This is a genomic window from Pectobacterium araliae (assembly GCF_037076465.1).
In the GTDB taxonomy this organism is placed as follows: Bacteria; Pseudomonadota; Gammaproteobacteria; order Enterobacterales; family Enterobacteriaceae; genus Pectobacterium; species Pectobacterium araliae.
Map to the genome: position 1 here is coordinate 519,045 of NZ_AP028908.1, position 115,343 is coordinate 634,387.

Sequence of the window (115,343 nt, forward strand, 5' to 3'; positions counted from 1 at the left end):
AGCGCGGGCTGACGTTCTGCTATGAACTGCTGTTCGATGGTGATGCTCAGTCGGATAACGCGTATCTGTGCGGGCTTATCAATATACCGGAAGCGTCCCCGGAAACGGTAAAAATAACAGAGAAAGATAACTACGACTCCGCCCGGTCGGGGGGAAATGAAAAGCGGTCGGCTTCTGGTCGGGGTGCGGTCGGCGGTCGGTCGGATAAGGCTATCACCACTAAAGCCAGTGCTGGAAAGGGTTCTGTGCCATCCGGTCGGGTTAACGGCAAAAGCACTGTTCCGGCAACACACGGTAAGCCCATCGTACCGTAGTTCCCTTCCCCCTCTCACGCAGGACGCGCCGCCATGACCAAACCCAATCCATCCAGCCCGAAAACCCCTTACCTTAGCCGCCAGACGCAGACGTTACGCCAGCACACCGGGCATTACCTTGACCGCCTGAACGCCGCAGGCTACAGCGCCCGCACGCAGGAGAGCTACCGGGAGCGGCTGCTGCCGTTCGTGGCGTGGTGTGAGGACAGAGGGTTGCAGTATGCGCCACAGGTGAGTCTTGCGGTGCTGGAAGGGTATCAGCGCTGGCTGCGGGGTTATCGCAAGGCAGACGGTCACCCGTTAACGGCAGGCAGTCAGTTAAACCGTCTGACGGGTATCCGTATGCTGTTCCGCTGGCTGCTGAAGCGGCACGTTATCCTGTATAACCCGGCAGAAATGTTGACGTTACCGAAGGAAGAGAAACGGCTTCCGGCGCAGGTGCTGAGCGTGGAGGAAACGGGAGGCGTGTTGCAGTCGGTGGAGAGCGGGACGGTTCTCGGGCTGCGTAACCGGGTGATACTGGAAGTGTTGTGGAGCAGCGGCGTTCGCCGGGCGGAAGCAGTGAGCCTGATGCTGAATGATATCGACCTGAGCCGGGGCGTGATGGTGGTGCGTCAGGGCAAGGGGAATAAAGACCGGGTGGTGCCGCTGGGAGAGCGGGCATGTAAGTGGCTGGTACGCTACCTGAATCATGCGCGGCCAGAACTGGCGAAACGCTATGACAGCGGGCACCTGTTTATCAGCCACCGGGGAAAAGGACTGGCGCGGGTGACACTGACGCAGATGGCAGGGAAAGCTATCCGTGAAACGGGACACCTGGATAAACCGGGGGCGTGCCATGTGTTCCGGCACTCGATGGCCACGCAGATGCTGGAGAACGGCGCAGACACGCGGCACATACAAGCCATCTTAGGCCATGAGAAGCTGGAGACGACGCAAATCTACACGCGGGTCGCCATCGGTCACTTGCAGAAGGTGCATGAACAGACGCACCCGACAGAGCGGAAACAGAAAGCCCGGCGTAAACCGGACAGCACCAAAAAGTAGCTCGTTCCCTTCAACATCGCGGTACGGTGCAGGGCAAACGCTGCGCCGTCCGTGGCGCACCGCTTGCCTTATGTGGCTAAGGCGCTCCGGCGGTAAATGTCGCCCGGCCAGCGCCAGCCAACGGCGTTCTCTGCACTCAACGTTGCTGGCCGAACGTCATTCAACATAATGTGGCATTACGCGAAAGCCGCTGAACGCGGCCAACGCGTAACACACATTATATCTGCGCCGGTCAGGGTAAGGGCGCACTGCGGTCTTCCTCGGCAAAGGCGTGCGGCTGACCGCCGGGGTTCGGCTCTCTGGCGCGGTGTGGCGCACAGCTCGCCAGCTCGCTCTGCTGCGAACATCAGCATCCTTCCCTGGCTCTGACGGTGTGGCCGCCTTCCCTGGCGGCGCTGGCATCGGTGCCAACCTTCAGCAAACATCAACGTCAACATCAACGCCAAAGCGGAAGCCGTTCCTTCGTCACGGCGCTTAACGGCTTAATGCCCGCCCGGCTGCGTCTGGCTACGCGGGGTCGCAGTCACAGGCTCCTTGCTCCTTCCCCGCTCGCCAGCTTCCGCATCCCGCCCCGGTGTGGCGTGGTCATGCAAACCCGCCGCTCTCTCCGGCACCGTGCAACAGAGCGTCGCAGGCCGACGCTTGCGGACTCTTTGCTGCCCGCACCCGCAGAACCCGCACGGCTTCCCCAACCGAGTTGCGGAAGCCGTGCGGGTTGAGGTGGTAAACCCCGAAAGACAAAACGACTAATGGCAGCGGCTGTCGCCGCTGCTATGATGTGGCTTAGGCAGACAGGGAAGTCACAGCATGGCGGTAGCGTGTCCGGGGGTAAAAGTGCGTGTCGGGGTGTTCGGGTTACGGGCGTGTTAATGTGGCCGAAAACGCTTCCTGAAAAGCCTGCCACTTCAACAGGTTAAGTGCGCTAAAAAGTACGACGAACCTCTGGTAATCCCTATGACCCGATAGGGCTACTTGGTGGGGAGAGTAACTACGGGTATGTTCAGAATCCGGTCTGTTGGATCGACCCATTCGGGTTGGCTGGGTGTTCCAAAGAGTTAGCACAAAGAAAAGCACAGGAACTTCGTGATAGTGCTACATCAAATACACAAAGAAGTAAGTTACCCAGAGCAACATCGGCGGTAGTCGATAAGGCTACAGGTAAAGTCTATTTTGGATTCAGTGGGCGACCTCTTCCTAATTCTATTCACCCCCATTTGGCAGAAAGAATGCCTAAATAGCTTTGCATATTACCGCTCCACTTTGGTCAGTCCGTGCTGATTACCCGGAAACGGTGAGGCGGCCTTCATAAACTGAGTAACACGGTTGAGTAATTGCCACATATACCGACATTGATGATTACGCGTTACCGTTTCATGTAACGACAACCATAGCCGCTCTATCGGGTTTAGCCACGGAGAATAGATTGGCAAAAACAGTATCCTGAACTTTTTATTACCTGCTAACCATCGTTCGACCTTGCGGCTTTTGTGAATGATATAATTGTCAACCACCAACGTTATCGTTCTGGCCCGCCGATATGTTCGTTTCAATATTACTAACAGATTGATAAATAAGTCAGAGTTCTTACTGCTGCCGCTGACATAATGGACTTGTCCTGTCCCTGCATGCAGCGCGCCCGCCAGGTAATGTTTTTGATTTATCCCCGGCGTGGCGATGCGTTTTTGCTGTCCTTTTAGACACCAGTCCGAGCCAATTTTCGGGTTTAAATCGATATCGACTTCATCTTGATAAAACACCGGATTATCAACCGAGTTTTGCACCAGAGCTTGCTCGATGGCTGTCCGTTTTTCCTCATATTGAGGGTCTTTTATCTTCAGTGTCGGCGCGGCTCTGCGCCAGACAAGGCCAGCCTGTCGCAGGTAGCGGTGCAATGTGACGGGATGAAGCGAGATATCAAAAAGCCGATTAACGACAAGCGCCAAAAGTTCGGTACTCCAGCGGGAGCGCAGCCAGCCGAAATCCTGTGGTGAACGCTGCACAAGAAGCGGCAGAATGCGCAAGATATCATCAACCGGCCACTGTGGCTCACGACCGGGCTTGAGACTTTTTAATCCATTAACACCATATAAAGTAAACAAATTAATCCACCGACCTACCGAGGAACGAGCCGCACACAATATTCTGGCGACCTCAGTAACGGTCATTCCTTGATGCAACATGAGCATCGCCATCAGTCGGCGAGCGTGGTTTTTATCATGAGTTTGTTGAGCTTCTCTTTTCATAAGACGTCGTTCTTCATCAGGGATAAATGCTATGATCGGCATAACTCAGTCCGGTTAGTGATGTGGGATATTTGGCGATTGATCAGATCGCTTAAATCGGACTGAGTTCCCTTCGAGTGATGTGATGGACGTCCCTCCTCAACATAATCCTGCCACACTTATGTTGAGCCGTCCCATTTATAGAGGAACAACATCATGAACACGATAAAAGTCGTCGGTATCGATCTGGCTAAATCCGTTTTTCAGCTTTGTGTCTGGATGAATGATGGGACCGTTGCCTGGAATCGAAAAGTTTCTCGCAGCAAGCTGTTAGATACTGTTCGTCAATTCCCGCCGGATACACTTATCGCAATGGAAGCTTGTGCAACCTCGCATTACTGGGGGCGGACTTTCCAATCCATGGGATACGCCATCCGGCTCATTCCAACCCAACATGTAAAGGCGTTAACTCGTCATCAGAAAAATGATGCCAATGATGCTCTAGCAATATGTGAGACGGCATTTCGTCCGGGGATTCACTTTGTTGCTGTAAAAACTCTTGAGCAGCAAGATATCAAAGCGCTGCGTTGTGCCCGTCAGTTGATGGTCGAACAGCGCACCGCCGCCGCCAATCAAATTCGTGCTCTGGCCGCTGAGCAGGGCTTCGAGTTCCCGGTTGGGATACACACTTTGCAACAGCGATTACCCGATTTGATTGAAGATGCGGAAAAGCCTGTGTCTCCGGTATTACGCCATTTGCTTTCCACTTTATTGGAAAACATCCACACACTGAATGAATATATTCGTTCAACAGAATATGAAATCGCAGCATTGTGTCAACAGCAACCCCGGTATCGAGCACTGATGACTATACCGGGTGTTGGCCCGCTCATCGCCGCCGCTTTTTTAAGTGAGGTTGATGCAGAACAATTTGCTAACGGAAGACAACTTTCCGCCTGGTGTGGTCTGGTTCCCCGGCAACATAGTTCCGGCGGGAAACACATCCTCACTTCGATGACTAAAAATGGTAACTGCGACCTTCGGACACTCATCATTCATGGAGCCAGAGCGGTCATGCGCTGTGCCCAAAAGCGGGATGACCGTCTTGGAAGATGGCTTAATCATGTCACTGAGCGACGGGGAAAAATGAAAGCCACCGTGGCGCTGGCAAATAAGTTAACACGTATTGTCTGGCGGTTGCTGTCTGAACCGGTTGATTTCAATATGGATAAGGCATTTGCGATGAAGTAATGATTTAGTTCGGCACAAAGTAAAAGATTTCCTGAGTTTGCAGGCACTGATGAGAAAACGGTAAACCAACCCTGTAATAACCTGAAGTAGATCCAGGTAGAAAATACCGGTCAAGTGATAAGGAAACAGGGTGCGGATGACATCATGGCGCGGGAAAATTTTCCCAAAAAGACGCCGGATATATGACAGCAAACCGTATCACGTCAGTACTTGTACGCCACGGGACGTCCATATATGATCTACTATTTTGCAAAGCTATTTAGTCCTAGCTTAGAAAGATGGCCTGTTCAAAATTGTGCAGAATTCAAAGGTGTGAATCAGGCTTTGCTGGATGGAGCGAGGTTAGAAAATTTGGAGGTTCATACAGTGAAAACTATATCAGGCGAAGCATTCCCAATGTGTTCTAATTGTCAAACTACCATATTTGGTACGATAGTTACGAGTGGGTAATTATATGAATAAATTAGTTGACCTAGCGGCAAAATATGGCGAAATAAAAAGACAGGATACTAACTTGGCTAAGTGCTTGGCAAGCATAGGAAATTTTGGCCATTCTGTTTCAGATGGATTGATTTCGTTTTTACAGGAATATAACGGTTTTCAAGGATATCACTCTGCTTACAAAGATAATAATAGGTCTAGTAAGTTTTTCTATATAGACCCCGAAAAAGCTATCTTGGAACTATACAAGGAACAAGTTGAAAATTATGAAAAAATAACAGAATGTCCTTTAGTTCCTATTGGTGAATGTGATAACGGATACATTATCCTCATGTATGGTGATGATGTTATATACGGTGTTTTTGATGAATACATATATAAATATGGGAAGGACATTGAATCTTGTTTTGATGTTCTAATTAATGGTAAGGAAGCTATCGAAATTAATTAAAAATAACGCCGGAAGCGGTCCCAACGATCCTTCCGGCTTTATTTTACCTGCTGTTTAGTACAACGATCAGACATTAATCTCCGTCTCGATCACTATCCTTCCCCGTTCCACCGTAACGGTAATCGGCATCCCCGTCATAAAACCCGACTCTTCCAGCCAGCGGCCTTTAAGGTTAGTCGCCGACGGCGGGTTGAGTGGTGGAATTTGCCTATCTGGACAACAGCGGACTGGTCAGTACCTTTACCGACGGCAGCGGCCACCAGTGGCACTACCAGTATGACGACCATGAGCGGCTTGTCGGGATTACCGACCCGCTCGCGCGCCACTGGGCGTGGCAGTACGACAGCACCGGTAATCCCCTGAGCCTGACCGGGCCGGACAACAGCGAAGTGCGTTTTGCCTGGAACCGTTACGGCCTGCTGACTGAAGTCAGCGACCAGAACGGTCAGGTACAGGCCAGCCTGTTTTATGACCACCGGCAGCGCCTGATGAGTGCCACGGATGCAGAATCCCGCACTCAGCAACTGCGCTACGACCCGCAGGACCGACTCACAAGCTGGACGCGCCCGGACGGTTCAACCTACCGCCTCGGTTATCGCCGTGCAAGCTGGAAGCTACCGGAGCAACTGCTGCGCCCGGATGACAAGCAAGAGCAGCGCCAGTACGACAAACATAACAACCTGCTGAACTACACCGACGGTAACGGCGCAGTATGGGCACAAACCTATGGCGCGTTCGACCTGCTGACCTCACGCACCGATGCGGCAGGCCGCAGCTGGCAGTATGAGTACGACAAAGAAAGCCAGCAGCTTGTCTGCGTTACGGCACCGGACGGCAACCGCTGGCAGTGGTGGCTGGATGCAGACGGACGTGTCATACGTGAACGTGACATGGCGGGGACGGAAACCCACTATGGTTACGATGAAGACGGTCACTGCATCAGCCTGCGCAACGGCGAAGGAGAAACCCGCCACTTTCTGTACGACGGGCGTGGACTGCTGATTAAGGAAACCGCGCCGGACGACACCCTGCACTACCGCTATGACGCGGCAGGTCGGCTGACTGAAGTCACGTCCGCCACCAGTCATATCCAGTTGGCGTATGACGAGCGCGACCGTGTGGTAGAGGAGTACAACAGCGGTTCGGTCATCCGACGCCACTATCAGGACGCATCGCACACCGTTACCCGCAGCCTGCACTGGGACGGTGAAGAGGACAGTGCGGCACTGACCAGCACCTTCCGCTATAGCGCGACGGGTGAACTGCGCCAGGTACAGTTGCCGGATGGCGCGGAGTTAACGCTGGCTCATGATGCCGCCGGACGTGAATCTACCCGCCACAGCAATGGCGGTTTTACACAGCAGCGTGAATACGACGCCATGGGCTGGCTGACGCGGGAAATGAGTGGCCAGTCGGTGGACGGTCGCCTGCACCCCACCCAGACGCGGGAATACCTCTACGACGGTGCAGGCAACCTGACCGGCACCCGACGCAACCGCGAGGCGGCAGGCTATCAGCTCGATGCCAGCGGACGGGTGCTGTCAGTACTGAGTGGCGGCGCAGGACGTGGCGTCAATACCGAAGAGCAGTATCGCTACACCCGTAACGGGCTGCCGCAGGACACGACAAGGCTGACCGACTGGCAGGCCGGACGCCTGACGCAGCAGGACAGCACCCACTACCAGTACGACAAGGCCGGGCGGCTGATACGCAAACAGGTGGTGCAGCCGGGCTATCGGCCACAGGTGTGGCACTACCGCTGGGACAGCCGTAACCAGCTTAGAGTCGTGGACACGCCGACCGGAGAGCGTTGGTTCTACCGCTATGACCCGTTCGGACGACGTATCGGCAAACGCTGTGAGCAGACCCATGAAGACATCCGCTACCTGTGGGACGGCGACCAGATAGCCGAAGTGCGGCACTACCGCGACAACCAGCTTATCAGCCGCCGTCACTGGGTACATAACGGCTGGGAGCTGCTGGTACAACAGCGGCAAAATACAGACGGCAGTTGGGAAACGGACTTTGTCACCAGCGGCCATAATGGTGAACCGCAGGCCATTTTTAATCCGCAAGGCGAACTGCGCTGGCAGGCTCCCCGCACCAACTTATGGGGGAAGCGTTATACCGATAATATTGAAAGTCTCGATCCGAGACTGGCCTTTGCCGGGCAATACCGTGACAGCGAAAGCGGGCTATGTTATAACCGTTTTCGCTATTATGATCCGAGTGGTGGATGCTATGTCTCGCCTGACCCGATAGGGATAGCGGGCGGGGATAATAATTATGCTTACGCGCCTAATCCTATTAGTTGGGTTGATCCATTGGGGTTGGCTGGGTGCTCTGTACTTGATGATATTATAAAAGACGCAAATAAAGTGGCTTCACCGGGTGGTGGAATTACATCAAAACAGGCTCAAATATTGCGGAATAATCTTCCAGTCATTCAGAGGCGTACTGTTTTCCAAAACCAAATGGCTAGAAAAGAGTTTGTAAAAAGCCAAGATTATTTAATGAGACAATGGGAAGCTAATATGGGAGTGTCGTGGCCGAAAGGAGCTACACCACATCATATAATTCCGTTGGAGAGTGGAGGGGCAAATAAATGGTGGAATTTAATGCCAACAAATGGAACATTGCCGAACCATTCACTTCCCGGAATACCCGGCCCTCATGCTGCTGGGGGAACGCTTCGCACAACGATTCAACAAGGGCGCAAAGCTTTACCCCCTGGAACGATAACCGATTTAAGGCTGCCATATGGTTGATATAACTGAAGAGATAAAAAAAATAGAAGCTGCTAGCTTTTTCTCTCTCATGGGAATTAACAACCTCCATGAAGGAGATGTGATATTCATTGAAAATGTAAGAAAAGTATTTATTGAGCCATCAGATGCTGATTTTAAAGGGTTCTATAAAAAAACCGAGTGGCTTCCTACTTCACCCACTCAAGATGATCCATTTTATAAGAAACAAGCTAATCCAAAAGATCTTATTGAATTACGTAAAGAGATAAATAAACGTATAATATCCGCAACAAGAGAGCTTAATAAAATTGATTTTATCTCCCCCCCTCATGATTTTAGTGTTGCAGCAAGAAATGCAATTTGTTTTGCTTTTAGGCAACTGATTACAGAGAGGTATTTTTCTCTTGGTAACAGGTGGGAAAGGATTACTGATATTTATTACTCAGGCCATTGGCCTGTAGGTTTTGCAAAAGAAAGATATATAGTTATTTAAACAATAAGCCGGAAGCGATCCCAACGATCCTTCCGGCTATTTTTTACCTGCTGTTTAGTTCAACGATCAGACATTAATCTCCGTCTCAATCACTATCCTTCCGCGCTCCACCGTCACGGTGATCGGCATCCCGGTCATAAACCCCGACTCCTCCAGCCAGCGGCCTTTAAGGTTAATCGCCGATGGCGGGTTGGGCTTGCCGTTTTGCGGGGCGTATCCCACAGTGTAGTAACGTGCTGTTTTTTCCACCGCACTCACCGGCACTTTCAGCTACAACGCGGCGGGTGAACTGCGTCAGATACTGTCACCAGACGGTGTGGAGCTGACGCTGACTCACGATGTCGCTCGTCACAGAAGCGCGAATACTGAAGAACAATACCGCTACACCCGCAGTGGCCTGCCGCAGGATGCCACCCGCCTGACCGACTGGCAGGCCGGACGCCTGACGCAGCAGGACAGCACCCACTACCAGTACGACAAGGCCGGGCGGCTGATACGTAAACAGGTAGTACAGCCGGGCTACCGGCCGCAGGTGTGGCATTACCGCTGGGATAGCCGTAACCAGCTAAGGGTTGTTGATACCCCAACGGGAGAGCGCTGGTACTACCGCTACGACCCGTTCGGACGGCGCATCGGCAAGCGCTGTGAGCAAACGCAGGACGAACTCCGCTACCTGTGGGACGGCGACCAGATTGCCGAAGTGCGGCACTACCGCGACAACCAGCTTATCAGCCGCCGCCACTGGGTGCATAACGGCTGGGAGCTGCTGGTACAACAACGCCAGAATACGGACGGTAGCTGGGAAACGGACTTTGTCACCAGCGGCCATAACGGCGAACCGCAGGCCATTTTTAATCCGGAAGGCGAACTTCGCTGGCAGGCTCCGCGTGCCAACTTATGGGGCCAGCGCTATACCGATAATATTGAAAGTCTTGATCCGGGACTGGCGTTTGCCGGGCAATACCGTGACGCTGAAAGCGGCTTGTGCTATAACAGATTTCGGTACTATGACCCGACGGGTGGATGCTACGTCTCGCCTGACCCGATTAGTGTTTTGGGTGGTGATAATAACTATGGATATGTATATAACCCGATGGGTTGGGTTGACCCATTTGGGTTGGCAGCATGCGGGGCTGGGTCTGGAGGAAAAGGTCTCGGTGGGCATCAGGCTGTCGATCGTGCTGCTGGTGAGTTGAATGCGGCAACGCAAAGAGCGGCTCGTCTTCTTGATCGTGGTGGGCATATGAATACTGCATGGGGAAAAATTCACCAGAAATGGGCTAATAATACCCATGTGCCTCAGTGGCTTAAGAACGTATCACGAGGAAATGCTATTCAGCAAATGACAGACAAGTTAACTGTGGATAATAGATATCTTAAAGATATTGTCCGAAATAGGACAGGGGAATGGTGGGGAAGTTTGCGGCCTGATTATCATTTAGAACTTCCGGGTGGAAAGGTTGCAGTGTTTGATATAACAACGCCAGGTCAGGCTCCTAAGATATCAAAATATAACGTTAAAGGCGTGACGGACTGGCTGATTAATATTTTATATTAAGTGAGGGTGTATGACAGGAAAGTTGAAAAAAGAGCTCATTAATCGATGGTCTAATGAGTTGAGTTTTGAAATAAATCGTAATCTAAAAAAAGAAGATTGGAGAGATAAGAATGTAGAAAATTCAAAATGGGGAACTCAACCCTTTGGGTTGACGGATGAGGGGAAAGTGGATTTTAGAGGGTTTTCTTTTAGGGAGCCTATTCGCTATCATTTAATAAAGGATGTTGATTTTTCATATTCAAAAAGCATAAGTGGAAATAAAGACGAGTATGGTCCATCGCGAGGAGTTACGGGATTTATTGATTCTATTTTTGATAGTTGTAAATTTGTTGGTTCGGTCTTGCCTGCAAATTTATCTGAGCGTTTTAGTTATTGTGACTTTAGTTGTGTGGTGTTTAATTCAACTAGAATGAATTCAGATTTTAATTTTTGTATTTTTGTTTCTTGTAAGATGAAGGATGTAGTGATTAGAGGGAAAAGATTTTTGGGTTGTGATTTTTCTAAGGCTGATTTGTCTAAATCTAATTTTTATTCTTGTTGTTTTGAAGATTGTGTTTTTGATGATGCAAAGCTAAATGGCTGTAATATATCGGGAAGTACGTTTGTCAGCACTAGACCATCTGATGCCCAAATAGCAAGCTGCTCCGTGGCAGATAAAATAAAGTTTCAGTAAATAATGATAACGTATTTTAGGGTTGGTTCTCTACTGCAAAAAATTAGCATAAAAAGCATATATATAAGGACAAGGTATGTCACTGTCTAACCCGGATGATTGGAAAACTGTCTTGTCTGTATTGGCGCTTGTGCTATCGATTGTGTCATTTATGTTCACACGAAGAAGCTGGCTTCAGTCAAATCGCCCGATAGTATCAGCATCAGTCGAAACCCATGCCGGTGGCAATGAATCAATTGCCTACAACTTAGTGCTAAGTAACACTGGAAATCGACCTGCTATAAATGTTCGCATTCGCGTTAAAGAAGTTGAGATTGACGCGTGTATATCCGAATAGGTTAAAAATCATAAAAATACGAATTCTATATATTCTGACGTGATGAGGTGTTTCTCGGATGACGGCGAGATTCCATTGCTGTTGAACGGAAAAAGTATGGTTAATTCGTTTGGTTATACCTGCGCTGATAAACAAAAATTTTGGCTCTATGGAGTCAGTCTGCCTGTAGAAATCAAATATTGTGATTTGGATGGACGAAAGTATAAGTCAAAACAAACAATTAGAATTAAAGACTCGGAAGGTTTTGCTGGCGGAATTTGGCAGTCATCAGCTAATTAATATTCAAAACTTGATCAAGCTCACTCCATGCTTGCTGCTTTCCGCAGTGAGAATTGTTTTTTGTGCCATCTGTAATCTGTCTGAAATACAGGTTATGCTATTTGCAATAAATTTACCCCACTATTCCAGTTTGTCTCTGAGGTATGGATTGTAGATGGCTTTTATGTTCGTAAGGCTGTTAATTATTAAGTGTCAAAATAATAATGACGATGTTGGTTGTTTTTCAATTTTTGGTGAGTGACTTTTATTGATGGAAAGTGTTCCTGTGTTTCATGGGCGGCGATGCTTAGAGGTTTGCAAGTAAAATACAATCAATTCGCTCGGGTGGATAAATTATTTTATAAACGTAAAGGAATAAAAAATACGGCAAGGAGGTGGTGATGTCTGACAGCAAAGGATTGCCGAAGGGGGAACAGCGGAGTAAAAGCGGTGAAAAGTCGGGGCAGATATCCCGGCTTGATCTGGCATTGACGCTGGCTGCCCAGAACTCTGAGGCTGATTTATGTGACTGGCTTGTGTCCATGGTGGAGTCTTACTTGCAGCCCCAGGGAGCGATACTGGGGTTAGCTGATAACAGCGGCAGGCAACTCTTGTGCCAAGGCTCGGTGGCAGATGAACCCATTGTGATGGCACTTGATGTGGATGATTTCAGCCACCCATTGGCCTATGCCCTGCATGAGAACAAGGCACATGTCTGGCCATCGTTGAATGGTGGTGCGGGTATTGAGCATCTGGCCTTTCAGCAGATGCTGTCGGAGCTGGGATCAGCGTGTGGGCTGTATGCCATACCGGTGTTATCGGATAGCGGCACTGTGCTGGGAACACTGGCGCTGCTGGATACACCAGAACGGTTACAGCAATGGCACGATGGTGGGGAATGCAAAAAGCTGGTTCAGATATTCTGCAACCAGATGGTACTTTTGCGCCAGCGCTCGGGAGGGCAGCATGAGCAGTCAATGCTCAGTGCGTCTATCAAACGCGCTCGGGATGAGGCGTGTCAGCAGGCTCTGATAAAACGCATACAGGATGTGTTGATCGGTCAGTCGTCATATATGAGGGCGCTGCAACAGAAGATCGGGCAAGCGGCTGGGCATTCTTTGTCAGTATTGATTCTGGGTGAAACGGGTACAGGCAAGGATGTGGTAGCCCGCCTGCTGCACCAATGCTCCGTCAGGGGCGATAGGCCTTTTGTGGCGATTAACTGTGCCGCGATCCCCGATAATCTGATCGAAAGCGAGTTGTTCGGCTACCAGAAAGGGGCGTTTTCTGATGCCCTGAGCGACAAGGTTGGCTTGGTGGCGCAGGCTCATGGCGGCACGCTGTTTCTGGATGAGGTCGGGGATATGCCGCTTGCCATGCAGGCCAAGTTACTGAGGGTGTTGGAGACCCGGTGTTTTCGTCCTCTTGGCGCAGCGCAGGAAGTGCATTCGGATTTCCGGCTGATTGCCGCCACACATCATTCGTTGAAAAAGCGCATAGCAGATGGTGCATTCCGCCAGGATCTCTACCACCGGTTGTGCCAGTGCGCATTGGATGTAGCGCCGCTGCGCGAACGTACAGAGGATATCCCGCTGTTGTGCCGCTACTTTATCGCGCAGTGCTGTGAACGGGAGCAGAAAGCAGCGGTGACGCCGGAGCCGTCATTTCTGCGTCAGTTAATGCAGTACGCCTTTCCTGGCAACGTGCGGGAACTGCGCAACCTGCTGGAGGTTGCTTGCGCTCACACCTTATCCGGTCAGCAGGTCACCATGCAGGCACTGCCACCCGAGGCGCAGAAACGACTGGCAAGTGAACGGATGCAGGGAGAGGATTTTCAGCACATAGCGGATTTGCGTCTCGCAGTGCGTGTACAGGAGGCCGCTATCTTGCAAGCGAGGCTACGGCAGTTCGGTGGCGACCGTCAGGCGGCCGCAGACAGTCTGAATATACCCAAGCGTACGTTTAATCGTAAATGTCTCAGGTAGGGGATCAGGTATTGACGGTATTGTGCCAATGCGTTTTGAGAACGGGGAACATGTGTAGCGTGGTGCCGGATTGCATAATTAAGCTGGCTTGTTCTCCAGAAGCGTTAAGTATGGATTATTGGGTGGTTGCTCCGCGAAGACGCTTGACGGCTCTGTGAGTAGGTAACCGTGCAACCGCCGGGTCTTTCTTGGCCCTGTCACCTGACATGTCCAGATGTTCAATCCGCTGGGCTGTTTGCGATGCACCTGGTGCTTTTCGAAGCGCTTTTGAATCCATTGCCAGTCCTGTAAACCCTCTTGTTTTGCCATGGTGGCAATTGTTGGGTGCTCCTGCGCATAGCGTTGAAAAATCCCTGGACTGACAAGATAGACCGTGTCGTCCACGGTATGCACCATTGCTTTGGCGTCGTTGATGATGAGCTTGCGTGATTGAACACCTTCCCTCAGCCAGACCATGAAGTGTTCGCTCGAAAGCGGTTTGACAGGCACTGGCTGTGATGATGTATCCGAGGCCTGTGGCGACATGGACTCATCCGTGTCACCAGGTGGCGAGGATGCGGGTTGTGCAGGGCTTGACGCACTGGAAGACGGTGCAGTGTTGGGCGCTTCGGCTGGCATCAGCATTGCGAGCATGTCTTCCATGACATCGTGTGGCGTTGCGGGTGACGGTGCTGTTGCAAGAACGGGTATGGGGTGAGTGGGAGAGGTCGATACGGCTGGTTCAGGTGCGGGAGGCATCGCGTCGCTGCTATCGGGAGAACTGGTGTCGATCATTACCGTTCCTGTGAAGGGGTCTGGTCGCTCGGATGCTTCCCAAATCAGCGCCGGAGAGAGCTTCAACAGCGTGAAGCTGTGTGACCAGCCGGATGCACTGCTGATGGTGGCTTTCCAGATGGCCTTGCCGTCCGGAGTTGGCTGCAGCACGCCATGCTCCTGCAACACGTTGAACACAGCCGTGTTATTGGATGGAATGCCTTCGATTCCCTGTGACAGCAGATGGGCACGCAGTTTGTCAGAGACGGTCTTGCTGACCAGCCAAAGCGTATCCTCGGTCAGCCAGCCATCCGAAGCCTGGGGTTGGTTGATTTTCAGTTCCTCCTTGAGCAGGTAACGCAACCCGTCGAGTAGCTTGCGCTGTAGCGCCTGCTTGGGGGCCGTCAGGACTACGCGGTTGGGATTTCCGCCCAGCTCCTGAGCCACCGAAGCGCGATCGGCCTGGATGACGAGCTCTCCCAGCATGCCGGCGTGTTCGTATTGACCTGCAAGCACATACAGCAGCGAAGTCCAGAGGGCAGGGTAGCTGCTGAGCCAGTCGAGGATGTTGTTATCGAGTATTTGCCGGTAGAGCAAGCCTGTGGCAGCGCCGTGCAGGCGGTATTCACGGTCATCTCGGTAGCGAAAGTGGTAGGGGTGTTTCAGCGGCCCATGCCAGGGGTGCCAGAGGCTGCCATCCTCGTGCTCGATGTGCAAATCAACGGCAACCTTGCCGATGTCGTGGAGCAGGGCAGCATAAGCGATGGCCGCAGTCCAGGCTTCTGATTGAGCGGCTTGATCTTCCGGAGGTGCGCCTGCTGGTAATCCTCCCATTTTTAACGGAGGTCATAAGTAGAGTTTACGCAGCACGTAATATATGCTGCTTTGGTGTATATCCACCCAGTGCCATATTGGGCCTTTCATGATTATAAAACCACTGCCATTCCGTTGCATACTGCTGTAATTCATCCAGTGAGGAAAATATATATTGCCCCAACCAGTCATAGCGCACTGTCCGATTATAACGCTCAATATAAGCGTTCTGTTGCGGTTTCCTCGGCTGAATAAAATTCAGTTCAATGTCATTATTTTTAGCCCATTTACCCAACTGACCACTCGTATATTCCGGGCCGTTGTCACAGCGGATCGAGGCTGGCTTCCCACGCCATTCAATCAGGCGCTCCAGTGTTTGCTTTACCCGGGCCGCCGGTAACGAGAAGTCCACTTCTATTGCCAGTGCCTCCCGGTTAAAATCGTCAATGATGTTCAATAACCGGATTGAGCGGCCATCCGATAATTGGTCATGCATAAAATCCATCGACCCGCTTTCATTACTTTGCTCCGGTACCCTCAACGGTTCAGGCTCCTCCCGTTTCAGCCTTTTCTTCGGCTTAATGCGCATGTTCAGCGAAAGCTCACAGTAAATCCGGTAGACCCTTTTATGGTTCCAGCCGAAGCCCTTCACATTGCGAAGATACAGATAGCACAGACCAAAACCCCAGTTTCGCTGGTTGTCGGTAATAGACAATAACCACTCTGCAATCTGCTGATTTTCCTCATCAAATTTCGGCGTATAGCGGTAACAACTTTCACTGACTGAAAATATCCGACAGGCAAAACGAATACTGATATGCCTGTTTTCCACGGCTGCTTTTGCCATCTGCCGACGCTGAGATGGCTTTACCCCTTTTTTTGCATGGCTTCCTGAATGATTTCAGCCTTAAGCCGTTCTTCCGCATACATCTTTTTGAGGCGACGGTTTTCGTCTTCCAGTTCTTTCAGACGGGTCATGAGGGACACATCCATCCCACCGAACTTAGCCCGCCACTTGTAAAAACTGGCGCTGCTGATGCCATGCTCCCGACACAGTTCAGGCACAGGTGTTCCGGCCTCGGCTTGCTTAAGGATGGTGATGATCTGACTGTCGGTAAAACGTGATTTTTTCATAAGAATCTCCTGCGTTTAGATTACGAGAAAATTCTACTTATGAATACTCTGCTTTTTCGGGGGGATTACCACCTCATTCAGCAAGCTTTTTCCTTCACCGATACCGTTACCCTGTTGCTGAGTTATAACCTTGTTCGGTACCAGATGATCAAGATGGTAGTCAGCCTTCATTGCAGGCATGGAACAAATGGCGAAGCGGGGTCTCGCGCAGACGCTGGCATGCGGCGGTGAGTACGCTGGGTGCGAGATTCTGATAGCCTTCATCAGTCTGAAGAACGAAATCGATATCGTGTTCAGATATAAAAAATCCAGGGTCAGGAAACTGACTTTGGATTGTCTCTTACTGGCAGGATCTTTCAAGTAACTCTTAAACGATTGGGATTAGGCATCAGTAACGGTTTATTCAGTGGCAATGCGATGCAGAAGGGATTGCGGGTTGATGATCCGCGGGTCACAAACGGGGATGACCCGGATGTTTTTTATCCAGGCCATCCCATGATGCAGATTATTTTTTCTGTGTGATGACGTCGGCAAGCGTTTTTATTTGCTCAGTAATCAACGCCACGATTTTCTCGTCGTGCAGATTACCCTGCTCATCAAAACCGCCAGCATACGCATTCGAAAACACTTCCGGCCTGTTGAGCGGATGAATGTTCAGGAAGACGCAGGTTTGGCGCAGATGGTATTGTGCACGGGACGTGCCCATGCCACCGCCGGCCCCCATCAGCGCGGCAGGTTTATCGTTCAGAACATTGGTATCGGGCAGGCGGGAAAGCCAGTCGAGAATGTTCTTGAGCGCCGGCGCCACAGAGTAGTTATATTCCGTACAGGCGAACACGAAGCCGTCTGCGTTTTGCGCCTGGCGAGCGATGCGTTGTACCGATTCTGGGATCTCGGTGAGGTCGGCGTTATAAAAAGGCACATCCAGCAGATCGGCGATTTCCAGTGATACACCCGCTGGCAGGACGGATTGAGCCGTGCGCAGCAGTCCACGGTTGGTCGATGCTTTCCGCAGGCTACCTGCAATACCTAATAGCTTAATCGAACTCATTACAGTGTCCTCAAAATTCAGCGTCAATATCGACGATAGAAATCAATTTGTGGTTCACAAATTCTTTGATCCCTAAACCGGTAAGTTCACGCCCGTAACCTGAACGACGAACGCCGCCGAATGGCAGATCGGCTTTCACCCGAGTCGGATGGTTGATGTAGACCATCCCCGTTGAAATCCGTTTTGCCACTTCCGCACCGTGTGCAGGGTTGCGAGTAAACACGGAACCACCAAGGCCAAAAGGAGAATCGTTGGCAATGTTGATCGCATCATCTTCATCTTTGGCGCGAAACAGCATAGAAACCGGACCGAAAAACTCCATGTGGTAGGCGGGATTATCCGGCGTCACATCCGTCAGAATCGTTGGCTGAACGAAAGCACCTTGTTGGGGTACGATCGGACCGACTTCCAACGCAATGGCACCGTGAGAAACGGCTAACTGGATTTTTTGTTTTACTTCATCGGCCGCTTCCTGTGAAGAGAGCGGGGCAAGCGTAGTGTTTTTGTCAAACGGGTCGCCTGCGCGTAGCGCCGCAACGCCCTGTGTATAGCGATCGAAAAATTCGTCGTAAACGTCGTCAACGATGATCATCCGTTTGGAGGAAACGCAGACCTGACCACCGTTCCAGTGGCGACCAAACACGGCCCATTTCGCTGTTTTTTCCAGGTCCGCATCAGCCAGAACAACAAACGCATCAGCACCACCGAGTTCCAGCGTTGATTTCTTCAGCGCTTTTGCGGCCTGTTGCGCCACCGTTGCGCCAGCGCCTTCGGAACCTGTTAATGCGACGCCCTGGACGCGCGGATCGTTCAGAATTATTTCGATGTGCTTGCGGGTGGCATACAGATTGGTGAAAGCCCCATCCGGTAATCCCGCATCTTTCATTAGCCGCTCGAAACGGGCGGCGCTTTGCGGCACGTTTGACGCGTGTTTCAGGAGGATGGTATTACCTGCGGAAAGCTGTGGTGCGATAATGCGGGCGATCTGGTAATACGGGAAATTCCAAGGCTCGATAGCCAGCAACACACCCAATGGTTCATGAACAATCTGTGCTGTCGCTTCTTGCGGATTGGCAACAGGGAGCGTCTCAGGTGCCAGTAAACGTTCTGCATTGTGAACATAATATTCGAAGATTTGCGCAGACAATTCGATTTCTGCATGCGCTTCGCCAATCAGTTTCCCCATTTCCAACGTCAGTAAATGCGCGAATTCATCCTTCTGCTGGCGCAGCAGGTCAGCAGCTTTTTGCAAAATGGCGGCGCGTGTTGAAAAAGAGGTGTTTTTCCAGCCAAGAAAAGCGTTGTGTGCTTTCGTGATGGCGTCAGTAACGAACGCGTCAGTAGCGTCAGGGAACGTTTTGATGACTTCGCCCGTATACGGGTTAGTTGTTGCATATCCCACTGTAAACCTCCTGAGGATCAGATGTTCAAAAGTATGATGCTCACATAAATTTCGGCTATCGCCCTGCCTGTAATAATAGAGTAGGGTGGCCGACGGTTGACGCTTTCTCGATGTCGTACTGCACAAGGATTCGTATAACAGCGTCATCGAGTTATAATACGCTTAGTAAAAAACAATACAATATTAACCGCAATACGGTACAGATGGTGAAGTAGCGATGAAAAAGACACAAGGCATTCAGGTTATTTCGAGAGCAATTAAAATATTACGCTTGCTGAGCGAGCGAGGCACCAGCCTGGGAGAATTAGCGCGTATGACCGATCTGCCCCGTTCGACGGTACAGCGCATTGTCGATACGTTGGCGGCGGAAAATCTGGTGGAAACCGGAGGATGTGGCGTTCGGCTTGGCTGGGGGCTTAACGAACTCGCGAAGAATGCCTATTCCGATGTGGTGGCGCAGTTACGCCATCCTCTCGAAATATTGTTTGAGAAAACACGGGAAACGGTCGATATTTCAACCTATCATGGCCGTGAAGTGATCTTTTTGGATCGGATTGTCAGCGATCAGGCCGTGCGGGTGGTGCCGATATACGATCGGCCAAAACCGATCTATGCCATGGCGAATGGAAAAGCGATGCTGTCACTACTGACGGATGAGCAGATTGTATCCATACTGAACGGCCAGATGCCCGCGTTAACCCGAAACACAGTAACCGACATTCCGACATTGCTCAAACAGATTGCCGAGGTGCGCGCTACGGGACTTTCGCTTGATATTGAAGAGCATGAGGAAGGTATCTGCGCGGTAGGTATTCCTCTTGTGATACCGGGACAATCGGCGCATGCCATTTCCGTGGTACTCCCCTCTTATCGTTTTAACGACAGGCTGCCCGAGATTAAAAATGCGTTATTGATGATGCAGAAAGCCTGTACGACGATTCTACAGCCGAAAACGGTTCTGGGGCGGGATGTGGGCATCAGGAATGAATAAGTGGGTCGCTGTCGTTTCCCAAATAATCCCCTCTTTTACGTCCCTATTCATGCAATTGGTAACTCTACGCAAAAGCATAATAGTGTTGATAACATTATTATCGTAGGTATTTGTCACTGTGTAAGCGAACGGCGAACTCGTATTGTTAACGATACTCCGCTATCACATCTTAACCTCGGTCAAGGCAACAAATCTGAAGTGAAATATGACAATACGGTATTCTCGCAGTGAACGGCAGTAGCATCTAGACGCCTGGCAACAGAGTGGCATGTCTAAAAAACACTATTGTCGGCTGCATGACCTGAACCCGGCCACCTTTTATTACTGGCTCAAACACTCTCAATATGATGCCACCGTTACCATGCCCTCCGCCTTTATTCCTGCACGTCTGGTTGCGCGACGTACTGACCCGCTTACCCACTTGGCCGAACAGCCGAGTCAACGCGCTGCTATTTATTCGTATCGACAAAAGGATTTTCCATGTCTGCCCGTTCTCCATCGTTAAGGTTTTATTTGGTTATTGGCCTGCTTCAGGGGCTTTTATTTGTCACCGCGCGGGAGATGAAAGAAGGCATTTTTCAGACGCTGTTGATAATGATGGCGACGGTCGGCGGAATCAGCCTGCAATGGCTGGAACGTACACTTTTTTTGAAAAAAACGTGGTTATTGGTCAGTGTGCTGACCGTGCTGATGACCGCGATCAGTGGCTGGACTCTCTATGACAGTGGGCGATTCCTGCTGCCTGGTTCTTGGGTGCTGTGCAGCATCCTGCTCGGTTATATCAGCTGTACGTTTATTGGCTGTTGGTCAACCTGCGAAGGGCGGTGGCCGTCCTATGACGCACTCTGTAAACATGCCTGGATCAATGTTTTTACTGTGCTAGTAGCATGGCTATTAGTTCTGGTGGTTGTGTTACTGCTCGTCTTGTGTGGCATGCTGTTTAACATGTTGGGATTCCCACAGGTCAACAACGTATTCAGCCACTATCGGTTTTATATGCTGCTCTTGCCGATAGTGTTTTCTATTGGTATTTACATCGGAATGACCAAAGAAGCGGTGGTTGGACTACTGCGGGGGATTTTACTATCGGCGTGTCGTTTCCTGCTGCCGTTTAGTGCACTGATCACGGTGGTTTTCATCTTGACGCTGCCTTTTAGTGGCCTGGAACCAATATGGAATACCGGTCGTTCTACCGTCATTCTGCTATGCCTGATGGGCGTGAACCTCTTTTTGATTAACTGCGCCGCTCAAGATGATAACGAAGGGCGTGTTTATCCGACGGTGTTACGCGGACTGGTCAGCGCTAGCGTACTGTGTCTGCCCGTTTTGATCGCATTGGCGGGCTACTCCAGCTGGCTGCGTATCGAACAATATGGACTGACACCTTTCCGTTTTCAGTCGCTCTTTGTCGTAGCGATCGCCATGCTTTACAGTCTGGCAATGCTATGGGCTGTCATCCGACGCTCTGGCATCTGGTTAGGCCATTTACGCGCGAGCAATCCGCTACTCGCGGCGGTCACCTGCATTCTGATGATATTGCTGCATACGCCGCTGCTCAGCCCAGAAGCCTTTAGTGCGAGAAACCAGATTCAGCGCCTGCTGAGCGGGAAAACGCCAATCGATAAGTTTGATCTGTGGGCGCTGCGTGATGAATTAGGCGCCGCAGGTCAGCGACAGTTTACCTGGCTGGTTGAAGAATTGAAGCAAGACCGAATTCTTGATGCGGCGGGGCGTCAGGCGCTGCGCGATCGGTTAGAGGGACGTCCCGCAAAAGTCCTCCCTGTTCAGGTTGAATGGGTGGGGCCGTTTGAAGACGGGGTCGAAGACATGCTACAGGGTGATAATTTTGGTAATCGCTGTAGAGAAATGGCTTGTCTGCTCTTTGCCATTGATTTGACTGGTGATGGTCATAATGAAGTGCTCATTTTCTCCCGAGTCGGTTGGGGGGGCGGTGGGAAAATTCTCGCCCGTGATGAAAAGGGGCAGTGGCAAATTGCGGCCAGTCTCTTTAGCTCATTTGACAAAGAACAACTGATCGCACTGATTAAGGACGGCAACGTTGAAGCCGTTATGCCACGCTTCAAGACGCTCAGAATCGGCGGTGAGGATATGGAGGTCAGGTATCCCTGATTTCACGTTAAGTTAGGTATTACTTATCGATTCAATAAAGACAACGAATTGGTGATAACGATCACGTTTCTGTACCTTAGCCACATGCAAAAACACATGAGGATAACGTGATGTCAGTAATTAATACCCAAGTTAAACCATTCAAAAACATGGCTTTCAAAGACGGTCAATTCGTTGAAGTGACGGAGAAGAACATCGAAGGCAAATGGAGCGTGTTCTTCTTCTATCCGGCTGACTTTACGTTTGTCTGCCCGACTGAACTGGGTGATGTCGCTGACTATTACGACGAATTCCAAGAGCGTGGCGTGGAAATCTACTCTGTTTCCACTGACACCCACTTCACACACAAAGCATGGCACAGCAGTTCTGAAACCATTGCTAAAATCAAATACACCATGATCGGTGACCCAACGGGTCAGTTGACGCGTAATTTTGAAAATATGCGTGAAGCAGAAGGTCTGGCCGACCGTGGTACGTTCATCGTTGACCCACAGGGCATCATTCAGGCGTTAGAGATCACGGCTGAAGGTATTGGTCGTGATGCTTCTGACCTGCTGCGCAAAGTCAAAGCTGCTCAATACGTTGCATCTCACCCTGGCGAAGTCTGCCCAGCTAAATGGAAAGAAGGCGAAGCCACACTGGCTCCATCTCTGGATCTGGTTGGCAAAATCTAAGCTGACACCACGAAAAATATGGCTGTTTTGTCGGGTGCGATGCACCCGATTTTTCTGGTCAGCACCCCGCACCATTTTGCCTTTGTACCTATTTACCTCATTAAGGACGACCGATGCTCGACAATACGATGAAAGTCCAGTTGAAAGCCTATCTGGAAAAATTAACCAAACCTGTTGAGTTAATTGCGACTCTGGATGATTCCGCTAAATCTGTGGAAGTCAGAACCTTGCTGGCCGATATTGCTGAGTTGTCCAATCAGGTCAGCTTTATTGAAGATAATAGTCTGTCGGTCCGTAAGCCTTCGTTCCTGATTACTAACCCCGGTTCCCAAAGCGGCCCACGTTTTGCCGGTGCACCGATGGGACACGAATTCACTTCCCTGATCCTGGCGTTATTGCAGGTGGGCGGCCACCCGTCGAAAGAAGCGAAAGAATTACTCGATCAAATCCGCAATCTTGACGGTTCGTTCCACTTTGAAACCTATTACTCGTTGTCCTGCCATAACTGCCCGGACGTGGTGCAGGCGCTGAATTTAATGGCGGTATTGAATCCGAAGATCACCCATACCGCGATAGACGGCGGCGTGTTTCAGGATGAGATCCAAAACCGTAACGTCATGGGCGTTCCCACCGTTTTCCTGAACGGTGAACATTTCAGCCAGGGGCGGACAAGCCTTGCTGAGATTGTGACTAAAATTGATACTGGCGCAGGCGCTAAACAGGTTGAGCAACTGAACCAGCGTGATGTCTATGAGGTGTTAATCATCGGTAGCGGCCCAGCAGGGGCGGCCGCGGCGGTCTATTCAGCGCGTAAAGGCATCCGTACTGGTTTGGTCGGTGAACGCTTTGGCGGTCAGGTGCTGGATACCGTTGATATCGAGAACTACATTTCCGTGCCGAAAACGGAAGGTGCCAAACTGGCGACTGCGCTGAAGAGCCATGTTGATGACTACGATGTTGATGTGATCGATGCGCAAAGTGCAGAAGCCTTAATTCCTGGCGGAGAGCCAGGTAAACCGCATCAGGTGATTACCGTATCCGGCGCTACGCTCAAAGCGCGTAGCGTGATTATTGCGACTGGCGCACGTTGGAGAAACATGAATGTGCCCGGTGAAGATCAGTACCGGACGCGCGGTGTAACATACTGCCCGCACTGTGATGGTCCGCTGTTCAAAGGCAAGCACGTTGCGGTAATTGGCGGCGGAAACTCTGGTGTAGAAGCGGCTATCGATCTGGCTGGTGTGGTAAAACATGTCACGCTGCTTGAGTTTGCTCCAGAACTGAAAGCAGATTCAGTATTGCAGGAGAAGGTACGCAGCTTGCCGAATGTCGACATCATTCTGAATGCGCAAACCACAGAAGTGAAAGGTGATGGGCAGAAGGTGACGGGGCTGAGCTACAAAGATCGTGTTACCGATACGGTGCGTGATTTAACTCTGGAAGGGATCTTCGTGCAGATTGGTCTGTTGCCTAACACCCACTGGTTAGAGGGCACGGTCGCCAGAAACCGCATTGGTGAAATTGAGATCGATGCTAAGTGTGAAACCAGTGTGAAAGGCGTCTTTGCCGCTGGTGACTGTACGACAGTACCGTACAAGCAGATCATTATCGCGACGGGTGAAGGCGCAAAAGCGTCCTTGAGCGCCTTTGATTACTTGATCAGAACGCGTGCGTAATATCTGCCTGTGGGAGAGGGGAACCTTAACCTCCTTCCTATACTCTGACGACAATCTTAACGTTTTGCTCGGCGATGTCTCATAAAAGAGGCATTGCCGTCATTTCGATCGTAAAAATTAGATCTCAGCCCTTGCCAAGGGACAATAAGGAATTCATAATGCTGGCCGCTCTGTGTTGTGGCCTGTTTTTTGTTGTGTTTACCGCATCGTATTTAGAGCGCTAGCGTTACTTCAATTCACATCGTTTTTATCAGTTAATACAAAAAATCATATTCTTCTTAACAGACTTATCCACAGACTGTTTGTTGGTTATTTATTAATCTCGCTATATTTTTGATAAAACACAATAGAGTATCCTATTGATATTTATTCATAAAATTTACTTATAAAACGCTATAACTATCGCTTGTACTTTTTGTGACAGTTGATTGACAACGATTTTTTTTATTTATCCACAGCGCATACGGCAAACTGATGGCAACGGTTTTAGCCGCTCATGCATCGCGCGGTAATCCTTTCTCCACTGCACGGATGAGTCGTTTTTTCTGTGTGGATTGGACGTCAATTTCCGATGATGCACGGCGTGCTAGCTGCTGCTGAATCGCCCAGTGAATATGTTCATCCAACAGTTCGCTTTCACCTAGGCGGGTTTGTAGTGCTAATACGATATTATCCTGATAGGGAGCATTTCCCAGTGCGACGGCAATATTGCGTAGCCAGCGGAGATGGCCGATGCGCCGGATCGGTGAACCTTCTGTAATGCGTAAAAACTTCTCTTCATTCCAACCAAATAGCGCCAGCAATTCCGGCGTATGCAGCGCGGCACGCGGGCTGAAATCCGCTTCGTCGGTAAGCTGCGAAAATCGATTCCACGGGCAAATCAGCTGACAGTCATCGCAGCCATAGATGCGATTGCCCATTAGTGGACGAAATTCTTCAGGAATCGAGCCTTCTAATTCGATAGTCAGATAGGAAATGCAGCGACGGGCATCAACGGTGTAAGGTGCGACAATCGCGCCGGTTGGGCAGGTGGTCATACAGGCGACACAGCGACCGCACTGTTCTTCCTGTGGCTGATCGACGGGGAGGGGCAGATCGATCAGCAGTTCACCAAGAAAGAACCAGGAACCGGCTTCTCTGTTCAGAATTAGTGAGTGTTTACCAACCCAGCCAAGCCCGGCTTTTGCAGCTAAGGGGCGTTCCATGATCGGTGCGGAATCGACGAATGGGCGAAAATTCAATTCACCGCAGTATTCCTGAATCTGATCGCCGAGCTTTTTCAAGCGCTGGCGTAACAGCTTGTGGTAATCACGACCCAGTGCATAACGGCTGACGTAGCCAAGTTCTGGATTCTTTAAGGTACTGGCGAACGCCGCTTTGGCGGGAAGATAATTCATACGCACGCTAATGACGCGCAGCGTGCCGGGCAACAGCTCATGCGGCCGCGCCCGCAGCATGCCGTGGCGCGCCATCCAGTCCATTTCCCCGTGGTATTGCTTATCTAGCCAATCCTGAAGCCGAGGCTCTTCTGCGGACAAATCGGTGTCGCAGATGCCGACCTGCTGGAACCCCAATGCCTGTCCCCATTGTTTGATGTGTTGCGCTAATTCGTTGAGATCGTAGGGGTATGACATGATGGGCCACAGAAATAAACAAGACGTGGTGATGTTACCATATTCGCACCGCAGAGCCGATGCTTGCCGATACGCGTGGAATTCTGGCGGTGGGTTAGGTTGCTTGCTAACTTTAAGTCATTGTAATGAAAAAATTGTAATGAAAACGAAGAGCAAATGATGAAGGGTCATGACCAAAAGCGAGAGGATGATTTGCCTGACTCGGTGTTTTACGCCGAGTGGGTACGCCGTGAAGAAGCCAGAGCGGCCAGCGAGTCGGGGCTTTCGCTGTGGGAACTCATGCAGCGTGCGGGAGAAGCCGCATTTCAGGTGGCTAGAGAATGCTATCCCTCCGCCCGACATTGGCGGGTGCTCGCTGGGCACGGTAATAACGGTGGCGATGGCTATGTGGTCGCTAGTTTGGCGCTGGCGGCAGGCATTGAAGTCGATGTTGTTGCTTGCGCCAGTGATAAGCCGTTACCTGACGAGGCTCATCTTGCCCGGCAGCGCTGGCTGGAGCAGGGCGGGCGTGTTGAAGAGGTTAGTGCGCAGGATAGTGATGCGTCGTGGCCAGAAGGGATCGAACTCATTGTGGATGGTTTGCTGGGGACCGGTCTTTCTGCTGCACCACGCGCACCCTATGCGGCATTAATTATGCAGGCGAATGCCCATCCCGCCCCCATTGTTTCACTCGATATTCCCTCTGGCTTAGATGCCGAAACCGGTGCTTGTACTGATGTTGCGATCTGTGCAGCACAGACGGTGACGTTTATCGCGCTGAAACCGGGACTGCTGACAGGCCGCGCGCGTGAGCAGGTCGGGATCTTGCATTACCACTCATTAGGATTGCTGACGTGGTTGAATAGCCAAACTGCACCGATCCGGCGGCTGACTGCGGCACAGCTTCCCGAATGGTTGACGCCTCGTTCCGCCGGACAACATAAAGGGAATAACGGCAGGCTGTTGGTGGTAGGCGGCAACGCGGGCTTTGGTGGTGCGGTACTGATGGCCGCCGATGCGGCGCTGCGCAGCGGTGCGGGATTAGTGCGAGTACTTACTCACAAACAGTATCAATCCGCGTTTCTGACGGTTCGACCTGAGCTGATGGTGCAAGAATTGACGACAGAGACGCTGCGACAGGGGTTGGAATGGGCCGACGTCGTGGTGATTGGGCCCGGTTTAGGGCAGGATGAATGGGGTAAAAACGCGCTGCGTCTGACAGAAAATTGTAACAAACCCATGTTATGGGATGCGGATGCACTTAACCTACTGGCAATCAATCCACATAAGCGGCAGAATCGCGTGCTGACGCCTCATCCCGGCGAGGCGGCACGTTTACTGAATTGCCGCGTGTCTGATATTGAAAGTGATCGCTTACTTGCGGCCACAAAGCTGGTAAAACGCTATGGCGGCGTTGTCGTATTAAAAGGTGCGGGAACGGTGATTGCCAACCGGCAAGAAGAGATTGCTATTGCTGATGTGGGAAACCCCGGCATGGCGACGGGTGGAATGGGGGATGTGCTATCCGGTATTGTCGGTGGTTTGCTGGCGCAAAAGCTCTCGCTGTATGATGCTGCTTGTGCCGGGTGTGTCGTACACGGTGCGGCGGCCGACTGGCTGGTGACACAACGTGGTACCCGAGGTCTGTTGGCAACCGATTTACTGCCCGTGCTGTTCCGATATGTGAATCCTGATCGGGTGTTTTTTTAGCGCCGATGCTTTTAGAACTTATGTTTTTAGAACAATAGAATGAAAAAAATAGTCTTACTTCTGCCTGATGAGGCAGCAACCATTTCATTAGGCACTGCACTGGCGAAAGCCTGTGACGGCGCTTGTGTTATCCATCTTTATGGCGATCTCGGCGCGGGGAAAACGACGTTTAGTCGCGGTTTCCTACAGGCGCGCGGTCACCAGGGCAATGTCAAAAGTCCTACTTATACGTTAGTGGAACCTTATGCGTTGTCTCCACTGGCTGTTTACCACTTTGATCTCTATCGACTGGCCGACCCGGAAGAGTTGGAATTTATGGGGATTCGGGATTACCTGACGCAGGATGCCATTTGTCTGATTGAGTGGCCGCAGCAGGGCGCTGGCGTGCTGCCCGATGCGGATATCGAACTGCATTTGCGCTATCAGGATGAGGGACGACAGGCTGAACTGTCCGCTGTCTCTGCGACGGGAGACGCGATGTTACAACGTTTTTCTCTTCAGCCAGGAACAACAGAATCATGATGAGTCGTATGGTTAAGCTGTTCATCGGCGTATGGCTATTGCTGGCGGGATCGGCGTGGGCCGCCAATCTGTCTGATATCAAGGTGGATAATGCGTCAGGCCAGGCTACGGTGCGGCTGAGTTTTAGCGGGCAGCCGATTTATGCCTTTTTCCCGCTCAGCAACCCGGCCAGAGTGGTCATCGATATTCGTCAGACTGGCGTCATTCAGGGCTTGCCGTTGGATTTCAGCGGGCAAAATCTGATTAAGCGCGTGCGAACCAGCAACGCGCAGGATGCACAAAGCCTGCGTCTGGTGCTGGATTTAACGCAGGCGGCCAAAACGCGAGCGGTGACGCAAAAAGAAGGGGCAAGTTACGTTGTGGTCTTCACCATCACGGGTGATAAAGCGAAAACGGTACAGGCTCCAACGCCCTCCGTTCCACGGCAGCAAAACAGTGCGCCAGCAGAACCCGCTAAAAATCCATTTACTAACAAGCCGACGGTTGTCGTGAATAGCAATACGTCGTCTACTACGCGAGTGCCAGCCCGGCAGAGTAATGAGCGTGTTGTGGTGGCGATTGATGCCGGTCACGGAGGACAAGATCCTGGCGCGATTGGCACGAACGGGCTGCGGGAGAAAAATGTCACCATTTCTATTGCCCGTAAGTTACAAGCTCTGCTGAATAGTGACCCCGCCTTTAAAGGGGTATTAACGCGCGACGGCGACTACTTTATCTCCGTTATGGGGCGTTCGGATGTGGCGCGTAAGCAGGGTGCGAACCTGTTAGTGTCGATTCACGCCGATGCTGCGCCGAACCGCAATGCGAAAGGTGCCTCGGTCTGGGTGCTATCCAACCGTCGTGCGAATAGTGAAATGGCGAACTGGCTGGAACAGCACGAGAAACAGTCTGAATTATTGGGCGGTGCGGGCGATTTGCTGGCGAACAGCGGTGCCGATCCTTACCTTAGTCAGGCCGTGCTGGATCTGCAATTTGGGCACTCCCAGCGCGTTGGATATGACGTGGCGACCAAGGTGCTGCGTGAGCTCCAGCGTGTCGGCGGCTTGCATAAACGGCGGCCAGAGCATGCCAGTCTGGGGGTATTGCGCTCGCCGGATATTCCCTCTCTGCTGGTGGAAACTGGGTTTATCACTAATCTCTCGGAAGAGCGGCTGTTAGGGAGTAACGATTATCAGGAAAAAATCGCCAATGCGATTTATCAGGGACTGAGAAGTTACTTCCAGACGCATCCGATGCAATCGGTTCCCAAAAACGCGCTCCCAAAGCAGGAAAGCCGCCCACCACAGTCGGCGGCAAGTGATACAACAACGTCGAATGGTAGCGTAACCGCGGCAAAAGCGAGTACGGGCAGCACGCGTCATACAGTTGCACGTGGCGAGACGTTGTCTTCGATTGCCCGGCGTTATGGCGTCAGTCTTGCAGCCATGCGTGACGTGAATAAATTAAATAAAGATATCGTCTGGGTGGGACAGCGCCTGAATATTCCGGCTGCCGGGACGAAACAGACGGCGTCAACGCCCGCACCTAAAAAAGCAGCGCCGGTGAAGCATAAGGTTGTAAAGGGTGATAGCCTGAGTGCGATCGCTGCCCGCTACGGTGTCAGCATGAAAGATATCCAACAGGCGAATAATCTGCGTTCCGGCTCGGTACAACTGGGGCAAACGCTGATTATTCCGTCTGCCTGATGCTTCATGCTGATGATGTCGATAGATTGAGGATAGTAAGAGGGATACGCCATGCCGATTCAGGTGTTGCCACCGCAGTTGGCTAACCAGATTGCCGCCGGAGAAGTGGTTGAACGTCCGGCTTCGGTCGTGAAGGAACTGGTGGAAAACAGTCTGGATGCAGGCGCGACTCGGATTGATATCGACATTGAACGCGGTGGTGCGAAGCTGATTCGTATCCGTGACAATGGCTCGGGCATCGGAAAGGACGAGTTAACGTTAGCGCTTGCCCGCCATGCGACCAGTAAAATCGCTACGCTCGACGATCTGGAAGCGATCGTCAGCATGGGGTTTCGCGGCGAAGCGCTGGCGAGTATCAGCTCTGTCTCCCGTTTAACCCTGACATCACGCACTGCTGAACAGTCTGAGGCTTGGCAGGCCTATGCCGAAGGACGTGATATGGCGGTGACGGTAAAACCCGCCGCTCACCCTGTCGGCACCACGTTGGAAGTGCTGGATCTGTTTTATAACACGCCTGCCCGCCGTAAATTCATGCGCACCGAGAAAACTGAATTCACCCATATTGATGAGGTGGTGCGCCGCATTGCGCTGGCACGTTTTGATGTTGCCATCACCTTGCATCATAACGGTAAGTTGATGCGGCAGTATCGTGCGGCACCGGATAAAAGCCAGTATGAACGTCGCTTGGGCAGCATCTGCGGTGCGACATTCCTGCAACATGCGCTGGCGATCTCCTGGCAGCATGGCGATCTCACGATTCATGGCTGGGTTGCCGATCCGGTTGGTGCCAAACAACTGCCTGATATGCAGTATTGCTACGTGAACCAGCGCATGATGCGCGATCGGCTGATTAATCATGCTATCCGGCAGGCTTATCAAGACCAGCTTAGTGACGATCAGCAGCCCGCTTATGTGCTGTATCTGGAGATCGATCCGCATCAGGTTGATGTCAATGTTCATCCTGCTAAACATGAGGTGCGGTTCCATCAGGCTCGTCTGGTGCATGACTTTATCTATCAGGCCGTGATGTCCGTGCTACAGCAGGCATCCGCGCCGGGGCTTGGCATGACAGAGCCGGAAACCGGGAAGCCTGTACAGTGGCAGCAGGAGAACCGTCCCGCCGCTGGTGAAAACCATTTTGCCCAGCCATTGCGTACTGAAAAGCCATCTTCGGCTGGGGAGAAAACGCCGCGTACGGGTCATTCTGGTCAGGCGCGAGAAGCTACCTATTCTGGCTATCAGCCGGAGAATCCGTATCAGAGAAAGCAGGGCGAATTGTATAAGGCACTGCTGCAACCGACAGATAGCCAGCCATCGTCTGACGAGCCGCCGACTATTGCCTCGGCAGATACCGCTGTCACACCTGCGATATCGCATGATGCCTCATTGGCTCGAACCGCAGCGGACACGGTTGCCAACAACAATAAGCAACGTGCACCCGTTGATTCCCCGTTGGAAAGTCAATCGAGCGGTTTTGGTCGGGTGCTAGCGGTATATCCGCCGTGCTATGCACTGTTGGAGTACCATAAAGGGTTGGCGATGCTGTCGCTTTCCGTTGCTGAGCGCTATCTGAAAGTCGTGCAGTTAACGCCATCCGAAGAGGGGCTGCGGGCACAGCCGTTACTGATTCCTCAGCGGCTGACGCTGAGCAAATCCGAACTGAATGTGCTGTCTACTCATCATGCTTTGCTGACGCGTTTTGGTATTGATGTATTGGTTGAGTCACAGCGTGCCACGTTGCGTGCCGTACCTTTACCATTGCGCCAACAAAATTTACAAAACTTGATCTCTGAACTGATAGGCTATCTGGCCGACAATCAGACGGTTGAGACGCAGCAGGTGGAATCTGGCGCATTAGCCGCATGGATGGCAACGCGCTTGCAGAGCGAACAGGAAAACTGGAGCCACTCTCAGGCCATACAATTACTGGCGGATGTCGAACGGCTTTGTCCGCAGTTGGCGAAAGCGCCGCCGTCTGAACTTTTATTTATGATGGACATCCAGGATGCCATCAAGGCGTTAAAGCATGAGTGATGTAGAAAAAACGTCGTTGCCGCCCGCTATTTTTATTATGGGACCGACGGCGTCAGGAAAAACGGCATTGGCAATGGCGTTACGAGAATATTTGCCGGTGGAGTTGATTAGCGTAGATTCCGCCCTCATCTATAAAGACATGGATATCGGGACGGCGAAGCCAAGCGCGCAAGAGCTGGCGCAGGCACCGCATCGATTGATCGATATTCTCGACCCTGCTGAATCCTATTCTGCGGCCGATTTTCGTCGTGATGCGCTACGTGAAATGGCTGACATTACCGCTGCCGGGCGCATTCCCCTTTTGGTCGGGGGGACGATGCTCTATTTCAAGGCGCTGCTGGAGGGGCTTTCTCCTCTGCCATCAGCGGATGCTGCGGTGCGCCAGCGCATTGAAGAGCAGGCAAAAGAAGTCGGTTGGGAAGCAATGCATCGGCAGCTTAGTGAGATCGACCCAGTCGCGGCAATTCGGATTCATCCAAATGATCCGCAGAGACTCTCGCGAGCACTGGAAGTTTTTTTCGTTTCAGGTAACACTTTAACTGAGCTGACAAAAACGTCTGGCGATGCGCTGCCCTATCAGGTTCATCAGTTTGCTATCGCCCCGGCGACGCGTGAATTGTTGCATCAGCGAATTGAACAGCGTTTTCATCAGATGTTGGCAGCGGGTTTTGAGACAGAAGCCAGGATATTGTTTGCCCGGCAGAACCTTCATACGGATATGCCCTCTATTCGTTGTGTTGGTTACCGCCAGATGTGGTCATATTTATCCGGTGAAATTGATTACGATGAAATGGTTTATCGGGGAATTTGTGCGACGCGTCAGTTAGCGAAACGGCAAATGACTTGGTTGCGCGGTTGGGATGATGTCTGTTGGTTGGAGAGCGAAAAACCGACGGAAGCACTCGACAAGGTTATACAGGCTGTTCGTGCATAGGTTTGTTAGTGCATAGGTTGGGTGATTGTGTACAATCGGTGAGTCTCAGCGTGCAAGTTTTTACACCGTTATTTTAGAACCGTAGGGTTCTTTGTTACAAACAACATACAAATAAGGAAAATATAGAATGGCTAAGGGGCAATCTTTGCAAGATCCGTTCTTGAACGCTTTGCGTCGTGAACGTGTTCCGGTTTCGATTTATTTGGTGAACGGTATTAAGCTGCAAGGTCAGATCGAATCTTTCGATCAGTTCGTGATTTTGTTGAAAAACACGGTCAGTCAGATGGTTTATAAACATGCCATCTCTACAGTTGTTCCTTCTCGCCCAGTGTCTCACCATAGCAACAATCCTGGCGGCAGCAGCAATTATCATGGTAGTAACACGACTGCTCAGCAACAGTCACAGGATGCTGATGACGCTGAATAAGGCGTATTGTCAATTCACCACGGCGTGGGAGTGCTGGACGCATCGCTCGGCTCCTTCGCTGTGGTGTTTTTTGCTTGTTTGAGAGGTTACTCGCTTGTTTGACCGTTATGAATCAGGTGAACGGGCCATATTAGTTCATATTTTTTTCTCGCAAGATAGAGATACGGACGATCTGCTAGAGTTTGAATCTCTGGTTTCTTCAGCCGGTATTGAATCTTTGCAGGTGGTTACTGGTAGTCGTAAGGCTCCTCACCCCAAATATTTTGTCGGGGAAGGCAAAGCCGAAGAAATTGCTCAGGTAGTGAAAGAAACTGGCGCGTTTGTCGTGCTGTTTGATCATGCGCTGACGCCTGCCCAGGAACGTAATCTGGAGCGTTTGTGCGAGTGCCGGGTGATCGATCGTACCGGACTGATTTTAGATATTTTTGCCCAGCGTGCACGTACTCACGAGGGGAAATTACAGGTAGAGCTGGCACAGCTGCGTCACCTTGCAACCCGACTGGTTCGCGGCTGGACGCACCTTGAACGCCAGAAAGGCGGTATTGGTTTACGTGGCCCGGGCGAAACCCAGCTTGAAACGGATCGCCGTTTGTTGCGTAATCGTATCTCTCAGATACTGTCGCGTCTCGAACGAGTAGAAAAACAGCGTGAACAAGGTCGCCGATCGCGGGTTCGTGCCGATGTTCCCACCGTTTCGCTGGTGGGTTATACCAACGCCGGTAAATCCACGTTGTTTAACAAGATTACATCGGCGGGTGTCTATGCCGCCGATCAGTTATTTGCCACGCTGGACCCAACATTACGCCGCATTGAGGTCGATGATGTCGGTGATACAGTGCTGGCGGATACCGTAGGTTTTATCCGGCAGCTACCCCACGATTTGGTGGCTGCGTTTAAGGCTACATTACAGGAAACACGTCAAGCCTCACTGCTGTTGCACGTTGTTGATGCCGCCGACCCTCGTCTTGACGAGAACATCGAGGCGGTTGATGACGTACTGGCGGAAATCGAGGCGGATGAAATACCTGCGCTGTTGGTAATGAACAAGATTGATATGCTGGATGATTTCGTTCCGCGTATCGATCGCAACGAAGAGAATCTACCGGTACGGGTCTGGCTTTCAGCACAGACTGGCGACGGTATTCCGTTGTTATTTCAGGCATTGACTGAGCGGCTTTCCGGGGAAATCGCACAACATACGTTGCATCTTCCCCCGCAGGCAGGACGCTTGCGTAGTCGTTTTTACCAGCTTCAGGCGATAGAAAAAGAATGGATTGAAGAGGATGGGCAAATTGGTTTGGTTATTCGTATGCCGATTGCCGACTGGCACCGCCTCTGCAAAAAAGAGCAGGAACTGATGGACTATATTGTCTGATTTGACTGGTAGATACAGTCTGTACGGCGAAATAGTCTGACGGACTCTGGGATATTGAACCTGAAGAACACCTATCATAAAGAATGGAGCTAAAACATGGCGTGGAATCAGCCCGGTAATAACGGACAAGACCGCGACCCGTGGGGGAGCAGCAGCAATAATGGCGGCAACTCTGGCGGAAATAATAATAAAGGTGGCCGAGATCAGGGGCCGCCGGATCTGGACGACATCTTCCGCAAGCTGAGTAAAAAACTCAGCGAGCTGGGTGGCGGAAAAGGTTCAGGCTCGAACAACAGCGGAAATTCTGGCGGCCCAGCACTGGGGGGCCGGATCGTCGGTATCGCTGCCGTCGCTGCGGTTGTCATCTGGGCTGCTACGGGTTTCTATACCATTAAGGAAGCGGAACGCGGTGTCGTCACGCGCTTTGGTAAGTTCAGCCATCTGGTTGGGCCGGGTCTTAACTGGAAACCCACCTTTATCGACTCAGTTCGCGCGGTGAACGTTGAATCGGTACGCGAACTGGCGACGTCGGGTGTGATGTTGACATCGGATGAAAACGTGGTGCGCGTTGAAATGAACGTACAGTATCGTGTCACTCAGCCTGAACAATACCTGTTCAGCGTAACCAATGCAGATGACAGCCTGCGTCAGGCGACTGACAGCGCGCTGCGAGGCGTGATTGGTAAGTACACGATGGACAAAATTTTGACGGAAGGCCGTACCATTGTGCGTACGGATACCCAGCGTGTACTGGAAGAAACGGTTCGTCCATACAACATGGGGATCACGCTGCTGGACGTCAACTTCCAGACCGCCCGTCCACCGGAAGAAGTGAAGGCCGCATTTGATGATGCCATTGCCGCGCGCGAAAACGAGCAGCAATATATTCGTGAAGCGGAAGCTTACGCGAATGAAGTGCAGCCGCGTGCCAACGGTCAGGCTCAGCGTATTCTGGAAGAGTCTCGCGCTTATAAAACCCGTACCGTTCTGGAAGCTCAAGGTGAAGTTGCCCGTTTTGCCCGAGTATTACCGGAATATAAAGCAGCACCGGAAATTACCCGCGAGCGTTTGTATATTGAAACGATGGAACGCGTGCTGAGCCATACTCGTAAAGTTCTGGTCAATGACAAAGGGAGTAACCTGATGGTACTACCGTTGGATCAGATGCTGCGTGGACAAGGCAGTGAAAATACGCAAAGCAACAGTAGTGCTAACCCACTGCGTTTGCCTGGCAACAGCAGCAGTGCGGCGAATAGCAACGCAACGCGCAGCAGTAACAATGGAAATATCATGGATCAGCGCAAAGCAAATGCGCAGCGTGATGACTTCACTCGAGTAGGGAGAGAATAATCGATGCGTAAGCCCTTACTATTTATCCTGATCCTGGTACTGATGGTGGTCTATGCGTCACTGTTTGTGGTGCAGGAAGGCCAGCGCGGCATTGTAATGCGTTTTGGTAAAGTACTGCGTGATGACGAAAACAAACCGCTGATTTATGCACCGGGATTGCAGTTCAAGGTTCCGTTTATCGACTCCGTGAAAATGCTGGATGCGCGTATCCAGACGATGGAAAATCAGGCTGACCGCTTCATCACGAAAGAGCAGAAAGACCTGATTGTCGATTCCTATCTCAAATGGCGTATCAGCGATTTCAGCCGCTACTATCTAGCTACGGGCGGTGGTGACATCTCTCAGGCTGAAGTGCTGCTGAAACGTAAATTCAGTGACCGTCTGCGTTCTGAGATTGGTCGTCTGGATGTAAAAGGCATTGTTACCGACTCACGTGGTCAACTGATGTCGGACGTGCGTGAAGCGCTGAATACCGGTACGGGTGAAACCACCGAGGCCGATAATGCGATTGCATCGGCTGCTGCGCGCGTTGAGAAAGAGACGACCAGCAACGAACCTCACATCAACCCTAACAGTATGGCTGCGCTGGGTATTGAAGTTATCGATGTGCGGATTAAACAAATCAACCTGCCAACTGAAGTGTCTGACGCTATTTATCAACGTATGCGTGCAGAGCGTGAAGCGGTAGCGCGTCGCCACCGTTCACAAGGTCAGGAAGAGGCTGAAAAGCTGAAAGCAACGGCAGATTATGAAGTAACTCGTACGCTGGCTGAAGCCGAGCGCCAAGGGCGAATCACCCGCGGTGAAGGGGATGCCGAAGCAGCGAAATTGTTTGCGAATGCATTCAGTGAAGACCCTGACTTCTACTCTTTCGTGCGTAGCCTGCGTGCGTATGAAAGTAGCTTCAGTAATAATCAGGACGTGATGGTTCTCAGCCCGGATAGTGACTTCTTCCGCTACATGAAATCACCGGAAAGCAGTATTGCACCGCGCCGTTGATCGCCATTAACTGACATCGTTATCAAGCCCGGGTTATTCTCCGGGCTTTTTTTTGCCGTTTTCTGGCAAAGATCATGTAAAGGGTTTAGTCCCGTTTGTGCTTTAAATGGGAAAAGAGGTAGTTATGAATTCAACGATTTGGCTGGCGCTCGGGCTGGTTTTGGTACTTGAAGGGCTGGGGCCGCTGCTGTTTCCCCGCCTCTGGCGACGGATGATTTTGGCTATGGCACAGTTGCCGGATACTATTTTACGCCGTTTTGGCGGCGGAATAGTCGTCGCAGGGTGCGTGATCTACTACATGTTGCGTAGCCGGATGGGTGGCTAAAATTAAGTGGAAAAATGTGCGCAATCGTGTGCTAAAAGTACTGAAAGCATCCAAATGAGATGGTAGAATCCTTTTTTAAGCAACCTGGTGATTCTTGAAATGGGTAAGAACGTCGTCGTACTGGGCACCCAATGGGGTGACGAAGGTAAAGGCAAGGTCGTTGACCTGCTGACTGAACGGGCTAAATATGTTGTGCGCTATCAGGGCGGACACAACGCTGGCCACACGCTGGTTATCAACGGTGAAAAAACCGTCCTTCATTTAATTCCTTCTGGCATTCTGCGTGAAAATGTCGTCAGCATCATCGGTAACGGTGTTGTGCTGGCACCTGACGCATTGATGAAAGAAATGACGGAGCTTGAAGCGCGTGGCGTCCCGGTACGCGAACGTCTGCTGCTTTCTGAAGCCTGTCCGTTAATCCTGCCTTATCACGTTGCGCTGGATAACGCGCGTGAAAAAGCGCGCGGTGCAAAAGCAATTGGTACGACGGGTCGTGGTATCGGTCCAGCGTATGAAGATAAAGTTGCACGCCGTGGCCTGCGCGTTGGCGATCTGTTTGATAAAAAAACGTTTGCCGTCAAACTGAAAGAAATTATCGAATACCATAACTTCCAACTGGTTAACTACTACAAAGTTGATGCTGTCGATTACCAGAAAGTGCTGGACGATGTGTTGGCGATCGCCGACATTCTGACTGCGATGGTGGTTGATGTTTCCGATTTGCTGCACAAAGCGCACCTGCGTGGCGATTTCGTCATGTTTGAAGGCGCACAGGGTACGCTGTTGGATATCGACCACGGTACATACCCGTATGTGACCTCTTCAAATACCACGGCGGGCGGCGTTGCTACCGGCTCTGGTCTGGGCCCACGTTATGTGGATTACGTGCTGGGTATCGTTAAAGCTTACTCTACCCGTGTAGGTGCAGGTCCCTTCCCGACTGAGCTGTTTGAGGAAGTTGGCGAGCATCTGTCTCAGAAAGGTAATGAGTTTGGTGCGACTACGGGGCGTCGTCGTCGTACTGGCTGGCTGGATGCGGTTGCCGTACGTCGTGCGGTACAGATCAACTCGCTGTCAGGTTTCTGCCTGACCAAGCTGGATGTTTTGGACGGCCTGAAAGAGATTAAGATCTGCGTAGGCTATCGTTTGCCGAATGGCACCGAAGTGGATACGACGCCGCTGGCTGCTGAGGGCTGGGAAGGTCTTGAGCCGATTTACGAAACTGTGCCGGGTTGGTCTGAAAGCACATTTGGCGTAAAAGATCACAGCAAGCTGCCGCAGGCTGCGCTGAATTACATCAAACGTATCGAAGAAGTTACGGGTGTGCCGATTGATATTATTTCTACCGGCCCAGATCGCAGTGAAACCATGGTATTGCGCGACCCGTTTGATGCTTAATTGCGCCATGCTTAATGCGTGATGCAAACACGAAAAAGGACGGGAATCCCGTCCTTTTTGCTATGTATCGTTTAAGTCTCGTAGAATGACGACGGCTTCTGAGTCGTTATTCTTGAGCCTCTTCCGCCTTCTGCGCTTTCTTCTTCAGACCATCCAGCAGCTTATTGTGGATGTTACTGAACCCGCCGTTGCTCATGACCAGGATGTGATCGCCTGGCTGTGCGGTCTTGACGATGTTCTCTATCAGCGTATCAATATCCGCGCTCCAGTGTGCGGGCTGTATGCAGGCTTCCGCGACTTCTACGACCTGCCACGGAATATGCGTCGGTTGGAAGAGGAAAACTTCATCGGCACGGGCTAATGACGGCGCGAGTTCGTTTTTGCTCATCCCCAATTTCATGGTGTTCGAACGGGGTTCCAGTACGGCCAAAATACGGGCTGTCCCCCCTACCTTGCTGCGTAATGCCGACAGCGTAGCCAGAATAGCAGTAGGGTGGTGTGCAAAATCGTCATACACCGCGACGCCATGTTCGGTGCCGCGTAATTCAAGGCGACGACGGGCGTTGATAAAACCACCGAGTGCGCGGCAGGCATCTTCGGGCAAGACGCCGACGTGGTGCGCAGCAGCGATGGCCATCAATCCGTTGTGCATGTTGTGTTCACCCACCAATTTCCAATGGACTTCACCGACAAGCTCGTTGTTCAGATACACTTGATATTGGCTGGCATCAATAGCCACTTTCTGTGCGCGCCACACGCCTTCTTCACCGACCAACTCCTGTTCACTCCAGCACCCCATTGCCATTACCTGTTTGAGGTTAAGATCATTGGTTGGTGAGATAATTTTCCCACTGCCTGGCACCAGTCGAACAAGATGGTGGAACTGTTTTTGAATGGCTTTCAGATCGTCAAAGATATCGGCGTGATCGAACTCAAGGTTGTTAAGCACCAGCGTTCTTGGGCAGTAATGGACGAACTTGGAACGTTTGTCGAAGAATGCGCAGTCGTACTCATCGGCTTCGAGCACCATGAACGGGCTGTCGCCCAACCGTGCGGAAACGGTGAAGTTGCCGGGAACGCCACCGATCACAAAGCCAGGCTGGTAGCCACAATCTTCCAGAATCCAGGTGACCATCCCCGCCGTGGTGGTTTTACCATGTGTCCCCGCGACGGCAATCACCCAGCGATCGCGTAGCACATAATCATGCAGCCACTGTGGGCCGGAAAAATAAGGTAACCCCTGTTCCAGTACGGCCTCGACGCACGGGTTGCCGCGCGACATCGCATTACCGATGATGACGAGATCGGGGGCGGGATCAAGTTGTGCTGGATCGTATCCCTGAATCAGAGTGATTCCCTGTTCTTCCAGTAAGGTACTCATGGGGGGATAAACATTCGCATCTGAGCCCGTGACGTCATGCCCCAGTGAGCGGGCGAGTAGGGCAAGGCCACCCATAAAGGTGCCGCAGATACCTAAAATATGAATACGCATACATTTTCCATCTTCGCAATGAGTCTGCGCCACATTCTAACGCTATGAATCCGCCATAAGAAATGGATTTGACTAGGTACTCACTTTCTCTTTGGGCTACACTGCATGCGCAAACGTTGGCGGTGCAGAAATGAAACCGCTTTTCATCCGTAGATTCTGGAATAGTGTTATGAAAACGTTAGGCGAATTTATCGTCGAAAAACAGCACGATTTCTCTCACGCCACAGGTGAGCTTACCGCGCTGCTGTCTGCTATTAAACTGGGTGCCAAGATTATTCACCGTGATATCAACAAAGCCGGTCTGGTTGATATCCTGGGAGCCAGTGGCGTTTCTAATGTTCAGGGCGAAGTGCAGATGAAGCTTGATCTGTATGCCAATGAAAAACTGAAAGCGGCATTAAAGGCGCGTGGTGAAGTGGCAGGTATTGCCTCTGAAGAAGAAGACGAGATCGTTATCTTTGAAGGCGATAAGGCGGAAAACGCTAAGTATGTGGTTCTGATGGACCCGCTGGACGGCTCGTCGAATATTGATGTAAACGTCTCTGTTGGTACGATTTTCTCTATTTATCGCCGTATTACCCCGCTGGGAACCTCTGTCACGGAAGCGGACTTCTTGCAGCCGGGTAGCCAGCAGGTTGCTGCGGGCTATATCGTTTACGGTTCTTCTACCATGCTGGTGTACACCACGGGTCATGGCGTTCACGCCTTTACCTACGATCCGTCGCTCGGCGTATTCTGCCTCTCGCATGAAAAAGTTTGCTTCCCGGAAAAAGGGAATATGTATTCCATCAACGAAGGGAACTACATTAAGTTTCCTGTCGGTGTGAAGAAGTACATAAAATACTGTCAGGAGCAGGATGAAGAGACGCAGCGTCCTTATACGTCGCGTTACATCGGTTCACTGGTCGCGGATTTCCATCGTAACCTGTTGAAAGGCGGGATTTACCTGTATCCGAGTACGGCGAGCTACCCGAAAGGTAAACTGCGTTTGCTGTACGAATGCAACCCGATGGCATTTCTGGCTGAACAGGCAGGCGGTAAGGCTAGCGATGGTAAAAACCGTATTCTGGATATCACGCCAGAGAAGTTGCATCAGCGCTCACCGTTCTTCGTAGGGACTGAGTCGATGGTTGATGACGTTGAACGTTTCATCCGTGAGTTCCCCGATGCCTAATTAATGCTGTCTCGTGTTGGTGGGTAACCTGCCAACGCGGGATGACTGCTTATGGCGTGCTATCCAGTACGCCATCTTTGTACGTCATCACTAGCGACCTTAAAAAATACTCTCCCCGTTTCTAAGACTGAGCCTCGAACCAGCTTTCCAGAATAATCACCGCAGAGGCAGCATCTACGCTACCTTTGTCCAGCGCTTTAAAGCCACCGCGTTCAAAAAGGTCGGCGCGAGCTTCTACGGTACTTAACCGTTCATCCTGTAGCGCAATGGCGACGCCAAAGCGACCATGCAGTCGGTTAGCAAATTTCCGCGCCCGTGCCGTCAACGGCTGTTCGGTGCCATCCATGTTGAGCGGCAGGCCGACGACGACCAGATCGGGCTGCCATTCTGACAACAGCTTCTCCACTTTTTGCCAGTCGGGGATACCTTCCTGCGCTTTGAATGATGTGAGTGCGCGTGCTGTACCGGTAATTTCCTGACCGATGGCGACGCCGATGCTTTTTGTTCCAAAATCAAAGGCAAGAAGAGTTCTGCTGGTCATCAAGCGTGTCCTGCTTCGGTAGAGATATTATGAATATCGATGCCCAGTTTTCTGGCTGCCGCCCGCCATCGTTCGGCAATCGGCGTGTGGAACAGAATATCTTTGTCGGCTGGCGTCGTCAGCCAGGCATTCTCCAACAGTTCTTCTTCCAGTTGGCCGTTTTCCCAGGCGGAATAGCCTAAGGCGACCAGCGTATTTTGGGGCTGATTAGGTGTACCTAACGTTTCCAGCACGTCTTTTGAGGTGGTGATCATGGTGTCCTCAGAAATACTGATGCTGGAACCGAAGCCTGAGCAGGGGGTATGTAAGATAAAACCGCGATCGTCCGCCAGTGGGCCGCCCATAAACACGGGTTTATCTAACCGGATAGCAGGATCGCGCGGCGTTGGGTCTATTTTTAGCTTTTTTAGCACGTTTTCTACTGAAAACTGATCCATCGGTTTGTTGATGATCAGTCCCATAGCTCCGTCTTCATTATGTTCGCAGATATAGACCACCGAACGTTTAAATACAGAGTCCTGTAGTGCTGGCATAGCAATGAGGAAGTGATGCTGTAAATTCATTGTGTATTTTTATCGATATCCGTCAGCGTTGGAGAAACGGCCCGTGTTGCGCGGGCCGGATAGCGTATTTGGTATTAACGGGTACGTGCGGCCAGACGTTTTTCAATCGCGTCCATTAGCATGCCGGTGATGGACACGTCTGGGTAAGCCGCTTCGATTTCACGCACGCAGGTCGGGCTGGTGACGTTAATTTCTGTCAGACGATCACCGATGATGTCCAGACCGACGAAAATCAGGCCTTTGGCTTTTAACGTCGGTGCGACGTCACGGGCGATTTTCCAGTCACTTTCGGTTAGCGGACGTGCTTCGCCACGACCACCGGCTGCCAGATTGCCGCGTGTCTCACCGCTTTTGGGAATACGTGCCAGGCAGTAAGGAACGGGTTCGCCATCGACCACCAGCACGCGCTTGTCGCCGTCTTTAATCTCAGGCAGGTAGTTTTGCGCCATGCAGTAGCGGCTGGCGTGTTCGGTCAGGGTCTCGATGATGACTGAGACGTTGGCGTCATCCTGCTTCAAACGGAAAATAGATGCGCCACCCATCCCGTCTAGCGGTTTGAGAATAACGTCGCCGTGTTTTTCATGGAACTGGCGCAGTTTGTCTGCACGACGCGTGACGAGCGTATCGGGTGTCAGATGCGGGAACCAGGCAGTGAACAGCTTTTCATTGCAATCGCGCAGGCTTTGCGGTTTGTTGACGATCAGCGTGCCTTTCTCTTCCGCACGTTCCAGAATATAGGTGGCGTAAATGAACTCCGTATCGAACGGCGGATCTTTACGCATCAGCACCACATCCAACTCTTCCAGCGCAATATCCTGCTCGCCAGAGAAATCATACCAGCCGTCGTAGTCGTACTGGACGCTCAGGCGACGCGTTGTGGCACGGGCGACACCTGCGTGCATATAGAGATCGTTCATCTCCATATAATGCAGTTCCCAACCACGGCGCTGTGCTTCCAGCAGCATGGCAAAGCTGGTGTCTTTCTTGATATTGATGGTGTCAATTGGGTCCATCACGATACCGAGTTTGATCATTCTTTTCTCCTTTACCCCAAATCGCCGAAACGTACCTGTAAGGCGGTCATGGCGGTGAGTGCAGTGGTTTCTGTGCGCAAGACGCGTGGCCCCAACAGGATATCAGTGAATCCGTGTTCTGAGGTCATGGTAATTTCACTGGCGGTGAGTCCGCCTTCCGGGCCGATCAGCAACCTAACCCGATCTACCGGCAGCGGTAGCGTATTGATACTCTGTGTAGCGCGTGGGTGCAGATTCAATTTCAGCGCGTTGTCTTGCTCCGCACACCAGGCATCCAGCGTCATCGCTGGCCGTACCAACGGCACACAGTTGCGGCCAGATTGTTCACAGGCAGCAACCGCGATTTTTTGCCACTGGCTAATTTTCTTCTCCATACGTTCTGCATCCAGTTTTACCCCACAGCGTTCAGACAGCAGCGGCGTAATCACATTGACGCCCAGCTCGATGGATTTCTGAATGGTAAATTCCATCTTCTCGCCGCGCGACATCACCTGTCCCAGATGCAAATGCAGGGGGGATTCTTTATCTTCCAACTTACCTGCTGTGACGCTAACGCGCACACTCTTTTTTCCCGCCGCGATAATTTCTGCATCAAAGACATGATTGCTGCCATCAAATAGCTGCAATGATTGACCCGTATTCATGCGTAACACGCGACCAACATGGTTGGCGGCATCGTCGCGTAGTTCGACTTCACCACCGTTAAGGGGAAGCGTCTCGGGATGAAAAATGCGTGGTACTCGCATACTGAATTAAGACCTTTGAATGAAAATTAACCGGCGTCGGAACGCCAGAAATAGGCAAAACCACCGTCATTGGACGGTGGTTGCATTGGAAACTGATTCGCTATAGTAGGTAGACGAATTAGCGCTGGCAAGCCTGTTGAACGTAGGGATTTGGGTTTCCCTGTTTTGCCGCGATACGTTGATTGCGGGTACATTCCCATTGCGTGACAGGGTACAGCTTATCCCAGGCTTCAAACAACTGAGTTTGTTGGCTAGAAAGGCGTAATTGATAGCGGTCGCGCATGTAGAAATAGGTACGTGCGATCTGGCCGCGGGCGCGAGTCGGTGGTTCTGCCAGATTATTTTTGAAATCGACCTTCATCTCGCATTGACCATATTGGGATGCGCCGCTGTTCCACTGGCCATACATGGCATTGCCGCGATCGCCGTTAACCTCACCGATAGCGGGTTGCAGGTTATGTAAATCGGTTTCCATCTCACGGTAAACCGGATCGCTGTTACAGTTCTTTCTGCCGCCATCCTGCCAGCACTGGCGCTGGTGGCCGAACTGCCAGGCGGGTACAACGTGCTCCCACTCAATGCGGCTGGCACGCTGTGCATTTTTTCTTACCTGATAACCGCAGGATTCCAGATCGGGTGTGCCTTTCTTGCCCTGCCACGTAATTTTGCAGCCGCAGTAGAACGACCCCGGCGCATCGCGATTAATGTTGACAGCGGCGGCTTTTGCCTGCGAAAAATTATTGATGTTTTGACTCTGCGCGATGGCCGAAAATAGACCCGCGCCAACGGCAGCGATAGCGAGAATTTTGCGTAGCATATTCCAAATAATCCACAGGCGGTAAAGTTGGCAGACTACCGGATGTCTTAGCGGCAAGCAAACGCAAAAGCAGTTTTTAAAACTGTAAATTCCCGTTTAAATAGAGCTTTTTACATCATGACGTAAGGTTTTCCCGCAACGGCGGCAGCGATATTCTGTTTCGCCACGTTGTACCCGATTGTGCCGACGAATCGTGAGCTCATGCTGTTGGCAATCGCACAGGTAAGTGAAGGTCTTCCCCTGCACGGAGTGCACCGCAAATCGATGTGTGCGTTTTGCCGGAACGTGCAGGACGCTTTCCATCATCCAACGCCACTCTTTACCGTGTGGTGCGACACGGCCAAAACGTGCGTAGACCAGCAGATGAGCCAATTCATGAGGAACGACTTCATCGATAAAAGCCTGCTGATTTTCCTGCAACAAAACGGGGTTCAGCCGGATTTCGCAGTGTTGTAGCCAAGCGGTTCCTGCGGTTGAACCGCGTTGCTGGTAATTTACTGCTGGCTCGGTGTAGTTCGTTTGCAAAGTGAGGTTGGCCTGCTGCAATTTATCACGCAGGCAGCGCATCACAGCCTGATGGCTGGCAATGGGAATTCGGGGAGTGTTCATTGCTGTGAGCATAAATTGAGTGGCAGGGAGACGCAATAGGGAAACTGGGGCGAAATATTCAGGGATTCAGAATGAGAAACGGCGAATTTTCATTCGCCGTTTGGTATTTATTGCATTGCCGGATTACAGACCGGCAGCTTCACGCAGCTGTGCGGCTTTATCCGTTTTTTCCCATGGGAAATGTTCACGGCCAAAGTGGCCATAGGCTGCCGTTTCCTGATAAATCGGATGCAGCAGATCCAGCATCTGGATTAAGCCGTAAGGACGCAGATCGAAGAATTCGCGCACCAGCAGCGTCAGTTGCTCGGTGGACACTTTCTCTGTGCCGAAGGTTTCGATCATGATGGATGTCGGTTCCGCTACGCCAATCGCGTAGGACACCTGAATCTCGCAGCGATCGGCCAGGCCAGCCGCGACGATGTTTTTGGCGACATAACGCGCAGCATAGGCAGCAGAACGGTCTACTTTAGAAGGGTCCTTACCGGAGAACGCACCGCCACCGTGGCGAGCGGCACCGCCGTAGGTATCAACGATGATTTTACGACCGGTCAGACCGCAATCACCCATTGGGCCGCCGATAACAAAGCGCCCTGTTGGGTTGATGAAATATTTGGTACTGGCAGACAGCCACTCTGCTGGCAGAACCGGTTTAATGATCTCTTCCATCACCGCTTCATGCAGATCTTTCTGGCTAATGTCTTCTGAATGCTGGGTAGACAGCACCACGGCATCAATACCGGCAATCTTGCCATCGTCGTACAGGAACGTAACCTGGCTTTTCGCATCCGGGCGCAACCACGGCAGAGAACCGCTCTTGCGAACCTCTGACTGGCGCTGAACCAGACGGTGTGCATAAGTCACGGGGGCTGGCATCAGTACGTCGGTTTCGTTGGTCGCGTAGCCGAACATCAGACCTTGGTCACCCGCGCCTTGTTCCAGCGGATCGCGGCGGTCAACACCCTGATTGATGTCAGGAGATTGCTTGCCAATGGCATTCAACACGGCACAAGAGTTGGCATCAAAGCCCATTTCAGAATTGACATAACCGATGTCACGCACGGTGCGACGGGTAATTTCTTCGATATCGACCCAGGCACTGGTAGTGATTTCACCACCGACTAACACCATTCCGGTCTTTACATAGGTCTCACAAGCGACACGCGCTTTTGGATCTTGCTCCAGAATGGCGTCGAGAACCGCATCTGAAATCTGGTCAGCAATTTTATCAGGATGTCCTTCAGAGACTGACTCGGACGTAAAAAGGTGTTTAGCCATGAATTTCTTTACCTTCAAATCAAAGCCGCTAAGCAATGTATCGGTTAATCGGTATAGACGGATTAACATCTGGATGGCTATTCTAGGTCACCTTTTGGTCTCAGTGCCAGTAGTTTTTCGTGTTAGCTCGCCATCACATTTAAACATCGGCCGTTTTTTCTTTTACAAGAGATGACTGGCGATAATTTTCATTTTGCTTTTCCGGCAGCATCTCTGTATAAACGCGCGAGCGGTAACGGTAATCTAGCCCGCAACATCTTGAATTTCTCATTGATAGCTGACCGCATGACTGCGGCGCGCGTGGAGGTGATTGGATTAATGATCCGTTGTTTACTGAGTGTATTGCCTTCGCAATACGTCCCTTTTGACGCTATCGCGTCAGCGACTCAACCCTTCTTTTCCGTATCCAGACGTAGCCTGTCGTTAAATTCAACACAGGACTCCAGGGCTGGTTAATCTGCCTGTTATTCTTTCTGCCAGAAGCGTTTAACGACTTTCTGGTCACGTTCGCCCGGTGGTTTTCACAACGAGTTTTTTCGACCCGTAACACGGAGCCTGACAACGTGTTTTACACTAATAAGAGTAATAAAGTGACGGCATACTTTACCAGGCCGGTTTTTTCACTGTCGACGCCGCATGTTGCAGGTATGCTTATGTGGGCTGTTTATTCAGGTACTGATGTGATTAGCAGTATAGAAAAAGAAGAGGTTCGTTATGTCTGACGACATGATTCATCACGGCTCGTCAGCGACGGGTAAACATGAAAATTTGCGCTCTATGCAGGAGGTTGCCATGAATGACCGTAATGCCAGCGAAATGCTTCGTACCTATAATATTGCCTGGTGGGGCAATAATTATTATGACGTCAATGAATTAGGACACATTAGCGTGTGCCCGGACCCCGACGTACCAGAAGCTCGCGTCGATCTGGCCAGATTGGTCAAAGATATGCAGAAAGAGAACCATCAGCGCCTTCCTGCGCTGTTCTGCTTTCCGCAAATCCTTCAGCATCGCCTGCGTTCTATCAACGCTGCGTTTAAACAGGCTCGCGAATCGTTTGGCTATGAAGGCGGCTATTTTCTGGTTTACCCGATCAAGGTTAACCAGCATCGTCGCGTCATTGAGTCATTGGCTAATTCCGGTGAGCCGCTGGGCCTTGAGGCTGGCTCAAAAGCGGAACTGATGGCGGTACTGGGCCATGCGGGCATGACGCGCACGGTGATTGTGTGTAACGGCTACAAAGACCGTGAATACATCCGTTTGGCATTGATCGGCGAAAAACTCGGTCACAAGGTTTATCTGGTCATCGAGAAGATGTCCGAAATCCGGCTGGTGCTGGAAGAGGCTGAGCGTTTGAATGTGGTGCCGCGCCTCGGCGTTCGCGCGCGTCTCGCCTCTCAGGGCTCGGGTAAATGGCAATCCAGCGGTGGCGAAAAATCCAAATTTGGTCTGGCGGCGGTTCAGGTGCTGCAACTGGTTGAGATGCTGCGCGAGGCTGGGAAGTTGGATAGCCTGCAATTGCTGCATTTCCATTTGGGATCGCAACTGGCGAATATCCGTGATATCGCGACGGGTGTGCGCGAATCTGCGCGTTTCTATGTTGAGTTGCATAAACTGGGCGTAAATATCCAGTGCTTTGATGTTGGTGGCGGCTTGGGCGTTGATTATGAAGGAACCCGTTCCCAGTCCGACTGCTCAGTCAACTATGGTCTGAATGAGTACGCCAACAACGTGATCTGGGGCATCGGCGATGCCTGTAATGAGCACGGTTTGCCGCATCCGACGGTCATCACCGAATCTGGTCGTGCGGTCACTGCGCATCATACTGTGTTGGTTTCCAATATTATCGGGGTTGAACGTAACGAATTCAGCGAACCTACCGAGCCGGAAGAAGACGCGCCGCGTGCGTTGGAGAGCCTGTGGTCAACCTGGAAAGAAATCAAGCAGCCGGGGAAACGTCGTTCGCTGCGTGAGTGGCTACATGACAGCCAAATGGACTTGCATGATGTGCACACCCAGTACACGCACGGCATGTTGGACCTGACACAGCGTGCAAAAGCAGAGCAGCTTTATCTGAGCATCTGTCAGATGATTCAGGAACAGTTGGATCCGAGTAACCGTGCGCATCGGCCGGTGATTGATGAATTACAGGAACGCATGGCTGACAAATTGTATGTCAACTTCTCGCTGTTCCAATCCATGCCGGATGCATGGGGGATCGATCAACTGTTCCCCGTCATGCCGTTGGAAGGGCTAAACAAGCCGCCTGAGCGTCGTGCTGTCCTGCTTGATATCACCTGTGACTCAGATGGCACGATCGATCATTATGTTGATGGTGATGGAATCGCGACAACGATGCCAATGCCGCCTTACGATCCAGAAAACCCGCCGTTGCTGGGCTTCTTTATGGTCGGTGCCTATCAGGAAATTCTGGGTAACATGCATAATCTGTTTGGCGATACGTCGACCGTCGATGTGTTTGTCTTCCAAGACGGCACCGTTGAGATTGAAGAGTCTGATGAAGGGAATACAGTTGCCGATATGCTGGAATATGTGCAGCTTGACCCCAAAGTGCTGATGACGCGTTTCCGCGATCAGGTTAAAGAAACCGACCTTGATGCTGAACTTCAGGCGCAGTTCCTGGAAGAATTTGAAACCGGGCTGTATGGCTATACTTATTTGGAAGATGAGTAAGTGTAATGGCTTGAGTGAAAAGGGATGCGAGTGAGCATCCCTTTTTTTCGCCTGCGATCAGATAAGCGAATGGCCCATATTGATATCGGTTGCTGGTTTTGGAAGGGAATCAAATTCTTCAATGACGCTGTCTTTGAAGATAATTTTAGCAATAAGCAGTAGAGAGTTTTTATCCTGAACGCCATATTTATTCAGTAATCTTGATTTGCTGTTCAGTACTGATTTCTTATTTAACCCGATAAGATCGGCAATCGTTTCTGCTGAGTAACCCGCACTCCAATACTGAAATACGGCATATTCAGATTTCGATAGCCTGACGGGGCTGAATAGGCGACGATCGTGATGGTGAACGAAGTCGAGCAATTTATAAAAAGAATTAATGTGTGCTGATTTGGAAATAAGAATCGTTTTTTCGTCAATACACACAGGTGGGTGATTGGGGGAATTATTGATGATAATGAACGATGACGCCATATTATAAAAGTGGGTTCTTATCGACTCATAGTATTCTTCAAAGCCCTCGCTGCTACCGTCAATGATGAAAATACATTTTTTCTTTCCTTGTTGTAGCGTAAACCTGTTGACAGGTTTTATCGAGAGCATGGGAATACTCGATAGGATTTCCCGTAATCCTACCGTGGTAAAATTGCATTTACTGAAAATTCTCACATCCATGATTTTTAACACATATGAGTTTATTGTCTGAAAGTGGTCACAAACCAATAATCGTTGCTGATGTTGTCCAGTTATTAAGAAATCGCGATCCTGAAGAGTCTTGCATCGCTAAAAGGTAGAGCCTCGAGATAAATCAGTGGAAGCAATAACTGATTTCATCATCTATCTCTATGATCAAACTGGAAAAATTCTTATCGGTGTAACATAGTATGCTTGATTTACTGGTTTATTTCTATCTTTAAATACATAGGGTTATCCCATCCCTCCTGCTATTGTGGCGTGAGTCTCTGCGTTAATCGTGGCGCCTGCTTATCCTCTGTTGCTGCATTTGCTTTCTTTTGCTTTCCAGTATCTGGAAATCTGACGAGCATCGTTTCTTAAAAAGAGAACGGAACAGTAATATGATTGTAAATAGCTATCTATTTATATTTATTAATTCTTAAATCCTATCATAATGAGGATCGAAACAATTAGAGGTTGCTGTTATCCAGCAGCTTACAGGGAATACGGCGGGGATGATAGTGGTCGGATGACTAACGGGCAATTGAGATCTTTTCAATTGCCCGGGTACATATTTTTTGCGGGTAATCAGCGAGTGTGATTACTTCTCGGTAGCGATACGCTCACGAATGTGTTTGGCACGTCCTTCAGAGGAAGGATGGGAATCAAACATACTGCTCTCACGACCGGCATCCAGTTTAGCGAGTTTCTCAAAGCTGGTTGCCAGACCTTCCAGCTTGACGCCGCGTTTCTTCAGTAAATCAAAGGAATAGTCATCAGCCTGACTTTCCTGAGATTGAGAGAATTGGGAATTAACCAGTTCTTCTCCCAGATCGGCGAGTTGAGATTGTGACAATGATGCCGCTACGCCGCCAGCAGAGGCAACCGCAGTACGTGCGGCAGTCGCTGCATAGGCAACCTGCATTGCTTTACGAGAGTGACCCAGCGCGACGTGACCCATTTCGTGGCCGAGAACACCTTCCACTTCATTGTCGTTCATCATATCCATCAAGCCGCTGTATACACGGATGCAACCGTTCGCCATTGCCCAAGCGTTAACGTCTTTTGTCAGATAAACCTTATAGTTGGCTGGTGTGCCATTGATATCATGACCCAATGCATTTGCAATTTTATTCAGCCGCTGTGTGTATTTGCTGTCAGCAGGGGCAATCTTTGCTTCTTTGTCCATTTGCTGACAGGACTGATCGCTGAGGGATTTAACATCAGCATCGCTGAGCGTTGCTGCCTGAAAAGCCTGTGCGCCGGATTGCATTAAGGTACTGGTGTTTAAGTTCTGGCAGCCGGTCAGCAAGGTTGCGACACACAGAGCCAGTACAGAAGAACGAATAGCCATAAAAATCATCTCCATACGATTAATGTTTATTTTTTAATACCAAAAAAGCGGCTATAAGATACCCGAAAACGACACCGATAAATAGAGCGGAAAATCTGATTTGTCTGCTTTCCGATATCGTCGTCGACAATGAGTGTTGTTTTGGGGCGTTCCAAAAAGGTGCGGTTGATAAAGGTGAAGCCACTGGAAAACAGGGCGTATGGCGCTGTAATCAGCTACACAATTGGCAAAAGGACCACGATTGATTCGTTAGCTGATAAATCCCTGTTTTTTACTCACGGTTCCATGTGCATTCGCTGCATTTTTCATGTACATTTGTAATCATATTCATTTTGTCACTTCTGTTTAACGCATTGATTAGTATGAGTTATTCAGGAAGGTATTCGTTCAATCCGATCTGGAGTCAAGCATGTCCTCTCGTAAAGAACTTGCCAATGCTATCCGTGCGCTGAGCATGGATGGGGTGCAGAAAGCCAAATCCGGTCACCCGGGCGCACCAATGGGCATGGCCGATATCGCCGAAGTGCTGTGGCGCGACTATCTTAACCATAATCCGGCCAACCCTAACTGGGCCAATCGTGACCGCTTCGTACTGTCCAACGGCCACGCGTCTATGCTGATTTACAGCCTGCTGCACCTCTCCGGCTACGACCTGCCGATTGAAGAACTGAAAAACTTCCGTCAGTTGCATTCCAAAACTCCAGGCCACCCGGAATACGGCTACACCGCGGGTGTTGAAACCACCACCGGCCCGCTGGGTCAGGGCATTGCCAACGCGGTCGGTATGGCGATTGCCGAGCGCACGCTGGCCGCGCAGTTCAACCGTCCAGGCCACGAGATTGTTAACCATCACACCTACACCTTCCTCGGTGACGGCTGCATGATGGAAGGGATTTCCCACGAGGTCTGCTCGCTGGCAGGTACCATGAAGCTCGGCAAACTGACCGCGTTTTATGATGACAACGGCATTTCCATCGACGGCCATGTTGAAGGCTGGTTTACCGACGATACCGCCGCTCGCTTTGAAGCCTACGGCTGGCACGTAGTACGCGGCGTGGACGGTCACGATGCGGACGCCATCAAACGCGCCATCGGCGAAGCCCAACTGGTAACCGACAAACCGTCGCTGCTGATGTGCAAAACCGTGATTGGTTTTGGTTCACCGAACAAGGCCGGTACGCACGATTCCCACGGTGCACCGTTGGGTGAGGCGGAAGTGGCGGCTTCCCGAGAACAACTGGGCTGGACGCACGCGCCGTTTGAGATCCCTGCTGATATCTATGCCGCCTGGGATGCCAAACCGGCCGGTCAGCGTAAGGAAGCGGCCTGGGACGAGGCATTTGCCGCCTATTCCAGCGCGTACCCCGAACTGGCCGCTGAGTTCAAACGCCGCACCGGCGGTGAACTGCCGACCAACTGGCAGGCAGACGCACAGAAATTTATCGACGATTTGCAGGCCAATCCGGCGAAAATCGCCAGCCGTAAAGCCTCACAGAACGCGCTGGAAGCTTACGGCAAACTGCTGCCGGAATTCTTGGGCGGCTCTGCCGACTTGGCACCAAGCAACCTGACCATCTGGTCCGGCTCGGTGTCGCTGGATAAAGATCACGCGGGTAACTATATCCACTACGGCGTACGTGAATTCGGTATGACGGCGATTGCCAACGGGATTGCGCTGCACGGTGGCTTTGTGCCGTACACCGCGACCTTCCTGATGTTTGTGGAATACGCGCGTAATGCTGTACGTATGGCCGCGCTGATGAAAATCCGCAGCATCTACGTTTACACCCACGACTCCATCGGTCTGGGCGAAGACGGCCCGACCCACCAGCCGGTTGAACAGCTGGCGAGCCTGCGCGTGACGCCAAACATGAGCAACTGGCGTCCGGCGGATCAGGTAGAAACGGCGGTGGCGTGGAAATATGCCATTGAGCGTCAGGATGGCCCGACGTCGCTGATCCTGTCGCGTCAGAATCTGGCGCAGCAACCGCGTACCGCTGAACAACTGGCGAACGTGGCAAAAGGCGGCTACGTGCTGAAAGACAGCGACGGCCAGCCTGAGCTGATCCTGATTGCCACCGGTTCTGAAGTTGAACTGGCTGTCGGTGCGTATGACAAACTGACTGCCGCAGGCCGCAAGGTGCGCGTGGTGTCGATGCCGTCAACGGATGCGTTCGACAAGCAGGATGCAGCCTACCGTGAAGCGGTGCTGCCGAAAGCGGTCTCGGCGCGCGTAGCGATTGAAGCGGGCATTGCAGACTACTGGTTCAAGTACGTCGGCCTGAACGGCGCGATTGTCGGTATGACAAGCTTCGGCGAATCGGCTCCGGCTGAATTGCTGTTCGAAGAATTCGGCTTCACTGTCGATAACGTCGTTGAAAAAGCGCAGGCGCTGCTGAAGTAATTACGCTACGTTAACCCCGATATAAGAAGCCGTCAGCTAATGCTGGCGGCTTTTTTTCGTCTTTAATTTGCCCCATTGTTCCGTACATTTTTCCATCTCTCAAGCCTTCATTTTTTTAGTTTTATGACACAGGTCACTCTTCTGATGATGTGCGCCAAACGAGAATATTTCTTTTATACATTAATTCGTTTATTCTAGCTGAAGCGTTTCAGTTGTTGTGCTGGCGGCATTTCGCCAGGGGTTCTCTGGTGTCTAAGAAGGGTATATTCTATGTACTGGGCATACCTGTAATGAGACAAGGAACCACAAAGAACGCCATGACGATCCGTATTGCGATAAACGGTTTTGGCCGCATAGGCCGCAGTGTGTTACGTGCGTTGTATGAATCGGGCCGCCGAGCCGAGATTACCGTGGTGGCGATTAACGAGTTGGCGAGCGCGGAAGGCATGGCGCATTTGCTCAAATATGACTCCAGTCACGGCCGTTTTTCATGGGATGTTCGTCAGGAATGCGACCAGCTTTATGTCGGTGATGACTGTATTCGTCTGTTGCATCAGGCAGAGATTCAGCCATTGCCCTGGCGAGAACTCGGTGTAGATATCGTATTGGATTGCAGTGGTGTCTACGGTAGCCGGGAAGATGGGGAAGCTCATCTGGCGGCAGGCGCAAAGAAAGTGCTGTTTTCTCATCCGGGAACAACAGATTTGGATGCCACGGTGGTGTTCGGCGTCAATCACCATCAGTTGGAAAGTGAGCATCGCATTGTTTCTAATGCGTCCTGCACGACCAACTGCATTATCCCGGTGATCAAACTGTTGGATGATGCCTTCGGGATCGAGAATGGGACGGTGACGACGATTCACTCATCGATGAACGATCAACCGGTGATCGATGCTTATCATCACGATCTGCGCCGCACACGCGCTGCCAGTCAGTCGATCATTCCGGTAGATACCAAACTGTCGGCGGGGATCACCCGCATTTTTCCACAGTTTGTCGATCGCTTTGAGGCGATCTCGGTGCGGGTGCCGACGATTAACGTTACGGCAATTGACCTGAGCGTTAGCGTCAGGAAAGCCGTAAACGTGAATGAAATTAATGCACTATTGCAAAAATCAGCGCATGAGTCGTTTCGTGGTATAGTTGATTATACTGAATTGCCGCTGGTGTCGGCTGATTTTAACCACGATCCGCACAGTGCCATTGTCGATGGCACGCAGACACGGGTCAGTGGTCAGCACCTGATTAAAACATTAGTCTGGTGCGATAACGAATGGGGCTTTGCCAACCGGATGTTGGATACAACACGGGCAATGGCAGCCTGCGGTTTCTAGTACGACGGTGGCGATCAGGGGTCGCTATCTCGCTCAAGCAACTTTAAAAGAGAATCAACAAGAGGATTCACCATGTCTGTAATTAAGATGACCGATCTGGATCTGGCTGGTAAACGTGTTCTTATTCGTGCGGATCTGAACGTACCAGTAAAAGAAGGGAAAGTGACGTCTGATGCGCGCATCCGTGCCTCTCTGCCGACCATCGAAATCGCGCTGAAACAAGGCGCTCGCGTTATGGTCACGTCCCACCTGGGACGCCCGACCGAAGGCGAGTACAACGAAGAGTTTTCCCTGCTGCCTGTCGTTGACTACCTGAAAGAGAAACTCTCTTCTCCTGTACGTCTGGCGAAAGACTATCTTGATGGTGTTGATGTCGCTGAAGGCGAACTGGTTGTACTGGAAAACGTCCGCTTTAACAAAGGCGAGAAGAAAGACGACGAAGTCCTGTCCAAGAAATATGCGGCGCTGTGCGATGTATTCGTAATGGACGCCTTCGGTACGGCACACCGTGCGCAGGCTTCAACCCACGGCGTGGGTAAATTTGCCACTATCGCCTGTGCGGGCCCGCTGCTGTCTGGTGAGTTGGAAGCGCTGGGTAAAGCGTTGAGCGAACCTGCACGCCCGATGGTCGCTATCGTGGGTGGCTCTAAAGTCTCCACCAAACTGACCGTACTGGATTCCCTGTCTAAAATCGCCGATCAGCTGATCGTCGGTGGTGGCATCGCCAATACCTTCGTTGCCGCACAAGGCCACAACGTGGGTAAATCCCTGTACGAAGCGGATCTGATTTCTGAAGCGAAGAAGTTGCTGGAAACCTGTGATATTCCTGTACCAAGCGATGTGCGGGTGGCATCAGAATTCTCTGAAACGGCAGCTGCAACGCTGAAGTCTGTTACAGCAATCAAAGACGAAGAGCAGATTCTGGATCTGGGTGATGTTTCCGCCGAGCGTCTGGCTGAGATTCTGAAAAATGCCAAGACCATCCTGTGGAATGGCCCGGTTGGCGTCTTCGAATTCCCGAATTTCCGTAAAGGAACCGAGACCATCGCACGTGCTATCGCAGAGAGTGATGCATTCTCTATTGCAGGCGGCGGCGATACGCTGGCTGCGATCGATCTATTTGGTATTGCAGATAAAATTTCCTACATTTCTACCGGTGGCGGCGCATTCCTGGAGTTCGTTGAAGGGAAAAAACTGCCCGCAGTGGTTATGCTGGAAGAACGCGCTAAGCAGTAATTTAAGGTAAGGGCTGATTTTTTCCCTTTCCTAGGGTTGTCTCGACACGGAGTTATTGCAACATCATGTCGGGACAGCCTGTCGATTGAACATCGATTTCTCTAACCCCTCCACGGCCAACGAAACGGGACACGTAACATGTCTAAAATTTTTGATTTCGTAAAACCCGGTGTCATCACTGGTGATGACGTTCAGAAAGTTTTTGCAGTAGCAAAAGAAAACCAATTCGCTTTGCCAGCAGTGAACTGTGTCGGTACCGACTCAATCAATGCTGTGCTGGAAGCCGCTGCCAAAGTGCGCGCGCCAGTCATCGTTCAGTTCTCTAACGGTGGTGCAGCGTTCACTGCGGGTAAAGGTCTGAAAGCGGAAGGTCAGAAGGCGGCAATTTTGGGTGCGATCTCTGGCGCTCATCATGTGCACCAAATGGCTGAACATTATGGTATTCCGGTCATTCTGCACACTGACCACTGTGCGAAAAAACTGCTGCCATGGATCGATGGCCTGCTGGATGCGGGTGAAAAACACTTCGCGGCTACCGGTAAACCCCTGTTCTCTTCTCACATGATTGACCTGTCTGAAGAGTCTCTGGAAGAAAACATCGAAATCTGCTCTAAATATTTGGCGCGCATGGCCAAAATCGACATGACCCTGGAAATCGAACTGGGTTGCACCGGTGGTGAAGAAGACGGTGTGGATAACAGCCACATGGACGTTTCTGCTTTGTACACCCAGCCGGAAGATGTTGACTACGCGTACACCAAACTGAACGCGATTAGCCCACGTTTCACCATCGCCGCCTCTTTCGGTAACGTGCACGGCGTCTATAAGCCAGGTAACGTGAAGCTGACTCCGACCATCCTGCGTGATTCTCAGGAATATGTTTCCAAGAAACATAACCTGCCGCACAACAGCCTGGATTTTGTGTTCCACGGCGGTTCCGGTTCCAGCGCTCAGGAAATCAAAGATTCTGTCAGCTACGGTGTAGTGAAAATGAACATCGATACCGACACCCAGTGGGCAACATGGGAAGGTATCCTGAAATACTACAAAGAAAACGAAGCCTATCTGCAAGCTCAATTGGGCAACCCGAAAGGCGACGATCAGCCGAACAAGAAATACTATGATCCGCGTGTATGGCTGCGTTCCGCTCAAGCGAGCATGGTTACGCGTCTGGAACAAGCCTTCAAAGAGCTTAATGCTGTTGACGTGCTGTAAGTAAGACGACGTAAGTATGGTTTGATATTAAGACTCCTAAGGGAGTCTTAATTTTTGGGGTTGATATTGCGGTTTCTGCTATCGACGTTATGCTTTCCCGGTGATTAAGAAAACAGGAGCGTTTAAATGGAAGAACTTAATACAGGATTGGATCAGGCAGGGAACTGGTTGGTGGCACATCAGAACTTGTTTTTACAGTATGCCGTGAATATTGTTGCCGCATTAGTGATCCTTATTGTTGGCTTGGTGATTGCACGGATTGTCTCTGGCACCCTCAATAAGCTGATGATTAGCCGTTCTATCGATTCAACCGTGGCTGATTTCCTGTCTGCGCTGGTGCGCTATGGCATTATCGCGTTCACGCTGATTGCGGTATTGAGCAGGGTTGGTGTACAGACGGCATCAGTGATTGCCGTATTGGGTGCGGCGGGCTTAGCGGTCGGTTTGGCATTACAGGGGTCATTGGCCAACTTTGCTGCTGGTGTGTTATTAGTGATCTTCCGGCCTTTCCGTACTGGCGAAGCGGTGGATTTGGGCGGCGTGTCCGGTTCGGTAACGCAGGTGCAGATCTTCTCGACGACATTGCGCACGGCTGACGGCAAAATTATTGTGGTGCCGAATGGCAAGATCATTGCGGGTAACATCATCAACAGCTCGCGTGAACCGGATTGCCGTACCGAAATTATTGTCGGTGTGGCCTATGATGCCGATATTGATGTAGTGAAAAAGCTGTTAGGCGATATTGTTGCTGCCGACGATCGTATTCAGCATGACAAAGGTGTCACGATCCGCCTGAATGAAATGGCAGCATCATCGCTAAATTTTGTGGTGTGGGTATGGACGGCCAACGGCAATGCACAGGCGGTGTACTGGGATCTGTTGGAAAGCTTTAAACGCGTGCTAGACGAGCATCGTATTGGCATTCCTTATCCGCAGATGGATGTACACCTGCATAAGGTTCAATCCGCAGCGGAGCAGCCAGAGTAAACCGGCTGATATAAGCCACTCAATATGCATCATGTCGCGCTATCGGCATGGTGCATTGTCAGAAATCGTCCTCTCATCTTAACGGTGCTCGTTTAAATATCGAGATTCTGGGGCGACCACGGTGCGAGGTATCCCTGCGGGAACCTTATCACCGTGTTTCCCCTAACTCCATGCTTAAGTGAGCAGCATTACCTCTCATCGTGCGTTTCCTTCCTTTAATTCAGAACATTAGCGTAGCTAATGTGGCGTTAGAATATTCAATTTCACTTATTTAATCGGCTTTCATACACTCCCCCGCGATAACAACAAACGGTGTAGGAGAGAAGTATGTGGGCGGTGTATTTACAAGGCGTTCTATTAGGCGTGGCGATGATTCTGCCGCTGGGACCACAGAATGCCTTTGTGATGAATCAGGGAATTCGCCGTCAGTATCATCTGATGGTGGCGCTGTTATGTGCCTTGAGTGATGTTGTATTGACTACCGTTGGTATTTTTGGTGGCAGTGCCTTGCTCAGTCAATCTTCACTGTTATTGGGGGCGGTGACCTGGGGCGGTGTTGCGTTTCTGCTCTGGTTCGGCTGGGGGGCAATGAAAACAGCCTTCAGCAAAAATACTCTCCTCGCCAGCGCAGAAGTGATGAAACAAAGCCGCTGGCGCATTATCGCGACAATGCTGGCGGTGACCTGGCTTAATCCGCATGTCTATCTGGATACCTTTGTGGTGTTGGGAAGTTTGGGGAGCCAGTTTGCGGATGACGACCGACGCTGGTTTGCGTTAGGAGTCATAACAGCTTCCTTCACCTGGTTTTTTGCGCTGGCGTTATTGGCGGCCTGGTTGGCTCCGTGGCTGAATACGCCTCGGGTACAGAGAGCTATCAATTTTTTTGTTGGCGTGGTGATGTGGGGAATTGCCTTGCAGTTGGCACGCCACGGTTGGCAATAGTGGTTAGCAATAAATGAAATCACTTTTACGCTATGTTTCAGAAATTCACCTATATTGTGTGGAGTCAGTAATACGTTATGTTGTCTGGTAAAGGATACCTTCTTGTATCTTTCATTCTGGAATGTGCTGTGCCGACGCAGGAAAAATCTGCTGGGTCACATGCGTGACGAAACATAGGTAAGGAGAGAGTGTGAAGCGAGGTATGATGAGGCTCAATGCACTGGCGCTGGCCGCTGCGATAGGATTTGGCGGTGTGTCGATAACCGCGCAGTCTGCGGAATTGCCGGATGGCCCGCATATCGTGACGTCAGGGACATCCAGCGTAGACGCAACACCGGATATCGCGCGTCTGGCGATTGAAGTGAGTGTGTCATCGAAAGATGCGGCGGAAGCGAAAAAGCAGGTCGATGCTCGCGTTGCACAATATTTTGATTTTCTGGGTAAAAACGGCATTGAGAAAAAAGATATTAATGCTGCCAATTTACGCACACAGCCAGAATATGACTATCTGAAAACAGGGGGATCGGTGCTGAAAGGCTACCGTGCCGTGCGTCAGGTGGAAGTGACATTGCGTCAGTTAGATAAACTGAATGAACTGCTGGATGGGGCGCTGAAATCGGGGCTGAATGAGATTCGCACGGTAGAGTTAGGCGTGGCTAACCCAGAAGCTTATCGTGATGAAGCGCGTAAAAAAGCGATTGAGCAGGCGACGAGTCAGGCCGCGGCGCTGGCGCAGGGCTTCAACGCTAAACTGGGGCCGATCTACAGCGTTCGCTATCACGTTGCCAACTATCAGCCGATGCCAATAGCTCGGATGTTTAAAACGGCAGATGCGGCGGTACAAACCGAAGCGGCACAAACCTATGAACAACAAACCATTCACTTTGACGATCAGGTGGATGTCGTGTTTGAACTACAGCGTGCGCCGTAATGACGGCGTAAACATAGTGATAATACCCACAGGCCTGCTCAGACAGGCCTGTTTTCGTTTAAGTATCACTTTTCCTGCACGTTATGACTGCCGTAGTACCTGACGGCCGTGTGCGAGCAGGGCATCCGTCACTTTCCTCATCATCCGGCTTTCTGGTGCGAAGCGATGCCAATAGAGCATCCGACGTTGAAATAGCCCCGGCGTCAGGTCGATTAGCTCGTTATTAGCCAGTTCTCTCTCGATTTGCAGGTGCGGGATCATACAGCAGGTTGTGCCCTGTCGTGCTAATTGAACAAAGGCTTCCGACGAGTTCACGATATGGCAGGGAACGCTGCCTGGCGACAAATCAAAGTTCTGCTGTAAAAAAGCCTGATGCATATCATCCAAATGGTCAAAGGCGACCGCAGGCGCTCGCAGCAGCGCTGAACGCGTCACGCCATTCGGGAAATAGCGGGCGGCGAAGGCTGGAGATGCGACGAACAGGTAATCCAGCGCACCCAGTTTATCTACCAGACAGCTTGGCAGCGGCTGAGACTGAATACTCACCGCACCCACCACTTCACCTCGGCGCAGCCTTTCCTGCGTGCGCGTTTCATCTTCTACCTGCAAGTTGAGGCGAATCGGTGAATCGACCAGCACTGGCTGTAACGCCGGTAGCAGCCAGGTTGCCAGACTGTCGGCGTTCACCGCCAGCGACAGCAGCAGCGGGATATCGCTGCTGGTTTCATTGCCCAACCACTCTTCTTCCAGCAATTCTACCTGATGCAGCAGCGCCAGCAGCTTCTGCCCTTGTTCCGTCGGGCGAGGGGGAATGGTTCTGACCAATAGCGGCTGGCCGAACAGATTTTCCAACTGTTTAATGCGTTGTGAAACGGCAGATTGGGTAATACACAACTTCTGAGCCGCGCGTTCAAAACCACGCTCGCGGATGACGGCATCCAGAGCCTGAAGCGTTCGATAGTCCGGGCGTTTCATGAAATTCAAAATCCTCTGAATGAGTCCGTTTTTTTCACTATGCCACATTTTGTTGATTTGCCATGCAGAAATCTTATTTTGGCTGTTGTGTGCAATCACGATTCAGCACGCTGCGTGTGGCACGGTACGCGTGAGATAATGCAGCAATGGGGTGATGAATTTGCACGCTTTCCCCAACGTGCATGTTCTATAATACGCACACGTTTTCGTATATTGATTCTACAGGCCAGAAGCAGATTATGACGCAAGATGAACTGAAAAAAGCAGTGGGATGGGCGGCGCTCGACTATGTCCGCCCTGACACCATTGTGGGAGTAGGAACCGGATCGACGGCAGCACACTTTATTGATGCGCTGGGTTCGATAAAACATCAAATCAAAGGTGCGGTTTCCAGCTCGGATGCCTCAACGGAAAAGCTGAAAAGTCTGGGTATTCCCGTTTTTGATGCCAATGATGTGGATTCGCTCGATGTTTATGTCGATGGCGCGGATGAGATCAACGGGCATATGCAGATGATCAAAGGCGGTGGGGCAGCGCTGACCCGTGAGAAAATCATTTCTGCCCTGTCGCGTCAGTTCATCTGCATTGTTGATGCATCCAAGCAGGTTGATGTGCTGGGCACGTTCCCGTTGCCCGTTGAAGTCATCCCAATGGCGCGATCTTACGTGGCACGTGAACTGGCGAAGCTCGGTGGGCAGCCGGTCTATCGTCAGGGTGTCGTGACGGATAACGGCAACGTCATTCTGGATGTACACAACCTGAATATCATGAATGCCGTTGCGGTAGAAAACCACATTAATGGTATCGCGGGCGTGGTGACCGTTGGGTTGTTTGCTAATCGCGGCGCAGATGTTGCGTTAGTCGGCACCGCCGAGGGGGTAAAAACCGTCGTTAAATGAGCTCGCGATCGTTCTGACGTGATGAGCGGCCTACGTTCCACGTCAGAAATTTTTTAGCTAAAAAAATCTATTTAGTTAACGGCTCATTTTTGGTACTTAATATCACATTTTCTTATTTTATTTACCGCCGATATGGCGATGTATCTCTTTGGCAATATTTTTTGCCATAAATCAGGCGCGTTTCTCTGTGGCGCGATTCGGGCGAAGCAATCGTTTGTATTGCTGACTGCGTAATTTTTGTTATGTTGGCAGAAGTTATTTAGCTCTCTGTCACATTTGAAGTCTGAAAATAAGGTCGGGAAATGGCAAAGGTATCATTGGAAAAAGACAAGATTAAGTTTTTGTTAGTGGAAGGCGTGCACCAGAGCGCGTTGGACAACCTACGTGCAGCCGGTTACACCAACATCGAGTTCCATAAAGGTGCGCTAGATCCTGAGGCGCTGAAAGCCTCCATTCGCGATGCGCATTTTGTGGGTATTCGCTCGCGTACCCACCTGACAGAAGAAATTTTTGCTGCTGCGGAAAAACTGATCGCGGTAGGGTGTTTCTGTATTGGGACGAATCAGGTTGAGCTGTCGGCCGCGACCAAACGCGGCATTCCGGTATTTAATGCACCTTTTTCCAATACCCGATCCGTGGCAGAAATGGTGGTCGGCGAAATGCTGCTGATGCTGCGCGGTATCCCGGCAGCGAACGCGAAAGCGCACCGTGGTATTTGGCACAAACTGGCTGTGGGATCGTTTGAAGCTCGGGGCAAAAAACTCGGGATCATCGGTTACGGTCATATCGGAACCCAGTTGGGCATTCTGGCTGAAAGCCTGGGTATGCACGTTTACTTCTATGATATCGAAAGTAAACTGCCGCTGGGCAATGCGCATCAGGTGCGCCACCTGTCCGACCTGCTGAATATGAGCGACGTGGTAAGTCTGCACGTGCCGGAAAATGATAGCACACAGAACATGATGGGCGCTGAAGAGCTAGCCCTGATGAAGCCGGGTTCAATCCTGATTAATGCTGCCCGTGGTACGGTGGTTGATATTCCCGCACTGTGCGACGCGCTGAGCAGCAAGCATCTGTCCGGTGCGGCGATTGACGTATTCCCACAGGAACCCGCAACCAACAGCGAACCGTTCCTGTCACCGCTGTGCGAGTTTGATAATGTGCTGCTAACGCCGCATATCGGTGGCTCCACGCAGGAAGCACAGGAAAATATTGGTGATGAAGTCGCCGGAAAACTGGCGAAATACTCAGACAACGGTTCCACGCTGTCTGCGGTGAATTTCCCAGAGGTGTCGCTGCCTGTTCACGGTGCACGCGCCAGTCGTCTGCTGCACATCCATGAAAACCGTCCTGGTGTGATTACCAAAATTAACCAGATCTTTGCTGAGCAGGGCATTAACATTGCTGCACAGTATCTGCAAACGACGCCTGAAATTGGTTATGTGGTCATTGACGTCGAAACCGACGGTGCGCAAACGGCACTGCAACTGATGAAAGCGATTCCTGGCACTATTCGTGCCCGTCTGCTGTTCTGATGTGTGATTGATTAGTGCGTTATTAATCAGCCCCTTTCGGGGCTGATTGCGTTATTACAGCGCGATAACGATCTTGCCGCGCATATGCCCTTCTAATACTTTATCGTGAGCCTGCTTCAGCGTATCCACCGTTAACCCTTGCAGTGCTTCGCTGGCGGTTCCCTGAAGTTTTCCTGCATCAACCAACTGTGCCACTTCGTACAAAATGTTCCCTTGTTCCGCGATATCCGGGGTGGTGAACATGCTGCGGGTAAACATAAGTTCCCAATGCAATGCCGCACTTTTGAGTTTTAGCTGCGTTTGGTCGAGCGGATTTTTGTTTTCCACGATGGTACAGATGTGCCCCATCGGTGCGATCAGCTTGCTGATGGCATCCCAGTGGCCGTCGGTATCGTTCAGGCAGAAGATATAATCGACCTGTTTGATCCCCTCTTTTTCTAGCTCATCCACCAGATTACGGTAATCGACGACCTTGTGCGCACCGCGCTGGCGGCACCATTCCGCCGAATCCGGTTGTGATGCGGTGGCGATGATGTTCACCGAGCTGCGTAACGCCGCCAGAGAAATCGCCAGAGATCCTACGCCACCTGCGCCGCCGATAATCAGCAGCGTTTTTTTACTGTCGGCCTGCTGTATTTTCAGATGCTCGAATAAGCCTTCCCAGGCGGTCAACGCCGTGAGCGGCAGTGCGGCGGCGGCGGCCCAGTCCAGAGACACAGGCTTACGCGCCACGATGCGTGAATCAATCAACTGATGAGTGGTGTTGCTGCCGGGGCGGGTGATGTCGCCGGCGTACCAGATTTCATCACCGACCTGGATGTGGCTCACGGCGCTGCCGGTTTTCAGCACGACGCCACTGGCATCCCAGCCGAGGATTCTGGGTTGCTGTAACCCATTCTGACGCAATCCGGCATGAACTTTGGTATCCACCGGATTGACGGAAATGGCTTTTACGCCGATTAGCAGATCGTATTCACCGGGTTCGGAGATGTCCTGCGTGATGGCGATGAAGTTTTCTGGCTGTTGTGGATCAACGGCTATCGCATGAGCGGTCATGGTCTGTTCCTCATTATTTTCAGAATAGGATCATTGTGAATGAGACAAAGTGTAGAACACGGAGATAGGACTGATAAGATGGACAATAAATAATGCAGTGTTCGTCTAGGGTTAACAATTATGTTTAAACAGTTGCAGGATATGGCGCTGTTTGCGCTGGTGGCCGAATGTGGCAGTTTTACACAGGCGGCGCGTAAAGCTGGGTTGGCAAAATCCAGCCTGAGTCTACGTATTAGCCAGCTCGAACAGCAGATCGGCTTACGGCTGCTTAACCGAACAACGCGCCAGCTAAATCTGACGTTTGCTGGTGAACGTTACCTGATTCACTGCCAGGAGATGCGGCAAGCCAGTGAGCGTGCCGATCTCGCCATACAGCGCCTGCGTGATAACCCGAGTGGGCGATTGCGCATCACCAGCCCAGCAGGATTAGGCTCCACACTGCTGGCGCGACTCACCGCCGAGTTTCAGCAGCGCTTTCCTGCGGTATCGTTGGATGTTCTGATTTCAGATGCAGTGATCGATCTGGTGCAGGAGGGCTTTGACGTCGCTTTTCGTACCGGTAAGCCTCATGACTCTTCACTTATCGGGCGTTCACTGGGGCAGACCCCACGATATTTACTGGCATCGCCTGACTACCTTGCTCGGCATCCGGCATTGCTTCACCCGCAGCAGCTCCAGCAACATCGCTGTATTGCGCATCATGCCTGGACAGAGTGGCTCCTTCACTGCGGTTCAGAACTCTATTGTTGGTTATTGCCTGACGCACACATTACAGACAACCTGCTTTACGCTCGCGAATGCGCTATTGCAGGAGCGGGTATTACACTACTGCCGGATTTCCTCTGCCGAGATGAAGCCGTGTCTGGAAAGTTGGTTAGGGTGCTGCCGGATTGGCAGGTGGAAGCCAACGAGCTTTATCTGGTGTACCCCAGTCGCAAGCTGAATTCGCCCGCGCTAGCGTGTTTTATCGATTTTGTTTTGCAGCATCGTGCGTTGGATGATTACTCAATCGCGTTGAAAAAGTCGCTGTGATAGGCAGAGAAAAGGGTTTTGTTTCATTTTTATGGTCATCATTCAATTTTTATTGAAGCGCGATTTCTATCAATTTATTTTAGGTACGTTTTAGATTGAAAATGCCGATAACAATCTCGATTCCTTTTGACTTTTTTATGAAAGGTTTGCCCTGCGTGGCGTTATTGTCGCAGTGATGTCTGGGCTCTGTCGCACCTGTAACGGCAGAGATAATGGAGACCAGTGATGGTGAAAATGAGAATGCAATCGATGTCTGTTTAAAAAATAAGTTGAGTTACATCAACAATATACGTCTCGTCTCGTTATTTATTACTCTTTTTTCAATTATCCTGATTCTTTTTGCGCTTTCTATTGGCACCGCGAGTTTTTTCTTAAAGCAGAGCAATGGTTCACTGGATAAGGCTAATGATCTGTCTGACATCCGCGCAGGTATCAGCAGCAGCCTCGATCAGCTACGCGTAGCCAGACTACTGCTTATTCAAGCTGGGGCAGCAAACCGTATTAGCGATCACGAGGTATTTAAAGCGGCTTCCGATCAAGCTGCTGGTCGAGTCAGAGCCTCTCAGAAGCGTCTGGATGAATATCTTGCGCGTCCAGACAGATTGGAGAGTAGAAAAGGCACTGGATGAGGATATCTTCAAGGCTTACGCCAACTGAGCAGCAGGCAGCCGCGCTGGTGCAGGAAGCCTCTGCGGCAGCGGTTTCACTTGAAGAGCAGGCGGCGCGTTTGACGCAGGCTGTTTCGGTATTTAAGCTGGCTGGTATGGCTCAGAGACTGAAAACGTCATTGCCGAAAGCGGCACCGCAACCGCGTTTAGCGGCAGCAATGGCGATTGCTGGAAGCAGTAACAAAGGCAGCGATAATCAAAACTGGGAAACGTTCTGATCGGGTAAGTGAAGCCGTATTGGAAAGAAAAACGACCCGCAATGAATTGCGGGTCGTTGCCGTTTGTTTATCACGTCTGGTGATGGTTTATTTAGCAATCTTCTTATATTTGATACGGTGTGGTTCCAGCGCTTCTGCGCCCAGCGTACGCTTCTTGTACTCTTCGTATTCGGTAAAGTTACCTTCGAAGAATTCCACTTTACCTTCATCCTGATAATCCAGAATGTGCGTCGCGATACGGTCGAGGAACCAACGGTCATGCGAGATCACCATGGCGCAGCCGGGGAATTCCAGCAGGGCGTTTTCCAGTGCGCGCAGGGTTTCGATATCCAGGTCGTTGGTGGGTTCATCGAGCAGCAGCACGTTTCCACCGACCTGCAACAGCTTAGCCAGATGCAGACGACCGCGCTCACCACCGGATAGCTCACCAACGCGTTTGCCCTGATCAACCCCTTTGAAGTTGAAACGGCCAACGTAGGCGCGGCTAGGCATTTCGGTGTTGCCGATACGCATGATGTCCTGCCCGCCAGAAACTTCTTCCCAGACGGTTTTGCTGTTGTCCATCGCATCACGGAACTGGTCAACTGACGCCAGTTTTACCGTTTCGCCCAGCTCAATCGAGCCGCTATCTGGCTGTTCCTGACCGGACATCATGCGGAACAGGGTTGATTTACCCGCACCGTTCGGACCGATAATACCGACAATTGCGCCTTTCGGTACGGAGAAAGACAGCCCGTCGATGAGCTGACGTTCGCCGTAAGACTTGCTCAGATTGGTGACTTCCACCACTTTATCGCCAAGGCGGGCACCAGGTGGAATAAACAGTTCGTTGGTTTCGTTACGTTTCTGGTATTCCGTGCTGTTCAGCTCTTCAAAGCGTGCCAGACGCGCCTTACCTTTGGACTGACGGCCTTTAGCGCCTTGACGCACCCATTCCAGCTCTTTCTCAATGGATTTACGGCGGGCCGCTTCCTGAGAGGCTTCCTGTGCCAGGCGCTGATCTTTCTGCTCCAGCCAGGATGAGTAGTTGCCTTCCCACGGAATACCCTCTCCACGGTCCAGCTCCAGAATCCAGCCCGCGACGTTATCGAGGAAGTAACGGTCGTGGGTAATCGCCACTACGGTGCCCTCGAAATCGTGTAGGAAGCGTTCCAGCCAGGCCACGGATTCGGCATCCAGGTGGTTGGTCGGTTCGTCGAGCAGCAGCATGTCCGGCTTTTCCAGCAGCAGACGGCACAGCGCTACGCGGCGACGTTCCCCCCCAGACAGGTTGGCGATTTTCGCATCCCACTCAGGCAAGCGCAGCGCATCCGCCGCGCGTTCTAACTGGTTATTCAGGTTGTGACCGTCGTGTGCCTGAATGACTTCTTCCAGCCGACCTTGCTCGGCGGCCAGTTTATCGAAATCTGCATCTGGATCTGCGTATAACGCATAGACTTCATCGAGACGCTTCAATGCGGTCACGACTTCAGACACTGCTTCTTCTACGGATTCACGTACCGTGTGCTCCGTGTTGAGCTGTGGTTCCTGCGGCAAATAGCCGATTTTGATTCCAGGTTGTGGGCGAGCTTCGCCCTCGATGTCCGTATCAATGCCAGCCATAATACGCAACAGCGTTGATTTACCGGCTCCGTTCAGACCCAGCACGCCGATCTTGGCACCGGGGAAAAAACTGAGGGAGATGTTTTTCAGAATGTGACGCTTCGGCGGAACGACCTTACCGACGCGATGCATGGTATAAACATATTGAGCCACGTTGCGACTTCGCCTCTCTCTTATCTCTATGATTTGTCACCTTAAGCGGGTGACGATGTGTAGCACTGTGCTACTGAATACGAATAGCGCCGCTGAGAAATACCTCGGCAACGCTCGATTATCCTAACCGTTGAGTGTAGCGGGTTTCAGCCCGCGATCCCAGCTATCCGGCGATTTGCCATTGTCGATCTGAGACGTAGACCCGCCCAGTGAATTTCAGAATCGGTTTGCGGATCGACGTATCGTTGTCTGGCATGATGTGCCACACTGGATCTGCCCGATAGGATAGGGGTATCGATACGATGAAGGATGCCGATAGCAGGTTCGATAACGGATGAGGTTAATGCAGGTGATAAAAGCAGGTCATTGGTGGTACGCCGTTGCGGCGATATGTTTGACTGGGGCTTCCGGTCATGTGCTGGCGGATTCTCTGGACGAACAGCGTCAGCGCTATCAGCAGGTTAAGCAGGCATGGGACAGCAACCAGATGGACACGGTCGCGCAACTGATGCCGACGCTACGCAGCTATCCGCTTTATCCTTATCTTGAATATCGCTCGCTTACGCAGGATCTGAGCCAGGTCAGCGTAACGCAGGTGAAGCAGTTTATGGCAATGCACCCGACGCTGCCGCCTGCCCGTAATCTCCCCACCAGCTTTGTGAATGAACTGGCACGTCGTCAGGACTGGATCGGGCTGCTGGCATTTAGTCCGCAGCCGCCGAAGCCCGTCAGCGCCCGCTGTAACTTTTATTATGCCCAATGGGCAACTGGTCAGCGTCAGGGTGTGTGGGAAGCCACGCGTGATATCTGGCTGACCGGACGTTCGCTCCCTACCGTGTGCGATAAACTCTTCTCCGTCTGGCAGCAGGCAGGCGAACAGACGCCGCTGACGACGTTGGAACGTACACGTCTGGCGATGGACGAAGGCAGCGGTAGTCTGGTGAGCTATCTCATCAAGCAACTGCCCGACGATTATAAAACGATGGGCGATGCGCTGCTGAAACTTCAGAATGACCCCAATTCGCTGGAGAGCTTTGCCCGTACCGTCGGACCAACGGATTTCACGCGTAAAGTCACGCTGTCGGCCTTTACGCGTACGGCGCGTCAGGATACGGATAATGCCCGTTCGATGTTGCCAGTCATTGCCCGTTTGCAAAAGATGAGCGCCGCAGAACGTCAGGATATGGAAGAAACCATCGCCTGGCGTTTGATGGGGAATGATGCCACGCCAGAGCAGGCGCAGTGGCGGGATAACGTGGTGCGACGAAGCACATCGACGACTTTGCTGGAACGTCGCGTGCGCATGGCGTTGGGGGCGGGCGATCGCCAAGGGCTGGTGAGCTGGATGGCGCGTTTACCCGCGGAGGCGTTGCAGAAAGACGAATGGCGCTACTGGCGTGCCGTCGTGCTGTTGGATCAGGGCAAACGTCAGGAAGGCGAGACATTATTACGCACTCTGATGCAAGAGCGCGGGTTCTACCCGATGGCGGCGGCGCAGAAACTGAACGAGCGTTATCCGATTACGATCATGACGGCGGTGAAGCCAGATCCTTCTTTGTCTCAGCTACCGGAAGTTGCCCGCGTGCGGGAATTGATGTTCTGGCAGATGGATAATCTGGCGCGTAGCGAGTGGGTCGGGCTGGTGGCGAATCGTAGCAAGCCGCAGCAGGAAGCGCTGGCTCGCTATGCGTTTGAACAGCGCTGGGCCGATTTAAGCGTACAGGCGACGATTGTCGCAAAATTGTGGGATCACCTTGAAGAGCGTTTTCCGCTGGCCTGGAATGACGAATTCCGCCGTGAAACGCAGGGCAAAGGGATCAGCCAGAGCTATGCGATGGCGATCGCCCGTCAGGAGAGCGCCTGGAACCCGAAAGCACGTTCCCCGGTTGGCGCATCGGGTCTGATGCAGTTGATGCCTGCGACGGCACAGCATACGGCCAAAATGAGCAACATCACGTTCTATACGAACAGTAGCCAACTGTTCGATCCAGAGACCAATATTCTGTTGGGAACAAGCTACTTGGAGTACGTATACCAGACATTTGGCCGTAACCGCATTTTGTCTTCTGCGGCTTATAATGCCGGACCGTCGCGCGTGAATACCTGGCTGAGGAACAGCGCGGGACGTATCGACTCCGTTGCGTTTATCGAAAGTATCCCGTTTTCGGAAACACGCGGTTATGTGAAAAATGTGCTGGCCTATGACGTCTTCTATCGTTATTTTCTCCATCAGCCAGCCAATGTGCTGACGGATGGAGAATGGCAGCGGCGTTACTGAGACGCGGCGTTGCGATCGTTACCCGGAATTGTGTTATGCTGCCGTACTAGTTAAATAGTATGGCAGCCAATTATGACTCCGTTATCGCTTATCGATCCAGCACTTTCTGAACAAGACAATGAGCATTGGTTACGCTTTGTCGCGCTATTGCAGCAGTCCATTGAGAAAGATCTCCAACTGCCACTGCTGCAACTGCTGTTGACGCCAGATGAGCGTACCGCGTTGGGAACGCGGGTGCGCATTGTGCAAGAGTTAATGCGGGGTGAAATGAGCCAGCGTGAACTGAAAGGCGAGCTAGGGGCGGGAATTGCCACGATTACACGCGGTTCAAACAGTCTGAAAGCCGCGCCCCCCGCGTTAAAAAGCTGGCTGGAAGCGCAGTTGCTGTCGACCGATAAACCGTTGGATGATGGCGCGTAACCGCTACGGTTTCGCTGCCTGAACGGGAATTTGATAGATTGGGTTATGGAACGGCACCAGCGCCAGCAGCAGCGCTTGATGGTACACGCTAGTGCGTGACAATTTGCCGTCGGTGAAGACGCCGATGGCACCACCTTTATGTTTAATGTTCTGAACGCCCGTCAAACGTTCCATTTCATCACCTAATTCCCGCCCTTCACGGATACCATGTAATATACTTTCTGGAAGGACCAGGCTTGCAGAACGTGATTCGCCGCGCAGGTGAGCATTTTCGATCACCATCCAGGCGAAAGTCATACTTTCTTCAATGCCTGCTTCTACACCGACCCAAAAATCGGCTTCTGGCCGTACCTGACGTGCCATCATAACGCGGTTTCTGGCACCGGTGCGGGTTTCGAGAGAGCCGAGAGGCTGGCGTGGGACGCCGCTATCGACGTCAACGCCTTCGATACGGCAATTTTCTGCACCAAAGACATCGGTGAATGCCAGACTAATAGCCTTAATTTTTGCCGGGTTGGTAGTTGCAGCGACAACGTGATACATAACAGTTTCGTACCTTTAGTTAATTTGACGCAGTATAACGGAAAATAACCATGTTACAGGTATATCTTGTTCGCCACGGCGAAACAGAATGGAATGTGGCTCGACGTATTCAGGGTCAATCGGACAGTGCACTGACGCCAAGAGGTGAGCAACAGGCACAACAGGTTGCTGAACGAATCAGAACGCTAGGGATTACGCATATTTTTACCAGCGATCTCGGAAGAACGCGTCAGACAACAGAAATCATCGCTAAATCTAGTGGTAATTGCCAGATAATCCTGGAGCCTGGGCTGCGTGAATTAAACATGGGCGTATTAGAAGCCCGCGATCTGGATTCGCTGACTGCCGAGGAAGAAGGATGGCGTAAAGGGCTGGTGGATGGTACGCCCGATGGCCGTATCCCAGAAGGTGAATCGATGGTTGATGTGGCATTGCGCATGCACGGCGTTCTGGAGCGTTGTTTGGCGTTGCCAGCGGGAAGCCGTCCTTTGCTGGTTAGCCACGGGATGGCGCTGGGGTGCTTGCTGAGTACGGTTCTGGGATTACCTGCATCGGCTGAACGGCGTCTGCGTCTGCGCAACTGTTCCCTGTCACGCATTGATTATCAGCAAAGCCCGTGGCTGGCACCTGGCTGGGTGGTGGAAACGGCCGGAGATATTTCGCATTTGGATATTCCGGCACTGGATGAGTTACAGCGCTGAGAGCGGTTCTGCATGCTGGATGGGGATAAGATACTCGCAGCGGATGATAGCGGGTATTTCCCCGTCTGCATCGCGGCTAGGGTGAAAACGCTCAGCATCAAACCCTTTGCGGCGCGTGAGTTGGAAGGTCGGCAGACAGGTGTCATACAGGCTGATAATAAAATCCTGTAGTTCGTCATTTGGCCCTTCAAAAACAAACATTGCGTAGTCGCCGCCCGGTAGCGTGATGGGTTCACCCGTGTGAACATCGTCAGGCAGATACTGTGGTTCCAACGCGGTGGTGTAGAGCACCTCTTGTTCGTCGTCTTTCTCTTTGCTTGGGCGCGAATGGTGCAGTCCGTAAAGCACTGGCGGGACAGAACAGGTTTCGCCTAAAAATTGACGCCAATAGTGGATGCGAATTTCTGTACGGAAGTTACAGATCTGTTCAAGGCGACAGTTATAGGTTTGCGTTAGCCCAAGAAGTTGTGTTTCCGGGAGGGCGACAAATTGCGGCTGTGGTAAGGTAAATTCACCGAGCCGGATCGGCGGACGAATGCCAAAAGTATTCCAGTTATCAGAACGACGGTAAGACGCTGGCGTTTGGGCAAACTGCTTTTTGAACGCGCGAGTAAACGTCTGTTGTGAATCAAAACGATATTGCAGGGCAATATCAAGGATAGGGCGGCTGGTCAGGCAGAGTGCAACCGCCGCTTTGGTCAATCTCCGCGCCCGGATATAGGAACCAATGGCATTACCTGTTACGTCTTTGAACATTCTTTGCAGATGCCACTTGGAATAACCTGCTTTCGCTGCCACATTATCGAGTGATAATGGTTGGTCGAGATGGCTTTCCAGCCAGTTAAGTAGGTCACGTATGATACCGGCTTGATCCATAATCTTCCTCATCAAACACATTGAGCGCGGGCGTATTGAGATCCCGCATCATAGCAATATTTTCACGTTGGTACTGCGGAAGATTTCTGAAAATATCCCGCAGGTAAGTTGGATAAGGAGGATGATGATAGCGGTTTATTTTGTACATCCTTTTTTATATTGTGGTTATTAACCATTTGTTATGAATTATCACAGAGTCTGAAATATGAACATAAAGCGAATCATGGGAGCGGGGCTACTGGCGCTATCGGCCGTTAGTGTAGCCAATGCGGAAGAAGTGGGATCGGTCGATACGGTCTTTAAACTACTCGGGCCGGATCATAAGATTGTGGTTGAAGCGTTTGACGATCCTGATGTATCAAACGTGACCTGCTACATTAGCCGAGCCAAAACAGGTGGAATCAAGGGCGGGTTAGGGCTGGCGGAAGACACGTCGGATGCGGCAATTTCCTGCCAGCAGGTTGGGCCGATTGATTTGTCCGATAAAATCAAAAATGGCGGTAGTCGCGGGTCCGTAGTCTTCCAAAAACGAACGTCGTTGGTTTTCAAAAAATTGCAGGTCATTCGGTTTTACGATCAAAAACGCAATTCTCTGATCTATCTTGCTTACTCTGATCGACTGGTTGATGGTTCGCCAAAAAATGCGTTAAGCGCGGTGCCGGTGATGCCATGGGGAAAGAGTGAATAAGGTGTGGTTAGAAGAGGAAAAACAGCCGGAACAGAAGCCTGCTCCGGCTGAGTAGGATTAATTATCCAGATCGCCGCAGAAGCGGTAACCTTCACCGTGGATCGTTGCGATGATTTCCGGCGTATCTGCGGTTGATTCAAAGTGCTTGCGGATGCGGCGGATGGTGACGTCAACGGTACGGTCATGCGGCTTAAGCTCGCGACCTGTCATTTTCTTCAGCAGTTCAGCACGGGACTGAATCTTGCCCGGGTTTTCGCAGAAGTGCAGCATCGCGCGGAATTCACTGCGCGGCAGCTTGTATTGCTCACCAGCCGGGCTGATCAGAGAACAACGGCTATTGATATCCAGTTCCCAGCCGTTAAAACGGTAGCTTTCCACCAGACGACGTTCTTCAGTGCCACTGCCCAGATTCATGGTGCGTGACAGCAGGTTACGTGCGCGGATTGTCAATTCACGTGGGTTGAATGGTTTGGTGATGTAATCATCCGCACCGATTTCCAGACCAAGAATCTTATCGACTTCATTGTCACGACCGGTGAGGAACATCAAGGCAACGGTAGCTTGCTCACGCAGCTCACGTGCCAGCAATAGGCCGTTTTTCCCTGGCAGGTTGATGTCCATGATCACCAGATTGATGTCATTTTCGGACAAAATATGGTGCATTTCTGCGCCATCGGTGGCTTCGTGGACAACGTACCCTTCTGCCTCAAAAATGCTTTTGAGGGTGTTACGGGTTACCAACTCGTCTTCAACAATAAGAATGTGCGGCGTCTGCATGTTTGCTACCTAAAATTGCCAACTAAAATTATAGAAATCGGAAGTACAGAAGTCGCTGTCATACCCTGCTGGCTCGCTGGCTACAACGCCAGTTATTCTGGGTATTTCCCTGGAGCTTATCGAGGTAAACTACGCTCTCGCTCAACATCAGACTCAAGTACGTAAATGCGTTACTGGTGTTCATCCTCTACCCGCTTAGAGGTACTGCTAGCGGGTGAGCGTGGCGCTAATTTAACTGCGCTCAAAGTGGCGCACAGTTTAACCTTATTAACAGCAACATAACAGTAAGCACTGATTTTGCCTGCTGATAAATCTACGGTTATGTTGACATATATCAAATTTCATTTTAGCACGTTAACTATTTTGTGATAAACACTTATAGGATTGCCTGTTTATGTCACAATTTAGCACTTTTTATGAACGATTTAGCATAGCAAATGCCAATAATCATAATTGACGCTACATAGTCGTTGATGTTTTTGTAACTTATTGAAATAAATTAATTTACCCTATTTTTCTTAGGGTTTTTATTCCCGCCCACTTTTTGGACATCCCGATATTTCCTGCCAAAGGCTGAGTTGATGCCAGAAATTCTGTTGGTTTATTGTTAATTTTCCACCTGTAGTGAGTGATAGGTCGTTATCGATGAGTCGTGATAAATCAATCGTTATCAATGATGCTATCGATGACAGAACCGTGTTATTGACCTGCTGGCGCAAATCGTGTCAGAGCGTACTAACCCATACTGGGGAGTCTATGCAGTTTCATATTATTTTGGTTGAGCCCGCTCGGGCAGAGAACGTCGGGGCCGCAGCCCGCGCGATGAAAACGATGGGATTCAGTAGTTTGCGTATTGTCGGTAGTACCGTATATCAGGAACCCGCAGCCCGTTGGGTAGCGCATGCTTCGGGGGATATTCTGGATAACGTGCAGGTGTTTTCCACGCTGGCTGAAGCATTGGCTGATGTTGATTTTACGGTTGCGACCACCGCGCGCAGCCGGGCTAAATATCGTTATTACTGCACGCCAGCGGAGCTGACGGGTGTATTGCAAGAGAAGGAACAATGGATGACCTCTGCGGCGTTGGTGTTTGGTCGAGAAGATGTTGGCCTGACGAATGAAGAACTTGAGCTGGCGGACGTGTTGACGGGGGTGCCAATGAAAGCGGATTACCCTTCGCTGAATCTTGGTCAGGCAGTGATGGTGTACTGTTACCAGTTGGCTGAACTTATGCAGGTCAAACCGGAAACGGTGCAGCCAGCGGTGGCGGGGCAGTTGTTGGCGCTGCGCGATCGTTTGGATCGGCTCTTGGCTAATCTGGCGGTTGAGGACGATGAAAAGCTGCGGGACTGGCTGCATCAGCGATTGGGGCGTTTAGAGCAGCGCGATACAGCGATGCTCCATCGGTTGCTACACGATATTGAAAAAAGATTGCCGAAATAAGATAGCAGAGATGACTTTTTTGGCAGCCGAACATCTTGGTGTGCGTATTTTGACAACGGTTTGTCCGGCATATTCTTGTTTAGGCAGTGGGTTACGCGGCATGAATTTTTCGTTCGGCGAGAAGAAAAAAAGAAATCCGTTGACTTCAAAGGGCGATTGGCCTAACTAATAGGGCAGATAACTCTACTTCTAATGAGATTCGATTTTAGCATGCGTACTATCAGCCTGATCACCACGATTATTACCATCACCGATACAACCAGTAACGGTGCGGGCTGACGCATACCAAGATTCCAGAAAAAGCCCGCACCGAACAGTGCGGGCTTTTTTTTTATGGCAGGTTATCCCTCAACGCCGTTTGTAAGCGGCATACAAAAAATGCTTTCAGCGTTTGGTTGGCAGAAATTCAGGAGAACAGATAAAAATGCGAGTGTTGAAATTTGGCGGGACTTCAGTAGCGAATGCGGAGCGCTTTGCCCGCGTTGCTGACATTATCGAAAACAACGCGCGCCAGGGACAGGTGGCTACCGTATTATCCGCGCCGGCGAAAATTACCAACCATCTGGTTGCCATGATTGAGAAGACCGTCGCTGGACAAGATATTCTGCCGCATTTGAACGACGCCGAAACGATCTTTTCTTCGCTGCTGCAAGGTCTTGCCGCATCCCAACCCGGTTTTGACCACGCTCGCCTGAAGGCATTCGTGGATCAGGAGTTTGCACAGCTGAAACACGTTTTGCACGGTATCGCCCTGCTGGGGCAGTGCCCTGACAGTGTGAATGCCGCGATCATCTGCCGGGGAGAAAAGCTGTCTATCGCCATCATGGAAGCGGTCTTTCAGGCACGTGGCTACGGCGTTTCCGTCATCAATCCGGTCGAGAAACTGCTGGCGCAGGGACACTATCTTGAATCCACCGTGGATATCACTGAGTCGACTCGTCGCATTGCTGAAAGCGCCATTCCGAAAGATCATGTGATCCTGATGGCGGGCTTCACTGCCGGTAACGAAAAAGGTGAACTGGTCGTGTTGGGCCGTAATGGTTCTGATTATTCTGCTGCGGTGCTGGCTGCGTGTTTGCGTGCCGACTGTTGTGAAATCTGGACCGATGTTGACGGCGTTTATACTTGCGATCCGCGTCAGGTGCCGGACGCTCGATTATTAAAATCGATGTCCTATCAGGAGGCGATGGAGCTGTCCTATTTCGGCGCCAAAGTCCTCCACCCTCGCACCATCGCTCCTATCGCCCAGTTCCAAATTCCCTGCCTCATCAAAAACACCGAAAATCCTCAGGCTCCCGGTACGCTCATCGGCATGGATAGCACGGATACCCAGTATCCGGTGAAAGGCATAACCAACCTGAATAACATGGCGATGGTCAACGTCTCCGGCCCCGGCATGAAAGGTATGATCGGCATGGCGGCGCGCGTGTTTGCCGCGATGTCGCGTGCGGGTATCTCTGTTGTTCTGATCACGCAGTCATCTTCCGAATACAGCATCAGCTTCTGCGTATCGCAAAACGAGCTGGCGCGTGCCAGAAAAACGCTGGAAGACGAATTTTATCTAGAATTAAAAGAAGGCGTGCTGGAGCCGCTGGATGTGATGGAGCGTCTGGCAATTCTCTCTGTGGTGGGCGATGGTATGCGCACACTGCGTGGCTTGTCTGCCCGCCTGTTCTCTGCGCTTGCAACGGCAAACATCAATATCGTGGCTATCGCGCAGGGCTCGTCCGAGCGCTCTATCTCCGTCGTAGTGAACAATGATGTCGCCACCACTGGTGTGCGCGTTGCGCACCAGATGTTGTTTAACACCGATCAGGTGATCGACGTGTTTGTGATCGGCGTCGGCGGCGTGGGTGGTGCACTGTTGGAGCAAATCCACCGCCAGCAGCCGTGGCTGAAAGACAAACATATCGACCTGCGTGTATGTGGGATCGCTAACTCCAAGGCAATGTTGACCAATATTAACGGCATTTCGATGGATAACTGGCGTGAAGATCTGGGTAAAGCCCGTGAGCCGTTCAATCTGGGCCGTCTGATCCGTCTGGTTAAAGAGTATCATCTGCTGAATCCGGTAATCGTTGACTGTACGTCGAATCAGGCGGTGGCCGATCAGTACGTGGACTTTCTGGCCGATGGTTTCCACGTGGTGACGCCAAACAAAAAGGCCAACACCGGATCGATGAATTATTATCACCAGTTGCGTAGCGCTGCGGCGAAATCCCGCCGTCGTTTCCTGTATGACACCAACGTCGGCGCCGGTCTGCCAGTGATTGAAAACCTGCAAAATCTGCTGAATGCGGGTGATGAGCTGATTCGCTTTACCGGCATTCTTTCTGGCTCGCTGTCCTTCATTTTCGGTAAACTGGATGAAGGCATGTCACTGTCGGAAGCGACCACGCAGGCGAAAGAAAAAGGCTATACCGAACCCGATCCGCGTGACGATCTGTCCGGTATGGATGTGGCGCGTAAGTTGCTGATTTTAGCGCGTGAAGCGGGTTATCAACTGGAGCTGGGCGATATTGAGGTGGAATCCGTTTTGCCTGCCAGCTTTGATGCTTCCGGCGATGTCGTCAGCTTTATGCAGCGCCTGCCGACGGCAGACGATGAGTTTGCCAGCCGTGTTGCACTAGCGCGCGATGAAGGTAAAGTGTTGCGCTATGTTGGCGTGATTGAAGAAGGCCGCTGTAAGGTCAAGATCAGTGCCGTTGGCGGCAACGATCCGCTGTTTAAAGTCAAAGATGGCGAGAATGCGCTGGCATTCTACAGCCGTTATTATCAGCCACTGCCGCTCGTGTTGCGCGGTTATGGCGCGGGTAACGATGTTACCGCTGCTGGTGTGTTCGCCGATCTGCTGCGCACCTTGTCATGGAAGTTGGGAGCATAATTATGGTTAAGGTATATGCACCTGCATCAATCGGTAACGTCAGCGTCGGGTTTGATGTGCTGGGTGCGGCCGTCTCACCGGTAGACGGTTCGCTGCTGGGGGATTGCGTCTCCGTTGAAGCCGCCGATCTGTTCAGCCTGCGTAATGAAGGGCGTTTTGTTAGCAAGCTGCCGGACAACCCGAAAGAAAACATTGTGTATCAATGTTGGGAACTGTTCTGTCAGGAAATTGGCAAAACCGTGCCGGTGGCGATGACGCTCGAAAAGAATATGCCGATTGGTTCAGGGCTCGGTTCCAGCGCCTGTTCTGTCGTCGCCGGGCTGATGGCGATGAACGAATTTTGCGGTAAACCGCTGGATGATAACCGTCTGCTGACGCTGATGGGTGAGCTGGAAGGGCGCATTTCCGGCAGCGTTCACTACGATAACGTTGCCCCGTGCTTCCTCGGTGGTGTCCAACTGATGTTGGAAGAAAACGGCATCATCAGCCAGCCTGTGCCGTCGTTTGATGACTGGCTGTGGGTCATGGCGTATCCGGGGATTAAAGTCTCCACTGCTGAAGCGCGTGCGATTCTGCCTGCGCAATATCGTCGTCAGGATTGCATCAGCCATGGCCGTTATCTGGCGGGCTTTATCCACGCTTGCCATACCGGACAGGCAGCGCTGGCGGCGAAGCTGATGAAGGATGTCATCGCGGAACCTTATCGGACGAAACTGCTGCCCGGCTTTGCTGCCGCTCGCCAGGCTGCTGAAGATATCGGGGCGCTGGCCTGTGGTATTTCCGGTTCTGGCCCAACGTTATTCTCCGTCTGCAATGATATGGCGAGCGCACAGCGCTTGGCCGACTGGCTGCGGGATAACTATTTGCAGAACGATGAAGGTTTTGTTCATATTTGCCGTCTTGATACGACTGGCGCACGACAACTGGGATAATGCATGAAACTGTACAACCTTAAAGATCATAACGAGCAGGTGAGCTTTGCTCAGGCTATCAAGCAAGGACTGGGTAGCCAGCAAGGGCTGTTCTTCCCGCTGGAACTGCCGGAATTTGAGCGCACTGAAATCGATGCGCTGTTGGATCTGGATTTTGTGACCCGCAGCAGCCGCATTCTGTCTGCCTATATCGGCGATGAAATTGCGACCGAAACCGTGTTTGAGCGCGTAAAAGCAGCTTTTGCATTTCCTGCTCCTATCGCGCCAGTTGAGGACGATGTTGCTGCGCTGGAGCTGTTCCATGGCCCGACGCTGGCTTTTAAAGACTTCGGCGGCCGCTTTATGGCGCAAATGCTGACGGAAGTCTCTGGCGACGAGGAAATTACCATTCTGACGGCGACCTCTGGCGACACTGGTGCTGCTGTGGCGCACGCCTTTTATGGCCTGAAAAATGTCCGCGTTGTGATCCTGTATCCGCAGGGTAAAATCAGCCCGTTACAGGAAAAGCTGTTCTGTACGCTGGGTGGCAACATTCACACCATTGCTATCGACAGTGATTTCGATGCCTGTCAGGCGTTGGTGAAAAAGGCATTTGATGATGAAGAACTGAAAAAGGCGATTGGCCTGAATTCAGCGAACTCCATCAACATCAGCCGTCTGCTGGCACAAATTTGCTACTACTTTGAAGCGGTTGCACAACTGCCGCAGGAAGCCCGTAACCAATTGGTGGTTTCTGTGCCGAGCGGTAACTTCGGCGATCTGACTGCTGGCCTGCTGGCGAAATCGTTGGGTCTGCCGATTAAGCGTTTCATTGCAGCGACGAACGCCAATGACACCGTGCCGCGTTTCCTGAGCAATGGTAATTGGGAACCGCATAAAACGGTGGCAACGTTATCCAACGCGATGGATGTAAGCCAACCAAACAACTGGCCGCGCGTGGAAGAGCTGTTCCGCCGTAAGAACTGGCCGTTGAAAACGTTGGGCTTTGGCGCCGTGAGCGATGAAACCACGAAAGAAACCATGCATGAGCTGGATGCGTTAGGCTATCTCTCTGAGCCACATGCTGCGATTGCTTACCGTTTGCTGCGCGATCAGCTGCAAGCGGGTGAGTTCGGTCTGTTCCTGGGCACGGCGCACCCGGCGAAATTCAAGGAAAGCGTAGAAGACATTCTGGGCAAAAAGCTGGATCTGCCAGAAGCGCTGGCTGAGCGTGCCGATCTGGATCTGCTGTCGCACAACTTCCCGGATGATTTCGCGAAGTTGCGTGAGTTCCTGATGTCACTGCCGGAATAAGATAGCTGACGAACCTATTTGCTAAACGGAAACGGTAGTAACGGAATAGAAGAGTAAAGCGTTTGCGCCATGGATGGCGCAATCCGAGCGTACAGGGATGTATTTACAGCGTCTTTACGATCTATCCGTTACTACCGCTCGACGACCTTTGTCAGCAATTTCGTCTTCTCTTCTTTACCTATCGTACTACCTTGTTTACTGTTCGTGACGCTTAAACACCAGCTCGTCATTCGACGAGTCTGCTGCCTCGAAGAAATAACCGTCCAGATTAAACGCTTTCAACTGTTCCGGCTGCGTCAGGCGGTTTTGAATAATGAAACGGCTCATCAGGCCGCGCGCTTTCTTGGCGTAGAAGCTGATCACCTTGAATTTACCGTTTTTCTCATCCAAAAAGACGGGTTTGATTAGACGGGCATTAAGCTTTTTCGGTTTAACGGCTTTGAAATATTCGTCCGATGCCAGATTAACCAGCACATCATCGCCTTGATCGCGCAACGCTTGATTCAGTTTTTCAGTAATGGTGTCGCCCCAGAAACGGTAGAGATCTTTACCGGCTTTGTTTTCCAGCTTGGTGCCCATTTCCAACCGATACGGCTGCATCAAATCCAGCGGCCGCAACACGCCATACAGGCCTGACAGCATACGCAGATGCTGCTGGGCGAAATCGAAGTCATCCTCACTGAAATCTTCTGCGGCCAATCCGGTATAAACGTCGCCCTTAAACGCCAGCAGCGCCTGACGCGCGTTTTCTGGTGTGAAATCCGGCTGCCAATCGCTAAAGCGGCCTGCGTTCAGGTCAGCCAGTTTATCGCTGATGCTCATCAAAGAACCGATCTGTGCTGGCGTCAGTTTTTTACACACGTCAATCAACTGGCTGGAATAGTCCAGAAGTTCCGGCTGCGTATAACGCGTCGTTGCCAAAGGACTGGTGTAGTCGAGCGTTTTTGCGGGTGAAATAGTAATAAGCATGCGCCATGTCCTGTCGGTCTGATTTTTGATTCACCTACTATAGCAAGAACCCGATAAGAAAATGGCGATGGCTACAATAGCTTCATCTTTTAAGACGCTTCATTTTCCGGTGCTATGATTTCAGCGTGGTAAGAGGCGGGACAGTATGGAAAGGATTAACAGTCGGCTTGCGCGGTAAAGTGCGCGTGTTATTATCAGATTTCGGCGCAAAACAGACGGCCACCCGATTAGATAACAAGTCGATTCATATACGAGCTATTTTCATTCACGAGCACCACGTATAAACAACGAGACATGCCAACATGACGGATAAACTGACTTCCCTACGCCAACTGACCACGGTTGTAGCTGATACCGGCGATATTGCGGCAATGAAACTGTACCAACCGCAAGATGCGACCACCAATCCTTCACTGATTTTGAACGCTGCGCAAATTCCTGAATACCGTAAGCTAATCGACGAGGCGATTGCCTGGGCGCGCGAGCAGAGCAGCGATCGTAAACAGCAGGTCGTGGATGCCACGGATAAACTGGCGGTCAACATTGGTCTCGAAATTTTAAAATTGATCCCCGGCCGTATCTCTACTGAAGTTGATGCGCGCTTGTCTTATGACACCGAAGCTAGCGTGGCGAAAGCTAAGCACCTGATCAAACTGTACAACGACGCAGGCATCAGCAACGAACGTATCCTGATTAAGCTGGCCTCAACTTGGCAGGGCATTCGCGCGGCGGAGCAACTGGAAAAAGAAGGCATCAACTGTAACCTGACGCTGCTGTTCTCTTTCGCACAGGCTCGCGCTTGTGCTGAAGCGGGCGTGTTCCTGATTTCACCGTTTGTTGGCCGTATTCTGGATTGGTACAAAGCCAATGGCGATAAGAAAGAATTCGCGCCGCATGAAGATCCGGGCGTGGTGTCTGTTAGCGAAATCTATGATTACTACAAAGAACACGGCTATGAAACCGTCGTGATGGGCGCGAGCTTCCGTAATGTCGGTGAGATTCTTGAACTGGCTGGGTGTGACCGCCTGACGATTGCCCCCGCTCTGCTGAAAGAACTGTCAGAAAGCGAAGGTGAAGTGGTTCGTAAGTTGTCTTATGTCGGTGAGGTGAAAGTTCGCCCGGCGAAAATGACAGAAGCCGAGTTCTACTGGCAGCATAACCAAGACCCAATGGCGATTGATAAACTGGCCGACGGGATTCGTAAGTTTGCGATCGACCAGGAAAAGCTGGAAAAAATGATTGCAGATTTGCTGTAAGCATTGTGCGAATAACAATAGCCGGGAAATTCCGGCTATTTTTTTGTCTGTGGTTTGGCGTTGCGGAGGGGAAGATGCCTATCTCGCCGTCGCGTTACGCGTTTTCTTCGCGATATAAAGATTATCATCGGCACGCTTCATGACCTCGCTTAAATCTTCCCCTGCGGTATGGTATTCAACCAGCCCGATGCTCACCGTTAGCCTAATTTTTCCTGAGGTTGTATCACAAGGCGTGTCGCTAATTCGCTCTCTGGCTCGATCGACGATCGTGTAAGCATCGTCTAATCCGGTATTCGGTAACACAATAGCGAATTCATCGCCACCAATACGGCCAAAAATATCTTCGCGGCGAAATGATTTCTTGAAGGAGTCGGCAACGAATCTCAATGCATCATCACCGACGCTATGACCGAAGCTATCATTCACCAGTTTAAAATGGTCGATATCGATCAGCATGACACTAACGGGTCGCTTGGTCAGATTGGCAATACTAAAGGCTTTATTCGTTGCTAGAAAGAACGCATCTCGCCGTAAATAGCCAGTCAGATCGTCGTATCTGGCAATGATAGGCAGTTCTATCAGGTATTTTTTTGCCAGCAGTGACAGCAGGCTGCCTAAAATAGCGAAAAGCAGCACGCTACCAACAATAATGAGGGTTGATGACAGGGAAAATAGCGTCTGGACAAAGGATGGCTGTGGTTTTTCCGATGTTGTCCTTATCCAAATGCCCAGCAGTTCATCGGTTGGTGACAGAATAGGGAAAATAACCGTCAGTGTGTCTTTACCTGCATAGTCACCGATAGAAGGCAATTTGTTTTGGCAGGTTCGGATCACGGCCATATCGTTGAAAGTGAGATTGGAAGAAGAAAGCTTGTTTATACATTCGCTACGTGAATTTCGGGTGTTAAAAGCTAATGTTCTGGTTCGTGACGACAAATAAGTGCCAGATTGCCGGGTCATATCGCTTTCTGTTACTTCACCGCTGTTGCTGTAGGAACCGTAGGTTTTGATTGTGGTATCGAGATTTGTTCGTTCTGCTTTCCAGGTCGACTTGTTCGCTTCATGCATAATAACGATGGTGAAGATAAAAGAAATCGCCCCGAACAGGAAAAACGCGTATGTCGGATGGGAAAAAAGTTTAAGTATCTTATACTTAATGTCATTCATGGCGACTTCCTTGATAAGGCTTTTTTACTTATTGTGATACTAAAGAAGTGCTTTAATTTTATCATATTATTTGATTTTTCGTGATGTTCTGTCGTGGCGGATATCACCTTTTTTCTCTAATGTATCGGCCTATTTCATTAGCTTTTAATGGGTAAGCGATTTTTTTATTCGCCTGTAATTTTTTAATTTCTTTGCGGTATTATTAAATTAAGTAATTTCATTTTTTTGAGATGGAAATTAATAACTATTATCAATAACGTATCGCACAGGGTGTGAAATAACGGATATGGTATGAATTTTTTTATAAGCGCTAATTCTTTGATAAAAGCGTCCACTATCCTGATAAAATTTATTTTTTGTTTAAGTTGAGGTGCTTATGAACGTACTGCGTATTGGTTTGGTCTCCGTGTCCGATCGTGCTTCCAGCGGGGTTTATCAGGATAAAGGTATCCCAGAACTGGAATCTTGGCTCCGCAGTGCTTTGGTGACGCCTTTTGACGTGGAAACTCGGTTAGTGCCGGATGAACAGTCGATGATTGAACAAACGCTGTGTGAGTTGGTGGATGAGCGCGGCTGTCATTTGGTATTAACGACGGGGGGGACGGGGCCCGCACGTCGTGATGTCACGCCGGATGCCACGCTGGCCGTTGCCGATAGAGAAATGCCGGGGTTTGGCGAACAAATGCGACAGATCAGCCTACGTTTCGTGCCTACCGCGATCCTCTCTCGTCAGGTGGGTGTGCTGCGTAAACAGGCGTTGATTCTCAATTTGCCAGGGCAACCTAAAGCGATTAAGGAAACGCTGGAAGGTTTAAAAAATGCCGATGATAAGGTGATTGTGGCCGGTATTTTTGCCAGCGTACCGTATTGTATCCAACTGCTGGAAGGTCCTTATATTGAAACAAATGTGGATGTGGTAGCAGCTTTTCGCCCTAAAAATGCGGTGCGCGAAATAAAAGACTGAAGTTAGGCGATTTGAAACATAAGATTCAGCTTTGCTGGTGTATAAAAATTTTGCCGCTATAGTAATTTCTACTTTACACACTGCGATGACGTTTTTTTTCACTCTGGCAATGCACGGTAATTTATGACTCAGAATCAACACGCCCATCCTCGTCGGTTGAACCGGCAGGACTATAAAACGCTGTCTCTGGCTGCACTGGGTGGCGCGTTAGAGTTTTACGATTTTATTATTTTTGTCTTCTTTGCCGCGGTTATTGGCGATCTCTTCTTCCCGCCAGACATTCCTGAATGGCTGCGGCAGGTACAGACGTTCGGTATTTTTGCCGCAGGCTATCTGGCTCGCCCGCTGGGGGGCATCATCATGGCCCACTTTGGCGATAAAAGTGGGCGTAAAAAAATGTTTAGCCTGAGCATATTGCTGATGGCGTTACCCACGCTGGCAATGGGTTTGTTACCGACCTATGAAGCCATTGGTATTGCTGCACCGCTTTTACTGCTGTTAATGCGTGTGCTGCAAGGGGCGGCAATCGGTGGTGAAGTTCCTGGCGCATGGGTTTTCGTTGCAGAGCATGTGCCTCGCGCTCGCATTGGATTTGCCTGCGGTACATTGACCGCCGGGCTGACGATGGGGATTCTGCTAGGCTCGCTGATCGCAACGTTGCTGAATACGGTGCTGACGCCAGAGCAGATGTCGGGCGGTGGCTGGCGCCTGCCGTTCTTCATTGGCGGGGTATTTGGCCTTGTGGCGATGTATCTGCGCCGCTGGTTGCAGGAAACGCCCATCTTTATGGAAATGCAAACGCAGAAAAAACTGGCAGAAGAGTTGCCGCTAAAATCGGTCGTTTTAAATCATAAACGTGCGGTTGTGGTGTCAATGCTGCTGACCTGGCTGCTGTCTGCATGCATCGTCGTCGTTATTCTGATGGCGCCGACCTACCTGCAAAAAGTCCATGGTATTCCTGCTGCGCTGGCATTGCAGGCAAACTGTCTGGCAACGATTGCACTGATGGTCGGCTGTGTTAGTGCTGGGCTGCTGGTGGATCGTTTTGGTGCCAGCAAACTGTTTATTGTCGGCAGCCTGTCGCTGGCCGTATGCAGTTGGTTCTTTTACACCTCGGCAGCAAGCAGCACGACGTTGCTTTTTGTCAGCTATGCGATTGTCGGGCTCAGCGTGGGTGTCGTGGGTGGTGTGCCTTATGTCATGGTGCGGGCGTTTCCGGCAGCCGTGCGGTTCTCGGGAATTTCTTTTTCCTACAACGTGTCCTATGCCATTTTCGGTGGCCTGACACCTGTCTTCGTTACGTTGATCATGAAGGCCACGCCGATGGCACCGGCATTCTATGTCTTGACGCTGGCTGCGGTGGGATTGCTGTTGGGCGTTTATTTGCAACGCGATCTGGATGCTGATTCGCGTTCTTCGGCAGAGAGCGATGCGGGCGATCGTTCGCCTGTTGAAGTTTAAACACAGGTTATCTTTGTAAATAGCAACGAGCCCTGTCAGGTTGACAGGGCTCGTTGCTATTTAACGCGGGCTAATACCTCTAGACTGCGTCTATCTCTCTTGCGTCGGAACTTAGTGGGACGCGCCACGAGCACCAATTGGCAGTACAGTGCGGCCAAACTTCTCGTTCAGCACTTCAGCCATTGCCAGATAAATGGCGCTTGCGCCACAGATGATGCCTTCGTAACCCGCGAAGGTTAGCAGCGCGTGGTTGCCAGTAAAGTTACCCACGGCCAAGAGAGCAAACAGCACGGTCAGGCTGCCGAAGACAAATTGTAGGGCGCGGTTGGTGCCGAAGGTGCCGAAGAACATAAACAGCGTGAAGACGCCCCATAGACCCAGGAATACACCAAGGAACTGGGCATCACTGGCTTCCGCCAGACCCATTTTCGGTAGTACGAGAATGGCAACCAGCGTCAGCCAGAATGCGCCATAAGACGTAAACGCGGTCACGCCAAACGTATTCCCTTTTTTATATTCCAACAGGCCGGCCAGAATCTGGGCAATACCGCCGTAGAAGATACCCATACTGAGAATGATGGAAGAAAGTGGGAAAAAGCCTGCGTTGTGCAGGTTCAACAGAATAGTGGTCATCCCGAAGCCCATCAGTCCTAATGGACCAGGATTTGCCAACGTGTTCGTGCTCATAAATCCTCTGCAATAACAGATTATTAATAGTCCCTTCGCGTCGGGCGCGGCATTAAGGTTCGCGAATGCGCCAATCACGTTGGGATAGGTGTCGTTTAGGTGTTATTGCCCGCCATTGTGTAGGGATGTGTCCCCATTTTTGCAGCGAGCGCGGCATCATATCGGGCGTTTGGAATGGACACAACATGGGGAAGGCAGAATAGTTTGATCGTAAGAGGGATAAAGGTCATTTTTTTTCGTCTTCCCCCCTTGATGATAGAAATGTTGGCCCCATCTTATTTGCAACCGAAACAGTTTGACCTGCCGCAAAGGCGTGTGTCGGGCCGTTACATCGGTAGTTTGCATGAAAATGAAACGTGTGCTGCTGATGAAAAACGAGGGTGTGTCGTTAGAAAACGAGAAATCTTGTTGAAAAACGACATTTCGCCCGCACAGTAGGTAGTAGGTTTAACCACCACACCGAATATGACTTTTTAGTGGAGATGTTTAGATGGGTAAGATTATTGGTATCGACCTGGGTACAACCAACTCTTGTGTCGCGATTATTGACGGTACTCAGGTAAAAGTACTGGAAAATAGCGAAGGCGATCGCACCACGCCTTCAATCATTGCTTATACGCAAGACGGTGAAACTTTGGTTGGCCAACCGGCTAAACGTCAGGCAGTGACCAACCCAAAAAATACACTGTTTGCTATCAAACGTCTGATTGGCCGTCGTTTTAAAGACGAAGAAGTTCAGCGCGATGCCAACATCATGCCGTATAAAATTATCGCGGCGGATAATGGCGATGCATGGTTGGAAGTGAAAGATCAGAAAATGGCTCCGCCGCAGATTTCAGCTGAAGTGTTGAAAAAAATGAAGAAAACGGCGGAAGACTATCTGGGAGAGACTATCTCCGAAGCGGTCATCACCGTACCCGCTTACTTCAACGATGCACAGCGTCAGGCAACTAAAGATGCTGGCCGTATCGCGGGTCTGGAAGTCAAACGTATCATCAATGAACCGACAGCGGCAGCGCTGGCCTACGGTTTGGATAAAGAAGTCGGTAACCGCACTATCGCGGTTTACGACTTGGGCGGCGGTACGTTCGATATTTCCATCATCGAAATCGACGAAGTTGATGGCGAAAAAACTTTCGAAGTGTTGGCAACCAACGGTGACACTCACCTGGGTGGTGAAGACTTTGATAGCCGTATGATCAACTATCTGGTTGACGAATTTAAGAAAGAGCAAGGTTTCGACCTGCGTAACGATCCGCTGGCAATGCAGCGTCTGAAAGAAGCGGCAGAAAAAGCCAAGATCGAGCTGTCTTCTGCACAGCAGACTGACGTTAACCTGCCGTACATCACGGCAGATGCTACCGGTCCTAAGCACCTGAACATCAAAGTGACTCGTGCGAAACTGGAATCACTGGTAGAAGAGCTGGTGAGCCGTTCTCTGGAGCCGCTGAAAGTGGCATTGCAGGATGCTGGCCTGTCCGTTTCTGAAATTCAGGACGTGATTCTGGTTGGTGGTCAGACGCGTATGCCTCTGGTGCAGAAGAAAGTCGCTGACTTCTTCGGTAAAGAGCCACGTAAAGACGTGAACCCAGACGAAGCGGTTGCTATCGGTGCTGCGGTGCAGGGCGGTGTGTTGTCTGGTGACGTGAAAGACGTTCTGTTGCTGGACGTAAGCCCGCTGTCTCTGGGTATCGAAACCATGGGTGGAGTGATGACGGCGCTGATCGCCAAGAACACCACGATCCCGACGAAACACAGTCAAGTGTTCTCAACGGCGGAAGACAACCAGTCTGCGGTAACGATTCACGTTCTGCAGGGTGAACGTAAGCGTGCGCATGACAACAAATCTCTGGGTCAGTTTAACCTGGATGGTATTCAGCCTGCGCCGCGCGGTATGCCGCAGATTGAAGTCACATTCGACATCGATGCTGACGGTATCCTGCACGTTTCCGCGAAAGACAAAAACAGCGGTCGCGAGCAGAAAATCACCATCAAGGCATCTTCTGGTCTGAATGAAGAAGAAATTCAGAAAATGGTTCGCGACGCAGAAGCGAACGCAGAATCTGACCGTAAGTTTGAAGAACTGGTTCAGGCTCGTAACCAGGGCGATCACCTGCTGCACAGCACGCGTAAGCAGCTGGAAGAAGTGGGCGACAAACTGGCCGCTGATGATAAAACTGCCATTGACGACGCACTGAAAGCGCTGGAAAGCGCACTGAAAGGCGAAGACAAAGCAGAAATCGAAGCGAAGATTCAGGCGCTGGTTCAGGTTTCCGGCAAGCTGCTGGAAGCGTCTCAGCCACAGCCAGGTGCTGAAGGTGCCGCTGATGATGCCTCTGCTCGTCGCGACGACGATGTCGTTGATGCTGAATTTGAAGAAGTAAAAGATAAAAAGTAATCGCCCTTGAGCGGGCGCAGTAGCAGCCACAAGGCTATTGCTGGCAATCAGCACGGGCGTCGAGGAAACTCTGCGCCCGTGCACGCATGTTGAGGGGCAGGAAAATAAATGGCGAAGCAAGATTATTACGAAAGCCTGGGCGTTGCTAAAAGCGCGGATGAGCGCGAAATAAAGAAAGCGTACAAGCGTCTGGCGATGAAGTACCACCCAGATCGTAATCAGGGTGATAGCGAGGCAGAAGCCAAGTTCAAAGAGATCAAAGAAGCCTACGAGATCCTTACCGACGCGCAAAAACGTGCAGCCTACGACCAATATGGTCATGCGGCGTTTGAGCAAGGTGGTATGGGCGGAGGCGGTGGTGGCTTTGGCGGCGGCGGTGCTGATTTTGGTGATATTTTTGGCGACGTGTTCGGGGACATCTTTGGCGGTGGCCGTCGTCAGCGTGCAAGCCGTGGCTCCGATTTACGCTACAACATGGAGTTGACGCTGGAAGAAGCGGTACGTGGCGTCACCAAAGAGATCCGTATTCCCGCGCTGGAAGAGTGTGATGTGTGCCACGGCAATGGCGCGAAGCCGGGTAGTTCGCCGGTCACCTGTCCAACCTGTCATGGTAACGGTCAGGTACAGATGCGTCAGGGCTTCTTTACTGTGCAGCAGGCCTGTCCGCACTGTCATGGTCGCGGCAAGATCATTAAAGATCCGTGCGTCAAATGTCATGGTCATGGTCGTGTAGAGAAGAGCAAAACGCTGTCGGTGAAAATTCCGGCGGGTGTGGACACGGGCGACCGTATCCGTTTGTCCGGCGAGGGTGAAGCAGGCGAGCACGGCGCGCCGTCAGGCGATTTGTACGTTCAGGTGCAGGTTAAAGCGCACCCGATCTTCCAGCGTGAAGAAAACAATCTGTACTGCGAAGTGCCGATCAACTTTGCGATGGCAGCATTAGGCGGCGAGATTGAAGTCCCGACGCTGGATGGCCGCGTGAAGCTGAAAGTGCCTGCGGAAACGCAAACTGGAAAACTGTTCCGTATGCGCGGCAAAGGTGTGAAATCGGTTCGCGGCGGTGCACAGGGCGATCTGCTGTGCCGCGTGGTTGTGGAAACGCCGGTTAATCTGAATGAGCGCCAGAGACAACTGCTGCAAGAACTCGATGAGAGCTTCGGTGGCCCGTCTGGCGAAAGAAACAGCCCACGCTCGAAAAACTTTTTCGATGGCGTGAAGAAGTTTTTCGACGACTTGACCCGTTAATCGCTTCTCGTTAACGCGTGACAGAAAGACCGGTGGGGTAAACCCGCCGGTTTTTTTATGACGGACGTCCTTATCCGTCACCTTGCGGCCGTTGCTGCGCGACGTTGAAAAACGCTCCCGACATTTTTTTATTCCTTCCCCTAGATAGCCTCAATTCAATAACTCGATTTTTTCGAGTGTTAAGCCAGTTTTAATCTGCTTTTAACGAGTGATTGTATTGCGTAATCTTGCCAGCAAGAAAGCGGACGCTGGGTATTGACGTTCGTGCCTGATGGGAGATTAAGTCAATGATAACAATGATTCGCCGCTTTATTCGATTGGATGCGGCAGCGGGTGTGATGCTAATGATGGCAACGGTGTTGGCGATCGTATTTGCTAACTGGTCTGTTACTGCTGTGGGCTATCAACAATTCCTGATGATACCAGTGGAAATACGGTTTGGCGCGCTGGAAATCAATAAGAACCTGCTGCTGTGGATCAATGATGGCCTGATGGCGATTTTTTTCCTGCTGATTGGTCTGGAAGTAAAACGCGAGTTAGTCGAAGGCACATTAGCCAGTCGCCAGCAGGCGATGTTGCCATTGGCTGCGGCGGTAGGTGGAATGATTTTCCCCGCTTTGCTCTTTCTGCTTTTTAATGCGAATGATGAGGTGACGCGGGCTGGCTGGGCGATTCCCGCTGCGACAGATATCGCGTTTGCCATCGGGGTACTGACGCTATTGGGCAAGCGCGTTCCCGCAGGGTTAAAAGTCTTCCTGCTGGCGCTGGCGATCATTGACGATCTGGGGGCGATCCTGATTATCGCTCTGTTTTATACGCAGCAGATCTTCTGGCCTGCGTTGGGCGGTGCGGTGCTGGCGATTGCGGTGCTGGCCTATATGAACAGGCAGCAGGTTGGTAAAACTTCTGCCTATTTGCTGGTGGGGAGCGTCTTGTGGGTCTGCATTCTGAGATGTGGCGTTCATGCGACGCTTGCTGGGGTGATCGTCGGATTCTTTATTCCTTTACGTACGTCCAACGGGGAATCTTCTCCGGCAACCACGCTGGAACATGGCTTACAAACGTGGGTCGCGTTTCTGATTATTCCATTGTTTGCCTTCGCTAACGCAGGCATTGTGCTACAGGGGATTGTGCTGGAAAAACTGTTTTCCCCGTTGAGTCTCGGTATCGCGACTGGACTGCTGATGGGTAAACCGCTGGGTATTACCTTGTTCAGTTGGCTAATCATTCGACTGGGCTATGCGCGTCTGCCCGCTGGCGTGCGCTTTAACCAGATCATGGCGGTTTCTGTGCTGTGTGGTATTGGTTTTACTATGTCGATATTTATTACGCTGTTGGCATTTTCTGGCGGTGATGCAGAATTGATTACCTATGCCAAGTTGGGAATCTTACTGGCGTCAGGGCTGGCGGCGCTGCTTGGCTATTTGGCATTGCACGGGGTGTTGCCAGTGCTGGACAAGGCGATTCAGCCGTGTAAGGGTTGATGCTATGCCGGAGGCGCGAAGAGGAGGCGGGTGTGTCTCATTTGAATTTTAACCATCTCTATTATTTCTGGCAGGTGTATAAGTCGGGCTCCGTTGCTGGTGCGGCAGAGACGCTGTTCTTAACGCCGCAGACCATTACCGGGCAAATTAAATGTCTGGAAGAACGTTTGCAGGGCAAACTTTTCAAGCGCAAAGGGCGAGGGCTGGAACCGACGGAACTGGGGCAGTTGGTCTTTCGCTATGCAGATAGCATGTTCCAACTCAGCCAGGAAATGTTGGATATTGTGAACTACCGCAAAGAATCGAATCTGCTATTCGACGTTGGCGTGGCAGATGCGCTGTCCAAACGGCTGGTGAGCCGGGTGCTGGAAACGGTCGTGACGGAACAGGAACATATCCATTTGCGCTGCTTTGAGTCGACGCACGAAATGCTGTTGGAGCAGTTGAGCCAGCATAAGCTGGATATGATTCTGTCGGATTGCCCGGTGGATTCAACGCAGCAGGAAGGGCTGTTTTCAATCAAACTAGGCGAGTGTGGGATGAGCTTTTATTGTAAACGCCCGCAGCCTGAGCAGCCTTTCCCCGCCTGTCTTGAACAACGTAAATTGCTGATTCCAGGGCGGAGAACCATGCTGGGACGGAAGCTATTGAATTGGTTTACGGCGCAGAATATTCAGGCAGATATTTTGGGTGAGTTTGATGATGCGGCGCTGATGACGGCGTTTGGCATTAATAACGATGCGATTTTCGTTGCGCCGTCGCTGTATGCCAATGAAATCTACCTGCAGGGGAATATTGTCGAGATTGGTAGGATCGAGAACATTCAGGACGAGTATTATGCGATCTTTGCGGCCAGAATGATCCAGCACCCCGCGGTACAGCGTGTCTGTAACGCAGATTTTTCAGCGCTCTTTTGTGATACCGCAGACGCAAAAAAACCGGCCTAAGCCGGTTTTTTTAGCAACAGCACGCAGATGCGTGATTATTGCATGGCGTTGATGCGCGCAACCAGATTGGATTTATGACGTGCAGCTTTGTTCTTGTGAATCAGACCTTTACCAGCCTGGCGATCCACGATCGGTTGCATGTCATTAAACGCTTTCTGTGCCACTTCTTTATCGCCAGTAGCGATCGCCGCGTATACTTTCTTGATGAAAGTACGCATCATTGAGCGACGGCTTGCGTTATGCTTACGGCGCTTCTCAGATTGTACGGCGCGTTTCTTAGCTGATTTGATATTAGCCAAGGTCCAACTCCCAAATATATTCAATCGAGGACAATTCAAAGGCCGTGGAATATGCTCGTTTAGCCTTCGTTTGTCAATGGATTTGTGCAAATAAGCGTCGTTTGTACGTCGACACTTGTTACGTTGTGATGGCGCAGGATTTTAGCAGCTTCACGCGGTGGAATACAGCCTTTCGCATCATAATTTCATCCTGAATTTGATAAAGCCCTGTCTGCTATCGGTAAAGTCGGATTGGATGGGACATCCGCTGCTTGGATATTCTGCATATGAGCCTTATTCATCAATGATTCAGCTAAAAAACGTACAAATACCAGCACGATTTATAGGGTGGCTGCAAAAGGCGCGAATCGCGGGTTAACCTTACTCGCTGTACAAGGTATAATCCGCCGATTTCCATAATATTAACCCTTTGTTCTGGGCCAGCCATGCAGCTAATTCGCGGTATACACAATCTTCGGGCACACCATTATGGCTGTGTGCTCACTATTGGTAATTTTGATGGTGTGCACCTCGGACACCAAATGCTGCTCGAACGACTGAAGCAGGAAGGTCGCGCTCGTGGGCTGCCGGTGATGGTCATGATTTTTGAACCGCAGCCGCTGGAGCTCTTTGCTGCGGAAAAAGCACCCGCACGTTTGACGCGTCTGCGTGACAAGGTGAAATATCTGGCGCAGGCTGGTGTGGACTATCTGTTGTGTGTCAAATTCGATGCGTGTTTTGCCGCCAATGATGCCGAGACATTCGTCTCTTCTCTGCTGGTGAAGAAACTCGGCGTGAAGTTCCTGGTGGTGGGCGATGACTTCCGCTTCGGGGCTGGTCGTCAGGGTGATTTCCTGTTATTACAGAAGGCTGGGCGTGAGTCGGGGTTCGATGTCATCAGCACCGATTCGTTCTGTAATGGTGGCAAACGTGTCAGTAGCACGGCGGTACGTGAAGCGCTCAGTCGTGATGAGCTTGAACTGGCAGAAAGCCTGTTGGGCCACCCTTACTGTATTTCCGGGCGCGTAGAACATGGCAAAGCGCTGGGAAGAACCATTGGGTTCCCGACGGCCAATCTACCGCTAAAACGTCAGGTTTCCCCTGTCAGCGGCGTATATGCCGTCAGCGTTTATGGGCTGGGGCAAGAACCGCTGCCGGGCGTCGCCAATATTGGCACACGTCCGACCGTAAACGGTGACAAACGCCAGCAGCTTGAAGTGCATTTGCTGGACGTGACGATGAACCTCTATGGTCGTCATATTGAAGTCGTACTGCGTAAAAAGATCCGTAATGAACAGCGTTTTGCTTCGATCGATGCGTTAAAACAGCAAATCGCCGATGATGTGGTGACCGCCCGGACGTTCTTCGGGTTAAAGACACCGGTTTAATTTTTCTAGCCGAAACGAAATCGAGAATCTAATGAGTGACTATAAGACTACCCTGAACTTGCCGGAAACAGGGTTCCCGATGCGTGGCGATCTGGCCAAGCGCGAACCTGACATGCTGAAACGTTGGTATGAGCAGGATCTGTACGGGATTATTCGCAATGCGAAGAAGGGAAAGAAGACCTTCATTTTGCACGATGGCCCTCCGTACGCGAACGGCAGTATTCACATTGGTCACTCAGTTAACAAGATTCTGAAAGATATTATTGTTAAATCGAAAGGCCTGTCTGGCTACGATTCCCCTTATGTGCCGGGCTGGGACTGTCATGGTCTGCCGATTGAACTGAAAGTCGAACAACTGATCGGTAAACCGGGCGAGAAAGTCAGCGCAGCAGAATTCCGTGCTGAGTGCCGTAAATATGCGGCGGAGCAGATTGTTGGTCAGAAAGCCGATTTTATTCGTCTTGGCGTGCTGGGTGACTGGGATCGCCCTTACCTGACGATGGATTTCAAAACCGAAGCGAACATCATTCGTGCATTGGGTCGCATTATTGAAAACGGTCACCTGCACAAAGGGGCGAAGCCGGTTCACTGGTGCGTAGACTGCGGCTCCTCACTGGCAGAAGCAGAAGTTGAATATTACGACAAAACGTCTCCATCTATTGATGTCGCGTTTAACGCAAGCGATGTCGCGGCGGTCTTAGCCAAATTTGGCGTGAGCAACGTAGACGGCCCCGTGTCTCTGGTGATCTGGACGACGACACCGTGGACGCTGCCAGCAAACCGCGCGATCTCACTGAACGCGGAGTTCGATTATCAACTGGTACAAATTGATGGTCAGGCGCTGATTCTGGCGGCCGATCTGGTTGAAAGCGTGATGAAACGCATTGGTGTGACTCAGTGGATTGTGCTGAGCGACTGTAAGGGCGCGGATCTTGAACTGCTACGCTTCAAACATCCGTTCCTGGGCTTCGATGTACCGGCCATTTTGGGCGACCACGTGACGCTGGATGCCGGTACGGGTGCGGTACACACCGCTGGTGGTCACGGTCCTGACGACTACGTGATCAGCCAGAAGTACAATCTGGAAATCGCCAACCCGGTGGGACCGAACGGCTGCTACCTGAGCGGCACCTATCCTGAGTTGGATGGTAAATTCGTTTTCAAAGCCAACGATCTGATCGTTGAAATCCTGCGTGAAAAAGGCATGTTGCTGCATGTAGAAAAATTGCAGCACAGCTATCCGTGCTGCTGGCGTCATAAATCACCGATTATTTTCCGTGCCACGCCACAATGGTTTGTCAGCATGGATCAGAAAGGCCTACGTAAGCAGTCGCTGTCTGAAATCAAAGGTGTGCAGTGGATTCCTGATTGGGGCCAGGCACGTATTGAGTCGATGGTCGCCAACCGTCCTGACTGGTGTATCTCCCGTCAGCGTACCTGGGGCGTGCCAATGTCGCTGTTCGTTCACAAAGAGACGGAAGAACTGCATCCGCGTACTGCTGAACTGATTGAAGCGGTGGCAAAGCGTGTTGAAGCCGATGGCATTCAGGCATGGTGGGATCTCGATCCGGCTGATGTGCTGGGCGCAGACGCTGATAATTATGTCAAAGTGCCAGACACGCTGGACGTGTGGTTCGATTCTGGATCAACGCATGCGTCCGTGGTGGATGCTCGTCCTGAATTCGGCGGTCACTCAGCAGATATGTATCTGGAAGGGTCTGACCAACATCGTGGCTGGTTCATGTCTTCTCTGATGATCTCCACGGCGATTAAAGGTAAAGCACCTTATCGTCAGGTGTTAACCCACGGTTTCACCGTTGATGGTCAGGGTCGTAAGATGTCCAAGTCGATCGGGAATACCGTGAGCCCGCAGGACGTGACGAACAAACTCGGTGCTGACATTCTGCGCCTGTGGATCGGCTCAACGGATTACTCTGGTGAAATCGCCGTATCCGATGAGATCCTGAAACGTTCCGCTGATGCCTACCGTCGTATTCGTAACACTGCGCGTTTCTTGCTGGCGAACCTGAATGGGTTTGATCCACAGAAAGATAGTGTGAAACCAGAAGACATGGTGGTGCTGGATCGCTGGGCGGTTAGCTGTGCGAAAGCCGCGCAGGATGAGATCCTCGAAGCCTATGAAAGCTACGATTTCCACCGTGTGGTACAGCGCCTGATGCAGTTCTGCTCGATCGAGATGGGGTCGTTCTACCTGGATATCATCAAAGATCGTCAATACACGGCAAAAAGCGACAGTGTTGCACGCCGTAGCTGCCAGACTGCGCTATACCATATCTCAGAAGCATTGGTTCGTTGGATGGCACCGATTATGTCCTTCACGGCGGATGAAATTTGGAGCTACCTGCCGGGCGAACGTGCGCAGTACGTGTTTACCGAAGAGTGGTATGACGGTCTGTTCGCGCTGGATGATACTGAAACGATGAACGATGCGTTCTGGACGGATATCCTGAAAGTACGTAGCGAAGTGAACAAAGTCATTGAGCAGGCGCGTAATGATAAGCGCATCGGTGGTTCGCTGGAAGCGTCCGTCACGCTGTACGCTGATGCTAATCTGGCAGGCAAGCTGAACCAGCTACAGCAGGAACTGCACTTTGCGCTGTTGACGTCAAAAGCGCGGGTGGAACGTTATGAAAATGCGCCGGATAGCGCGCAGGCAACGGAACTCACCGGACTGAAAATTGCCTTAAGTGAGGCAGAAGGGCACAAGTGTCCACGCTGCTGGCATTACGAGACGGATATTGGTAGCAATGCCGAGCATCCTGAAGTGTGTGGTCGCTGTGCGACTAACGTAGGCGGTAATGGCGAAGAGCGTAAATTTGTCTGATGAATAACATTTGTTCGAGCGGATTGCGCTGGCTCTGGCTGGCGCTACTGGTTCTTGTTATCGACCTTGGCAGCAAGCAGTGGATTCTTGCCCACTTTGCGCTGGGAGATACGGTGCCAGTGATGCCTTCTTTGAATCTGCATTACGCCCGTAACTATGGCGCAGCATTCAGCTTCCTGGCGGATAAAGGTGGCTGGCAGCGCTGGTTTTTTGCCGGTATCGCGATTGCGATTGTGGTTGCACTACTGGTGATGATGTACCGTGGCAACGTCAAGCAGAAGCTCAATAACATTGCCTATTCGCTGATTATCGGCGGTGCATTGGGCAATCTGTTTGACCGGACATGGCACGGTTTTGTCGTTGATTTCATCGACTTCTATGTCGGTGACTGGCACTTCGCTACCTTTAACCTTGCCGATACCGCTATCTGTATTGGTGCGGCGCTCATCGTACTGGAAGGGTTTTTCAGTACGCATGATGATACTGATACCGTTAAGCAAAAGGGTCACTGATGTCCGAGACTGTGCAGCACAACAGCGCGCTGCTGGTGCATTTTATCCTGACGCTGGAGGATGGTTCTGCGGCCGAATCCACGCGTGAGCGCGGCAAGCCAGCGCTGTTTCGCCTTGGCGACGGCAGCCTGTCTGACGCGTTGGAACAACATCTGTTGGGATTGCAGCGTGGCGATAAACGCAAGTTTACGCTGCCGCCAGAGTCGGCCTTTGGGCCGACCAATCCGAACCTGATCCAGTTTTTTTTACGTCGTGATTTTGCCCAGACTGGCGTGCCGGATGTTGGCACCATCATGCTGTTCAGCGGCGTTGCTGGGAATGATATGCCGGGAATTATCCGTGATGTGACTGAAGAGTCAGTCACGGTGGATTTCAACCATCCTTTATCTGGTCAGGCGATTACCTTCGATCTTGAAGTGCTGGACATTGATCCCGTACAACAGGAGGCATCACATGCAGATTCTGCTGGCTAATCCACGTGGCTTCTGTGCGGGTGTCGATCGTGCTATCAGCATTGTGGAACGTGCGCTGGAGCTTTTTGGTACGCCGATCTACGTTCGTCATGAAGTGGTTCACAATCGCTATGTGGTTAATGGCTTACGTGAACGCGGCGCGATTTTTATTGAGCAGATCGAAGATGTGCCGGACGGTGCGATTCTGATTTTCTCTGCGCATGGCGTTTCACAAGCGGTACGTAATGAAGCCAAAAACCGCGACCTGACGGTATTCGATGCGACCTGTCCTTTGGTAACCAAGGTGCATATGGAAGTGGCCAGAGCCAGTAAGAAAGGCGTAGAAGCCATTCTTATCGGGCATGCTGGACACCCCGAGGTTGAGGGAACGATGGGGCAGTACAGCAATGCGGATGGCGGCATGTATCTGGTAGAGTCCCCCGAGGATGTCTGGCAGCTACAGGTAAAAGATGAAACTAATCTGAGCTTTATGACGCAGACCACGCTTTCTGTTGATGATACCTATGCGGTGATTGATGCATTGCGTGAGCGTTTTCCGCAGATTGTCGGTCCGCGTAAAGATGACATCTGTTATGCCACGACCAATCGTCAGGAAGCCGTTCGTCATTTGTCGGATAAAGCGGATGTCGTGTTTGTCGTGGGGTCTAAAAACTCCTCAAACTCCAACCGCCTTGCTGAATTGGCACAGAGAGCCGGGAAAGCGGCTTATCTGATTGATGCCGCCGAGGATATCCAGGAATCATGGGTAGCGGGCGTTTCGCAGGTTGGTGTCACCGCAGGGGCATCGGCACCGGATATTCTGGTACAACAGGTGATCCAGCGCCTGAAAGAATTGGGCGGCAAGGTTGCGATTGAAATGCAAGGGCGTGAAGAAAACATCGTCTTTGAAGTGCCCAAAGAGCTGCGTGTTGAAGTCAAACAGATAGATTAATGCTGTTTCTGCGGTAGGGCTAGGCTAAAGCCCTATCGCTTTTATCCCCTTCCGTTTTCTTTCCCCTATATTCACTCATGAAAATGTTAATGCATAAAAATGAATTTTTATGCGTTACGCCATGTAGCTTGTTTTTTAACCGCTTGTATTTATCTTCAAATACCTTGCGGCTTTTCATCGCTCTGAGCGCCATTCTGATACCTTTGGTTAGACAGTTTTGCTGATTTTCTGCGGCTTCAAACAGTATTTTCTAATCTGGCGGTAAATCCGCTGGCGATAGTGCGCAGCGCCCGTTAACCTGATGTTATTTTTATGTCGTCAGGATTAAAAAGAGAGAGACATTATGAAGGATTCATTCATCCGTATTGCGGTTGTAGGCGCGGGCGGCCGTATGGGACGCCAGCTGATTCAGGCTATCGAGCAAATGGATGGCGTAGTATTGGGCGCGGCGCTGGAGCGTTCTGGTTCGTCTCTGATAGGAAGCGATGCCGGTGAACTTGCTGGGCTGGGGAAAAGCGGTATTACCGTGAATGAAAGCCTGGATGCCGTGCAGAATGATTTCGATATTTTGATCGACTTCACCCGCCCAGAAGGCACATTAGCGCATTTGGCGTTTTGCCGTCAGCACCGTAAAGGCATGATTATTGGGACAACCGGCTTTGATGATGCAGGAAAGGCGGCGATTAAGCAGGCTGCGCAGGATATCGGCATCGTGTTTGCGGCGAACTTCAGCGTTGGCGTCAATGTCATGCTGAAGCTGCTGGAAAAAGCGGCCAAAGTCATGGGCGACTATACTGATATCGAAATCATTGAAGCACACCACCGCCACAAAGTGGATGCGCCATCGGGTACCGCACTGGCGATGGGCGAAGCGATCGCTGATGCGCTGGGACGCGATCTGAAGTCCTGTGCCGTGTACGCGCGTGAAGGCTACACCGGTGAACGCGATCCGAAAAGCATTGGTTTTGCGACCGTGCGAGCGGGCGATATCGTCGGTGAACATACGGCGATGTTTGCTGATGTGGGTGAGCGCGTTGAGATTACCCACAAGGCATCCAGCCGCATGACATTTGCTAATGGTGCAGTAAGAGCTGCAATCTGGATTAGTGCGAAAGAAAGTGGCCTTTTTGATATGAGAGATGTGCTTTCTCTGGATGATTTGTAGTATTTTTATTTTTCATAGGATTTATATCTAACTGAAAAAGGTGGGTGTTTTTACGTTCACCTTTTCTTTTATCTTGTTGGCTTGTTTTTTCTATCATCATTGGTATTTGTTTGTGTTTTATTCTGTTTTTTAGTGATGATTTTCCCTCCTTACTCCCAAAATGTCCTTTGCTGGTGATTTGTTACTCTTATTTTAGCAATGTTGTCTCGCAACCGTTTACTTATCTCAGTTGATAGGGTTTTTTACGTCAGTGGGCGACTATTTATTTCGGAAAGCATAAAAATAAGAGAAAAAAAGCGGTTTGGGTAGACAATCAGGAAGACCATCATTAAAATGCGCCCAATTTGCCAAAAATTGGCCTTACAGGTAGTTTTTGCATTGATTTAGTGGCTCGAATCTGAATTAATATGCAAATAACGTGATTGTTTATTCCTTGGAGGGTGTTTTGATTAAGTCAGCGCTATTGGTTCTGGAAGACGGAACCCAATTCCACGGTCGGGCCATTGGGGCAGAAGGGTCGGCAGTGGGGGAAGTGGTCTTCAATACGTCGATGACCGGTTATCAAGAAATCCTTACTGATCCTTCCTATTCCCGCCAGATTGTCACTCTCACTTATCCCCATATCGGTAATGTCGGCGCCAATGCCAACGATGAAGAATCCCCCTCTGTACAGGCTCAAGGTCTGGTTATTCGCGATTTACCTCTGATTGCCAGCAACTACCGTAGTGAAGAAAGCCTGTCTGAATACCTCAAACGCAACAACATCGTCGCCATTGCTGATATCGATACCCGTAAACTGACCCGTCTGCTGCGTGAGAAAGGCGCACAGAATGGCTGCATCATCGCGGGCGATGCGCCGGATGCTGCCGTTGCACTGGAGAAAGCGAAAGCCTTCCCAGGGCTGAAGGGCATGGATCTGGCAAAAGAAGTCACGACGGCAGAAAGCTACAGCTGGTTACAGGGAAGCTGGACGCTGGAAGGCGAATTGCCGGCGGCGAAAAACGAAAGCGAGCTGCCTTACCACGTTGTCGCTTATGACTACGGTGTGAAACGCAACATTCTGCGTATGCTGGTGGATCGCGGCTGTCGCCTGACGGTCGTCCCGGCGCAGACACCTGCTGAGGACGTACTGAAGCTGAACCCAGACGGTATTTTCCTCTCTAACGGCCCGGGCGACCCAGAACCGTGCGACTACGCGATTCGTGCGATCAAAACCTTCCTGGAAACGGATATTCCGGTATTCGGTATCTGTCTGGGTCACCAACTGCTGGCACTGGCGAGCGGTGCCAAGACCATCAAAATGAAGCTGGGTCACCACGGTGGCAACCATCCGGTCAAAGATCTGGATAACAACTGTGTGATGATTACCGCGCAGAACCACGGCTTTGCAGTTGATGAAAATAATCTGCCTGCCACGCTGCGCGTCACGCACAAATCCCTGTTTGACCATACGGTTCAGGGGATTCACCGCACGGATAAGCCAGCGTTCAGCTTCCAGGGTCACCCAGAAGCAAGCCCCGGCCCGCATGATGCCGCGCCGCTGTTCGACCACTTTATTGACTTGATTCAGACTTACCGTTCTTCAGCTAAATAATCAGGAGCGAGAAAATGCCAAAACGTACAGATATTAAAAGCATCCTGATTCTGGGCGCCGGCCCGATTGTTATCGGCCAGGCGTGTGAGTTTGACTACTCGGGTGCACAGGCGTGTAAAGCACTGCGTGAAGAGGGTTACCGCGTTATTCTGGTGAACTCCAACCCGGCAACCATCATGACCGACCCGGAAATGGCCGATGCGACCTATATCGAGCCGATTCACTGGGAAGTGGTACGCAAAATCATTGAAAAAGAGCGTCCAGATGCAGTGCTGCCAACGATGGGCGGCCAGACTGCGCTGAACTGTGCGCTGGAACTGGAACGTCAGGGCGTGCTGGCTGAATTCGGCGTCACCATGATTGGTGCAACGGCGGATGCGATTGATAAAGCAGAAGACCGCCGCCGCTTCGACGTGGCGATGAAGAAGATCGGTCTGGATACTGCGCGTTCCGGTATTGCACACAATATGGAAGAAGCACTGGCCGTTGCGGCTGACGTCGGCTTCCCGTGCATTATCCGTCCTTCCTTTACGATGGGCGGCACCGGTGGCGGTATCGCTTACAACCGTGAAGAGTTTGAAGAGATCTGTGAGCGCGGGCTGGATCTTTCTCCAACCAAAGAGCTGTTGATCGATGAATCGCTGATTGGTTGGAAAGAGTATGAGATGGAAGTGGTGCGTGATAAGAACGACAACTGCATCATCGTCTGCTCAATCGAAAACTTCGATGCGATGGGGATCCACACTGGAGACTCCATCACCGTCGCCCCTGCACAAACGCTGACCGACAAAGAATATCAAATCATGCGTAACGCCTCGATGGCGGTACTGCGTGAAATCGGCGTAGAAACGGGCGGTTCTAACGTTCAGTTCTCGGTAAACCCGAAAACTGGCCGTCTGATTGTTATCGAAATGAACCCGCGTGTATCACGTTCTTCCGCGCTGGCGTCTAAAGCGACAGGCTTCCCGATTGCGAAAATCGCGGCTAAGTTGGCTGTAGGTTACACGCTTGATGAGCTGATGAACGACATCACTGGTGGCCGTACGCCAGCGTCCTTCGAACCTGCTATCGACTACGTTGTCACTAAGATTCCGCGTTTCAACTTCGAGAAATTCGCTGGTGCCAACGACCGTCTGACCACGCAGATGAAATCTGTGGGCGAAGTGATGGCAATTGGCCGTACGCAGCAGGAATCCTTGCAGAAAGCGCTGCGTGGTCTGGAAGTGGGCGCAACGGGCTTCGATCCGAAAGTGGATTTGGACGATCCAGAAGCGTTGACCAAAATCCGCCGCGAGCTGAAAGATGCCGGTGCCGAGCGTATCTGGTACATCGCTGATGCCTTCCGCGCGGGGATGTCTGTCGATGGCGTATTTAACCTGACCAACGTCGATCGCTGGTTCCTGGTGCAGATTGAAGAGCTGGTGCGTTTGGAAGAGCAGGTCGCTGAAAAAGGCGCAACCGCTCTGGATGCCGATTTCCTGCGTACGCTGAAGCGTAAAGGCTTTGCCGATGCGCGTCTGGCGAAACTGGCTGGCGTGGCGGAAAGCGAAATTCGCAAACTGCGCGATAAATTCGACCTGCATCCGGTCTATAAGCGTGTCGATACCTGTGCGGCAGAATTCGCGACCGATACGGCTTACATGTACTCCACGTATGAAGAAGAGTGTGAAGCTAATCCGACTCAGGATCGTGACAAAATCATGGTACTGGGCGGCGGGCCGAACCGTATTGGTCAAGGGATCGAATTTGACTACTGCTGTGTCCATGCTTCACTGGCGCTGCGTGAAGATGGTTATGAAACCATCATGGTTAACTGCAACCCAGAGACCGTTTCAACCGACTACGACACTTCCGATCGCCTGTACTTCGAACCGGTAACCTTTGAAGACGTGCTGGAAATTGTCCGTATCGAGAAGCCAAAAGGCGTGATCGTTCAATACGGTGGCCAAACGCCGCTGAAGCTGGCGCGTGCGCTGGAAGCGGCGGGGGTGCCAGTTATCGGCACCAGCCCAGACGCGATTGACCGTGCAGAAGACCGTGAACGTTTCCAGCAGGCGGTTAATCGTCTGGGGCTGAAGCAACCGGCTAACGCCACAGTAGCAACGATTGAGCAGGCGGTAGAAAAAGCGCGTGGCATCGGTTACCCGCTGGTTGTTCGTCCTTCTTATGTTCTGGGTGGTCGTGCGATGGAAATTGTGTACGACGAAATCGACCTTAAGCGCTACTTCCAAAACGCGGTTAGCGTATCCAACGATGCACCAGTGCTGCTAGACCGTTTCCTTGACGATGCTATCGAAGTTGACGTTGATGCAATTTGCGACGGAGAGCGCGTGCTGATTGGTGGCATTATGGAGCACATCGAGCAGGCAGGGGTTCACTCCGGCGACTCCGCTTGTTCACTGCCAGCTTACACGCTGAGCAAAGAGATTCAGGACGTGATGCGCCAGCAGGTTGAGAAACTGGCGTTTGAACTCTGTGTTCGCGGCCTGATGAACGTGCAGTTCGCGGTGAAGGATAACGAAGTTTATCTGATTGAAGTGAACCCGCGTGCGGCACGTACCGTACCGTTTGTCTCTAAAGCAACGGGCGTTCAACTGGCGAAAGTTGCGGCACGCGTGATGGCAGGCAAAACGCTGGCTGAGCAGGGCGTCACGAAAGAAATCATCCCGCCGTACTACTCGGTGAAAGAAGTGGTGCTGCCGTTCAACAAATTCCCTGGCGTTGACCCGATTCTGGGGCCAGAAATGCGTTCGACCGGTGAAGTGATGGGCGTGGGCCGCACGTTTGCTGAAGCATTTGCTAAAGCGATGCTGGGCAGCAGTTCGCACATGAAGAAAACCGGACGTGCGCTGCTGTCGGTACGTGAAGGCGATAAAGCCCGCGTGGTCGATCTGGCGGCCAAGCTGCTGAAGCATGGTTTCGAGCTGGACGCGACACACGGTACGGCGATTGAACTGGGTGAAGCCGGTATTAATCCGCGTCTGGTGAACAAGGTGCATGAAGGTCGTCCGCACATTCAGGATCGCATCAAGAACGGTGAGTACACTTACATCGTCAACACCACCGCAGGGCGTCAGGCAATTGAAGACTCCAAGCTGATTCGTCGCAGTGCGCTGCAATACAAAGTGCACTACGACACCACGCTGAACGGTGGTTTCGCTACCGCGATGTCATTGACGGCAGATCCGACCGAGAAGGTGACTTCCGTACAGGAAATGCATGCGATGATTAAAGGCTGATTGACCGACTTCGGTAGGCAGTAAGCGGATAATAAAAGCCAGCGTTGGTAACAGCGCTGGCTTTTTTCATGGGGAACGTTTTGAGTGTTAACCCAGCGCCACTTTGATACCCAGCGCGATCAACACCGTGCCTAGCAGCTTATCTACCAGTTTCTGCACCTTAGCTAGCCCACGCCGCACGGGTTCGCTTTGGAAAAGCACGACCAACAGTGGCCACCAGACGACAGAGAGTAGCCAGATGATCATGGCATACCACAGCTTTTCACCGATGCCGGAGTGGATATTCAGAACCTGAGTGAACATCGCCAGAAAGAACAGCGTAGCTTTCGGGTTAAGCAGGTTGCAGAGATACCCTTGCAGGAACGCTTTTTTCAGGCTAACGCTTTGCTTCCCCTGCTGTGAAACGTCCATTTTGCTGCCGCCACGTGATAATAATGCCTGAATACCGATCCAGATCAGATAGGCGGCGCCCGCATATTTCAGTACATTAAACAGCCACGGCGTGGTGGTGATGACAACAGCTAGCCCGGCGACGCAGTATGCCATGTGAGTTGCCACGCCGCAGATGACGCCAAACGCGGTCATCAATGCGGCAGCGCGTGGGTAGCGTGTCGCGTTCTTAATGACGAGAAAAAAGTCAGGGCCGGGGGAGAGCATCCCCAGCGTGGCGATGGTGGCGACAAACAGCGATGTTTCTAACATGGTCATTCCAGCGAGTGAAAAGAGTAAGAACGTTTGAAATAATAGCGCCAGAATAATGAATTTTCATCACACTTATTGGTTATTCGGTGGTGATATGTTAACAATTGTCCTTTCATTTTTTATGGTTAATTTCAGGGGCGGGTTGGGATAACAACATGGTCAGTGAACGTGAGAACCGTGAACAATTAAGCAGTGCAAAATCATTAAGTAGCGCAAAACCCGTAGGGGGTGAAAAACGGATGGGTGAAGCGGCACAGCAGCGGGAGATAACCCGCTTGTGCATCCAGTGTGCGCTGCTGCTGTTACAGCATGGTGCAGAAAGTATGGTGGTAGAACAGCTGTCGTCACGGCTGGGTATGGCGCTCGGTGCTGATAGCGTTGAGAGTTCAATTTCGGCAAATTCGATTGTCCTGACCACCATCATGCAGGGGCATTGCCTGACGTCAACGCGGAAGAACGTGGATCGCGGCATTAATATGCACGTCGTCATTGAGGTGCAGCATGCGGTGATCATGGCCGAGCATAAACTGCTGGATGTCGCGGGCGTGGAGAAGCGTCTGGGAAATATTAAGCCACTGCGTTACCCGCGTTGGCTGATGGTTTCCGTTGTCGCGCTTTCCTGCGGTTGTTTCAGCCGTTTGAACGGCGGCGGGTGGGATGCCTTTATTGTCACGCTGATTGCCAGCGGTCTGGCGATGTATGTCCGTCAGGTGTTTACGGCGCGACATCTGAATCCGTTGATTAACTTCTGTATTACGGCGTTTGTTGCCACGTCGGCATCCGGGCTGCTGATGCGTTTACCTGCTTTTTCTCAAACCTCGACGGTGGCGATGGCAGCAAGCGTGCTGCTGCTGGTTCCCGGCTTTCCGTTGATTAATGCCGTGGCGGATATGTTTAAAGGGCACGTGAACACGGGTCTGGCACGCTGGACGGTTGCGAGTTTACTGACGCTGGCAACCTGTATTGGTGTGGTGATGGCGATGTCGCTGTGGGGGTTACGCGGATGGGCTTAAGTTTACTGTGGGCACTGTTGCAGGATATGGTGCTGGCAGCAGTCCCTGCGTTGGGGTTTGCGATGGTCTTCAACGTGCCGCTGAAAGTGCTACCTTACTGCGCGCTGTTGGGTGGCGTCGGGCATGGCGTCCGGTTTTTGGCGATACATTTTGGCATGAATATCGAGTGGGCATCGTTTCTGGCGGCAATCCTGATTGGCATCACCGGCATTCGCTGGTCACGCTGGCTGCTGGCGCATCCAAAAGTCTTTACCGTAGCAGCCGTCATTCCGATGTTCCCCGGCATCTCTGCCTACACGGCGATGATTTCGGTGGTGGAAATTTCGCATCTTGGCTACAGCGAAGCGCTGATGAACGTCATGATGACCAATTTCCTAAAGGCCAGTTTCATTGTCGGTGCGCTGTCTATCGGCCTGTCTTTACCGGGGATCTGGCTCTACCGTAAACGGCCGGGAGTATAAATAGCATCGGAGCTCTCTTATATTACGTTTCGGTCTTGTCTCTATATCGACGAGTGAAAGGGCTTTCCGTATAGTGTCAGCAATTTTCTGACCTACAGGGTTTTTTCACCATGGTTATTAGTTTGATTGCTGCACTGGCAGTGGATCGCGTGATTGGTATGGAAAACGCGATGCCGTGGCATTTGCCAGCCGATCTGGCATGGTTTAAGCGTAATACACTTAATAAGCCGATTATTATGGGGCGTAATACCTTCCGCTCTATCGGTCAGCCGCTGCCCGGCAGATTGAACATTGTCGTCAGCAATCATCCTGGTGATGACGAGCGTGTTACTTGGGTCTCCTCGTTAGAGGCTGCGTTGGCAGCGGCTGGCGAAGTTGAGGAAGTGATGGTGATTGGCGGCGGCAGTATTTATCAGCAAACTCTGGCGCAGGCTAACCGCCTCTATCTGACGCACATTGATGCCGAAGTGGAAGGTGACACGCATTTCCCTGACTATGAGCCGGACGAATGGCAGTCTGTTTTCAGTGAATTCCATGATGCTGACGAGCGTAACTCACACAGTTACTGCTTCGAAGTTCTGGAACGTCGCTAAGGGCATAACATCACCCATATCTCTCTCAATGTGCTCTGGTCGCTGCTGAGAAACATCCGGTTGTGAGCGAGTAAAAAAGACAGGCATAGTTTTGTGAGCCGCTGATTGTGTTAACGACTCAATGCGTGTTCCTCTATGCCGTCTTTCAAAAAAATCAAAAATTCTCCTGCGACGTTTTTGCGTTGCTTCTTCGCTCTTTCTCTGAGCTATCATACTGAAATTGAATATCTTAATCATGTTCCCCGCGTGAGCGGGGATAGACCAAATGAGCAGTGAGGTGAGGCTTTCAATCAGTAGTATTCTGCTTCATTGAGGGGGGATTCATATTTGCGTCATCTGGCATCGATAGTATCAGGATGGATAACGTTCTATACCGCTACGTTGGTGGATAATAGAACACGATGCTTAATAGGTAGGAGACAGTACGTATGGCGAATAGAAACTGCAATCTGAATACTGACCGTTTGAGCGATCCACGCCGCCGTGAATTACCATCAGGCGGCGTAGAAGCCGTTGGTCTGGCTGGTTTTCTTGGCGGTGGCATCTGGTCGATTCCCACCGAGGCGTTGGCTGTACCATCATCTAAAAAGGCTCAGTCTGGGGCGGACTTCCCACTTCTATGATACGGGCGCGGTTGGCGATAGAGTGAATACTTTCGAACCTTTACTCACCCGATAAGGGCGTGATATTGCCAGAAAGCTCCGTGTTTGATGAGAGTGACGGTTGCGTGAAATAGCGCTTATCGTCCCAACGCAGCATCGTCAATTCTCCCCCCCAACAGCACCCGGTATCTAGCGCATAAATGTTTTCCGGCGTGCCTTTCCCTTCCAGCGATGCCCAGTGACCGAATGCAATAGCGTATTCCCCTGCGACTTGACTGGGTAGATCAAACCACGGTTTTAGCAGAGAAGGTGCCTGACCCGGTGGTTCTTTGCAGAGCATATCCAACTGTCCGCCAGAGAAACAGTAACGCATGCGGGTAAAAACATTGGTACTAAAGCGTAGACGCGCCAAACCGCTCAGTTCTGGGCTCCAATGGTTTGGCATATCGCCGTACATGGCATCGAGGAAAAGCGGGTAACTGTCGCTGCTCAGGATCGATTCAACTTCGCGCGCACACATGAGCGCCGTCGGCAGATCCCACTGTGGTGTGATGCCCGCATGCGCCATGACCAACTTCAGATCGTCATCGACCTGTAAGATCGGTTGGCGGCGTAGCCAGTTGATGAGATCATCTGCATCCGGTGCGGTGAGAAGATCGTTGAGACGATCTTTGGGTTTATTGCGGCTGATACCCGCATAAACGGCCAGCAGATGCAGATCGTGATTGCCAAGCACCATACGGACAGAAGAACCGAGGGAACGAACAAAGCGCAGAACCTGAAGCGAATCTGGCCCGCGTGCGACTAAATCGCCAGTTAGCCAGAGCGTATCCTGCTCAGGATTAAAGGAAACTTGCGCCAATAGCGCGTTGAGTTCAACTACACAGCCGTGAACATCGCCAACTAAATAGGTAGACATAATTAATGTATCAGTGAAGGGATAGCCAGACGGAAGACGGAGACTGGAACCTGAAATGCCTTACCCTGATGGTCAATCATATGGTAGTGGCCTTCCATTGTGCCGAGAGGCGTTTCTATGACGGCACCACTGGTATATTGGAACTCGCCACCGGGCTGGATAACTGGCTGCTCGCCGATGACGCCTTCACCCTGAACCTCAGTCTGCCGGCCATTACCGTTGGTGATCAGCCAATAACGCCCCAAAAGCTGGACTTCATGACGCCCCAGATTGCGAACCGTAATCGTGTAAGCGAACACGAAACGTTCTTCATCAGGCTCCGATTGTGATTCTACGTAGAAGCTCTGAACTTGTACACAAACACGGGGCGCATTAATCATGATGAACTCCAGTTATTCCTGTTTTGCCGGATGCTCGCTTAACCAGTTCGCCAATCGGCAATATTGCTCGACGGTCACATTCTCTGCACGGCTGGTGACATTGATACCCAGTTCGGTGAGCGTTTCTGGGGTGAACAGATTACCGAGACTGTTACGCAGAGTCTTGCGGCGCTGGTTGAACGCTTCCGTCGTGATGCGGCTCAGCACGCGAATATCACTAACCGGATAAGGGATCACGGCATGAGGCACGAGTCGCACTACGGCGGAATCAACTTTAGGTGCGGGCTTGAAGGCCTCCGGTGGCACTTCAAGCACCGGAATCACCTGACAATAATACTGTGCCATAACGCTCAGGCGTCCAAAAGCTTTACTGTTCGGCCCTGCCACCAAACGGTTAACCACTTCTTTCTGCAACATAAAGTGCATGTCGCGGATAGATTGAGTATAGGTGAACAAATGGAACATCAGCGGTGTAGATATATTATACGGCAGGTTACCGAAAACACGCAGAGGCTGCCCAGCTTGTTCAGCGAGCGCGGCGAAATCGATCGTCATGGCGTCTTGCTGAATAATCGTCAGCTTATCTTTCAGCGTCGGGTGTTTTTCCAATCGCGCGGCCAGATCCCTATCCAGCTCAATCACGGTAAAACGATCCATCCGTTCGCCAACGGGCGCAGTGAGTGCGCCGAGGCCAGGGCCGATCTCTACGATCGCTTGACCCGGCTGAGGATGAATCGCCGAAACGATGCTATCGATCACGAAATGATCGTTTAAAAAGTTCTGCCCAAAACGTTTACGGGCGAAGTGACCTTGGTGTACGCGATTATTCATTACTATTCTTTATCATTTTAATGGCAAGATTTAATGCCGTGATGAAGCTGCCAGGCTCAGCGCTACCGGTTGCGGCCAGCTCTAGCGCTGTACCGTGATCGACCGATGTGCGGATAAACGGTAGCCCCAGTGTGATATTAACAGCGCGCCCGAAACCCTGATATTTCAGAACCGGGAGCCCTTGATCGTGATACATCGCCAAAACGGCGTCGGCGTGTTGCAGATACTTGGGTTGGAAAAGCGTATCAGCAGGCAACGGCCCAATCAGCGTGATGCCCTGTTGCCGTAGCTCATCCAGTGCGGGATTAATCACATCCAGCTCTTCACGGCCCATATGACCGCCTTCACCCGCATGGGGATTCAGCCCACAGACATAAATCTGCGGTTGAGTAATACCGAATTTTGTCTGCAAATCATGATGTAAGATCGTGATGACTTCATGCAGACTCTGGCGGGTAATGGCCGCAGAAACGGCAGCGAGCGGTAAGTGCGTGGTCGCTAACGCGACGCGCAATTCTTCCGTCGCCAGCATCATAACAACACGGTCACAGCTACTGCGATCGGCGAAAAATTCAGTATGCCCACTGAAGGGGACGCCAGCATCGTTGATAATGCCTTTATGCACCGGGCCAGTAATCAGCGCCGCGAATTCGTCGTTCAGGCAACCATCACACGCACGGGCTAACGTTTCAACGACATAAGCGCTGTTAGCAACGTTCAGTTGGCCTGCAATGACGGTTGCTGGTGTGGCGATCGGCAGGACAGTAAGGCTACCCGCCTGCTGTGGCTGTGCGGGCTGGCCGGGTTGATAGTCACGCAGCGTCAGCGGCATAGACAACTGCAATGCGCGCGTGAATAACAGCTCAGGATCGGCACAGCAAACGAGCTCTACAGGCCAGGCCTGCTGTGCCAGAACAATCACCAGATCGGGGCCAATCCCGGCGGGTTCGCCGGGGGTGATCACAACACGTGGCGTATTGCTCTCAGTCTGCATTAGTTAGTGGCACCATTAATCACTTTGACATAGGCCGCTGCACGCTGTTCCTGCATCCAGGTTTGCGCTTCTTCAGCGAATTTACGATTAAAGATCATACGGTACGCCTGCTCTTTTTGCGCCGCGTCGGTTTTGTCCACCTGACGGGTATCCAGCAACTGAATCAGGTGCCAGCCAAAAGAGGAATGAACAGGCTGACTGATTTCACCTTTCTTCAGTTTCAGCAACGCATCGCGGAAGGCCGGATCGTACATATCTGGAGAAGCCCAGCCAAGGTCACCACCCTGATTCGCCGATCCTGGGTCCTGAGAAAGCTGTTTGGCCTGTGCAGCGAAATCGGTGCTGCCGTTTTTGACCTGCTGTGCCACCTCGGCCAGCTTAGCTTGCGCCTGGCTGTCCGTCATCACGACGGAAGGTTTGATCAGAATATGGCGAGCATGGGTTTCGGTTACTGATACGCTTTTGTTACCGCCGCGAATATCGTTCACCTTCAGAATGTGGAAACCCACACCAGAACGGATCGGACCGACGACTTGGCCTTTCTGCGCCTGTGTTAAGCGTTCGGCAAACAGCGTGGGGATCTCCTGCAACTTGCCCCAGCCCATCTGGCCGCCTTTCAGCGCCTGAGAGTCGGACGAATAGGTGATAGCCAGCTTACCAAAATCCGCCCCTTCACTGATTTGTTTCACCAGCGATGTGGCCAAATTTTCCGCTTCATCAACCTGCTGCTGAGTCGGGTTTTCCGGTAATGGAATCAGGATGTGGCTCAGATTCAGCTCATCGTTTTCACCGGTCTGGTTGGCGATTTGCTTCGCCAGCGTATCGACTTCCTGTGGCAGGACGGTCACGCGACGGCGAACTTCGTTGTTACGCACTTCCGAAATCAGCATCTCTTTGCGAATCTGGCTACGGTAGGTGTTGTAGTTCAGACCTTCATAAGCCAGTTGGCTTTTTAGCTGGTCCAGAGACATCCGGTTCTGAGCGGCAATATTGCTAATCGCCTGATCCAGTTGCTCATCCGTCACCTGGATACCCATCTTCTGCGCCATTTGCAGGATAATGTTATCCATGATTAGGCGGTCAGTAATCTGATGACGCAGCGTGGCGTCATCCGGCAACTGCTGCCCGGCCTGCTGGGCATTCAGTTTGACCGATTGCAAAAGACCGTTTACATCACTTTCCAGTACGACGCTGTTATCGACGACTGCTGCGACTTTATCAACCACCTGTGGTGCTGCGAACGCGGTAGAGGCACTCAGTGCCAATCCGAGAATAAGCGTTCTCCAGTTCTTCATACCTTTCCCATTATTTCATCCGCAAGGCGGGTTAAAAGTACCAACGTTTTAGTGAGACAGCCTGTTTACCCTTATCGGCTAAGCACTCTGGATGACATCAGAATGCGCGCTGGTAAGGCAAAATACCCGAACGCAGCATTTTGTCGGAGCCCAGACTGTAATTACTGCTTAAACCACGTAACTCGATATTAAATGACACTTTGTTGTCGTATTCGCTGCTGCGGCTTGCGCTGTTCCAGTCGGTAATTTTACGTTCATAACCGACGCTCACGGCCCAACAGCAGGTATTGTACTGTAAGCCAATAAGCTGATTTGCTGGCTGATTGGCTTTGGTGTCGTAATAATAAGCCCCCACCACAGCCCAACGTTCGACGATCGGCCAGCTCGCGGTGATACCAACCTGTGAGATGCCCTGCTGGAAGCCCGGATTCGTGACATTAGGGATCATGTCGCGAATATATTCAGGGCTGGCGTAACGGTAGTTTAACTGTACCAACCGTTCTGCATCACGACGGTATTCTAACACGGCGTCGCCCAGTGCGACTTCGTTCAGACGATTGTCATACTGTAGACCACCGCGAACACCCCAGTTGTCATCGATCTTCAGGAAGGAGTCACCCGCCCACACCTGGCTGCCGTTATTATCACTCTTGTCGAGTGACGTGTTGCGGTCACCGGTGCGCGGACGATCGAAGTAATAGATTTGACCAATAGAAGCGTTAAAACGTTCAACCAACGCATCATCATAAATACGTGTGGTGACACCGGTCACAAGCTGATT

General features: G+C 51.4%; 101 protein-coding genes, 3 pseudogenes and 1 other annotated feature (2 of these 105 cut by a window edge). Of the genes and pseudogenes, 69 read left to right on the forward strand and 35 right to left on the reverse strand.

Going from position 1 to position 115,343, the window contains the following annotated elements; all coding sequences use genetic code 11:
* The 3 genes and pseudogenes from AACH44_RS02380 to AACH44_RS02390 all read left to right on the forward strand — a co-directional run.
* Nucleotides 1-314: pseudogene (locus AACH44_RS02380) on the forward strand (CHC2 zinc finger domain-containing protein) (it extends 1,553 nt beyond the left edge of the window).
* A 33-nt stretch (nt 315-347) separates the two neighbouring features.
* Complete coding sequence (xerC, locus tag AACH44_RS02385; RefSeq protein ID WP_261850201.1) at nt 348-1,361, forward strand: site-specific tyrosine recombinase XerC; 1,014 nt, start codon at nt 348-350, stop codon at nt 1,359-1,361.
* A 371-nt stretch (nt 1,362-1,732) separates the two neighbouring features.
* On the forward strand, nt 1,733-2,080 hold the full coding sequence (locus AACH44_RS02390; RefSeq protein WP_338659488.1) for a hypothetical protein: 348 nt from the start codon (nt 1,733-1,735) through the stop codon (nt 2,078-2,080).
* A gap of 528 nt (nt 2,081-2,608) precedes the next feature.
* On the opposite strand, the gene AACH44_RS02395 is transcribed toward AACH44_RS02390, so the two are convergent.
* Nucleotides 2,609-3,646 carry an IS630 family transposase gene (locus AACH44_RS02395; RefSeq protein ID WP_338659257.1) on the reverse strand — a complete coding sequence of 346 codons (1,038 nt, stop codon included), beginning with the start codon at nt 3,644-3,646 and terminating at the stop codon, nt 2,609-2,611.
* A 153-nt stretch (nt 3,647-3,799) separates the two neighbouring features.
* Between AACH44_RS02395 and AACH44_RS02400 the strand changes: the two genes are divergently transcribed.
* Nucleotides 3,800-4,834 carry an IS110 family transposase gene (locus tag AACH44_RS02400; RefSeq protein ID WP_261850241.1) on the forward strand — a complete coding sequence of 345 codons (1,035 nt, stop codon included), beginning with the start codon at nt 3,800-3,802 and terminating at the stop codon, nt 4,832-4,834.
* 454 nt (nt 4,835-5,288) lie between these two features.
* On the forward strand, nt 5,289-5,726 hold the full coding sequence (locus AACH44_RS02405) for an SUKH-3 domain-containing protein (protein WP_261850250.1): 438 nt from the start codon (nt 5,289-5,291) through the stop codon (nt 5,724-5,726).
* 66 nt (nt 5,727-5,792) lie between these two features.
* Here the strand turns inward: AACH44_RS02405 and AACH44_RS02410 are convergent, their stop codons facing one another.
* The gene (locus AACH44_RS02410) at nt 5,793-5,930 is read right to left on the reverse strand and encodes a SymE family type I addiction module toxin (protein WP_425606643.1); all 138 of its coding nucleotides are present in this window, start codon (nt 5,928-5,930) and stop codon (nt 5,793-5,795) included.
* Here AACH44_RS02410 and AACH44_RS02415 point away from each other — a divergent pair.
* Together AACH44_RS02415 and AACH44_RS02420 are read left to right on the forward strand one after the other, a co-directional pair.
* Nucleotides 5,921-8,494: pseudogene (locus AACH44_RS02415) on the forward strand (RHS repeat-associated core domain-containing protein); the annotation flags it as partial. The gene AACH44_RS02410 and the pseudogene AACH44_RS02415 overlap by 10 nt on opposite strands.
* The gene (locus tag AACH44_RS02420; RefSeq protein WP_261848936.1) at nt 8,487-8,966 is read left to right on the forward strand and encodes a hypothetical protein; all 480 of its coding nucleotides are present in this window, start codon (nt 8,487-8,489) and stop codon (nt 8,964-8,966) included. The pseudogene AACH44_RS02415 and the gene AACH44_RS02420, both read left to right, overlap by 8 nt.
* A 66-nt stretch (nt 8,967-9,032) precedes the next feature.
* Here AACH44_RS02420 and AACH44_RS02425 read toward each other — a convergent pair whose 3' ends face one another.
* On the reverse strand, nt 9,033-9,224 hold the full coding sequence (locus AACH44_RS02425; RefSeq protein ID WP_261848937.1) for a type I toxin-antitoxin system SymE family toxin: 192 nt from the start codon (nt 9,222-9,224) through the stop codon (nt 9,033-9,035).
* Here AACH44_RS02425 and AACH44_RS02430 point away from each other — a divergent pair.
* The 4 genes and pseudogenes from AACH44_RS02430 to AACH44_RS02445 all read left to right on the forward strand — a co-directional run.
* Nucleotides 9,211-10,095: pseudogene (locus AACH44_RS02430) on the forward strand (RHS repeat-associated core domain-containing protein); the annotation flags it as partial. The gene AACH44_RS02425 and the pseudogene AACH44_RS02430 overlap by 14 nt on opposite strands.
* 439 nt (nt 10,096-10,534) lie before the next feature.
* Nucleotides 10,535-11,197 (forward strand): pentapeptide repeat-containing protein, encoded by a 663-nt coding sequence (locus tag AACH44_RS02435; protein WP_261848938.1) that lies wholly within the window; start codon nt 10,535-10,537, stop codon nt 11,195-11,197.
* 433 nt (nt 11,198-11,630) lie between these two features.
* Nucleotides 11,631-11,813 (forward strand): hypothetical protein, encoded by a 183-nt coding sequence (locus AACH44_RS02440; RefSeq protein ID WP_338659490.1) that lies wholly within the window; start codon nt 11,631-11,633, stop codon nt 11,811-11,813.
* 380 nt (nt 11,814-12,193) lie between these two features.
* A complete protein-coding gene (locus AACH44_RS02445; protein ID WP_261848940.1) occupies nt 12,194-13,777 on the forward strand; it encodes a sigma-54 interaction domain-containing protein in 1,584 nt (527 codons plus the stop codon).
* A gap of 78 nt (nt 13,778-13,855) precedes the next feature.
* On the opposite strand, the gene mobH is transcribed toward AACH44_RS02445, so the two are convergent.
* From mobH to AACH44_RS02465, 4 genes are all read right to left on the reverse strand, one after another.
* Nucleotides 13,856-15,364, reverse strand: a complete 1,509-nt coding sequence (mobH, locus tag AACH44_RS02450; RefSeq protein WP_261848941.1) for a MobH family relaxase — start codon at nt 15,362-15,364, stop codon at nt 13,856-13,858.
* 25 nt (nt 15,365-15,389) lie between these two features.
* A protein-coding gene (locus AACH44_RS02455; RefSeq protein WP_261848942.1) for an IS3 family transposase occupies nt 15,390-16,477 on the reverse strand; the annotation gives its coding sequence in 2 pieces (ribosomal slippage) (nt 15,390-16,216 and nt 16,216-16,477; 1,089 coding nt in all).
* A 505-nt stretch (nt 16,478-16,982) separates the two neighbouring features.
* On the reverse strand, nt 16,983-17,528 hold the full coding sequence (locus tag AACH44_RS02460) for an NADPH-dependent FMN reductase (RefSeq protein WP_261848943.1): 546 nt from the start codon (nt 17,526-17,528) through the stop codon (nt 16,983-16,985).
* Between the two features lie 10 nt (nt 17,529-17,538).
* On the reverse strand, nt 17,539-18,930 hold the full coding sequence (locus AACH44_RS02465) for an NAD-dependent succinate-semialdehyde dehydrogenase (RefSeq protein ID WP_261848944.1): 1,392 nt from the start codon (nt 18,928-18,930) through the stop codon (nt 17,539-17,541).
* A gap of 217 nt (nt 18,931-19,147) precedes the next feature.
* Here AACH44_RS02465 and AACH44_RS02470 point away from each other — a divergent pair, with 217 nt between their 5' ends.
* The 5 genes from AACH44_RS02470 to ahpF all read left to right on the forward strand — a co-directional run bounded on the left by AACH44_RS02470 (nt 19,148) and on the right by ahpF (nt 24,401).
* Nucleotides 19,148-19,921 carry an IclR family transcriptional regulator gene (locus AACH44_RS02470; RefSeq protein ID WP_261848945.1) on the forward strand — a complete coding sequence of 258 codons (774 nt, stop codon included), beginning with the start codon at nt 19,148-19,150 and terminating at the stop codon, nt 19,919-19,921.
* Between the two features lie 268 nt (nt 19,922-20,189).
* The gene (tnpA, locus tag AACH44_RS21150; RefSeq protein ID WP_261848946.1) at nt 20,190-20,426 is read left to right on the forward strand and encodes an IS66 family insertion sequence element accessory protein TnpA; all 237 of its coding nucleotides are present in this window, start codon (nt 20,190-20,192) and stop codon (nt 20,424-20,426) included.
* Nucleotides 20,402-22,051, forward strand: a complete 1,650-nt coding sequence (locus AACH44_RS02475; RefSeq protein ID WP_261848947.1) for a DUF4153 domain-containing protein — start codon at nt 20,402-20,404, stop codon at nt 22,049-22,051. Before tnpA ends, AACH44_RS02475 begins: the two co-directional genes overlap by 25 nt.
* 110 nt (nt 22,052-22,161) lie before the next feature.
* Complete coding sequence (gene ahpC / locus AACH44_RS02480) at nt 22,162-22,725, forward strand: alkyl hydroperoxide reductase subunit C (RefSeq protein ID WP_261848948.1); 564 nt, start codon at nt 22,162-22,164, stop codon at nt 22,723-22,725.
* 113 nt (nt 22,726-22,838) lie between these two features.
* On the forward strand, nt 22,839-24,401 hold the full coding sequence (gene ahpF / locus AACH44_RS02485; protein WP_261848949.1) for an alkyl hydroperoxide reductase subunit F: 1,563 nt from the start codon (nt 22,839-22,841) through the stop codon (nt 24,399-24,401).
* A 494-nt stretch (nt 24,402-24,895) separates the two neighbouring features.
* Here the strand turns inward: ahpF and queG are convergent, their stop codons facing one another.
* Entirely contained in the window at nt 24,896-26,035 is a 1,140-nt protein-coding gene (gene queG, locus AACH44_RS02490) for a tRNA epoxyqueuosine(34) reductase QueG (RefSeq protein WP_261848950.1), read from the reverse strand.
* A gap of 159 nt (nt 26,036-26,194) precedes the next feature.
* Here queG and nnr point away from each other — a divergent pair, with 159 nt between their 5' ends.
* The 11 genes from nnr to AACH44_RS02545 all read left to right on the forward strand — a co-directional run bounded on the left by nnr (nt 26,195) and on the right by AACH44_RS02545 (nt 38,773).
* Nucleotides 26,195-27,724, forward strand: coding sequence for a bifunctional ADP-dependent NAD(P)H-hydrate dehydratase/NAD(P)H-hydrate epimerase (nnr, locus tag AACH44_RS02495; protein WP_261849034.1), 1,530 nt, complete (start codon nt 26,195-26,197; stop codon nt 27,722-27,724).
* 39 nt (nt 27,725-27,763) lie between these two features.
* Nucleotides 27,764-28,246: a tRNA (adenosine(37)-N6)-threonylcarbamoyltransferase complex ATPase subunit type 1 TsaE gene (tsaE, locus tag AACH44_RS02500; protein WP_205540325.1), complete on the forward strand. Its 483-nt coding sequence runs from the start codon at nt 27,764-27,766 to the stop codon at nt 28,244-28,246.
* Nucleotides 28,243-29,931 carry an N-acetylmuramoyl-L-alanine amidase AmiB gene (amiB, locus tag AACH44_RS02505; RefSeq protein WP_261848951.1) on the forward strand — a complete coding sequence of 563 codons (1,689 nt, stop codon included), beginning with the start codon at nt 28,243-28,245 and terminating at the stop codon, nt 29,929-29,931. Before tsaE ends, amiB begins: the two co-directional genes overlap by 4 nt.
* 51 nt (nt 29,932-29,982) lie before the next feature.
* Nucleotides 29,983-31,965 carry a DNA mismatch repair endonuclease MutL gene (mutL, locus tag AACH44_RS02510; protein WP_261848952.1) on the forward strand — a complete coding sequence of 661 codons (1,983 nt, stop codon included), beginning with the start codon at nt 29,983-29,985 and terminating at the stop codon, nt 31,963-31,965.
* Nucleotides 31,958-32,899: a tRNA (adenosine(37)-N6)-dimethylallyltransferase MiaA gene (gene miaA / locus AACH44_RS02515; RefSeq protein ID WP_261848953.1), complete on the forward strand. Its 942-nt coding sequence runs from the start codon at nt 31,958-31,960 to the stop codon at nt 32,897-32,899. Before mutL ends, miaA begins: the two co-directional genes overlap by 8 nt.
* Nucleotides 32,900-33,026: 127 nt before the next feature.
* Complete coding sequence (gene hfq / locus AACH44_RS02520) at nt 33,027-33,326, forward strand: RNA chaperone Hfq (RefSeq protein WP_261848954.1); 300 nt, start codon at nt 33,027-33,029, stop codon at nt 33,324-33,326.
* 94 nt (nt 33,327-33,420) lie between these two features.
* Nucleotides 33,421-34,701, forward strand: coding sequence for a ribosome rescue GTPase HflX (gene hflX / locus AACH44_RS02525; RefSeq protein ID WP_014701558.1), 1,281 nt, complete (start codon nt 33,421-33,423; stop codon nt 34,699-34,701).
* A gap of 96 nt (nt 34,702-34,797) precedes the next feature.
* Nucleotides 34,798-36,051: an FtsH protease activity modulator HflK gene (hflK, locus tag AACH44_RS02530; RefSeq protein ID WP_261848955.1), complete on the forward strand. Its 1,254-nt coding sequence runs from the start codon at nt 34,798-34,800 to the stop codon at nt 36,049-36,051.
* A gap of 3 nt (nt 36,052-36,054) precedes the next feature.
* Nucleotides 36,055-37,050 (forward strand): protease modulator HflC, encoded by a 996-nt coding sequence (gene hflC, locus AACH44_RS02535; protein WP_107170088.1) that lies wholly within the window; start codon nt 36,055-36,057, stop codon nt 37,048-37,050.
* 124 nt (nt 37,051-37,174) lie between these two features.
* Complete coding sequence (locus AACH44_RS02540; RefSeq protein WP_261848956.1) at nt 37,175-37,375, forward strand: DUF2065 domain-containing protein; 201 nt, start codon at nt 37,175-37,177, stop codon at nt 37,373-37,375.
* Between the two features lie 99 nt (nt 37,376-37,474).
* Entirely contained in the window at nt 37,475-38,773 is a 1,299-nt protein-coding gene (locus tag AACH44_RS02545) for an adenylosuccinate synthase (protein ID WP_261848957.1), read from the forward strand.
* A gap of 106 nt (nt 38,774-38,879) precedes the next feature.
* On the opposite strand, the gene mpl is transcribed toward AACH44_RS02545, so the two are convergent.
* Complete coding sequence (gene mpl, locus AACH44_RS02550; RefSeq protein WP_261848958.1) at nt 38,880-40,265, reverse strand: UDP-N-acetylmuramate:L-alanyl-gamma-D-glutamyl-meso-diaminopimelate ligase; 1,386 nt, start codon at nt 40,263-40,265, stop codon at nt 38,880-38,882.
* 169 nt (nt 40,266-40,434) lie between these two features.
* Between mpl and fbp the strand changes: the two genes are divergently transcribed.
* A complete protein-coding gene (fbp, locus tag AACH44_RS02555; RefSeq protein ID WP_107170090.1) occupies nt 40,435-41,439 on the forward strand; it encodes a class 1 fructose-bisphosphatase in 1,005 nt (334 codons plus the stop codon).
* Nucleotides 41,440-41,560: 121 nt separating this feature from the next.
* Here fbp and ruvX read toward each other — a convergent pair whose 3' ends face one another.
* From ruvX to metK, 7 genes are all read right to left on the reverse strand, one after another.
* Nucleotides 41,561-41,980: a Holliday junction resolvase RuvX gene (gene ruvX / locus AACH44_RS02560; protein ID WP_261848959.1), complete on the reverse strand. Its 420-nt coding sequence runs from the start codon at nt 41,978-41,980 to the stop codon at nt 41,561-41,563.
* On the reverse strand, nt 41,980-42,543 hold the full coding sequence (locus AACH44_RS02565; protein ID WP_261848960.1) for a YqgE/AlgH family protein: 564 nt from the start codon (nt 42,541-42,543) through the stop codon (nt 41,980-41,982). Before AACH44_RS02565 ends, ruvX begins: the two co-directional genes overlap by 1 nt.
* A 74-nt stretch (nt 42,544-42,617) precedes the next feature.
* On the reverse strand, nt 42,618-43,577 hold the full coding sequence (gshB, locus tag AACH44_RS02570; RefSeq protein WP_261848961.1) for a glutathione synthase: 960 nt from the start codon (nt 43,575-43,577) through the stop codon (nt 42,618-42,620).
* Between the two features lie 11 nt (nt 43,578-43,588).
* Nucleotides 43,589-44,323, reverse strand: coding sequence for a 16S rRNA (uracil(1498)-N(3))-methyltransferase (gene rsmE / locus AACH44_RS02575; protein ID WP_261848962.1), 735 nt, complete (start codon nt 44,321-44,323; stop codon nt 43,589-43,591).
* A gap of 118 nt (nt 44,324-44,441) precedes the next feature.
* Nucleotides 44,442-45,140: a deoxyribonuclease I gene (endA, locus tag AACH44_RS02580; RefSeq protein ID WP_261848963.1), complete on the reverse strand. Its 699-nt coding sequence runs from the start codon at nt 45,138-45,140 to the stop codon at nt 44,442-44,444.
* 96 nt (nt 45,141-45,236) lie between these two features.
* Nucleotides 45,237-45,749 carry a SprT family zinc-dependent metalloprotease gene (locus AACH44_RS02585; RefSeq protein ID WP_338659491.1) on the reverse strand — a complete coding sequence of 171 codons (513 nt, stop codon included), beginning with the start codon at nt 45,747-45,749 and terminating at the stop codon, nt 45,237-45,239.
* Between the two features lie 123 nt (nt 45,750-45,872).
* Nucleotides 45,873-47,024 (reverse strand): methionine adenosyltransferase, encoded by a 1,152-nt coding sequence (gene metK, locus AACH44_RS02590; protein ID WP_261848965.1) that lies wholly within the window; start codon nt 47,022-47,024, stop codon nt 45,873-45,875.
* A gap of 714 nt (nt 47,025-47,738) precedes the next feature.
* Here metK and speA point away from each other — a divergent pair.
* Nucleotides 47,739-49,718 (forward strand): biosynthetic arginine decarboxylase, encoded by a 1,980-nt coding sequence (speA, locus tag AACH44_RS02595; protein ID WP_261848966.1) that lies wholly within the window; start codon nt 47,739-47,741, stop codon nt 49,716-49,718.
* A 57-nt stretch (nt 49,719-49,775) separates the two neighbouring features.
* Here speA and AACH44_RS02600 read toward each other — a convergent pair whose 3' ends face one another.
* Nucleotides 49,776-50,321 carry a helix-turn-helix transcriptional regulator gene (locus AACH44_RS02600; RefSeq protein WP_107169243.1) on the reverse strand — a complete coding sequence of 182 codons (546 nt, stop codon included), beginning with the start codon at nt 50,319-50,321 and terminating at the stop codon, nt 49,776-49,778.
* A 673-nt stretch (nt 50,322-50,994) separates the two neighbouring features.
* A complete protein-coding gene (locus AACH44_RS02605) occupies nt 50,995-51,747 on the reverse strand; it encodes a M48 family metalloprotease (RefSeq protein ID WP_261848967.1) in 753 nt (250 codons plus the stop codon).
* A gap of 409 nt (nt 51,748-52,156) precedes the next feature.
* On the opposite strand from AACH44_RS02605, the gene tkt reads away from it, so the two are divergent.
* From tkt to AACH44_RS02640, 7 genes are all read left to right on the forward strand, one after another.
* A complete protein-coding gene (gene tkt / locus AACH44_RS02610; RefSeq protein ID WP_261848968.1) occupies nt 52,157-54,151 on the forward strand; it encodes a transketolase in 1,995 nt (664 codons plus the stop codon).
* Nucleotides 54,152-54,468: 317 nt separating this feature from the next.
* The gene (gene epd / locus AACH44_RS02615; RefSeq protein ID WP_261849035.1) at nt 54,469-55,485 is read left to right on the forward strand and encodes an erythrose-4-phosphate dehydrogenase; all 1,017 of its coding nucleotides are present in this window, start codon (nt 54,469-54,471) and stop codon (nt 55,483-55,485) included.
* Nucleotides 55,486-55,557: 72 nt separating this feature from the next.
* The gene (pgk, locus tag AACH44_RS02620; RefSeq protein WP_261848969.1) at nt 55,558-56,721 is read left to right on the forward strand and encodes a phosphoglycerate kinase; all 1,164 of its coding nucleotides are present in this window, start codon (nt 55,558-55,560) and stop codon (nt 56,719-56,721) included.
* A 138-nt stretch (nt 56,722-56,859) separates the two neighbouring features.
* A complete protein-coding gene (fbaA, locus tag AACH44_RS02625) occupies nt 56,860-57,936 on the forward strand; it encodes a class II fructose-bisphosphate aldolase (RefSeq protein WP_261848970.1) in 1,077 nt (358 codons plus the stop codon).
* Nucleotides 57,937-58,062: 126 nt separating this feature from the next.
* On the forward strand, nt 58,063-58,923 hold the full coding sequence (gene mscS / locus AACH44_RS02630; RefSeq protein WP_261848971.1) for a small-conductance mechanosensitive channel MscS: 861 nt from the start codon (nt 58,063-58,065) through the stop codon (nt 58,921-58,923).
* A 327-nt stretch (nt 58,924-59,250) separates the two neighbouring features.
* On the forward strand, nt 59,251-59,865 hold the full coding sequence (argO, locus tag AACH44_RS02635; protein ID WP_261848972.1) for an arginine exporter ArgO: 615 nt from the start codon (nt 59,251-59,253) through the stop codon (nt 59,863-59,865).
* Between the two features lie 205 nt (nt 59,866-60,070).
* Nucleotides 60,071-60,796 (forward strand): oxidative stress defense protein, encoded by a 726-nt coding sequence (locus AACH44_RS02640; RefSeq protein WP_261849036.1) that lies wholly within the window; start codon nt 60,071-60,073, stop codon nt 60,794-60,796.
* Between the two features lie 81 nt (nt 60,797-60,877).
* On the opposite strand, the gene AACH44_RS02645 is transcribed toward AACH44_RS02640, so the two are convergent.
* Nucleotides 60,878-61,771, reverse strand: a complete 894-nt coding sequence (locus tag AACH44_RS02645; RefSeq protein ID WP_261848973.1) for a LysR family transcriptional regulator ArgP — start codon at nt 61,769-61,771, stop codon at nt 60,878-60,880.
* Nucleotides 61,772-62,010: 239 nt separating this feature from the next.
* Here AACH44_RS02645 and rpiA point away from each other — a divergent pair, with 239 nt between their 5' ends.
* Nucleotides 62,011-62,670, forward strand: a complete 660-nt coding sequence (rpiA, locus tag AACH44_RS02650) for a ribose-5-phosphate isomerase RpiA (RefSeq protein WP_261848974.1) — start codon at nt 62,011-62,013, stop codon at nt 62,668-62,670.
* 302 nt (nt 62,671-62,972) lie between these two features.
* On the forward strand, nt 62,973-64,205 hold the full coding sequence (gene serA, locus AACH44_RS02655) for a phosphoglycerate dehydrogenase (protein ID WP_261848975.1): 1,233 nt from the start codon (nt 62,973-62,975) through the stop codon (nt 64,203-64,205).
* A gap of 54 nt (nt 64,206-64,259) precedes the next feature.
* Here serA and AACH44_RS02660 read toward each other — a convergent pair whose 3' ends face one another.
* On the reverse strand, nt 64,260-65,261 hold the full coding sequence (locus AACH44_RS02660) for a zinc-binding alcohol dehydrogenase family protein (protein WP_261848976.1): 1,002 nt from the start codon (nt 65,259-65,261) through the stop codon (nt 64,260-64,262).
* A 120-nt stretch (nt 65,262-65,381) separates the two neighbouring features.
* On the opposite strand from AACH44_RS02660, the gene AACH44_RS02665 reads away from it, so the two are divergent.
* The 3 genes from AACH44_RS02665 (at nt 65,382) to AACH44_RS02675 (ending at nt 67,179) form a co-directional block, all read left to right on the forward strand.
* Nucleotides 65,382-66,293 carry a LysR family transcriptional regulator gene (locus tag AACH44_RS02665; RefSeq protein WP_261848977.1) on the forward strand — a complete coding sequence of 304 codons (912 nt, stop codon included), beginning with the start codon at nt 65,382-65,384 and terminating at the stop codon, nt 66,291-66,293.
* A 212-nt stretch (nt 66,294-66,505) separates the two neighbouring features.
* Nucleotides 66,506-66,922: a Tar ligand binding domain-containing protein gene (locus AACH44_RS02670; protein ID WP_425606624.1), complete on the forward strand. Its 417-nt coding sequence runs from the start codon at nt 66,506-66,508 to the stop codon at nt 66,920-66,922.
* Complete coding sequence (locus AACH44_RS02675; protein ID WP_261848979.1) at nt 66,919-67,179, forward strand: hypothetical protein; 261 nt, start codon at nt 66,919-66,921, stop codon at nt 67,177-67,179. The genes AACH44_RS02670 and AACH44_RS02675 overlap by 4 nt, the downstream gene beginning before the upstream one ends.
* Before the next feature lie 87 nt (nt 67,180-67,266).
* On the opposite strand, the gene ettA is transcribed toward AACH44_RS02675, so the two are convergent.
* On the reverse strand, nt 67,267-68,934 hold the full coding sequence (gene ettA / locus AACH44_RS02680; protein ID WP_261848980.1) for an energy-dependent translational throttle protein EttA: 1,668 nt from the start codon (nt 68,932-68,934) through the stop codon (nt 67,267-67,269).
* A 343-nt stretch (nt 68,935-69,277) separates the two neighbouring features.
* On the opposite strand from ettA, the gene sltY reads away from it, so the two are divergent.
* Together sltY and trpR are read left to right on the forward strand one after the other, a co-directional pair.
* Nucleotides 69,278-71,212, forward strand: coding sequence for a murein transglycosylase (gene sltY / locus AACH44_RS02685; RefSeq protein ID WP_261848981.1), 1,935 nt, complete (start codon nt 69,278-69,280; stop codon nt 71,210-71,212).
* 72 nt (nt 71,213-71,284) lie between these two features.
* Complete coding sequence (trpR, locus tag AACH44_RS02690; protein ID WP_261848982.1) at nt 71,285-71,632, forward strand: trp operon repressor; 348 nt, start codon at nt 71,285-71,287, stop codon at nt 71,630-71,632.
* A 3-nt stretch (nt 71,633-71,635) separates the two neighbouring features.
* On the opposite strand, the gene yjjX is transcribed toward trpR, so the two are convergent.
* On the reverse strand, nt 71,636-72,175 hold the full coding sequence (yjjX, locus tag AACH44_RS02695) for an inosine/xanthosine triphosphatase (RefSeq protein WP_261848983.1): 540 nt from the start codon (nt 72,173-72,175) through the stop codon (nt 71,636-71,638).
* 50 nt (nt 72,176-72,225) lie between these two features.
* On the opposite strand from yjjX, the gene gpmB reads away from it, so the two are divergent.
* The gene (gene gpmB, locus AACH44_RS02700) at nt 72,226-72,876 is read left to right on the forward strand and encodes a 2,3-diphosphoglycerate-dependent phosphoglycerate mutase GpmB (RefSeq protein WP_261848984.1); all 651 of its coding nucleotides are present in this window, start codon (nt 72,226-72,228) and stop codon (nt 72,874-72,876) included.
* Here the strand turns inward: gpmB and robA are convergent.
* The gene (robA, locus tag AACH44_RS02705; RefSeq protein ID WP_261848985.1) at nt 72,865-73,752 is read right to left on the reverse strand and encodes an MDR efflux pump AcrAB transcriptional activator RobA; all 888 of its coding nucleotides are present in this window, start codon (nt 73,750-73,752) and stop codon (nt 72,865-72,867) included. The two genes, gpmB and robA, sit on opposite strands and share 12 nt — an antisense overlap.
* Nucleotides 73,753-73,957: 205 nt before the next feature.
* Between robA and creA the strand changes: the two genes are divergently transcribed.
* Nucleotides 73,958-74,440, forward strand: coding sequence for a protein CreA (gene creA / locus AACH44_RS02710; protein WP_261848986.1), 483 nt, complete (start codon nt 73,958-73,960; stop codon nt 74,438-74,440).
* Between the two features lie 57 nt (nt 74,441-74,497).
* On the opposite strand, the gene arcA is transcribed toward creA, so the two are convergent.
* Entirely contained in the window at nt 74,498-75,217 is a 720-nt protein-coding gene (gene arcA / locus AACH44_RS02715) for a two-component system response regulator ArcA (RefSeq protein ID WP_338659492.1), read from the reverse strand.
* A gap of 756 nt (nt 75,218-75,973) precedes the next feature.
* Between arcA and AACH44_RS02720 the strand changes: the two genes are divergently transcribed.
* From AACH44_RS02720 to thrC, 5 genes are all read left to right on the forward strand, one after another.
* Nucleotides 75,974-76,660 (forward strand): tRNA/rRNA methyltransferase, encoded by a 687-nt coding sequence (locus tag AACH44_RS02720; protein ID WP_261849037.1) that lies wholly within the window; start codon nt 75,974-75,976, stop codon nt 76,658-76,660.
* Nucleotides 76,661-76,870: 210 nt separating this feature from the next.
* Nucleotides 76,871-76,939 (forward strand): thr operon leader peptide, encoded by a 69-nt coding sequence (gene thrL / locus AACH44_RS21155; RefSeq protein WP_014916714.1) that lies wholly within the window; start codon nt 76,871-76,873, stop codon nt 76,937-76,939.
* Nucleotides 76,878-76,993 (forward strand) — a sequence feature (Thr leader region). (Overlaps the previous gene by 62 nt.)
* Nucleotides 76,994-77,084: 91 nt before the next feature.
* Nucleotides 77,085-79,544 carry a bifunctional aspartate kinase/homoserine dehydrogenase I gene (thrA, locus tag AACH44_RS02725; RefSeq protein WP_261848987.1) on the forward strand — a complete coding sequence of 820 codons (2,460 nt, stop codon included), beginning with the start codon at nt 77,085-77,087 and terminating at the stop codon, nt 79,542-79,544.
* 2 nt (nt 79,545-79,546) lie between these two features.
* Complete coding sequence (gene thrB / locus AACH44_RS02730; RefSeq protein WP_039507167.1) at nt 79,547-80,476, forward strand: homoserine kinase; 930 nt, start codon at nt 79,547-79,549, stop codon at nt 80,474-80,476.
* Nucleotides 80,477-80,479: 3 nt separating this feature from the next.
* Entirely contained in the window at nt 80,480-81,769 is a 1,290-nt protein-coding gene (thrC, locus tag AACH44_RS02735; RefSeq protein ID WP_261848988.1) for a threonine synthase, read from the forward strand.
* 195 nt (nt 81,770-81,964) lie between these two features.
* On the opposite strand, the gene yaaA is transcribed toward thrC, so the two are convergent.
* A complete protein-coding gene (gene yaaA, locus AACH44_RS02740; protein WP_261848989.1) occupies nt 81,965-82,738 on the reverse strand; it encodes a peroxide stress protein YaaA in 774 nt (257 codons plus the stop codon).
* A 302-nt stretch (nt 82,739-83,040) separates the two neighbouring features.
* Here yaaA and tal point away from each other — a divergent pair, with 302 nt between their 5' ends.
* A complete protein-coding gene (tal, locus tag AACH44_RS02745; RefSeq protein ID WP_010681778.1) occupies nt 83,041-83,994 on the forward strand; it encodes a transaldolase in 954 nt (317 codons plus the stop codon).
* A gap of 78 nt (nt 83,995-84,072) precedes the next feature.
* On the opposite strand, the gene AACH44_RS02750 is transcribed toward tal, so the two are convergent.
* A complete protein-coding gene (locus AACH44_RS02750; protein ID WP_261848990.1) occupies nt 84,073-85,161 on the reverse strand; it encodes a GGDEF domain-containing protein in 1,089 nt (362 codons plus the stop codon).
* A 376-nt stretch (nt 85,162-85,537) separates the two neighbouring features.
* Between AACH44_RS02750 and mog the strand changes: the two genes are divergently transcribed.
* Nucleotides 85,538-86,125: a molybdopterin adenylyltransferase gene (gene mog / locus AACH44_RS02755; protein ID WP_261848991.1), complete on the forward strand. Its 588-nt coding sequence runs from the start codon at nt 85,538-85,540 to the stop codon at nt 86,123-86,125.
* Between the two features lie 123 nt (nt 86,126-86,248).
* Nucleotides 86,249-87,586, forward strand: coding sequence for an MFS transporter (locus AACH44_RS02760; protein WP_261848992.1), 1,338 nt, complete (start codon nt 86,249-86,251; stop codon nt 87,584-87,586).
* Nucleotides 87,587-87,697: 111 nt separating this feature from the next.
* On the opposite strand, the gene satP is transcribed toward AACH44_RS02760, so the two are convergent.
* Entirely contained in the window at nt 87,698-88,273 is a 576-nt protein-coding gene (gene satP / locus AACH44_RS02765) for an acetate uptake transporter (RefSeq protein ID WP_005973207.1), read from the reverse strand.
* 490 nt (nt 88,274-88,763) lie between these two features.
* Here satP and dnaK point away from each other — a divergent pair, with 490 nt between their 5' ends.
* From dnaK to nhaR, 4 genes are all read left to right on the forward strand, one after another.
* Nucleotides 88,764-90,671 (forward strand): molecular chaperone DnaK, encoded by a 1,908-nt coding sequence (gene dnaK, locus AACH44_RS02770; protein ID WP_261848993.1) that lies wholly within the window; start codon nt 88,764-88,766, stop codon nt 90,669-90,671.
* A gap of 108 nt (nt 90,672-90,779) precedes the next feature.
* Entirely contained in the window at nt 90,780-91,916 is a 1,137-nt protein-coding gene (gene dnaJ / locus AACH44_RS02775) for a molecular chaperone DnaJ (RefSeq protein ID WP_261848994.1), read from the forward strand.
* A gap of 287 nt (nt 91,917-92,203) precedes the next feature.
* Nucleotides 92,204-93,400 carry a Na+/H+ antiporter NhaA gene (nhaA, locus tag AACH44_RS02780; protein WP_261848995.1) on the forward strand — a complete coding sequence of 399 codons (1,197 nt, stop codon included), beginning with the start codon at nt 92,204-92,206 and terminating at the stop codon, nt 93,398-93,400.
* Nucleotides 93,401-93,432: 32 nt separating this feature from the next.
* On the forward strand, nt 93,433-94,347 hold the full coding sequence (gene nhaR / locus AACH44_RS02785) for a transcriptional activator NhaR (protein WP_261848996.1): 915 nt from the start codon (nt 93,433-93,435) through the stop codon (nt 94,345-94,347).
* Between the two features lie 35 nt (nt 94,348-94,382).
* Here nhaR and rpsT read toward each other — a convergent pair whose 3' ends face one another.
* The gene (rpsT, locus tag AACH44_RS02790; RefSeq protein WP_005973217.1) at nt 94,383-94,646 is read right to left on the reverse strand and encodes a 30S ribosomal protein S20; all 264 of its coding nucleotides are present in this window, start codon (nt 94,644-94,646) and stop codon (nt 94,383-94,385) included.
* 425 nt (nt 94,647-95,071) lie between these two features.
* Here rpsT and ribF point away from each other — a divergent pair, with 425 nt between their 5' ends.
* The 8 genes from ribF to carB all read left to right on the forward strand — a co-directional run bounded on the left by ribF (nt 95,072) and on the right by carB (nt 106,772).
* Nucleotides 95,072-96,013, forward strand: coding sequence for a bifunctional riboflavin kinase/FAD synthetase (gene ribF / locus AACH44_RS02795; RefSeq protein ID WP_261848997.1), 942 nt, complete (start codon nt 95,072-95,074; stop codon nt 96,011-96,013).
* 31 nt (nt 96,014-96,044) lie between these two features.
* The gene (ileS, locus tag AACH44_RS02800; RefSeq protein WP_261848998.1) at nt 96,045-98,858 is read left to right on the forward strand and encodes an isoleucine--tRNA ligase; all 2,814 of its coding nucleotides are present in this window, start codon (nt 96,045-96,047) and stop codon (nt 98,856-98,858) included.
* Nucleotides 98,855-99,370: a signal peptidase II gene (gene lspA, locus AACH44_RS02805; protein ID WP_261849038.1), complete on the forward strand. Its 516-nt coding sequence runs from the start codon at nt 98,855-98,857 to the stop codon at nt 99,368-99,370. The genes ileS and lspA overlap by 4 nt, the downstream gene beginning before the upstream one ends.
* Nucleotides 99,370-99,843, forward strand: coding sequence for an FKBP-type peptidyl-prolyl cis-trans isomerase (gene fkpB / locus AACH44_RS02810; RefSeq protein WP_261848999.1), 474 nt, complete (start codon nt 99,370-99,372; stop codon nt 99,841-99,843). The genes lspA and fkpB overlap by 1 nt, the downstream gene beginning before the upstream one ends.
* Complete coding sequence (gene ispH, locus AACH44_RS02815) at nt 99,824-100,774, forward strand: 4-hydroxy-3-methylbut-2-enyl diphosphate reductase (RefSeq protein WP_261849000.1); 951 nt, start codon at nt 99,824-99,826, stop codon at nt 100,772-100,774. Before fkpB ends, ispH begins: the two co-directional genes overlap by 20 nt.
* 343 nt (nt 100,775-101,117) lie before the next feature.
* A complete protein-coding gene (gene dapB, locus AACH44_RS02820) occupies nt 101,118-101,939 on the forward strand; it encodes a 4-hydroxy-tetrahydrodipicolinate reductase (protein WP_261849001.1) in 822 nt (273 codons plus the stop codon).
* Nucleotides 101,940-102,384: 445 nt separating this feature from the next.
* Nucleotides 102,385-103,533 (forward strand): glutamine-hydrolyzing carbamoyl-phosphate synthase small subunit, encoded by a 1,149-nt coding sequence (gene carA / locus AACH44_RS02825; RefSeq protein WP_010306691.1) that lies wholly within the window; start codon nt 102,385-102,387, stop codon nt 103,531-103,533.
* A 14-nt stretch (nt 103,534-103,547) separates the two neighbouring features.
* Nucleotides 103,548-106,772, forward strand: a complete 3,225-nt coding sequence (carB, locus tag AACH44_RS02830; RefSeq protein WP_261849002.1) for a carbamoyl-phosphate synthase large subunit — start codon at nt 103,548-103,550, stop codon at nt 106,770-106,772.
* Nucleotides 106,773-106,859: 87 nt separating this feature from the next.
* On the opposite strand, the gene AACH44_RS02835 is transcribed toward carB, so the two are convergent.
* The gene (locus AACH44_RS02835) at nt 106,860-107,474 is read right to left on the reverse strand and encodes a LysE family transporter (RefSeq protein ID WP_261849003.1); all 615 of its coding nucleotides are present in this window, start codon (nt 107,472-107,474) and stop codon (nt 106,860-106,862) included.
* 239 nt (nt 107,475-107,713) lie between these two features.
* Here AACH44_RS02835 and AACH44_RS02840 point away from each other — a divergent pair, with 239 nt between their 5' ends.
* The 4 genes from AACH44_RS02840 (at nt 107,714) to AACH44_RS02855 (ending at nt 110,164) form a co-directional block, all read left to right on the forward strand.
* The gene (locus tag AACH44_RS02840) at nt 107,714-108,487 is read left to right on the forward strand and encodes a threonine/serine exporter family protein (protein WP_261849039.1); all 774 of its coding nucleotides are present in this window, start codon (nt 107,714-107,716) and stop codon (nt 108,485-108,487) included.
* Complete coding sequence (locus AACH44_RS02845; protein ID WP_261849004.1) at nt 108,478-108,948, forward strand: threonine/serine exporter; 471 nt, start codon at nt 108,478-108,480, stop codon at nt 108,946-108,948. Before AACH44_RS02840 ends, AACH44_RS02845 begins: the two co-directional genes overlap by 10 nt.
* Before the next feature lie 110 nt (nt 108,949-109,058).
* Nucleotides 109,059-109,541: a type 3 dihydrofolate reductase gene (gene folA / locus AACH44_RS02850; protein ID WP_261849005.1), complete on the forward strand. Its 483-nt coding sequence runs from the start codon at nt 109,059-109,061 to the stop codon at nt 109,539-109,541.
* Nucleotides 109,542-109,969: 428 nt separating this feature from the next.
* Entirely contained in the window at nt 109,970-110,164 is a 195-nt protein-coding gene (locus tag AACH44_RS02855; protein WP_261849006.1) for a hypothetical protein, read from the forward strand.
* A 40-nt stretch (nt 110,165-110,204) separates the two neighbouring features.
* Here the strand turns inward: AACH44_RS02855 and apaH are convergent, their stop codons facing one another.
* From apaH to lptD, 6 genes are all read right to left on the reverse strand, one after another.
* Nucleotides 110,205-111,062 carry a bis(5'-nucleosyl)-tetraphosphatase (symmetrical) ApaH gene (apaH, locus tag AACH44_RS02860; RefSeq protein ID WP_261849007.1) on the reverse strand — a complete coding sequence of 286 codons (858 nt, stop codon included), beginning with the start codon at nt 111,060-111,062 and terminating at the stop codon, nt 110,205-110,207.
* 2 nt (nt 111,063-111,064) lie between these two features.
* Complete coding sequence (apaG, locus tag AACH44_RS02865; RefSeq protein WP_261849008.1) at nt 111,065-111,442, reverse strand: Co2+/Mg2+ efflux protein ApaG; 378 nt, start codon at nt 111,440-111,442, stop codon at nt 111,065-111,067.
* A gap of 12 nt (nt 111,443-111,454) precedes the next feature.
* Nucleotides 111,455-112,273, reverse strand: a complete 819-nt coding sequence (gene rsmA, locus AACH44_RS02870) for a 16S rRNA (adenine(1518)-N(6)/adenine(1519)-N(6))-dimethyltransferase RsmA (protein WP_261849009.1) — start codon at nt 112,271-112,273, stop codon at nt 111,455-111,457.
* Nucleotides 112,266-113,267: a 4-hydroxythreonine-4-phosphate dehydrogenase PdxA gene (gene pdxA, locus AACH44_RS02875; RefSeq protein WP_261849010.1), complete on the reverse strand. Its 1,002-nt coding sequence runs from the start codon at nt 113,265-113,267 to the stop codon at nt 112,266-112,268. Before pdxA ends, rsmA begins: the two co-directional genes overlap by 8 nt.
* Nucleotides 113,267-114,562 (reverse strand): peptidylprolyl isomerase SurA, encoded by a 1,296-nt coding sequence (gene surA / locus AACH44_RS02880; protein WP_261849011.1) that lies wholly within the window; start codon nt 114,560-114,562, stop codon nt 113,267-113,269. The genes pdxA and surA overlap by 1 nt, the downstream gene beginning before the upstream one ends.
* A gap of 97 nt (nt 114,563-114,659) precedes the next feature.
* Nucleotides 114,660-115,343 carry the end of an LPS assembly protein LptD gene (gene lptD / locus AACH44_RS02885; protein WP_261849012.1) on the reverse strand. Its footprint extends 1,686 nt past the window's final position, so 684 of the gene's 2,370 nt are visible here — the last part of the coding sequence; its start codon lies off the right edge, out of view — the gene reads right to left on this strand; the stop codon is at nt 114,660-114,662.

What these genes read in the sequence shown, in the direction of transcription:
- xerC (WP_261850201.1), top strand. Translation starts at nt 348, where the DNA reads ATGACCAAACCCAATCCATCCAGCCCGAAAACCCCTTACCTTAGCCGC.
- AACH44_RS02395 (WP_338659257.1), bottom strand. Translation starts at nt 3,646, where the DNA reads ATGCCGATCATAGCATTTATCCCTGATGAAGAACGACGTCTTATGAAA.
- AACH44_RS02400 (WP_261850241.1), top strand. Translation starts at nt 3,800, where the DNA reads ATGAACACGATAAAAGTCGTCGGTATCGATCTGGCTAAATCCGTTTTT.
- AACH44_RS02405 (WP_261850250.1), top strand. Translation starts at nt 5,289, where the DNA reads ATGAATAAATTAGTTGACCTAGCGGCAAAATATGGCGAAATAAAAAGA.
- AACH44_RS02420 (WP_261848936.1), top strand. Translation starts at nt 8,487, where the DNA reads ATGGTTGATATAACTGAAGAGATAAAAAAAATAGAAGCTGCTAGCTTT.
- AACH44_RS02435 (WP_261848938.1), top strand. Translation starts at nt 10,535, where the DNA reads ATGACAGGAAAGTTGAAAAAAGAGCTCATTAATCGATGGTCTAATGAG.
- AACH44_RS02440 (WP_338659490.1), top strand. Translation starts at nt 11,631, where the DNA reads ATGGTTAATTCGTTTGGTTATACCTGCGCTGATAAACAAAAATTTTGG.
- AACH44_RS02445 (WP_261848940.1), top strand. Translation starts at nt 12,194, where the DNA reads ATGTCTGACAGCAAAGGATTGCCGAAGGGGGAACAGCGGAGTAAAAGC.
- mobH (WP_261848941.1), bottom strand. Translation starts at nt 15,364, where the DNA reads ATGGGAGGATTACCAGCAGGCGCACCTCCGGAAGATCAAGCCGCTCAA.
- AACH44_RS02460 (WP_261848943.1), bottom strand. Translation starts at nt 17,528, where the DNA reads ATGAGTTCGATTAAGCTATTAGGTATTGCAGGTAGCCTGCGGAAAGCA.
- AACH44_RS02470 (WP_261848945.1), top strand. Translation starts at nt 19,148, where the DNA reads ATGAAAAAGACACAAGGCATTCAGGTTATTTCGAGAGCAATTAAAATA.
- tnpA (WP_261848946.1), top strand. Translation starts at nt 20,190, where the DNA reads ATGTCTAAAAAACACTATTGTCGGCTGCATGACCTGAACCCGGCCACC.
- AACH44_RS02475 (WP_261848947.1), top strand. Translation starts at nt 20,402, where the DNA reads ATGTCTGCCCGTTCTCCATCGTTAAGGTTTTATTTGGTTATTGGCCTG.
- ahpC (WP_261848948.1), top strand. Translation starts at nt 22,162, where the DNA reads ATGTCAGTAATTAATACCCAAGTTAAACCATTCAAAAACATGGCTTTC.
- ahpF (WP_261848949.1), top strand. Translation starts at nt 22,839, where the DNA reads ATGCTCGACAATACGATGAAAGTCCAGTTGAAAGCCTATCTGGAAAAA.
- queG (WP_261848950.1), bottom strand. Translation starts at nt 26,035, where the DNA reads ATGTCATACCCCTACGATCTCAACGAATTAGCGCAACACATCAAACAA.
- nnr (WP_261849034.1), top strand. Translation starts at nt 26,195, where the DNA reads ATGAAGGGTCATGACCAAAAGCGAGAGGATGATTTGCCTGACTCGGTG.
- tsaE (WP_205540325.1), top strand. Translation starts at nt 27,764, where the DNA reads ATGAAAAAAATAGTCTTACTTCTGCCTGATGAGGCAGCAACCATTTCA.
- amiB (WP_261848951.1), top strand. Translation starts at nt 28,243, where the DNA reads ATGATGAGTCGTATGGTTAAGCTGTTCATCGGCGTATGGCTATTGCTG.
- mutL (WP_261848952.1), top strand. Translation starts at nt 29,983, where the DNA reads ATGCCGATTCAGGTGTTGCCACCGCAGTTGGCTAACCAGATTGCCGCC.
- miaA (WP_261848953.1), top strand. Translation starts at nt 31,958, where the DNA reads ATGAGTGATGTAGAAAAAACGTCGTTGCCGCCCGCTATTTTTATTATG.
- hfq (WP_261848954.1), top strand. Translation starts at nt 33,027, where the DNA reads ATGGCTAAGGGGCAATCTTTGCAAGATCCGTTCTTGAACGCTTTGCGT.
- hflK (WP_261848955.1), top strand. Translation starts at nt 34,798, where the DNA reads ATGGCGTGGAATCAGCCCGGTAATAACGGACAAGACCGCGACCCGTGG.
- hflC (WP_107170088.1), top strand. Translation starts at nt 36,055, where the DNA reads ATGCGTAAGCCCTTACTATTTATCCTGATCCTGGTACTGATGGTGGTC.
- AACH44_RS02540 (WP_261848956.1), top strand. Translation starts at nt 37,175, where the DNA reads ATGAATTCAACGATTTGGCTGGCGCTCGGGCTGGTTTTGGTACTTGAA.
- AACH44_RS02545 (WP_261848957.1), top strand. Translation starts at nt 37,475, where the DNA reads ATGGGTAAGAACGTCGTCGTACTGGGCACCCAATGGGGTGACGAAGGT.
- mpl (WP_261848958.1), bottom strand. Translation starts at nt 40,265, where the DNA reads ATGCGTATTCATATTTTAGGTATCTGCGGCACCTTTATGGGTGGCCTT.
- fbp (WP_107170090.1), top strand. Translation starts at nt 40,435, where the DNA reads ATGAAAACGTTAGGCGAATTTATCGTCGAAAAACAGCACGATTTCTCT.
- ruvX (WP_261848959.1), bottom strand. Translation starts at nt 41,980, where the DNA reads ATGACCAGCAGAACTCTTCTTGCCTTTGATTTTGGAACAAAAAGCATC.
- AACH44_RS02565 (WP_261848960.1), bottom strand. Translation starts at nt 42,543, where the DNA reads ATGAATTTACAGCATCACTTCCTCATTGCTATGCCAGCACTACAGGAC.
- gshB (WP_261848961.1), bottom strand. Translation starts at nt 43,577, where the DNA reads ATGATCAAACTCGGTATCGTGATGGACCCAATTGACACCATCAATATC.
- rsmE (WP_261848962.1), bottom strand. Translation starts at nt 44,323, where the DNA reads ATGCGAGTACCACGCATTTTTCATCCCGAGACGCTTCCCCTTAACGGT.
- endA (WP_261848963.1), bottom strand. Translation starts at nt 45,140, where the DNA reads ATGCTACGCAAAATTCTCGCTATCGCTGCCGTTGGCGCGGGTCTATTT.
- AACH44_RS02585 (WP_338659491.1), bottom strand. Translation starts at nt 45,749, where the DNA reads ATGAACACTCCCCGAATTCCCATTGCCAGCCATCAGGCTGTGATGCGC.
- metK (WP_261848965.1), bottom strand. Translation starts at nt 47,024, where the DNA reads ATGGCTAAACACCTTTTTACGTCCGAGTCAGTCTCTGAAGGACATCCT.
- speA (WP_261848966.1), top strand. Translation starts at nt 47,739, where the DNA reads ATGTCTGACGACATGATTCATCACGGCTCGTCAGCGACGGGTAAACAT.
- AACH44_RS02600 (WP_107169243.1), bottom strand. Translation starts at nt 50,321, where the DNA reads ATGCTCTCGATAAAACCTGTCAACAGGTTTACGCTACAACAAGGAAAG.
- AACH44_RS02605 (WP_261848967.1), bottom strand. Translation starts at nt 51,747, where the DNA reads ATGGCTATTCGTTCTTCTGTACTGGCTCTGTGTGTCGCAACCTTGCTG.
- tkt (WP_261848968.1), top strand. Translation starts at nt 52,157, where the DNA reads ATGTCCTCTCGTAAAGAACTTGCCAATGCTATCCGTGCGCTGAGCATG.
- epd (WP_261849035.1), top strand. Translation starts at nt 54,469, where the DNA reads ATGACGATCCGTATTGCGATAAACGGTTTTGGCCGCATAGGCCGCAGT.
- pgk (WP_261848969.1), top strand. Translation starts at nt 55,558, where the DNA reads ATGTCTGTAATTAAGATGACCGATCTGGATCTGGCTGGTAAACGTGTT.
- fbaA (WP_261848970.1), top strand. Translation starts at nt 56,860, where the DNA reads ATGTCTAAAATTTTTGATTTCGTAAAACCCGGTGTCATCACTGGTGAT.
- mscS (WP_261848971.1), top strand. Translation starts at nt 58,063, where the DNA reads ATGGAAGAACTTAATACAGGATTGGATCAGGCAGGGAACTGGTTGGTG.
- argO (WP_261848972.1), top strand. Translation starts at nt 59,251, where the DNA reads ATGTGGGCGGTGTATTTACAAGGCGTTCTATTAGGCGTGGCGATGATT.
- AACH44_RS02640 (WP_261849036.1), top strand. Translation starts at nt 60,071, where the DNA reads ATGAGGCTCAATGCACTGGCGCTGGCCGCTGCGATAGGATTTGGCGGT.
- AACH44_RS02645 (WP_261848973.1), bottom strand. Translation starts at nt 61,771, where the DNA reads ATGAAACGCCCGGACTATCGAACGCTTCAGGCTCTGGATGCCGTCATC.
- rpiA (WP_261848974.1), top strand. Translation starts at nt 62,011, where the DNA reads ATGACGCAAGATGAACTGAAAAAAGCAGTGGGATGGGCGGCGCTCGAC.
- serA (WP_261848975.1), top strand. Translation starts at nt 62,973, where the DNA reads ATGGCAAAGGTATCATTGGAAAAAGACAAGATTAAGTTTTTGTTAGTG.
- AACH44_RS02660 (WP_261848976.1), bottom strand. Translation starts at nt 65,261, where the DNA reads ATGACCGCTCATGCGATAGCCGTTGATCCACAACAGCCAGAAAACTTC.
- AACH44_RS02665 (WP_261848977.1), top strand. Translation starts at nt 65,382, where the DNA reads ATGTTTAAACAGTTGCAGGATATGGCGCTGTTTGCGCTGGTGGCCGAA.
- AACH44_RS02670 (WP_425606624.1), top strand. Translation starts at nt 66,506, where the DNA reads ATGGAGACCAGTGATGGTGAAAATGAGAATGCAATCGATGTCTGTTTA.
- AACH44_RS02675 (WP_261848979.1), top strand. Translation starts at nt 66,919, where the DNA reads ATGAGGATATCTTCAAGGCTTACGCCAACTGAGCAGCAGGCAGCCGCG.
- sltY (WP_261848981.1), top strand. Translation starts at nt 69,278, where the DNA reads ATGCAGGTGATAAAAGCAGGTCATTGGTGGTACGCCGTTGCGGCGATA.
- trpR (WP_261848982.1), top strand. Translation starts at nt 71,285, where the DNA reads ATGACTCCGTTATCGCTTATCGATCCAGCACTTTCTGAACAAGACAAT.
- yjjX (WP_261848983.1), bottom strand. Translation starts at nt 72,175, where the DNA reads ATGTATCACGTTGTCGCTGCAACTACCAACCCGGCAAAAATTAAGGCT.
- gpmB (WP_261848984.1), top strand. Translation starts at nt 72,226, where the DNA reads ATGTTACAGGTATATCTTGTTCGCCACGGCGAAACAGAATGGAATGTG.
- robA (WP_261848985.1), bottom strand. Translation starts at nt 73,752, where the DNA reads ATGGATCAAGCCGGTATCATACGTGACCTACTTAACTGGCTGGAAAGC.
- creA (WP_261848986.1), top strand. Translation starts at nt 73,958, where the DNA reads ATGAACATAAAGCGAATCATGGGAGCGGGGCTACTGGCGCTATCGGCC.
- arcA (WP_338659492.1), bottom strand. Translation starts at nt 75,217, where the DNA reads ATGCAGACGCCGCACATTCTTATTGTTGAAGACGAGTTGGTAACCCGT.
- AACH44_RS02720 (WP_261849037.1), top strand. Translation starts at nt 75,974, where the DNA reads ATGCAGTTTCATATTATTTTGGTTGAGCCCGCTCGGGCAGAGAACGTC.
- thrA (WP_261848987.1), top strand. Translation starts at nt 77,085, where the DNA reads ATGCGAGTGTTGAAATTTGGCGGGACTTCAGTAGCGAATGCGGAGCGC.
- thrB (WP_039507167.1), top strand. Translation starts at nt 79,547, where the DNA reads ATGGTTAAGGTATATGCACCTGCATCAATCGGTAACGTCAGCGTCGGG.
- thrC (WP_261848988.1), top strand. Translation starts at nt 80,480, where the DNA reads ATGAAACTGTACAACCTTAAAGATCATAACGAGCAGGTGAGCTTTGCT.
- yaaA (WP_261848989.1), bottom strand. Translation starts at nt 82,738, where the DNA reads ATGCTTATTACTATTTCACCCGCAAAAACGCTCGACTACACCAGTCCT.
- tal (WP_010681778.1), top strand. Translation starts at nt 83,041, where the DNA reads ATGACGGATAAACTGACTTCCCTACGCCAACTGACCACGGTTGTAGCT.
- AACH44_RS02750 (WP_261848990.1), bottom strand. Translation starts at nt 85,161, where the DNA reads ATGAATGACATTAAGTATAAGATACTTAAACTTTTTTCCCATCCGACA.
- mog (WP_261848991.1), top strand. Translation starts at nt 85,538, where the DNA reads ATGAACGTACTGCGTATTGGTTTGGTCTCCGTGTCCGATCGTGCTTCC.
- AACH44_RS02760 (WP_261848992.1), top strand. Translation starts at nt 86,249, where the DNA reads ATGACTCAGAATCAACACGCCCATCCTCGTCGGTTGAACCGGCAGGAC.
- satP (WP_005973207.1), bottom strand. Translation starts at nt 88,273, where the DNA reads ATGAGCACGAACACGTTGGCAAATCCTGGTCCATTAGGACTGATGGGC.
- dnaK (WP_261848993.1), top strand. Translation starts at nt 88,764, where the DNA reads ATGGGTAAGATTATTGGTATCGACCTGGGTACAACCAACTCTTGTGTC.
- dnaJ (WP_261848994.1), top strand. Translation starts at nt 90,780, where the DNA reads ATGGCGAAGCAAGATTATTACGAAAGCCTGGGCGTTGCTAAAAGCGCG.
- nhaA (WP_261848995.1), top strand. Translation starts at nt 92,204, where the DNA reads ATGATAACAATGATTCGCCGCTTTATTCGATTGGATGCGGCAGCGGGT.
- ribF (WP_261848997.1), top strand. Translation starts at nt 95,072, where the DNA reads ATGCAGCTAATTCGCGGTATACACAATCTTCGGGCACACCATTATGGC.
- ileS (WP_261848998.1), top strand. Translation starts at nt 96,045, where the DNA reads ATGAGTGACTATAAGACTACCCTGAACTTGCCGGAAACAGGGTTCCCG.
- fkpB (WP_261848999.1), top strand. Translation starts at nt 99,370, where the DNA reads ATGTCCGAGACTGTGCAGCACAACAGCGCGCTGCTGGTGCATTTTATC.
- ispH (WP_261849000.1), top strand. Translation starts at nt 99,824, where the DNA reads ATGCAGATTCTGCTGGCTAATCCACGTGGCTTCTGTGCGGGTGTCGAT.
- dapB (WP_261849001.1), top strand. Translation starts at nt 101,118, where the DNA reads ATGAAGGATTCATTCATCCGTATTGCGGTTGTAGGCGCGGGCGGCCGT.
- carB (WP_261849002.1), top strand. Translation starts at nt 103,548, where the DNA reads ATGCCAAAACGTACAGATATTAAAAGCATCCTGATTCTGGGCGCCGGC.
- AACH44_RS02835 (WP_261849003.1), bottom strand. Translation starts at nt 107,474, where the DNA reads ATGTTAGAAACATCGCTGTTTGTCGCCACCATCGCCACGCTGGGGATG.
- AACH44_RS02840 (WP_261849039.1), top strand. Translation starts at nt 107,714, where the DNA reads ATGGGTGAAGCGGCACAGCAGCGGGAGATAACCCGCTTGTGCATCCAG.
- AACH44_RS02845 (WP_261849004.1), top strand. Translation starts at nt 108,478, where the DNA reads ATGGGCTTAAGTTTACTGTGGGCACTGTTGCAGGATATGGTGCTGGCA.
- folA (WP_261849005.1), top strand. Translation starts at nt 109,059, where the DNA reads ATGGTTATTAGTTTGATTGCTGCACTGGCAGTGGATCGCGTGATTGGT.
- AACH44_RS02855 (WP_261849006.1), top strand. Translation starts at nt 109,970, where the DNA reads ATGGCGAATAGAAACTGCAATCTGAATACTGACCGTTTGAGCGATCCA.
- apaH (WP_261849007.1), bottom strand. Translation starts at nt 111,062, where the DNA reads ATGTCTACCTATTTAGTTGGCGATGTTCACGGCTGTGTAGTTGAACTC.
- apaG (WP_261849008.1), bottom strand. Translation starts at nt 111,442, where the DNA reads ATGATTAATGCGCCCCGTGTTTGTGTACAAGTTCAGAGCTTCTACGTA.
- rsmA (WP_261849009.1), bottom strand. Translation starts at nt 112,273, where the DNA reads ATGAATAATCGCGTACACCAAGGTCACTTCGCCCGTAAACGTTTTGGG.
- pdxA (WP_261849010.1), bottom strand. Translation starts at nt 113,267, where the DNA reads ATGCAGACTGAGAGCAATACGCCACGTGTTGTGATCACCCCCGGCGAA.
- surA (WP_261849011.1), bottom strand. Translation starts at nt 114,562, where the DNA reads ATGAAGAACTGGAGAACGCTTATTCTCGGATTGGCACTGAGTGCCTCT.